This is a genomic window from Bacillus sp. PK3_68, from assembly GCF_003600835.1.
GTDB lineage: Bacteria > Bacillota > Bacilli > Bacillales > Domibacillaceae > Pseudobacillus.
This window is the reverse complement of sequence record NZ_NQYC01000001.1, coordinates 3,495,001-3,610,343: the sequence shown is the minus strand read 5'-3', so window position 1 is coordinate 3,610,343 and position 115,343 is coordinate 3,495,001. Positions and strand designations below refer to the sequence as shown.

Annotated in this window: 114 protein-coding genes, 1 tRNA gene, 2 pseudogenes, 1 riboswitch and 1 other annotated feature (1 of these 119 running past the window's edge); of the genes and pseudogenes, 36 read left to right on the top strand and 81 right to left on the bottom strand. The window is 41.4% G+C overall.

Annotated features, from left to right (window positions below; genetic code table 11):
* The 10 genes from cls to CJ483_RS18150 all read right to left on the bottom strand — a co-directional run.
* On the bottom strand, window positions 1–1,269 hold the 5' portion of the coding sequence (cls, locus tag CJ483_RS18195) for a cardiolipin synthase (RefSeq protein WP_120036497.1). 246 nt of this gene lie to the left of the window's left edge; only the first 1,269 of its 1,515 coding nucleotides appear in the window; it begins with the start codon at window positions 1,267–1,269; its stop codon lies off the left edge, out of view.
* A 136-nt stretch (window positions 1,270–1,405) separates the two neighbouring features.
* Complete coding sequence (gene mecA, locus CJ483_RS18190; protein WP_120036496.1) at window positions 1,406–2,065, bottom strand: adaptor protein MecA; 660 nt, start codon at window positions 2,063–2,065, stop codon at window positions 1,406–1,408.
* Window positions 2,066–2,308: 243 nt separating this feature from the next.
* On the bottom strand, window positions 2,309–2,704 hold the full coding sequence (gene spxA / locus CJ483_RS18185) for a transcriptional regulator SpxA (RefSeq protein ID WP_041099230.1): 396 nt from the start codon (window positions 2,702–2,704) through the stop codon (window positions 2,309–2,311).
* Between the two features lie 370 nt (window positions 2,705–3,074).
* Window positions 3,075–3,650, bottom strand: a complete 576-nt coding sequence (locus tag CJ483_RS18180) for a GNAT family N-acetyltransferase (protein WP_120036495.1) — start codon at window positions 3,648–3,650, stop codon at window positions 3,075–3,077.
* On the bottom strand, window positions 3,651–4,859 hold the full coding sequence (locus CJ483_RS18175) for a putative glycoside hydrolase (protein ID WP_120036494.1): 1,209 nt from the start codon (window positions 4,857–4,859) through the stop codon (window positions 3,651–3,653).
* Between the two features lie 172 nt (window positions 4,860–5,031).
* The gene (locus CJ483_RS18170; protein WP_120036493.1) at window positions 5,032–5,961 is read right to left on the bottom strand and encodes an ABC transporter ATP-binding protein; all 930 of its coding nucleotides are present in this window, start codon (window positions 5,959–5,961) and stop codon (window positions 5,032–5,034) included.
* A 1-nt stretch (window position 5,962) separates the two neighbouring features.
* On the bottom strand, window positions 5,963–7,030 hold the full coding sequence (locus tag CJ483_RS18165; protein ID WP_120036492.1) for an ABC transporter ATP-binding protein: 1,068 nt from the start codon (window positions 7,028–7,030) through the stop codon (window positions 5,963–5,965).
* Window positions 7,031–7,051: 21 nt separating this feature from the next.
* Entirely contained in the window at window positions 7,052–8,080 is a 1,029-nt protein-coding gene (gene opp3C, locus CJ483_RS18160; protein ID WP_120036491.1) for an oligopeptide ABC transporter permease, read from the bottom strand.
* Entirely contained in the window at window positions 8,080–9,009 is a 930-nt protein-coding gene (gene opp3b, locus CJ483_RS18155; RefSeq protein WP_120036490.1) for an oligopeptide ABC transporter permease, read from the bottom strand. The genes opp3C and opp3b overlap by 1 nt, the downstream gene beginning before the upstream one ends.
* Before the next feature lie 149 nt (window positions 9,010–9,158).
* Entirely contained in the window at window positions 9,159–10,823 is a 1,665-nt protein-coding gene (locus CJ483_RS18150; protein WP_120036489.1) for a peptide ABC transporter substrate-binding protein, read from the bottom strand.
* A 359-nt stretch (window positions 10,824–11,182) separates the two neighbouring features.
* Between CJ483_RS18150 and CJ483_RS18145 the strand changes: the two genes are divergently transcribed.
* On the top strand, window positions 11,183–11,563 hold the full coding sequence (locus tag CJ483_RS18145; protein ID WP_182917101.1) for a DUF3899 domain-containing protein: 381 nt from the start codon (window positions 11,183–11,185) through the stop codon (window positions 11,561–11,563).
* A 51-nt stretch (window positions 11,564–11,614) separates the two neighbouring features.
* The gene (trpS, locus tag CJ483_RS18140; RefSeq protein ID WP_142927240.1) at window positions 11,615–12,607 is read left to right on the top strand and encodes a tryptophan--tRNA ligase; all 993 of its coding nucleotides are present in this window, start codon (window positions 11,615–11,617) and stop codon (window positions 12,605–12,607) included.
* Window positions 12,608–12,689: 82 nt separating this feature from the next.
* On the opposite strand, the gene CJ483_RS18135 is transcribed toward trpS, so the two are convergent.
* The 6 genes from CJ483_RS18135 to CJ483_RS18110 form a co-directional block, all read right to left on the bottom strand.
* Complete coding sequence (locus tag CJ483_RS18135; RefSeq protein ID WP_120036486.1) at window positions 12,690–13,445, bottom strand: YjbA family protein; 756 nt, start codon at window positions 13,443–13,445, stop codon at window positions 12,690–12,692.
* An 85-nt stretch (window positions 13,446–13,530) separates the two neighbouring features.
* Entirely contained in the window at window positions 13,531–13,737 is a 207-nt protein-coding gene (locus CJ483_RS18130; protein WP_120036485.1) for a YuzI family membrane protein, read from the bottom strand.
* Between the two features lie 201 nt (window positions 13,738–13,938).
* Entirely contained in the window at window positions 13,939–15,183 is a 1,245-nt protein-coding gene (gene fabF / locus CJ483_RS18125; RefSeq protein ID WP_120036484.1) for a beta-ketoacyl-ACP synthase II, read from the bottom strand.
* 43 nt (window positions 15,184–15,226) lie between these two features.
* The gene (locus CJ483_RS18120) at window positions 15,227–16,159 is read right to left on the bottom strand and encodes a beta-ketoacyl-ACP synthase III (RefSeq protein WP_120036483.1); all 933 of its coding nucleotides are present in this window, start codon (window positions 16,157–16,159) and stop codon (window positions 15,227–15,229) included.
* 260 nt (window positions 16,160–16,419) lie between these two features.
* Window positions 16,420–16,611 carry a ComZ family protein gene (locus CJ483_RS18115; RefSeq protein WP_120036482.1) on the bottom strand — a complete coding sequence of 64 codons (192 nt, stop codon included), beginning with the start codon at window positions 16,609–16,611 and terminating at the stop codon, window positions 16,420–16,422.
* Window positions 16,612–16,625: 14 nt separating this feature from the next.
* Entirely contained in the window at window positions 16,626–17,585 is a 960-nt protein-coding gene (locus CJ483_RS18110; protein WP_120036481.1) for a BMP family ABC transporter substrate-binding protein, read from the bottom strand.
* A 195-nt stretch (window positions 17,586–17,780) separates the two neighbouring features.
* On the opposite strand from CJ483_RS18110, the gene CJ483_RS18105 reads away from it, so the two are divergent.
* On the top strand, window positions 17,781–17,963 hold the full coding sequence (locus CJ483_RS18105) for a YjzD family protein (protein ID WP_120036480.1): 183 nt from the start codon (window positions 17,781–17,783) through the stop codon (window positions 17,961–17,963).
* Between the two features lie 135 nt (window positions 17,964–18,098).
* Here the strand turns inward: CJ483_RS18105 and clpB are convergent, their stop codons facing one another.
* Window positions 18,099–20,696, bottom strand: a complete 2,598-nt coding sequence (gene clpB, locus CJ483_RS18100) for an ATP-dependent chaperone ClpB (protein WP_120036479.1) — start codon at window positions 20,694–20,696, stop codon at window positions 18,099–18,101.
* A gap of 193 nt (window positions 20,697–20,889) precedes the next feature.
* On the opposite strand from clpB, the gene CJ483_RS18095 reads away from it, so the two are divergent.
* On the top strand, window positions 20,890–21,702 hold the full coding sequence (locus tag CJ483_RS18095) for an undecaprenyl-diphosphate phosphatase (protein ID WP_120036478.1): 813 nt from the start codon (window positions 20,890–20,892) through the stop codon (window positions 21,700–21,702).
* 122 nt (window positions 21,703–21,824) lie between these two features.
* Here the strand turns inward: CJ483_RS18095 and CJ483_RS18090 are convergent, their stop codons facing one another.
* Window positions 21,825–22,133, bottom strand: coding sequence for a metal-sulfur cluster assembly factor (locus CJ483_RS18090; RefSeq protein WP_049660688.1), 309 nt, complete (start codon window positions 22,131–22,133; stop codon window positions 21,825–21,827).
* 190 nt (window positions 22,134–22,323) lie between these two features.
* On the opposite strand from CJ483_RS18090, the gene CJ483_RS18085 reads away from it, so the two are divergent.
* Complete coding sequence (locus tag CJ483_RS18085; RefSeq protein WP_120038143.1) at window positions 22,324–23,157, top strand: Cof-type HAD-IIB family hydrolase; 834 nt, start codon at window positions 22,324–22,326, stop codon at window positions 23,155–23,157.
* A gap of 46 nt (window positions 23,158–23,203) precedes the next feature.
* Here CJ483_RS18085 and CJ483_RS18080 read toward each other — a convergent pair whose 3' ends face one another.
* On the bottom strand, window positions 23,204–24,058 hold the full coding sequence (locus CJ483_RS18080; protein WP_259455710.1) for a YitT family protein: 855 nt from the start codon (window positions 24,056–24,058) through the stop codon (window positions 23,204–23,206).
* 104 nt (window positions 24,059–24,162) lie between these two features.
* Between CJ483_RS18080 and CJ483_RS18075 the strand changes: the two genes are divergently transcribed.
* From CJ483_RS18075 to CJ483_RS18065, 3 genes are all read left to right on the top strand, one after another.
* Complete coding sequence (locus CJ483_RS18075; protein WP_120036477.1) at window positions 24,163–25,020, top strand: DegV family protein; 858 nt, start codon at window positions 24,163–24,165, stop codon at window positions 25,018–25,020.
* Between the two features lie 27 nt (window positions 25,021–25,047).
* Complete coding sequence (locus tag CJ483_RS18070; RefSeq protein ID WP_120036476.1) at window positions 25,048–25,539, top strand: YajQ family cyclic di-GMP-binding protein; 492 nt, start codon at window positions 25,048–25,050, stop codon at window positions 25,537–25,539.
* A 107-nt stretch (window positions 25,540–25,646) separates the two neighbouring features.
* The gene (locus CJ483_RS18065) at window positions 25,647–26,513 is read left to right on the top strand and encodes an SDR family oxidoreductase (RefSeq protein ID WP_120036475.1); all 867 of its coding nucleotides are present in this window, start codon (window positions 25,647–25,649) and stop codon (window positions 26,511–26,513) included.
* Between the two features lie 71 nt (window positions 26,514–26,584).
* On the opposite strand, the gene CJ483_RS18060 is transcribed toward CJ483_RS18065, so the two are convergent.
* The 8 genes from CJ483_RS18060 to CJ483_RS18025 all read right to left on the bottom strand — a co-directional run bounded on the left by CJ483_RS18060 (window position 26,585) and on the right by CJ483_RS18025 (window position 39,734).
* A complete protein-coding gene (locus CJ483_RS18060; protein WP_120036474.1) occupies window positions 26,585–28,090 on the bottom strand; it encodes an alpha-amylase family glycosyl hydrolase in 1,506 nt (501 codons plus the stop codon).
* 283 nt (window positions 28,091–28,373) lie between these two features.
* Complete coding sequence (locus CJ483_RS18055) at window positions 28,374–28,787, bottom strand: YjdF family protein (RefSeq protein ID WP_120036473.1); 414 nt, start codon at window positions 28,785–28,787, stop codon at window positions 28,374–28,376.
* Between the two features lie 306 nt (window positions 28,788–29,093).
* Entirely contained in the window at window positions 29,094–29,456 is a 363-nt protein-coding gene (locus CJ483_RS18050) for a YisL family protein (protein WP_120036472.1), read from the bottom strand.
* Between the two features lie 75 nt (window positions 29,457–29,531).
* Window positions 29,532–30,434, bottom strand: a complete 903-nt coding sequence (locus CJ483_RS18045; RefSeq protein WP_120036471.1) for a fumarylacetoacetate hydrolase family protein — start codon at window positions 30,432–30,434, stop codon at window positions 29,532–29,534.
* A 4-nt stretch (window positions 30,435–30,438) separates the two neighbouring features.
* Entirely contained in the window at window positions 30,439–31,632 is a 1,194-nt protein-coding gene (locus CJ483_RS18040) for a DUF418 domain-containing protein (protein ID WP_259455709.1), read from the bottom strand.
* A gap of 147 nt (window positions 31,633–31,779) precedes the next feature.
* The gene (addA, locus tag CJ483_RS18035; protein WP_120036470.1) at window positions 31,780–35,487 is read right to left on the bottom strand and encodes a helicase-exonuclease AddAB subunit AddA; all 3,708 of its coding nucleotides are present in this window, start codon (window positions 35,485–35,487) and stop codon (window positions 31,780–31,782) included.
* A gap of 3 nt (window positions 35,488–35,490) precedes the next feature.
* Complete coding sequence (gene addB / locus CJ483_RS18030) at window positions 35,491–38,970, bottom strand: helicase-exonuclease AddAB subunit AddB (protein WP_120036469.1); 3,480 nt, start codon at window positions 38,968–38,970, stop codon at window positions 35,491–35,493.
* 146 nt (window positions 38,971–39,116) lie between these two features.
* The gene (locus CJ483_RS18025) at window positions 39,117–39,734 is read right to left on the bottom strand and encodes a TVP38/TMEM64 family protein (protein ID WP_120036468.1); all 618 of its coding nucleotides are present in this window, start codon (window positions 39,732–39,734) and stop codon (window positions 39,117–39,119) included.
* 211 nt (window positions 39,735–39,945) lie between these two features.
* Here CJ483_RS18025 and CJ483_RS18020 point away from each other — a divergent pair, with 211 nt between their 5' ends.
* On the top strand, window positions 39,946–40,179 hold the full coding sequence (locus CJ483_RS18020; RefSeq protein WP_182917100.1) for an IDEAL domain-containing protein: 234 nt from the start codon (window positions 39,946–39,948) through the stop codon (window positions 40,177–40,179).
* 129 nt (window positions 40,180–40,308) lie between these two features.
* Here CJ483_RS18020 and CJ483_RS18015 read toward each other — a convergent pair whose 3' ends face one another.
* From CJ483_RS18015 to CJ483_RS18000, 4 genes are all read right to left on the bottom strand, one after another.
* Window positions 40,309–41,625 carry a M48 family metallopeptidase gene (locus CJ483_RS18015; RefSeq protein WP_259455708.1) on the bottom strand — a complete coding sequence of 439 codons (1,317 nt, stop codon included), beginning with the start codon at window positions 41,623–41,625 and terminating at the stop codon, window positions 40,309–40,311.
* A 274-nt stretch (window positions 41,626–41,899) separates the two neighbouring features.
* On the bottom strand, window positions 41,900–43,453 hold the full coding sequence (locus CJ483_RS18010; RefSeq protein ID WP_120036466.1) for a fatty acid--CoA ligase family protein: 1,554 nt from the start codon (window positions 43,451–43,453) through the stop codon (window positions 41,900–41,902).
* 134 nt (window positions 43,454–43,587) lie between these two features.
* Window positions 43,588–44,577, bottom strand: coding sequence for a lipoate--protein ligase (gene lplA / locus CJ483_RS18005; protein WP_120036465.1), 990 nt, complete (start codon window positions 44,575–44,577; stop codon window positions 43,588–43,590).
* Window positions 44,578–44,590: 13 nt separating this feature from the next.
* On the bottom strand, window positions 44,591–45,325 hold the full coding sequence (locus tag CJ483_RS18000; RefSeq protein WP_120036464.1) for an MBL fold metallo-hydrolase: 735 nt from the start codon (window positions 45,323–45,325) through the stop codon (window positions 44,591–44,593).
* A 194-nt stretch (window positions 45,326–45,519) separates the two neighbouring features.
* Here CJ483_RS18000 and yhfH point away from each other — a divergent pair, with 194 nt between their 5' ends.
* Window positions 45,520–45,654: a protein YhfH gene (gene yhfH, locus CJ483_RS17995; protein ID WP_120036463.1), complete on the top strand. Its 135-nt coding sequence runs from the start codon at window positions 45,520–45,522 to the stop codon at window positions 45,652–45,654.
* 87 nt (window positions 45,655–45,741) lie between these two features.
* On the opposite strand, the gene CJ483_RS17990 is transcribed toward yhfH, so the two are convergent.
* From CJ483_RS17990 to hemE, 9 genes are all read right to left on the bottom strand, one after another.
* Window positions 45,742–47,745, bottom strand: a complete 2,004-nt coding sequence (locus tag CJ483_RS17990) for a YhgE/Pip domain-containing protein (protein WP_120036462.1) — start codon at window positions 47,743–47,745, stop codon at window positions 45,742–45,744.
* Window positions 47,718–48,038: a YhgE/Pip family protein gene (locus tag CJ483_RS17985; protein ID WP_182917099.1), complete on the bottom strand. Its 321-nt coding sequence runs from the start codon at window positions 48,036–48,038 to the stop codon at window positions 47,718–47,720. Before CJ483_RS17985 ends, CJ483_RS17990 begins: the two co-directional genes overlap by 28 nt.
* 73 nt (window positions 48,039–48,111) lie before the next feature.
* Entirely contained in the window at window positions 48,112–48,684 is a 573-nt protein-coding gene (locus CJ483_RS17980) for a TetR/AcrR family transcriptional regulator (protein ID WP_120036460.1), read from the bottom strand.
* 197 nt (window positions 48,685–48,881) lie between these two features.
* On the bottom strand, window positions 48,882–49,049 hold the full coding sequence (locus tag CJ483_RS24650; RefSeq protein WP_182917098.1) for a hypothetical protein: 168 nt from the start codon (window positions 49,047–49,049) through the stop codon (window positions 48,882–48,884).
* 61 nt (window positions 49,050–49,110) lie between these two features.
* The gene (locus CJ483_RS17975) at window positions 49,111–49,506 is read right to left on the bottom strand and encodes a hypothetical protein (RefSeq protein ID WP_120036459.1); all 396 of its coding nucleotides are present in this window, start codon (window positions 49,504–49,506) and stop codon (window positions 49,111–49,113) included.
* Complete coding sequence (locus tag CJ483_RS17970) at window positions 49,499–49,711, bottom strand: hypothetical protein (protein WP_120036458.1); 213 nt, start codon at window positions 49,709–49,711, stop codon at window positions 49,499–49,501. Before CJ483_RS17970 ends, CJ483_RS17975 begins: the two co-directional genes overlap by 8 nt.
* A 174-nt stretch (window positions 49,712–49,885) precedes the next feature.
* A complete protein-coding gene (hemY, locus tag CJ483_RS17965) occupies window positions 49,886–51,289 on the bottom strand; it encodes a protoporphyrinogen oxidase (protein ID WP_120036457.1) in 1,404 nt (467 codons plus the stop codon).
* Window positions 51,290–51,310: 21 nt separating this feature from the next.
* Entirely contained in the window at window positions 51,311–52,252 is a 942-nt protein-coding gene (gene hemH, locus CJ483_RS17960) for a ferrochelatase (RefSeq protein ID WP_120036456.1), read from the bottom strand.
* A gap of 19 nt (window positions 52,253–52,271) precedes the next feature.
* A complete protein-coding gene (gene hemE, locus CJ483_RS17955; protein WP_120036455.1) occupies window positions 52,272–53,312 on the bottom strand; it encodes a uroporphyrinogen decarboxylase in 1,041 nt (346 codons plus the stop codon).
* Window positions 53,313–53,610: 298 nt separating this feature from the next.
* Between hemE and CJ483_RS17950 the strand changes: the two genes are divergently transcribed.
* On the top strand, window positions 53,611–54,123 hold the full coding sequence (locus CJ483_RS17950; protein ID WP_120036454.1) for an antibiotic biosynthesis monooxygenase family protein: 513 nt from the start codon (window positions 53,611–53,613) through the stop codon (window positions 54,121–54,123).
* 79 nt (window positions 54,124–54,202) lie between these two features.
* Here CJ483_RS17950 and CJ483_RS17945 read toward each other — a convergent pair whose 3' ends face one another.
* Window positions 54,203–55,423 carry an ABC transporter permease gene (locus CJ483_RS17945; protein WP_120036453.1) on the bottom strand — a complete coding sequence of 407 codons (1,221 nt, stop codon included), beginning with the start codon at window positions 55,421–55,423 and terminating at the stop codon, window positions 54,203–54,205.
* Entirely contained in the window at window positions 55,420–56,157 is a 738-nt protein-coding gene (locus tag CJ483_RS17940; RefSeq protein ID WP_120036452.1) for an ABC transporter ATP-binding protein, read from the bottom strand. The genes CJ483_RS17945 and CJ483_RS17940 overlap by 4 nt, the downstream gene beginning before the upstream one ends.
* Window positions 56,158–56,309: 152 nt before the next feature.
* Between CJ483_RS17940 and CJ483_RS17935 the strand changes: the two genes are divergently transcribed.
* On the top strand, window positions 56,310–56,741 hold the full coding sequence (locus CJ483_RS17935; protein WP_120036451.1) for an HIT family protein: 432 nt from the start codon (window positions 56,310–56,312) through the stop codon (window positions 56,739–56,741).
* 151 nt (window positions 56,742–56,892) lie between these two features.
* Window positions 56,893–57,411, top strand: coding sequence for a tryptophan transporter (locus CJ483_RS17930; RefSeq protein ID WP_120036450.1), 519 nt, complete (start codon window positions 56,893–56,895; stop codon window positions 57,409–57,411).
* 55 nt (window positions 57,412–57,466) lie between these two features.
* Here the strand turns inward: CJ483_RS17930 and yhzF are convergent, their stop codons facing one another.
* Window positions 57,467–57,655 carry a membrane protein YhzF gene (gene yhzF / locus CJ483_RS17925; RefSeq protein WP_120036449.1) on the bottom strand — a complete coding sequence of 63 codons (189 nt, stop codon included), beginning with the start codon at window positions 57,653–57,655 and terminating at the stop codon, window positions 57,467–57,469.
* Window positions 57,656–57,833: 178 nt separating this feature from the next.
* On the opposite strand from yhzF, the gene CJ483_RS17920 reads away from it, so the two are divergent.
* Both CJ483_RS17920 and CJ483_RS17915 read left to right on the top strand, forming a co-directional pair.
* Entirely contained in the window at window positions 57,834–58,193 is a 360-nt protein-coding gene (locus tag CJ483_RS17920) for a YtxH domain-containing protein (protein ID WP_120036448.1), read from the top strand.
* A 151-nt stretch (window positions 58,194–58,344) separates the two neighbouring features.
* Window positions 58,345–58,914 (top strand): HTH-type transcriptional regulator Hpr, encoded by a 570-nt coding sequence (locus tag CJ483_RS17915; RefSeq protein WP_120036447.1) that lies wholly within the window; start codon window positions 58,345–58,347, stop codon window positions 58,912–58,914.
* A gap of 130 nt (window positions 58,915–59,044) precedes the next feature.
* Here CJ483_RS17915 and CJ483_RS24645 read toward each other — a convergent pair whose 3' ends face one another.
* Window positions 59,045–59,197, bottom strand: coding sequence for a hypothetical protein (locus CJ483_RS24645; protein WP_182917097.1), 153 nt, complete (start codon window positions 59,195–59,197; stop codon window positions 59,045–59,047).
* A 57-nt stretch (window positions 59,198–59,254) separates the two neighbouring features.
* Here CJ483_RS24645 and CJ483_RS17910 point away from each other — a divergent pair, with 57 nt between their 5' ends.
* The 3 genes and pseudogenes from CJ483_RS17910 to CJ483_RS17900 all read left to right on the top strand — a co-directional run bounded on the left by CJ483_RS17910 (window position 59,255) and on the right by CJ483_RS17900 (window position 61,061).
* Entirely contained in the window at window positions 59,255–59,623 is a 369-nt protein-coding gene (locus CJ483_RS17910) for a DUF3267 domain-containing protein (protein WP_182917096.1), read from the top strand.
* 138 nt (window positions 59,624–59,761) lie between these two features.
* A complete protein-coding gene (locus tag CJ483_RS17905; RefSeq protein ID WP_259455818.1) occupies window positions 59,762–59,947 on the top strand; it encodes a hypothetical protein in 186 nt (61 codons plus the stop codon).
* Window positions 59,948–60,171: 224 nt separating this feature from the next.
* Window positions 60,172–61,061: pseudogene (locus CJ483_RS17900) on the top strand (peptidylprolyl isomerase).
* Window positions 61,062–61,118: 57 nt separating this feature from the next.
* On the opposite strand, the gene CJ483_RS17895 reads toward CJ483_RS17900, so the two are convergent.
* The 4 genes from CJ483_RS17895 to CJ483_RS17880 form a co-directional block, all read right to left on the bottom strand.
* Window positions 61,119–61,292 (bottom strand): sporulation YhaL family protein, encoded by a 174-nt coding sequence (locus tag CJ483_RS17895; protein WP_120036444.1) that lies wholly within the window; start codon window positions 61,290–61,292, stop codon window positions 61,119–61,121.
* 76 nt (window positions 61,293–61,368) lie between these two features.
* Window positions 61,369–62,310 (bottom strand): 3'-5' exoribonuclease YhaM, encoded by a 942-nt coding sequence (gene yhaM / locus CJ483_RS17890; RefSeq protein WP_120036443.1) that lies wholly within the window; start codon window positions 62,308–62,310, stop codon window positions 61,369–61,371.
* Between the two features lie 84 nt (window positions 62,311–62,394).
* Window positions 62,395–63,639 (bottom strand): ABC transporter permease, encoded by a 1,245-nt coding sequence (locus CJ483_RS17885; protein WP_120036442.1) that lies wholly within the window; start codon window positions 63,637–63,639, stop codon window positions 62,395–62,397.
* Window positions 63,632–64,528: an ABC transporter ATP-binding protein gene (locus tag CJ483_RS17880; RefSeq protein ID WP_120036441.1), complete on the bottom strand. Its 897-nt coding sequence runs from the start codon at window positions 64,526–64,528 to the stop codon at window positions 63,632–63,634. Before CJ483_RS17880 ends, CJ483_RS17885 begins: the two co-directional genes overlap by 8 nt.
* 133 nt (window positions 64,529–64,661) lie before the next feature.
* On the opposite strand from CJ483_RS17880, the gene CJ483_RS17875 reads away from it, so the two are divergent.
* Window positions 64,662–64,844, top strand: a complete 183-nt coding sequence (locus CJ483_RS17875) for a YhzD family protein (protein ID WP_120036440.1) — start codon at window positions 64,662–64,664, stop codon at window positions 64,842–64,844.
* A gap of 356 nt (window positions 64,845–65,200) precedes the next feature.
* On the opposite strand, the gene CJ483_RS17870 is transcribed toward CJ483_RS17875, so the two are convergent.
* From CJ483_RS17870 to CJ483_RS17855, 4 genes are all read right to left on the bottom strand, one after another.
* Window positions 65,201–66,691, bottom strand: a complete 1,491-nt coding sequence (locus CJ483_RS17870; protein ID WP_120038136.1) for a coproporphyrinogen III oxidase — start codon at window positions 66,689–66,691, stop codon at window positions 65,201–65,203.
* 112 nt (window positions 66,692–66,803) lie between these two features.
* Window positions 66,804–67,667: an HAD hydrolase family protein gene (locus tag CJ483_RS17865; protein ID WP_182917095.1), complete on the bottom strand. Its 864-nt coding sequence runs from the start codon at window positions 67,665–67,667 to the stop codon at window positions 66,804–66,806.
* Window positions 67,668–67,828: 161 nt separating this feature from the next.
* Window positions 67,829–68,188 carry a YlbF/YmcA family competence regulator gene (locus CJ483_RS17860; protein WP_120036438.1) on the bottom strand — a complete coding sequence of 120 codons (360 nt, stop codon included), beginning with the start codon at window positions 68,186–68,188 and terminating at the stop codon, window positions 67,829–67,831.
* A 66-nt stretch (window positions 68,189–68,254) separates the two neighbouring features.
* Window positions 68,255–69,406 (bottom strand): DUF445 domain-containing protein, encoded by a 1,152-nt coding sequence (locus tag CJ483_RS17855; protein ID WP_120036437.1) that lies wholly within the window; start codon window positions 69,404–69,406, stop codon window positions 68,255–68,257.
* A gap of 111 nt (window positions 69,407–69,517) precedes the next feature.
* Between CJ483_RS17855 and CJ483_RS17850 the strand changes: the two genes are divergently transcribed.
* Window positions 69,518–69,730 carry a YheE family protein gene (locus tag CJ483_RS17850; RefSeq protein WP_120036436.1) on the top strand — a complete coding sequence of 71 codons (213 nt, stop codon included), beginning with the start codon at window positions 69,518–69,520 and terminating at the stop codon, window positions 69,728–69,730.
* A gap of 41 nt (window positions 69,731–69,771) precedes the next feature.
* Complete coding sequence (locus CJ483_RS17845; protein WP_120036435.1) at window positions 69,772–69,987, top strand: hypothetical protein; 216 nt, start codon at window positions 69,772–69,774, stop codon at window positions 69,985–69,987.
* A gap of 78 nt (window positions 69,988–70,065) precedes the next feature.
* Here the strand turns inward: CJ483_RS17845 and CJ483_RS17840 are convergent, their stop codons facing one another.
* Window positions 70,066–70,326 carry a metal-sensitive transcriptional regulator gene (locus tag CJ483_RS17840; protein ID WP_120036434.1) on the bottom strand — a complete coding sequence of 87 codons (261 nt, stop codon included), beginning with the start codon at window positions 70,324–70,326 and terminating at the stop codon, window positions 70,066–70,068.
* Between the two features lie 288 nt (window positions 70,327–70,614).
* Here CJ483_RS17840 and CJ483_RS17835 point away from each other — a divergent pair, with 288 nt between their 5' ends.
* On the top strand, window positions 70,615–70,821 hold the full coding sequence (locus CJ483_RS17835; RefSeq protein ID WP_120036433.1) for an alpha/beta-type small acid-soluble spore protein: 207 nt from the start codon (window positions 70,615–70,617) through the stop codon (window positions 70,819–70,821).
* 64 nt (window positions 70,822–70,885) lie between these two features.
* Here the strand turns inward: CJ483_RS17835 and fumC are convergent, their stop codons facing one another.
* The 12 genes from fumC to CJ483_RS17775 form a co-directional block, all read right to left on the bottom strand.
* Window positions 70,886–72,259, bottom strand: a complete 1,374-nt coding sequence (gene fumC / locus CJ483_RS17830) for a class II fumarate hydratase (RefSeq protein WP_120036432.1) — start codon at window positions 72,257–72,259, stop codon at window positions 70,886–70,888.
* A gap of 128 nt (window positions 72,260–72,387) precedes the next feature.
* The gene (leuD, locus tag CJ483_RS17825; RefSeq protein ID WP_120036431.1) at window positions 72,388–72,981 is read right to left on the bottom strand and encodes a 3-isopropylmalate dehydratase small subunit; all 594 of its coding nucleotides are present in this window, start codon (window positions 72,979–72,981) and stop codon (window positions 72,388–72,390) included.
* A gap of 12 nt (window positions 72,982–72,993) precedes the next feature.
* On the bottom strand, window positions 72,994–74,406 hold the full coding sequence (gene leuC, locus CJ483_RS17820; RefSeq protein ID WP_120036430.1) for a 3-isopropylmalate dehydratase large subunit: 1,413 nt from the start codon (window positions 74,404–74,406) through the stop codon (window positions 72,994–72,996).
* Window positions 74,407–74,566: 160 nt separating this feature from the next.
* Window positions 74,567–75,676: a 3-isopropylmalate dehydrogenase gene (gene leuB / locus CJ483_RS17815; protein ID WP_120036429.1), complete on the bottom strand. Its 1,110-nt coding sequence runs from the start codon at window positions 75,674–75,676 to the stop codon at window positions 74,567–74,569.
* Between the two features lie 18 nt (window positions 75,677–75,694).
* Window positions 75,695–77,242 carry a 2-isopropylmalate synthase gene (locus CJ483_RS17810; protein ID WP_120036428.1) on the bottom strand — a complete coding sequence of 516 codons (1,548 nt, stop codon included), beginning with the start codon at window positions 77,240–77,242 and terminating at the stop codon, window positions 75,695–75,697.
* The gene (gene ilvC, locus CJ483_RS17805) at window positions 77,229–78,254 is read right to left on the bottom strand and encodes a ketol-acid reductoisomerase (RefSeq protein ID WP_120036427.1); all 1,026 of its coding nucleotides are present in this window, start codon (window positions 78,252–78,254) and stop codon (window positions 77,229–77,231) included. Before ilvC ends, CJ483_RS17810 begins: the two co-directional genes overlap by 14 nt.
* 28 nt (window positions 78,255–78,282) lie before the next feature.
* Window positions 78,283–78,804, bottom strand: coding sequence for an acetolactate synthase small subunit (gene ilvN / locus CJ483_RS17800; RefSeq protein WP_120036426.1), 522 nt, complete (start codon window positions 78,802–78,804; stop codon window positions 78,283–78,285).
* Window positions 78,801–80,519, bottom strand: a complete 1,719-nt coding sequence (ilvB, locus tag CJ483_RS17795) for an acetolactate synthase large subunit (protein WP_120036425.1) — start codon at window positions 80,517–80,519, stop codon at window positions 78,801–78,803. The genes ilvN and ilvB overlap by 4 nt, the downstream gene beginning before the upstream one ends.
* Before the next feature lie 113 nt (window positions 80,520–80,632).
* Window positions 80,633–80,885: a binding site (T-box leader), on the bottom strand.
* Window positions 80,886–80,887: 2 nt separating this feature from the next.
* Window positions 80,888–82,552, bottom strand: a complete 1,665-nt coding sequence (gene ilvD, locus CJ483_RS17790; RefSeq protein WP_120036424.1) for a dihydroxy-acid dehydratase — start codon at window positions 82,550–82,552, stop codon at window positions 80,888–80,890.
* Between the two features lie 440 nt (window positions 82,553–82,992).
* Window positions 82,993–84,948: a transglycosylase domain-containing protein gene (locus CJ483_RS17785; RefSeq protein ID WP_120036423.1), complete on the bottom strand. Its 1,956-nt coding sequence runs from the start codon at window positions 84,946–84,948 to the stop codon at window positions 82,993–82,995.
* 323 nt (window positions 84,949–85,271) lie between these two features.
* Complete coding sequence (gene tatA, locus CJ483_RS17780) at window positions 85,272–85,442, bottom strand: twin-arginine translocase TatA/TatE family subunit (protein ID WP_120036422.1); 171 nt, start codon at window positions 85,440–85,442, stop codon at window positions 85,272–85,274.
* Between the two features lie 122 nt (window positions 85,443–85,564).
* Window positions 85,565–86,800 carry a dicarboxylate/amino acid:cation symporter gene (locus CJ483_RS17775; protein WP_120036421.1) on the bottom strand — a complete coding sequence of 412 codons (1,236 nt, stop codon included), beginning with the start codon at window positions 86,798–86,800 and terminating at the stop codon, window positions 85,565–85,567.
* A gap of 199 nt (window positions 86,801–86,999) precedes the next feature.
* On the opposite strand from CJ483_RS17775, the gene CJ483_RS17770 reads away from it, so the two are divergent.
* Window positions 87,000–87,305, top strand: a complete 306-nt coding sequence (locus tag CJ483_RS17770; RefSeq protein ID WP_120036420.1) for an ArsR/SmtB family transcription factor — start codon at window positions 87,000–87,002, stop codon at window positions 87,303–87,305.
* A 139-nt stretch (window positions 87,306–87,444) separates the two neighbouring features.
* The gene (locus tag CJ483_RS17765) at window positions 87,445–87,864 is read left to right on the top strand and encodes a low molecular weight phosphatase family protein (protein ID WP_120036419.1); all 420 of its coding nucleotides are present in this window, start codon (window positions 87,445–87,447) and stop codon (window positions 87,862–87,864) included.
* Between the two features lie 45 nt (window positions 87,865–87,909).
* Here CJ483_RS17765 and CJ483_RS17760 read toward each other — a convergent pair whose 3' ends face one another.
* A complete protein-coding gene (locus CJ483_RS17760) occupies window positions 87,910–89,202 on the bottom strand; it encodes an NCS2 family permease (protein ID WP_120036418.1) in 1,293 nt (430 codons plus the stop codon).
* A 91-nt stretch (window positions 89,203–89,293) separates the two neighbouring features.
* A riboswitch (purine riboswitch) is annotated at window positions 89,294–89,395 on the bottom strand.
* Between the two features lie 127 nt (window positions 89,396–89,522).
* On the opposite strand from CJ483_RS17760, the gene CJ483_RS17755 reads away from it, so the two are divergent.
* On the top strand, window positions 89,523–90,350 hold the full coding sequence (locus tag CJ483_RS17755) for an EcsC family protein (protein ID WP_120036417.1): 828 nt from the start codon (window positions 89,523–89,525) through the stop codon (window positions 90,348–90,350).
* Between the two features lie 118 nt (window positions 90,351–90,468).
* Here the strand turns inward: CJ483_RS17755 and CJ483_RS17750 are convergent, their stop codons facing one another.
* The gene (locus CJ483_RS17750; protein ID WP_120036416.1) at window positions 90,469–91,155 is read right to left on the bottom strand and encodes a TrkA C-terminal domain-containing protein; all 687 of its coding nucleotides are present in this window, start codon (window positions 91,153–91,155) and stop codon (window positions 90,469–90,471) included.
* Between the two features lie 140 nt (window positions 91,156–91,295).
* Window positions 91,296–92,705: a SpoVR family protein gene (locus CJ483_RS17745; protein ID WP_120036415.1), complete on the bottom strand. Its 1,410-nt coding sequence runs from the start codon at window positions 92,703–92,705 to the stop codon at window positions 91,296–91,298.
* Between the two features lie 180 nt (window positions 92,706–92,885).
* On the opposite strand from CJ483_RS17745, the gene CJ483_RS17740 reads away from it, so the two are divergent.
* From CJ483_RS17740 to CJ483_RS17730, 3 genes are all read left to right on the top strand, one after another.
* Window positions 92,886–93,104 (top strand): YhdB family protein, encoded by a 219-nt coding sequence (locus tag CJ483_RS17740; protein WP_041099076.1) that lies wholly within the window; start codon window positions 92,886–92,888, stop codon window positions 93,102–93,104.
* Window positions 93,105–93,262: 158 nt separating this feature from the next.
* Window positions 93,263–93,679, top strand: a complete 417-nt coding sequence (locus CJ483_RS17735) for a disulfide formation protein C (protein WP_120036414.1) — start codon at window positions 93,263–93,265, stop codon at window positions 93,677–93,679.
* 1 nt (window position 93,680) lies between these two features.
* On the top strand, window positions 93,681–94,151 hold the full coding sequence (locus tag CJ483_RS17730; RefSeq protein WP_120036413.1) for a thioredoxin family protein: 471 nt from the start codon (window positions 93,681–93,683) through the stop codon (window positions 94,149–94,151).
* A gap of 179 nt (window positions 94,152–94,330) precedes the next feature.
* Here the strand turns inward: CJ483_RS17730 and CJ483_RS17725 are convergent, their stop codons facing one another.
* On the bottom strand, window positions 94,331–94,732 hold the full coding sequence (locus CJ483_RS17725) for a DUF5365 family protein (protein WP_120036412.1): 402 nt from the start codon (window positions 94,730–94,732) through the stop codon (window positions 94,331–94,333).
* A gap of 128 nt (window positions 94,733–94,860) precedes the next feature.
* Between CJ483_RS17725 and CJ483_RS17720 the strand changes: the two genes are divergently transcribed.
* On the top strand, window positions 94,861–95,763 hold the full coding sequence (locus CJ483_RS17720) for an RluA family pseudouridine synthase (RefSeq protein ID WP_120036411.1): 903 nt from the start codon (window positions 94,861–94,863) through the stop codon (window positions 95,761–95,763).
* A gap of 37 nt (window positions 95,764–95,800) precedes the next feature.
* Here the strand turns inward: CJ483_RS17720 and CJ483_RS17715 are convergent, their stop codons facing one another.
* A complete protein-coding gene (locus CJ483_RS17715; RefSeq protein WP_120036410.1) occupies window positions 95,801–96,655 on the bottom strand; it encodes an aldo/keto reductase in 855 nt (284 codons plus the stop codon).
* 186 nt (window positions 96,656–96,841) lie between these two features.
* Here CJ483_RS17715 and CJ483_RS17710 point away from each other — a divergent pair, with 186 nt between their 5' ends.
* The 3 genes from CJ483_RS17710 (at window position 96,842) to CJ483_RS17700 (ending at window position 100,310) form a co-directional block, all read left to right on the top strand.
* A complete protein-coding gene (locus tag CJ483_RS17710; protein ID WP_120036409.1) occupies window positions 96,842–97,459 on the top strand; it encodes a DUF47 domain-containing protein in 618 nt (205 codons plus the stop codon).
* 14 nt (window positions 97,460–97,473) lie between these two features.
* A complete protein-coding gene (locus CJ483_RS17705; protein ID WP_120036408.1) occupies window positions 97,474–98,472 on the top strand; it encodes an inorganic phosphate transporter in 999 nt (332 codons plus the stop codon).
* A 539-nt stretch (window positions 98,473–99,011) separates the two neighbouring features.
* On the top strand, window positions 99,012–100,310 hold the full coding sequence (locus CJ483_RS17700; protein WP_120036407.1) for an NCS2 family permease: 1,299 nt from the start codon (window positions 99,012–99,014) through the stop codon (window positions 100,308–100,310).
* Window positions 100,311–100,349: 39 nt separating this feature from the next.
* Here the strand turns inward: CJ483_RS17700 and CJ483_RS17695 are convergent, their stop codons facing one another.
* The 9 genes and pseudogenes from CJ483_RS17695 to CJ483_RS17655 all read right to left on the bottom strand — a co-directional run bounded on the left by CJ483_RS17695 (window position 100,350) and on the right by CJ483_RS17655 (window position 108,786).
* The gene (locus CJ483_RS17695) at window positions 100,350–101,483 is read right to left on the bottom strand and encodes a zinc-dependent alcohol dehydrogenase (RefSeq protein ID WP_120036406.1); all 1,134 of its coding nucleotides are present in this window, start codon (window positions 101,481–101,483) and stop codon (window positions 100,350–100,352) included.
* A gap of 119 nt (window positions 101,484–101,602) precedes the next feature.
* The gene (locus CJ483_RS17690; protein WP_120036405.1) at window positions 101,603–101,731 is read right to left on the bottom strand and encodes a 3-methyladenine DNA glycosylase; all 129 of its coding nucleotides are present in this window, start codon (window positions 101,729–101,731) and stop codon (window positions 101,603–101,605) included.
* A 118-nt stretch (window positions 101,732–101,849) separates the two neighbouring features.
* Window positions 101,850–102,983 (bottom strand): annotated as a pseudogene (gene yhbH, locus CJ483_RS17685) (sporulation protein YhbH); the annotation flags it as partial.
* Window positions 102,984–103,096: 113 nt separating this feature from the next.
* Entirely contained in the window at window positions 103,097–104,992 is a 1,896-nt protein-coding gene (locus CJ483_RS17680) for a PrkA family serine protein kinase (protein WP_120036403.1), read from the bottom strand.
* Between the two features lie 363 nt (window positions 104,993–105,355).
* Window positions 105,356–105,832 carry a tRNA (uridine(34)/cytosine(34)/5-carboxymethylaminomethyluridine(34)-2'-O)-methyltransferase TrmL gene (trmL, locus tag CJ483_RS17675; RefSeq protein WP_182917172.1) on the bottom strand — a complete coding sequence of 159 codons (477 nt, stop codon included), beginning with the start codon at window positions 105,830–105,832 and terminating at the stop codon, window positions 105,356–105,358.
* A gap of 54 nt (window positions 105,833–105,886) precedes the next feature.
* Window positions 105,887–106,747, bottom strand: a complete 861-nt coding sequence (locus CJ483_RS17670) for an amidase domain-containing protein (RefSeq protein WP_120036401.1) — start codon at window positions 106,745–106,747, stop codon at window positions 105,887–105,889.
* Between the two features lie 60 nt (window positions 106,748–106,807).
* Window positions 106,808–107,938: a tRNA epoxyqueuosine(34) reductase QueG gene (gene queG / locus CJ483_RS17665; RefSeq protein ID WP_120036400.1), complete on the bottom strand. Its 1,131-nt coding sequence runs from the start codon at window positions 107,936–107,938 to the stop codon at window positions 106,808–106,810.
* Window positions 107,939–108,050: 112 nt separating this feature from the next.
* Window positions 108,051–108,121, bottom strand: a tRNA-Gly gene (locus tag CJ483_RS17660).
* A gap of 119 nt (window positions 108,122–108,240) precedes the next feature.
* On the bottom strand, window positions 108,241–108,786 hold the full coding sequence (locus CJ483_RS17655; protein WP_120036399.1) for a DUF6241 domain-containing protein: 546 nt from the start codon (window positions 108,784–108,786) through the stop codon (window positions 108,241–108,243).
* Between the two features lie 303 nt (window positions 108,787–109,089).
* Here CJ483_RS17655 and CJ483_RS17650 point away from each other — a divergent pair, with 303 nt between their 5' ends.
* The 4 genes from CJ483_RS17650 (at window position 109,090) to CJ483_RS17635 (ending at window position 113,508) form a co-directional block, all read left to right on the top strand.
* Window positions 109,090–109,794, top strand: a complete 705-nt coding sequence (locus tag CJ483_RS17650) for a response regulator transcription factor (protein ID WP_120036398.1) — start codon at window positions 109,090–109,092, stop codon at window positions 109,792–109,794.
* Window positions 109,791–110,792, top strand: a complete 1,002-nt coding sequence (locus CJ483_RS17645) for a sensor histidine kinase (RefSeq protein ID WP_120036397.1) — start codon at window positions 109,791–109,793, stop codon at window positions 110,790–110,792. The genes CJ483_RS17650 and CJ483_RS17645 overlap by 4 nt, the downstream gene beginning before the upstream one ends.
* Window positions 110,793–110,876: 84 nt before the next feature.
* Window positions 110,877–111,641, top strand: coding sequence for an ABC transporter ATP-binding protein (locus CJ483_RS17640; RefSeq protein WP_120036396.1), 765 nt, complete (start codon window positions 110,877–110,879; stop codon window positions 111,639–111,641).
* A complete protein-coding gene (locus CJ483_RS17635; protein ID WP_120036395.1) occupies window positions 111,616–113,508 on the top strand; it encodes an ABC transporter permease in 1,893 nt (630 codons plus the stop codon). Before CJ483_RS17640 ends, CJ483_RS17635 begins: the two co-directional genes overlap by 26 nt.
* Before the next feature lie 406 nt (window positions 113,509–113,914).
* Here CJ483_RS17635 and CJ483_RS17630 read toward each other — a convergent pair whose 3' ends face one another.
* Both CJ483_RS17630 and CJ483_RS17625 read right to left on the bottom strand, forming a co-directional pair.
* On the bottom strand, window positions 113,915–114,346 hold the full coding sequence (locus CJ483_RS17630) for a general stress protein (protein WP_120036394.1): 432 nt from the start codon (window positions 114,344–114,346) through the stop codon (window positions 113,915–113,917).
* 553 nt (window positions 114,347–114,899) lie between these two features.
* Window positions 114,900–115,250: a DUF2200 domain-containing protein gene (locus CJ483_RS17625; RefSeq protein WP_120036393.1), complete on the bottom strand. Its 351-nt coding sequence runs from the start codon at window positions 115,248–115,250 to the stop codon at window positions 114,900–114,902.
* Window positions 115,251–115,343: the final 93 nt, after the last annotated feature.

Below are 115,343 nucleotides of genomic sequence, written 5' to 3'. Positions count from 1 at the left end.
ACTATGCATGAACCCTTCCCTATATTCGAAAATGCGCGCCCCGGCTTCAAGCAATTCCGGGAAATAGGAACGAGAGGCATGAAAGACGATCCGCTTGTCAGGGTGCTTTGGCACTAATAAGCGGACATCTATCCCGCTTAAAGCAGCAATTTTTAATGCTGAAAAAATATCTTCATCCGGGATGAAATAAGGGCTAGCAATCCAAACAAACTCCTGTGCCGATGTAATCATGGAAAAGAAAACATTTTTAATGACGCTCCACTCATTATCTGGGCCTCCAGCGATCATTTGGACTCCCCCTGTTCTCCGTACCTTTTTCTCCGGTTCAGGTGTTAAATATCCTGGTGTAATGAAGCTGTCATTCGTCATGTAATACCAGTCCTGAAGGAAAATTAACTGCAGCGAACGGACCGCTTCTCCACGTACGTATAAATGGGTATCGCGCCAAAATCCAAACTGGGGATCTTTCCCTAAATATTCATCACCGATATTTAAACCACCGACAAATCCCACTTTGCCATCAATAACAATGATCTTACGATGATTGCGGAAGTTGAACTTGCTGTTTAGAAGCGGCATTTTTACTGGACCAAAGGCCACCATTTCAATGCCAGCTTCCCGCAATTCCTCAATATAGGCTTTCGACAGCCTCCAGGAACCCACCGCATCGTATAAAAAGCGGACCTTTACACCATCTTTAGCTTTAGCAATCAGCGCATCCTTAATTTCGTTGCCAATGCCGTCTGCGCGTACGATATAGTACTCCATGTGAATATGATGACGGGCTTTTTTCAATTCTCTCAGAATGGAATCATATGTTTCCTCGCCATTTGTTAATAATTCGGTTTCAGTGTGAAAAGAGATCTCCATATTGCCGAGCCTTTCCGCCAAGGCATACACTTTATGCTCTCCATACTTCTGGAAATGCTGCCTTAAATCTTCTGGTGTATGGGTAAAGTTGTATTGTTGATATGTTTCTTTATCCAGAATATATTTTTTCTTAAACATCCGTTCTTTCCGGTAGCTTCTGCCAAATAATAAGTAAAAAATAAATCCAAAAAGCGGAAAAGCACCTAACACGACAAGCCATGTAACTGTTTGCGTCGGGTGCCTGTTTTCAAAAAAGATTAAAAAGCTAATGACAATTACAGAAAGTGTTAACGCCACGCTCGTATATTTCAATAGCCCGTTCATATAGTGATCCGCCCACAATATATAGAGCACAATCACAGCTAACACAAAACCGGCTACTTTTATCGTATGTTTCATTCGTTTTCTCCTGCCCCTTCTACTCCTGTTGCTCATTTCCTGCTATTATACCCTTTTTTCCCAAAGAAACGCCCGCTCTTCTTTTTATTTATTCATAAAAAAGCGCTGATTTCCAAAGAAATCCGCGCTGGCTTTATTAATTGAAATATTTGCGAACAGTTTCAAATACATCGCTTTCCATCACGCATGTTCCATATTCCTGAAGGCGATGGACGGTCACTCCTGATTCATCTGTATATTCTAGCAACAGGCTTAATGTATTTTCCACTTTTTCCTCATCCAGAGTCCCCTCTGGAAATTCCACAAATAAATAGTATTTATTATTGTAGGCATACAATTGTGTTGACAGCTCATCTAGATCTGTCCGCTTGCTTAATTGTATGAGATCCTCAAAATCATTAAATGAAAGCATAAATTCCAGCATAGGCTCTTTCGCTTCGGCATCTTCATTTGCCTGAAAATGTTCATCGAGCAGTTCTTCCAAACGATCGTCAACTGGGAAATCCCGGTACTTATCTCCGGGAAGCGGCAGCTCAATTCGTTGACCATCCTTCGTTAGATTCGCTTGTGTTACCAATATTTCGAGCCCTTTGTCTAAGGCTTGAACTTGAATCCATAGCGGTCCATCGACTGTAAAGTCTTCTTCATCATGTATTTCTTCCATCATGTCCCAAAAAAGTTCTTCACTTCTCTCGCGATTATACCAAATTTCCTCGCGATCAAAGCCTCTTTCCTCTATATCCAAGTATGAAATGTAAAACTTAACTGTGTTGTCGTTAATACGTTCAATTTCCATAACTACCTCTCCCTTCCGTCTAAGGGTACCTGAGGACGACTCCCCTTATTATTAGGCATTGCCCCAAATAGCTTGATGATATACATCTACCTGATTCTATTGTATGCTAAACGCAAAGCAAATGAAAATATAATGATTCTAAAATAAAAAGAGTGTCTCGCTATTCTATCTGAATTTTGTAAAAATTACAACCCGGAAATAAAAATAAAAACCCCCATACTTCCGGTATGAAGGTTCTCTTCTTTAGTTGACGAGCCGTTGCGCTTCCTTCAATTGGAATGTACGCACTTTTCTTGGCAAGAATCGGCGAATTTCATCCTCGTTATAGCCTACTTGTAATCGTTTCTCATCCAGAATAATCGGACGGCGAAGCAGCCCTGGATTAGATTGGATCAGCTCGAATAAATTTTGTAGAGGCAGCGCCTCAAGATCTACATTTAACTTTTGAAAGATCTTTGAGCGTGTGGAAATGATTTCATCCGTGCCATCTTCTGTCATTCGTAATATCTCTTTAATTTCTTCGATGCTCAAAGGCTCGGAAAAAATATTTCTTTCAACGTATGGAATTTCGTGTTCTTCTAACCATGCTTTTGCTTTGCGGCAGGAAGTACAACTTGGTGAAGTATATAAAGTAACCATTCCTCAAACACACTCCTTAAAGATTAAAATATAATACCTGTTCTTTCATGAGGAATCTCCATTCATGAAGCAGTCGATTTGAATAATTTCAAATGCCCGGCTACAATATATATTATACATGATGGAACAGCTCATGAATACAGTTTTCATTACATTGTAATAATAATTACAAATTTTTTTCATTTCCTCTTTATTTTAAAATAATAGACATACTTCTTATTTTTACCCTTTCTTTTTCCCCTTTAAACCACTTATAAATGTTTTACTAAACAAGCAAAACAAGATCCCAAACGACCAGTTTCCCTCTAATCACTAGCGGATACCATGCAATCTGACAGTAACTGGCCTTCTATTTGGGACCTGCCTCTCGTTATGTTAATTCCTTTAGTATATCTTCGTCTCTCGTTTCATCCCTGGATAAAACCTCTTGAACAGGATCAAATGGTTCTCCATACAATTCTTCATCTTTATACTTATGGATGAGCCGATACGTTTTTTTCATGCTTTCATAGATCTTTTCCTCTGTTTCATCCTTTGATGTCCAATAAAGAATTTCCATATCGTTTACTTCATTAGTAGCGAGGGAACGACGGGAGTAACCGATGGTTGAAGCATGATTGAATCCCTCTCTCGCATAAAAACGCAAGCGCTTCTCACTGTCTGTATCTTCGTAGTTAACCGGTTCCACCTCTAGGATGATCGCTTTCCCTTTTGCTTTTAGCTTGTCGATTAGCTTATGGCCAAGCCCCTGTCCGCGGGCATTCTTTGATACAAATAAATAATCAACAAATATAAAATCATCGAATTCCACATAAATAAGCACATGATTAGGGCCTTCATCTTTATGATAAATATCGCTTTGCTCTTCTAAAAGTAATTCGATGTGTTCTCTTGATTTCATTTCTTCAATCGGAAAATATTGATTTAGCTTTTCATACCAATGCATTTAATCTTCCTTTCTTTTTAAGGGTGTATAATCCACATCCTGCGTATACTTATTGCTAGCATTCCACAATAAAAATTCATTTATGCCATTTTCATTTAACGCGCGAATTTGTGCTTCTACCTCAGCCTTGCCGTAAGGACGATAATTGCCGGTTCCAAGCCAAGAAGCTGTAAAGTCTTGCAGCCACGGTCTCGAAAGCGGTGGAGTTTTCAACTCCTTCAGCTTCTTGTTCTCCACCTTAACATATTCTGTAATTAATTTGTAGGGTTCCGTGTCGGGTTTGGCAATCCCAAAATAAGAGGTCCAATGACTAGGGTAGACCATTGAAGAAATCACATCCACGTTCTCGGCAATTTTTGAAAAGTTTTGCCCAATTCCAGGAGCTTCCGGCAGCGTAGCGGAATAACCGAAAATATCGACAGACACTTTTACTCCATAAGGCCTTAGTTTTTCTCGCGCATAATGAACAAAGTCTGTTACCGCCTGTACCCGTCGATGAACAGCATCTTCTTTTGAGTTTGCATATTCACCGAGATTGTAAATGAGCTGCTTATCCCGTTTCTCAAATCCCTCTGGAAAGCGAACATAATCGAATTGCACTTCTTGGAAACCCATTTTTGCTGCCTCAATGGCTATGCCTACGTTGTAGTCCCATACTTCTTTCATAAATGGATTGACGAAAGATTCCCCACCGCCATTTGACCATACCTTCCCATTTTCAGTAAAAGACCATTCCGGCTTGGCTTTTGCCAGGTTAGTATCCTTAAAAACAACCACGCGTGCAATCGGATATACTTGCTTTTCCTCCATTTTCTCCAGCAGCATTCTCGTATCTTTAATAAACGGCTGGCTGATTCCTTCATATGGAGAGTCACGCTTCGGTTTGTATGTAAGGTTTCCATGATCGTCCTTTATGTCAATGACCATTGCATTTAATTCCGTTGCTTCCACCATTTTGAGAAGCTTATCAAACCGAGCCCCTCCTGCTGAGTGACCAGTCACATAAATCCCCCGAACTGCATCCGGATAAGTAAAGTGCAAATCAGACCTGCTTTGGAAGCGCGCCACTTTGCTTGGAACTTCTTTGTTTAAGGATGGTATGGGCCGTTCTTTAAAATTCACTTCTTCCTGTGCTGTGCCAGTTGCTCCAGGAAGAAGAAGCATTCCAGTTAGAAGAACGGCCGTTCCTATCTTTTTCCATCTCTCCATACCTATTCCTCCCTCCTATCCTTTTTTCACCAGTCTCGTTATCTTTTATCCTCTTACACTTACTTTAAACAGAAAATCTACAACTACTTAAATATTGTTAGTCATTGTTTCAAAAAAATGAGGCCCTCTGCAAGCCAGCCATAGATAGACTGGGCAGAGGGCCCATTTTCTTTTAATAATTTGCCTTGTATTGTTTAAACTCTTTTTCAGAGCAGTATACCCAATGCTCCGGTGCTATCTCTCTCATTCTTACTTCTTCACCGGCAGCATAATTATGAACCGCTGGGTCGTATGTTTTTCGTGTACGATTTCTTTCATAGTCCGGATCCGGAAGTGGAATAGCTGAAAGCAGAGACTGTGTGTACGGATGAAGCGGCTTTTCATACAGCACATTGCTTGGTGCGAGTTCCACCAGCTTTCCAAAATACATGACACCGATACGATCACTGATGTACTTTACCATTGACAGATCATGTGCAATAAATAAGTACGTCAAACCTTTTTCTTTTTGCAGCTTCTGCATCAAGTTCACAACTTGCGCTTGAATCGATACGTCCAGCGCTGAAATCGGCTCATCTGCAATGATAAAGTCCGGCTCTACCGCAAGGGCACGTGCAATCCCAAGACGCTGGCGCTGGCCGCCAGAAAACTCGTGCGGGTAGCGATTGGCATGCTCGCGGTTCAAGCCGACCGTCTCCAGCAAACTATATACTTTATCCATTCTCTCTTTTTTTGTTTTTGCCAAACCATGAATATCGATTCCTTCTGCAATAATATCCGCTACCTTCATACGCGGGTTAAGTGACGCATAAGGGTCTTGGAAGATCATTTGCATCTTACGGTTGAATTCTTTTAAATCTCTTTTCGACTTCTTGCCGTGCACATCTTTTCCATTAAATAATACCTGTCCCCCAGTAGCATCATATAAGCGAATAATTGTCCGCCCAGTTGTTGACTTCCCGCATCCTGATTCCCCTACTAATCCGAGTGTTTCTCCGCGGTAAATATCGAAGGATACATCATCTACTGCTTTCACCATATTCGGTTTGCCTTCATTAAAGTATTGCTTTAAATGTTTTATCTCCAGTAGCTTTTCAGCCATATCAGCGACCTCCCCCAACCAATACAGGCTTATCAAAATTTTGCAGCATCGGCCGCTGCGTTTGCTGTACATTCAACGGTGGCTCCACGGCTGGTGCATTTGGATGGAGCAGCCACGATTTAACAAAATGAGTAGGTGATACTTGATATACAGGCGGCTCCTGTTCAAAATCAATTTTCAGCGCATAGCTGCTGCGCAAGGCGAATGCATCTCCTTTTGGCGGATTCAACAAATCTGGAGGCGTCCCCGGAATAGCCTGCAACGCTACGCCTTCATCCGTATCTAAACTCGGCATGGATGACAGCAGGCCCCATGTATATGGATGACGTGGGTCATAAAAGACTTCATCTACTGTCCCCGTTTCAACAATTTGGCCCCCATACATAACCGCTACCCTGTCAGCAACATTGGCAACAACACCAAGATCGTGAGTAATAAAAATGATGGAGGTTTCAATCTTCTTCTGCAAATCCTTCATTAATTCTAAAATTTGAGCTTGAATCGTCACATCAAGAGCCGTTGTCGGTTCATCGGCAATTAAAATCTTTGGATTACAAGCAAGGGCAATAGCAATAACGACACGTTGACGCTGCCCTCCCGAAAATTGATGGGGATACTGCTTCATTCGCGCTTCTGGGTTAGGAAGTCCAACAAGCGCCAACAATTCCACCGCACGCTTTTTTGCTGCCTCTTTTTTCATATTTTGATGTTTCAGAAGCGGCTCCATTACTTGTTTCCCTACTGTCATCGTTGGATTAAGCGAGGTCATAGGATCCTGGAAAATCATTGAAATCTCTTTTCCTCGTAGCTTTTCCATCTCTTTTTCAGAGATTTTTACTAAATCTCTTCCCTCAAATAGCATCTTCCCTTCTTTAATCCGTCCGGGCGGATTGGGGATTAGGCGCATGAGAGCTTTGGTTGTGACTGATTTCCCTGATCCAGATTCTCCTACGATCGCTAGTGTTTCGCCTTTTCTCAAGTAGAAATCAACTCCGCGAACAGCTTTTACTTCTCCTGCATGCGTGTCGAAGGAGACATGTAAATTTTGAACATCTAATAATCTTTCCATCGAATTCTCTCCTCCTATTTACTATTTCCGCATTTTTGGATCAAGCGCATCACGCAAGCCATCAGCTAATAAGTTAAAACTCAGAATAAGCAAGCTAATAATAACGGATGGAATAATCAACATGTGAGGATACACCTGTAATGATTTGAATCCATCATTTACGAGAGAACCGAGTGAAGCCTCCGGTGGGCGAATACCAAGGCCGATGAAGCTAAGGAAGGCCTCTGTAAAAATAGCATTTGGAATCGTAAACATGGTTGTAACGATAATTGGTCCCATCACGTTAGGCATTAAATGTTTCCAGATCAACCGATTTCCCGAAGCTCCGAGCGTGCGTGAGGCAAGAACAAACTCCTGACCTTTTAATTTCAAAAATTGTCCACGGACAATCCTCGCCATGCTGACCCACCCCGTAATAACCATCGCCATCGTAATAGAAAAAATTCCTGGTTCAAATACAAGAATGAACAAAATAACAACGATTAAATGAGGAATCCCCATTAAAATTTCAATAACCCTTTGCATGATGTTATCTACACGTCCACCATAGAATCCGGAGATCCCTCCATAGGCAATACCGATAAAAAAGTCGATAACAGCAGCCAATAGTCCAATATAAATTGAAATACGGGTACCATACCATGTTCTTGTCCAAAGATCACGGCCGAGCTCATCTGTGCCAAACCAATAGGATTCTTCTACATTTTTAGCTTTGTACATATCAAAGCCATCTTTATCCTTTCCATCAAACGGGAGCCATTCAATATTTGCAAGTGCCGGAACTTTCGGCGGCAACTTTGCGTGGGCAATGTTTTGTTCCTTATACGTATATTTATTCATAGATGGCCCAAAAACTGCCATAAAGGCTAATAGCAAGATTAGAATTAACCCAACAATAGCTCCTTTATTTCCTTTTAATCGTAGCCAGGCATCCTGCCAAAAATTCAAGCTTGGCCGACTGATCGTTTCTGATTGGGAAGCCTGCTTCTCCGCTGGCTGAAAAAGGTCTTTTTGCAATTCAACTTTTCTTTCTGCTTGTTCTGTGCTCATTATTTCTTCCCTCCACTTAATCGAATACGTGGATCGATCACACCATAAAGAATGTCAACAATAAAGACAACGACAATAAATAACACGCTATAAAAGAGAGTTACACCCATAATGACTGTAAAATCATTGGTCATAATTGAGCGGACAAACTGCTGACCAATGCCGGGAATACCAAAGATGTTCTCAATAACGAGTGAACCTGTCATAATATTGACTGCTAAAGGTCCTAATAACGTAATAATAGGAATTAAGGCATTTCGCAAAGCATGTTTCACCATAATATTGAAAGAGCTAATTCCCTTTGCTCGTGCCAGCATAATATAATCTGAACTTAACACTTCCAGTAGTTCAGATCGCATGTATCGGGCTACCGTAGCGATAACGAATACCGATAAAGCAATGGTCGGAAGTATTGTATATTCAAATCCTTCCCACGCAGCTACTGGAAAAATCGGGTATTTTACTGCAAAATAATATTGCAATAATCCAGCAAATACAAAGGATGGGATCGATATGCCTAAGACAGCAATTGTTGTAGCCGCATAGTCTAAGATGCTATTTTGTCTGATTGCTGCAATTAATCCTAAAATAATCCCAACAATTGTTCCAAACACAACAGCCTGAAAACCTAAATACGCGGAGGGGCCGATACGTTCACCAATCATTTTTGTAACCGGGCGGTTATCATACTGAAAAGATAAACCTAAGTCTCCTTTAAATAAGTTTGTCATATAATTAGCGTATTGAACGGGAAGAGGGTCATTTAATCCGTACTTATCAAGAATAATTTCTTGCTGAGCCGGACTTAGTTTTTCTTGGTTTTTAAGTGGCGATCCTGGCAGGAGCTTCATTAAGAAGAATGTGAGTGTTGCAATAATTAATAAAGTGATAATCATATAGATTAACCTTTTAAAAACAAACTTTGCCATCGGAAGCCCTCCTTTACTGTTTTTCAATAAAATCTTTTTATTGTTTTATAAATTCAATCAATTCAGACTTTTACTCCCTTAGCAGGGAAAAAGGAGAGTATATGCTTCTAGTGCATACACCCTCCTCTTCATATAGGTATTAAACCCGCTTACTTAAACTCTGCCCATTTATAAGAGCGCTCTGGTCCAACTTTGTGGAATAACACACCCTCTAATTTCGGATTTTCCAAGTAAGCACGAGACCTTTGATACATTGGAGCAATAGCTGCTTCATCCTCTAATAAGATTTTCTCAGCCTTGATTAAAGCTTCCCAACGTTTTTCTGGCTCAAGAAGCAAAGTAGTTTTGCCTTCCTGGATTAACTTGTCATATTCTTTATTGGAGAAACCTTGTTGGTTGTGGGCTCCGCCAGTTACATACATGTCTAAGTATGTCATCGGATCTAGATAATCTGCTCCCCAACCGCCAAGAGACATTTGATAATCCATTTTAGTTTCAAGATCAAGTTTTTGTTTAAATGGCTGTTGTTTAAGATTTACAGTCAAGCCATCAAGATTTTTTTCGAGCTCTTCTTTAATATACTCGCCGACTTTTTTAGATAAGTCATCATCGTAATTTAGCAATTCCAATGTAACCGTATCTTGTCCAATTGCTTTCTTTGCTGCTTCCCAATGCTTTTTCGCTTCTTTAGTATTTGTCTTTAAGTATTTACCGGCTGATTCGCGGAAGTCTTTTCCGTCTGGACCTTTAGCAAATTCTTCAGGAACGAAAAAGTCTGCCACAACAGATCCGTTGTTCAATAGTACATCTGTGATTCCTTTTTTATCAAACCCCATAGCAATCGCTTTACGTGCATCTACATTTTTCAACCATTCACTCTTTGTTTGGTTCATGCGGATGAAGAAAACAGAAGATTCCTTAACAGTGAAGAAGCCTTCATTTTCTCTATACTTGTCTACAAACTCAGAAGAAAGCTTGATTAAATCAGCATCGCCGCTTTCAAAAAGGTTGACATCTGTTTGTGTATCTTTAACAATTTTTGTATTGATTTGGTTCAGCTTAACGGTATCAGCATCCCAATAGTTAGGATTTTTCTTTAATACAAATTTATCTTCATGCTTCCACTGATCTAAAATAAATGGACCATTGTACAAAGTAGTGTCAGCTTCTAAGCCATATTTATCGCCTTGCTCTTTTACATACTTTTCATTTTGCGGCAAGAATGTACCAAAAGTTAGCAATTCTTTAAAATATGGGACCGGATTTTGCAATTGTACTTCTAATGTTTTATCATTTACTGCTTTAACGCCTAATTCTTCAGGCTTCATTTTCCCTTCGTTAACTGCTTGAGCATTTTTAATATCATACATAATGTACGCATACTCAGCAGCAGTATTAGGATCTAAAGCCTTTCTCCAAGCAAATACGAAATCGTTTGCAGTTACTGGCTCTCCATTAGACCATTTAGCATCACGGAGCTTGAATGTCCACGTTTTGCCGTCTTCACTCACTTGCGGCTCTCCGTCAGCTACTCCATCTACCGCTTCATCATCCTTGCCCAAACGGTATAAACCTTCCATTGTGCTGTTTAATGTAGTGAATGAAACAGTATCAGTTGCTAAAGCAGAATCCATAGAAGGAATATCTTGTGTTTCTGTTAAGTTTAAAACGTTGTCACTCTTATCGGAGCCTTCCCCTCCGCTTCCACCTTTCTCCTTGCTGTCATTGCCGCCTCCGCCGCAAGCAGCTAAGAACGTGCTCATTGCCAGCAAAAGAACGAGAAAGATTGCATAACTTTTCTTTTTCATCTTCATCCCCCTTGTCTACCATTTCTTCCTGATTATTCAGAAGATTTATTTACTAATTATAATCTTTATTAGTTTTTTTGCAATAATTATTTTATTTTTTTTTAACAATACAGACATATTTTCGTAATCAAGCCTTCTATCCTTATAAATTAAGACTTAAGACTTATTTTTGGTTAAAATGAATAATAATTCAGTTGAATAAAGCGCTTACATTTACTAAATATTCAGAATAATTATTTAAACGAAGCTCTTTTGATATAATTTACTTCTCGTAATTTAATCATTTCCAAAGAATATTTAATAGGAAAAACTGGAGTATGATCCTTTATTTTGCTATACTCCTATTATTCATGGAGGATCAACAAATGAAATTTTTCCAAAGATTTCTTATTATCAGCACTTGTATTATTATTCTTTCCGTTGTATACGCGTTGTTTTCTTCTGTATTTTTTCGCAGCTTTTTAGATTTTGCTTTTTTATCTTCCCTTTTCAGTGTAACAGCAGGTGCCTTTCTGTTTGTTTTGGAAGGCGGCTTTTTTAATAGCATAGGCCATAGCTTTAAGCTGTTTCGTAAATCTACAAAAGAAGGAAAATATATTGCTGAGTTCGACGATCTTGATCATACGAATTCACTGTATGAAGAGCATTCAAAAAAGAGAAGTTACCAATGGACTTACCCACTTTTAACTGGTGGAGGCTGGATTGTGCTTGTGACTTTTGTACTTGCGCTCATCTCCTCATCTTGAAAGTTGCAGAGTATTTGTTTATAATTTTGTCAACAAGAAGTGAGGGATTATGTGATGAAAACAATTTTTTCCGGCATCCAGCCGAGCGGTACAATTACTCTTGGCAACTATATTGGTGCTCTCAAACAATTTACTGAACTGCAGGACGATTACAATTGTTACTTCTGTATCGTTGATCAGCATGCCATTACGGTTCCCCAAGACCGTCTAAAGCTGCGTCAAAATATTCGCAGTCTGGCTGCTTTATACATAGCTGTTGGAATCGATCCTAAAAAAGCTACTTTATTCATTCAATCAGAAGTCCCAGCTCATGCTCAAGCTGGCTGGATGCTTCAATGCGTCGCCTATATCGGTGAATTAGAGCGAATGACGCAATTTAAAGACAAGTCAGCTGGCAAAGAAGCGGTTTCCGCGGGTCTTTTGACTTACCCGCCGCTCATGGCTGCTGACATTTTGCTATACGGAGCTGATTTGGTGCCTGTCGGAGAAGATCAGAAGCAGCATTTAGAGCTGACCAGAGATCTTGCAGAAAGATTTAACCGTAAATACAATGATATCTTTACGATTCCTGAAGTTCGCATCCCTAAATCGGGTGCTCGGGTTATGTCGCTGCAGGATCCAGCAAAGAAAATGAGTAAATCGGATCCGAATGCTAAAGCCTTTATCTCTCTGCTTGACGATCCCAAACAAATTGAAAAGAAAATTAAAAGTGCCGTTACTGATTCGGACGGCATCGTAAAATTTGATAAAGAGTCAAAGCCAGGCCTTTCTAATCTTCTTTCCATTTATTCTGTGCTTGGTGAACTATCTATTGAAGACATTGAAAAGCGCTATGAAGGCAAAGGATATGGTGACTTTAAAGCCGGACTAGCTGAAGTTGTTGTCCGCCATTTAGAACCGATTCAAAAGCGCTATTATGAGCTTCTCGATTCTGAAGAGCTGGACCTCATTCTAGATGAAGGTGCCGCTAAAGCCAATCAAGTAGCTGGAAAAATGCTGAAGAAAATGGAAAATGCCATGGGGCTGGGTAGAAAGAAAAAATAACAAATGCCCGACTTGTCTGGCCGCTCTTTGAAGGCGAACCATCCATTCAATAAAAAAGCTGAACCTGATGAGGTTCAGCTTTTTATTTGATCGATTCATTTTTGGATGTGTGTTCCGTTTCCCACAGCTTTTCAAAAAATGGCTGTCCTTTTATGAGGTTTTCACAGAGACGATCATGCCGGCTTGTCCATCCTTCCATCGTCTCTTCAAGAAAAATTCTTTTAATGTCTTCCACGTTCATCGTTTGGATATCCTCATAACGCTCAGGCATCCACTCTGTGTACCAATAGCGAATCTCGGCTGAATTTTTTGAAGAAAACAATTGATCAAGTGCCATAAACAATAGTTGTTTTAGTTGTCTTTCTTTTCTTGTTAAACCTTTCATGCTTTCAGGAGAAAGCGATAAAATATGATATTCTTTTTCTTCCATTTCCCATGCAAGCTCATAGGATGTGATTGGATGCACTTCAAACATTTCGAAAGCTAACTGTTCCTGTCTTGGGACGAGGCGGCTTTTGCGTACGGGAATTGTGTATCCCATTGTATCAACAGCCAATATCCCTCTTCCATCCGTAACAACAAAACAATGCTCCAACTGGATTCTTTCATGATTTCTTCTCAAGAAAGCTTTTTTACGCACATCCTCCAGGAGTTGTTTTGGCAATTCCGCTAAATGATTTTCAATATAATAAAATAATTTCTCGTCGATTAAAAGCAAAGGTACCTGATCTAATAGCTCAACAGCGTCCTCTTTGCGCCATTCGTGATAGTGGCATACATTGTACCCGTTCTCCTCCCCCTCAAACCAGTTCACCCAGACATCATGAAGATATAACATAATGAACCTCCTCACTTCTTCATCTATTTGTCTTAAAGTATGGGCAAAGCGAAGTAAAATTATTCCTTGAACGACTATTTTTTCTTTATTGCCTCGTTGGAAAGTAGAGAGCAGCTGTCATTAGTAAAATACCAGCTGCCAATAAGTAACATTCCACCCGCTCGAAAACAAATTGGACATACTCTTGCACAGTGAACCCGGCTGTCAGCAGATTTAAGTACATGATGCAGCTTACTCCACCGAGAATGGATAAGCCAAATCCGGTTAAAAAGGCAACTAGGCGTAGGGCCATCTTCCTCTTCCTTTATCAATTGATCAGGCTGCAGCAGCTTGTCCTATATATGTATGTCCTTCAATAAAAAAAATGCCAAAAAAACAGGGATAGACCGATCCCTTTACAACTTTTGCAGGCAGTCGGCTGCTGTTTTGAACGCGTGGAAAATAAAAAAGATGAATAAAAGCGGAGCTTTTATTCATCTTCGGCATCGATCGTTTATTCTGGTTTGTATTTACGTAAAGCAATGGTCGCGTTGTGACCGCCAAAGCCAAGGGAGTTGCTGAGTGCAACATCAATTTCTTTTTTGCGCGATACGTTCGTCACGTAATCTAAATCGCATTTCGGATCTGGTGTTTCATAATTAATCGTTGGTGGTAACATATTGTTCTTAATTGCTAAAGCCGTAAAGATCGCTTCTACTCCTCCGGCCGCTCCTAGTAGGTGGCCTGTCATGGATTTCGTTGAGCTAATGGCTAAATTGTAAGCATGCTCTCCGAACACTGTTTTAACCGCTGCCGTTTCAAATTCATCGTTATACGGCGTGCTCGTTCCGTGAGCATTAATGTAATCTACTTCTTCAGGATTAATGCCTCCATCTTCAATCGCGATTTGCATCGCTCTTGCTCCACCTTCACCATCTGGTGCTGGAGCAGTGATATGATGGGCGTCTCCTGTAGAGCCATACCCGACAATTTCTGCGTAAATATGAGCGCCTCGCTTCTTAGCGTGTTCAAGTTCTTCTAACACAACGATGCCCGCTCCTTCTCCCATAACAAAGCCATCACGGTTTGCATCAAATGGACGGCTTGCTGTTTTTGGATCGGGGTTCGTTGATAGAGCGGTGTTCGCACAGAATCCCGCTACGGACATTTGCGTAATTGGCGCTTCGCTTCCTCCAGTAATCATCGCATCTGCATCTCCACGCTGAATCACTTTAAAAGCGTCGCCAATAGAGTTCGTGCCAGTCGCACAAGCAGTTACTGTACAGGAATTCACTCCTTTAGCGCCTAAGAAAATGGATACTTGTCCCGCTGCCATATCGGGAATCATCATCGGCACAAAGAACGGGCTGACGCGTCGATAGCCGCGGTCGAGAAACGTTTTAAATTGATTTTCGAATGTTTCCATGCCGCCAATCCCTGAACCTACCCAAACACCGATGCGATCTGCATTGGATTCATCAATGGTTAAATCTGCATTTTTCACAGCCATCTTTGCTGCAGCGACCGCATATTGTGTAAAACGGTCCATTTTGCGGGCATCTCTTTTATCCATAAAGTCTTCTGGATTAAAATCGGTAACCTCTGCAGCTACCTTTACCGGATAATCATCTGGATTTACTCGAGTTAACGGTTTAACTCCGCTGACTCCACTTAAAATATTAGCCCATGCTTCTTCTACTGTATTTCCAACAGGCGAGATAATTCCAAGCCCGGTAATAACTACTCTTCGTTTTTCCACTCTTTCCACTCCTTCGTACTACTTATTCAATTACTATATAAGATTAGCGTCCCCATCTCATAGCAATTGCACCCCAAGTGAGTCCGCCGCCGAATCCAACCATGATTAATAGATCATCGTCTTTAATTTTTCCTGCCTGTAGTTCTTCGATTAAAGTGAGCGGGATGGAAGCAGACGATGTGTTTCCATATTTATTAATAGTAACCGACATTTTTTCTTTTGGCAGATCAAGCCGCTGACGTGCTGCTTCCATAATGCGGATATTTGCCTGATGAGGAAGCAAAAAATCGACATCTTCCTTTTGAAGGCCCGCTTTTTCCAACACATTCACACAAGATTCTCCCATTTGGCGCACAGCAAACTTAAATACTTCGCGGCCATTCATTTTGATATAATCTTTTTGATACAAATGCTTTAGTCCTGAACCGTCCGCTCCGAGCTCAAAAGCTAAAATGCCGCGGCCTTCTGATACTTGGCTAACAACAGCCGCTCCAGCCCCATCACCGAATAAAACAGCTGTATTACGGTCAGACCAATCCACTGCTTTTGTCAATTTTTCTACACCTACAACGAGAACATGCTTATAATCACTCGCTTCGATGAACTGCTTTGCTGTTACAATTCCATACATAAAGCCGGCACATGCAGCACTAAGGTCCATAGCCGCAGCTTTTGTAGCTCCGATTTGGTGCTGTATCATTGTAGCTACAGAAGGAAAGCGATAGTCAGGAGTGACGGTTGCCACGATAATTAAATCGATCTCTTCAGGAGAAATCCCTGCATTTTCAACAGCTTGTTGCGCCGCTTTTACGGCCATGTCAGATGTATCCGTCTCGTCCCCTGCAATTCTTCGTGATTCGATTCCTGTTCTTGTTCTTATCCACTCATCTGATGTATCCATCATCTTTTCCAAGTCAAAGTTTGTTAATTCTTTTTCAGGCACAAATTGGCCCATTCCAATAATTCCTGCGTTCATCAGGACCCCTTCTTTCAACTGCTCTATTAGCATATAATCAAATATTAAGACTTGGTACTAATTTTACTTAAAAAGGGCTCATTTTGCAATAGATGAATCTTGTCGCATGTTGCTTATTCTTACATCATAGAAGTCACTGTTGTACTTGATTGTTGAGCTCCGCTACAACCAACAGATGAAAAAGCATCCACCTTTAACAAGTCAACAGAAAAGAGACGGCCCCACGATCATCGATGAATCGCGGGGCCGTCTCTTTTTGATTAATTATTCTCTTGCTGTGCTTCTTTTTTACCTAACTCGTATGCTTCATTCATGACGTTAAGAAACATCCCCATGAATGGTTCTATTAAATCCATAGAGAAATCTATTCCTGATTCTTTTAATTTTTCTTGTGCCTCCGGTAAGTACTTCATAGCAATTTGCATAAATTCCATATTTTTATTCTCGTTCATCTTTATTCCTCCGATTATTTATTTGGCAATTTGCCTGTTTTGATATATCGGTTAATATCCGCATTTATTTTCTTTTGAAAGACTTTGTCCACTTCCGGACTGAAAGGGCTTAAAGAAATAACTCCATCTGCAAAGTCAAAATGAAGATTACCAGATTTCAATTTTCCTTTCACAAATTGGTCGGCAACGAGTACATACAGCTGGTCTACGTGTTGTACTGTACTTGTCAAAACCGTGTCTTTGCCAAGATCCGACTGATCGGATACATAACCGATAGCATGCAAGCCATTTGCCTTTAATTTGTCGATAACAGGTACATTATAGCCATCCCCAGCTGGATAGACAACATCGGCGTCCTCAGCAATTATTTTGTCAAGCAGTTGCAGCGCCTTCTCTCTATCATCCCAGTTCTCTACATATTCTGTTGCCACACGAATATCGTTGCGTTCGAATTTCGCTCCTTCTACAAATCCTTTGACTTCCGGCTGCCATTTGTGTGTTGCTAAGATCCCGATCGTTCCTGTTTTTGAATAATGGGCTGCTGTCATCCCCCCAAAGAATCCCATTGCATGTGCTTCAAATTTTAAGCTTGTCGTATTTTTTTCATCCGCATTGCCATTAAAGCTGACAAAATGTATATCGGGATAATCTGGGGCTAGCTTATTGAAATAATCGGCGTATTCATTGCCGTGACCAAATACAATATCTACACCTTTATGTGAAAACTCCTCTACAGCTCGTTCTACTAATGCTTGGGAATTAATATTTTCCTTGTAGAAAATATCCGTTCCATAGGCATTCTGAATTTTTAACATGCCTTTATATCCATTTGTTCCCCATACTTGATCGTTAATTGTATCAGGAACGAGCAGACCGACTTTCTCCAGCTTTTTCGATTCTTGTTTTCCTGAACAGCCTGCAAGAACCATCATGAAACAAATCCCTAGTATAGCTAGTAATCTTTTGTTGAACATTTTCTTTCTCCTTTTATATACCAACACCCACCTTCCTTTATCTTAACCGTATTTATTAAGAAGAAAAAGTTTTTTCGAATAAGATAAATAAAAATGTTAAAAATACTGACAAAAATTCATTTCAAACTGTATCTCTACTGTGCTATGATTAATGTTGGCTTATATACATATCTTCTTTTGAAGGAGGGATATTTCATGCAATTCATTATGACTTTCTTCTGGACTTTCTTATTGACAGAGATGTTAACATACGTTGTCAGCTCAATGAACGGCGCTGAATTCAGCTTCATGACAGGCTTGATGCTCTCTATTATCGCAACAATTATCCTGTTTGTTCTTTCTACATTAATTACAGACGATCATGCTGAACAGCATTAAATTACAAAAACGGCTGCCCCAAGCAGCCGTTTTTGTTTTTATAGCCGAGCTTCGCCTATAGCACCAGGCTGACTAAAAATGCTTATCTTTTGAAGCGCGGAGGTTTGTTGCTGTTATAAAATAGCTGCTTTCCGTTTACCTGATAATTAGCTCTCCGTTCTCCACATCAACAATCGCTTCACTGTGAGGAAGGATCAATCCGGAAATAATCGCCCGGGCAAGCTTCGTTTCAATTTGGTGCTGGATAAAACGTTTCAATGGCCGCGCCCCATATACCGGATCAAACCCCTCTTTCGCGATAAATTCTTTCGCTTCTTCTGTAAGCTTCAGATTGATTTGCTGATCTTCAAGCCGCTTCTTTAAATCATTAACCATCCGCTCGGCGATGCCTTTAATATTTTCCAAGCTTAACGGTTTAAAGAGAACAATGTCATCTACGCGATTTAAAAACTCAGGACGGAAATGGTTCCGCAGCTGCCGCATGACTTTCTCTTTCGTTTCTTCCTGGATTTCGTCTTCATTTTCTTTGCGATCAAGCAAATAGTCAGAGCCGATGTTAGATGTCATGATAACCACTGTATTTTTACAATCGACAGTTCGGCCCTGCGAATCAGTTATTCGTCCGTCATCAAGCATTTGCAGTAAGATATTAAACACTTCTGGATGCGCTTTTTCAATTTCATCAAGCAGTACAACGGAATACGGCTTTCTGCGCAATGCTTCTGTCAGCTGTCCTCCTTCTTCAAAACCGACATATCCGGGAGGTGCACCGATCAAGCGGGAGACCGCGTGTTTTTCCATATATTCCGACATATCGATACGAATCATTTGCTCTTCACTATCAAACAATGTATTAGCGAGCGTTTTGGCCAGCTCTGTTTTACCAACACCAGTTGGCCCTAAGAAAATAAATGAACCAATGGGCCGATTCGGATCTTTAATTCCTGCACGTGCACGGAGTACAGCGTCGCTCACTAACTGAACCGCCTCGTCTTGCCCAACAACCCGCTCGTGCATAATACTCTCTAAGCGCAACAGTTTTTCCCGTTCTCCTTCCACAAGCTTTGTTACAGGAATACCCGTCCAGCGGGCGACAATATCAGCAATCTCTTCTTCGGTCACTTCTTCACGCAACAAACGGTTATCATTTTGATTGGCTCTTTCCATTTCCTCTTCCAAATGGACAAGCTCTTTCTCAACAGCTGGAATTTTACCGTGGCGCAGCTCTGCAGCTTTGTTCAAATCATAGCGGCTTTCCGCATCCTCCAGCTCTCTTCTCAACTTTTCAAGCTGCTCCCGCTTTTCCTGTACTCGGCCAATGGCTTCCTTTTCTGACTCCCAGCGCGCCCTCATTTCATTCGCTTTTTCCTTTAAATTAGCGAGCTCTTCCTGCAGTTGCTCAAGCCTTTCTTTGCTTGATACATCCGTCTCTTTTTGTAATGCTGCTTCTTCAATCTCCAACTGCATAACACGGCGAGTCACTTCATCCAGTTCACTCGGCATCGAGTCAATTTCTGTACGGATCGTAGCACAGGCCTCGTCAACTAAATCAATCGCTTTGTCAGGTAAAAAACGATCGGTAATATACCTGTTAGATAGGACAGCAGCAGCAACGAGCGCCCGGTCATGAATCTTTACTCCATGATGGATTTCAAACCGTTCCTTTAAGCCCCGTAAAATTGAAATCGTGTCTTCCGGTGTCGGCTCCTGAACAAGTACTTGTTGAAACCGACGCTCTAATGCCGGATCTTTCTCAATATACTTCCTATGCTCTTCAAGCGTTGTCGCCCCAATACAATGCAGCTCTCCACGTGCAAGCATCGGCTTTAACATATTACCGGCATCCATAGCCCCCTCAGTTTTTCCAGCTCCAACAATCGTATGCAGTTCATCAATAAACAGCAGAATCCGTCCTTCACTCTTCTTTACTTCATTTAAAACTGCCTTTAGTCTTTCTTCAAATTCTCCGCGAAATTTTGCTCCCGCGATAAGGGCACTCATATCAAGAGCAAAAATCGTTTTATCTTTTAGTCCTTCCGGTACGTCCTTGCGAACAATTCTTTGTGCCAATCCTTCAACAATAGCGGTCTTTCCCACTCCCGGTTCACCAATCAGCACTGGGTTGTTCTTTGTTTTTCGGGAAAGGATCCGGATAACGTGACGAATTTCGTTGTCACGTCCAATCACTGGGTCCATCTTTCCTGAGCGGACTTCCTCCACTAAATCACGTCCATATTTCTTTAACGCTTCATAGCCTGCTTCTGGCTGCTGTGATGTCACTTTTTGATTCCCCCTTATCTCTTTAATGGCCTTATTGATCTTCCCTTTTGTCAGCTGTTCTTTTTGTAGAAAACTTTTTGTCGCATAATCAGCTGCATCGGCAAGAACAGAAACAATATGTTCAACAGAAAGGTACTCATCTTCCCACTTTTCCTTCAGCCGTTCTGCTTCATTTAAAACAGACTGAAGGGCGGTCGAAAGGTAGGCTCCATACTTCACATCAGTGCCAGCAATCGATGGCTGCTTTGAAAGCTCCTCCTGGAGAAATGCCCGCCATCTTGCATCATCACTACCCGACCGTTCAATAATCCGGGACATCAAGCTGTCCGGCCGATCAATAAGCGCCAGTAGAAAATGGGCAAGATCGATTTCCGTATGCTTATTTTTCTCAGCTGCCTTTTGAGCCTGAGCTAGTGCTTCTTGTACTGACAATGTCATTCTTTCAATGTCCAAATCGCTTTCCACCTCTTTTGACCTTTTTTGACCTTTTCTAAATTATATGGCTTTACAATGTAAAAAGTAAAGCATAAAGCCAGTAAAGGAAATATTGTCCACAAACGAATCATATATAAAGAATATCTTTATACTTTCTTTCCCAACCATGCTACATTATAAAAGTAAAAAGAATTAAATGGAGGAGGCTGTATTGGAAAACACTTATTTGCTACTAAAATATTTGTTTTTGGGTTTGTTTCAAGGCTTTACTGAACCGATTCCGATCTCTTCAAGCGGGCATCTTCAATTGGCCAAGCACTTTTTTGGCATCGAAATTAAAGGGCTGTCTTTTGAACTGCTCGTTAACTCGGCGTCACTGCTTGCTGTGTTGGCTGTCTATCGCTCAGACATTATACGGCTCGCTTCTAACGGATTTCATTACATAAAAGACCGTAATCCGGAGGATCGCTCCGAGTTTATGTTTATCGTATACTTGCTTATCGCCACTATTCCCGCCGGTATAATCGGTATTGTATTCGGCGATTTTATTGAAGACAAGTTGTCGTCCGTACGTACGGTAGCTATTACGCTTATCATCACAGGAATCGCTCTCTGGACGATTCGTAATTTAAGAGGACGCAAAAATGACGGCGATATGAGAGTAAGAGATGCCGTGATTATCGGCTGTGCCCAGGCAGTGGCTCTTATCCCTGGAATCAGCCGTTCTGGAGCAACCATTGTTGCTGCTATGGGACTTGGCATGAAGCAGGAAACAGCTCTTCGTTTCTCTTTCCTTCTGTTTATTCCTGTCAGTGTCGGCGGCATGATTTTAAGCTTTTCAGATATTCTGCAAGACCCTAACTTGCATCAGTTGGCTATTCCCTACACAGTGGCTTTTATTGGCTCGTTTGTCATGTCTTATTTCTCATTAAAATGGTTTATGAACATTATGGCGCAAGGAAACTTGAAATACTTTGCCATCTACTGCTTTATCGTTGGCCCACTCGTACTGCTGTTTCTCTAATTCAAGACATTGATTCTAATCCGAACACAGCCCGCCTTCTAACACCTAATCTCAGGTTTCTTAATAGGAAAATAGAAAAAGCACCCGCTTGATCAAGCGAGTGCTTTTTCTTTCTTACTTTATTATTGAATACCAAGAGCAATTTTAGCATAGCGTGACATCATATCCCGTGACCATGGTGGATTCCAAACGATATCAACTTCTACCTCTTTTACCTCGGGAATATCTGCGAGTGCAGCTTTCACTTGGTCAACGATAATGCCAGCAAGCGGACAGCCCATTGATGTTAATGTCATCGTTACTTTTGTTTTTCCTGCCTCATCCATATCAACATCATATACCAACCCAAGGTTAACGATGTCAATACCAAGCTCCGGGTCAACGACTTGCTCTAGCGCCCCTAAAATATTTTCCTTTAAATCCTGATCCATGCTTTTTTCCTCCTTCAAGCTTTGGCTTATCCCTATCATAACAAAGCAGTGGACAAATTAGCACCTTCCATGCTTATTTTCCAACAAACAGGTAAATTTCATGTAAATATCTATGCTTCATTGGACATAAGTATTAAATTAAGCGTACACTTAAGGAAGAGAAACCATGAAAGGGAGTGTCTGCGGGTCAATGGCTGAAAAACATTTAATTGTCGTCGATTTAGATGGAACACTGCTTACGGATGATAAACAAATCTCCTCCCGTACAAAAGAAGTGCTAAAAAAAGCAATGGAGCAAGGACATGAAGTAATGATTGCTACTGGTCGTCCTTATCGCTCCAGCGGCCTTTATTACAATGAGCTAGGTCTTGTAACACCCATCGTGAATTTTAATGGGGCTTTCGTCCATCATCCTAGAAATAATAGCTGGGGAATCTACCATGAACCAATGGACTTGAAAACAGCTTCTGAAATTGTGGAAGCCTGCCATGACTTTGATTTCCATAATATTATTGCGGAAGTGCAGGATGATTTGTACTTTCACTATCATGATGAACGGCTGATTAATCTGTTTAATTTAGGAGATCCGGCTATTACTAGCGGCGATTTGCGTCGGATGCTTAATGATGACCCTACCTGCATGCTGATCCACGCCACTGAAAAAACAGCTCCGCTCATTCGTGATCACCTAAGCGAGGTTCATGCAGAAGTCATTCACCATAGACGCTGGACTGCCCCGTGGCATGTGATTGAACTTGTTAAATTAGGACTAAATAAAGCAGTCGGCATTCAACGGGCCGCAGCTGATTTGAACATCCCTAGGGAGCGGATTATTGCTTTTGGCGATGAGGACAACGATTTGGAAATGATTGAATATGCCGGAACTGGAGTGGCTATGGGCAATGCTATTAATGAACTAAAAAATATCGCCAATGAGGTCACATTAACGAACGAAGAAGATGGGGTGGCTGCCTTCTTAGAATCCAAATTAAATCTCGCCATAGATAAAAAATCTGCGATTTAAAGAAAGCCGGGTTGCACGCTATGCTTGCGTACAAGCCGGCTCTTTTTTAATCCTTTCTGAAGAAACCAAAAATGCCTGCTGTTTCTACAATATTGGTAAAAGCATTCGGATCTACTTCTTTTATGATTCGTTCCAAATCGTAAAGCTCGTATCTCGTAATAACAATCATCAGCATTTCACGTTCCTTGCCTGAAAAAGCTCCCTTTGCCGGCAGGGCGGTGATCCCCCGCACAAGTTTGGCATGGATCGCCTTCTTGACCTCTTCGGATTTATCAGTAATAATCATAGCAGTTAATTTAGCGTGACGGGTATGGATCGCATCGACTACACGTGTGGAAACGTATAACGCTACCAATGTATAGAGGGCTTTTTCCCAGCCAAAGATTAAACCTGCGAGCAAGATAATAATCCCATTCATGACGAGAAAATAGTTTCCGATTGGCCGGTCCTTCATCCTTGAAAGAATCATGGCAACGATATCAAGACCGCCAGTTGATGCCCCCCACTTTAGCGTTAAGCCAACACCGGTTGCTCCAATGACTCCACCGAAAACTGCATTTAAAATAATGTCTTGTGACACAGCTTTTACAGGGATGAGTTCAAGGAAAATGGTAGAAACAACAACGGACAAAAAACTAAAAATGGTAAACGTCTTTCCTACTTTCATCCAGCCAAGAATCGCTACCGGAATATTTAATAAGATGAGTAAAAATCCTACAGATACATTAATCGGTGTAAAAGAAGTAAAAATGTTTGACAGCAGCTGAGCCACGCCTTGAAATCCACTTGCATACACATTAGCTGGGATTAAGAAAAGATTCATGGAAAGCGCGTTTAAAAACGCCCCAATAATGACGATAATGACTTTCTTTGATAAACTCCAAACTGATTCTTTTACCAATTTCTCTCCTCCTTGTTCTACTGCCAGGCAGTTCAGATTAAATTTAATTGTTATTTTTCGATGAAGCCTTTACAATTATTACAGATAAAGGGGGTATTCAACAAATGAAGCTATTCGCTGATTCAGGCTGTGATCTGCCGCTCCATTTTTTCGAAAAACATCAGGTCACACTCATTCCGCTTCATGTTCATTTGTACGGTGAAGATTATGAAGATATAAAAGGCATCGATCCCAAAGAAGTATACCAGGCTATTCGCCAAGGTGAAATGCCAAAAACGTCCCAAATCTCCCCACTTTTGCTTGAAAAATTATTTACGGAACTTGCCGAAAGTGGAGAGCCCGGTATTTATCCTGCCTTCTCTTCTGCCCTCTCCGGTACATATCAAACTGCTGTGATGGTTCGCGATCAAGTAAAAGAAAAATATGCTGACCTTGACTTAACCATCATTGATACAAAGGCTGCTTCCTTAGGCTATGGATTAATCATCATGCAGGCAGCCGATTGTCTGCAAAAAGGGTGGCCGAAAGAAAAAATCATATCGGATATTGAATTCCATTGCCAACACATGGAGCATATTTTCACCGTTGAGGATCTTGGTCACCTTGCCAAAGGCGGCAGGCTCTCCAACGGAGCTGCTTGGATTGGCGGGCTATTAAATATTAAGCCGATTCTACATGTGGAAGAAGGCAAGCTTGTACCTATCGAAAAAATCCGCGGCCGCAAAAAGGCGTTTAATCGCATGCTCAATATTATGGAACAGCGCGGCGAAGATCTTAACAAACAACGGATTGCTATTAGCCATGGTGATGATCCCGAGGCAGCAGAACTGCTTAAATCAATGATTAACGAGCGTTTTCACTGTCAAGAGATTTTTACCCATATTATTGGTTCAGCAATCGCTTCCCATGCAGGACCCGGAACAATTGCCTTGTTTTTCTTAAATAAAACACCATCCTCATAAAGATAACAATAGAAAGGCGGAAAAGATATGTCTAAAGAAAATTCATTTGATATTGTTTCAAAGGTAGACTTTTCAGAGGTGTCAAATGCGATCACTCAAGCATTGAAAGAAATCCAAACCCGTTATGATTTTAAAGGGAGCAAAAGTGATCTTTCCCTCGATAATGAAGAAATTGTTCTCACTTCAGATGACGAGTTCAAGCTTGATCAATTGAAAGATGTTTTGCTCAGCAAATTGATTAAGCGGTCTGTACCTGTAAAAAACCTTGATTATGGAAAAATAGAAGGTGCATCAGGCGGCACTGTTCGCCAGCGTGCCAAACTCGTACAGGGAATTGATAAAGAGACAGCAAAGAAAATTAATTCCTTGATTAAAGACAGCGGGTTAAAAGTAAAATCACAAATTCAAGGAGACCAGTTGCGTGTCACCGGAAAAAACAAAGACGACCTACAAAAAATCATGTCTATGGTCCGTGAAGCAGATTTGGCTGTAGACGTACAATTCGTGAATTTCCGTTAATGTTCATTTTGATCGGTTGGGGATACCCAACCGGTTTTTTTATGATTAAACCTCCACACTCTGGGTAAAGATACATTGGATATAGAATTTGTACAAGGAGTGATTGGATGAGTCAACAAGAACAAAAGAAAACCTTTCCGAAACAGCATCAGGACGTTCATTCGGGAAAAACAGAGTTAATGCATCCGAAACCTGATCATATAGACAGCAGCTATAAAGGCAGTGGAAAACTTGAAGGCAAAAAGGCGTTGCTGACCGGAGCTGATAGCGGGATTGGCCGGGCAGCAGCTGTTTATTTTGCCCGAGAAGGTGCAGACGTTGCTATCGTTTATTTAGAGAATCACGAAGATGCAGAAGAAACGAAGAAACTGGTTGAAGAAGAAGGCCAGCAGTGTTTGCTTATTTCAGGGGATATCGGCTCTGAGGATTTTTGTAAAGAAGCCGTCCAAAAAACGTTAGATGCCTTTGGCAAGCTCGATATTCTCGTCAACAATGCCGGTGAGCAGCATCCACAGGAAAGCTTGCTTGATATTACAGCAGAGCAGCTGGAAAGAACATTCCGCACGAACATTTTCGGCTATTTTTATATGACAAAAGCTGCTCTTCCTCATTTAAAAAAAGGAGCTAGTATTATTAATACAGCTTCTATTACAGCATACAAAGGAAATCCGTCATTAATTGATTATTCGGCGACCAAAGGAGCCATTGTCTCATTTACTCGTTCTCTTGCCGGCTCTCTTGCTAAAGACGGCATCCGCGTAAATGGCGTAGCCCCTGGTCCTATTTGGACACCATTGATTCCTTCTACCTTTTCAGCTGAAAAAGTAGAAAAGTTCGGTGCTGATACACCGTTCGGCCGTGCTGGTCAGCCGGTTGAACTGGCACCTGCTTATGTCTTTTTAGCAAGCAATGATTCAAGTTATATTTCCGGACAAATGATCCACGTAAATGGTGGTACTATTGTAAACGGATAATACAAAAAAGGACTGCACAAAAAGCCAGCAATGATCAGCTTTTTGGCAGTCCTTCTTTATTAAGAATTGCCTTAATCCTGTTTCCGGGATGCTCTTCCCCGTTTCCATACAAGATAGAGAAAGACCATAAAAATAACATAAACTGCAGCAAGAGCTGTGATAAATAATTTATTCACTCCGGCTTTTTCAGTAAGTGCATAAACTTCCGCTTTCTCTCTATCAAGGATAAGCGAAAACTTCTCTTCTTCTGGACGGGCCAGTCCCCCTTCAAGCAACCCTCGCAATTCTTTGTTGCGGTCGAGTTCCTCAGCAGGAATGGTAACCTTTTGAGTTTTATTTGAATTATTGATAGCGACGATTAACGTTTCATCTTTGTATTGACGCTTAAACACTGTCATTCCATTCTTGTCATAAATCGGTTCATAAGAGCCGCGGGTTAATGCTGGAAGTTCCTGGCGCAATCCGCCGATTTTTTTTATGTAATCAACGAGCTCCTGATCTTCTTTAAAACCAAGCAGGCGATGGCTTGTTGGTCCTTCTTCACCGTTAAGCGCTACTTCCGACCCGTAATAGACAACCGGTACTCCTGGCATCGTATACAAATAGGTTAAAGCCAGCATCCAACGTGTACCTGGAAACATATTTTCCTCTACTGTCTTCTTGGTAAAGCGCGCCGTCTTGTTGGAATCTAAATAGTTCGCCGATAGTAAGGCTTTCTCCCCCGCTGCCTCCTTGACAAGTGCCGCACTTTTGTCAGACGGCTGCTTGATGTTTTTAAATTGCTCTTGAAGCTGGGCAGCAAGATTCGTATTCATTACACTATCGAGCCCTGATTGTTCAAAACGTTTGATATCTGTCTTTTCGTTGTTTCCGCCAAGTAAAAAGAAGTTTTTCTTTTGCTGCTTCAATTCGGCAGAAAAATCGGACAAGAAAGAAAGAGGCGCATCAGCAGAATCACTTATGTAGTAACCGTCTACCTTTGCTTCCTTCATCCACCATTTACCGGCTTTGACCAGCTCTTGCTTGACTGCCTTATTTTCAAGATTTAATACAGCCATTTGTCCAAGCCATTCTTCCTCTGTCTTACCGCTTTTCGTTACAAACCAATCCGCCTTGGCTGATTCCTTCGTCCACGGATGAGATGGACTCACTTTCGTAACAGGGAAATCGACAATAACTTTCATGTCACGGTCGTGGGCTTCTTTAATGAGATGATTCAATTCCTTTATGGAACCAAACTGCTGATTCGGTTTATAAAAATCGGTAATCCAGTAACCATGATATCCACCCTTGGCATTCTCAAAGACCGGGCTAAGAATAATAGAAGTAAAGCCCATATCCTTCAGATAATCTAGCTTATCAGCTGCACCGGCGAAATCTCCACCTTGATAAGCACGCAGATCATGATTATTAATCTCTTTATCATTTTTGCTATCACCGTTATGAAAGCGATCGGTCATTATATAATACATTGTTTCATCTTGCCACGTTCGTTCTTCTTTTTCTACAGCGCTAACAGGAAAGGCGTATAAAAGAAGAAACGGCAATAAGACGAGCGAAAATAATTTCTTTTTCACTTCCGCTTCCCCCTCCGATAAATGATCGTACCGCTTTTAAGATTACGCTTTTCCGGGACAGCCGTCAAACGCAAAAAAGAAAGTTCAACAAATCTACAATAAATCAGCGAGAAAACAGACAGTTCCTAAAAAGGTTTTATCTGTTATTCAGTTTAAGAGGCAGTCTTCCCCCATAGAGTCTATCTTCTAATACCAGACCTGTGCTCTTCTATTACACCCGTTTAATTAAAGCATATAAGAAAAAATAACTGGCTGTTCAACAGCCAGTTATTTAAAGTGTACCTTATTTCCCCTTGTGTTTATTTTTAGCCTTTTGGATTTTCAGGTCTCTTTTAAACTGCTTGAGCTCATCTTTAATTTGTTTTGTTTTACCCGATTTTTCTTTCTTGCGCTGGGCATATTCTTCTTTAATGGCTTCCTGGGCTTTCGTAGAAATCCCCGACTGTTTCATTTCCTTTGCGACCATTCTCTGAAGCCTTTTCGGATTTACTTTTCTTGGCGCATCCTGTTGAATGGTTATTCCCTTTTGATCGTGCCTCTCAATGAACCTTAGCAAATCCTTGTTAACAAAATCCATTATTTCTTGCTCTTTCGGTTCTGCGCCAAAGATATAACGATAAGCTTTAAGGGTGTTTTGAGATACCACTTCAATGATCCCTACATAAAATTGACCATTATAAGAAATGGTTAGTTTCATAATAGGTCCCTCCTCTAAAAGTAATTAGAACGACGGACATCCCGAGGAGGGGAAGGTTACTTACAGCAAGGACTGCTGCATCCGGACTACCAACCGGATCGTGTTTTTTCATTCCAACTCTATTATATAATTAATTCCATTAAAGTAAATAGACTCTTATATTTAGATAAAAATAACAGCCGTATGAGCAGGCATTCCTGGAACGATAAAAGAAATACTTTTTTATGAGCAGCTCTGCTCAGCCTGCAATATCTTGAACAAAAAAAGGCTGTACCTGCTGAAATAACAGGTACAGCTTTCTTAATATTAGGCAAAGAAATTCAAGCCCATCGGCAATTTAAACCCTAAGTAAAGAGTAATAATCAGCAAAACAATTGCACCGATCAATACCTTGCTCGTGTCTTTTCCTTTTTTCTTGCGGACAAGCACCATTTCCATTAGTCCGATTGTCAGGATACCAGCGAGCATTTTCATGCCATAGAGCATGTCATTAATGCCATGGTGTCTAATAAAGAGCAGAAAACCAGTTATTAATACCAATACATAAAACAATCTTAATGCCATATGAGCACCCGTGGAATATCTGCTAACAGCGATAAAAAATAAAATAATCGCGATCACCCAAGTTGTAATATGTAAATGGGTACTGTTAAAAAATAAGCTTTCCATGTCAGCCCCCTCCTTTCTGCTTTTCTTTTCTAATAGTATCATTTTGGCAGAAGAGAAGGAAATATTGTGCTAAGATTATTGGACTTTGTTTAATAATGTACCAATTTGTTCAATATTAATTTCAATCGTATCCCCTGACTTCAAAAGACCTGGAGGATTCATCCCCTGTCCTACTCCTGCCGGTGTACCTGTAGCAATCACATCTCCGGGCTCGAGGGTCATGCCTTTTGATAACGTGGAAATAATGTCATCAATCGGGAAGATAAAGTGCTTCGTGTTCGATTGCTGACGAACTTCTCCGTTCACTTTCGTTTCTATATCCAAGTTGTGTGGATCTTCAACTTCGTCTTTCGTCACAATCCACGGTCCCATTGGGCAAGTGCCATCTAAGCTTTTTCCGAGGAAAAATTGCTTGTGCCGCTTTTGGAGATCACGCGCTGTCACATCATTAATAATCGTATAGCCAAAAATATAGTCAAGTGCATCCTCTTTTGCAATGCTCTTGCCTTTTTTGCCAATGATCACTCCAAGCTCTCCTTCATAGTCAAGCGCATTGGACAATTCCTCATAAGCCGGAATTGACTCATTGGCTGCAATCACAGCAGTTGGTGCTTTCGTAAATACCATGAGTTCTGTTGGAATACTTTCTTCGCCACCCATTTCAATGGCATGATCACGATAATTTTTTCCAATACACATAATGTTCTTTGATGGGCGCGGGATTGGAGCGAGCCATTCCACCCCTTTTACAGAAACAGCTGCCGCTTTCTCTTCTCCTTCTCCGGCCGCTTCCATCCACTGCTTTACTCGTTCTGTAAGATCCGCAGCTGAGGCAATCGCTTCAAGCAGTGTATCAGGAAGCGTTCTCTCCCCCGTTGCACTTTCTTCTAACGCCTGCAAATTCCAAATTGTCCGTTCTTTCTCCACATAAACGCCATATGTTTCCCTTTGATTAACACGATAACTGACCAATTTCATCACTTTATCCCCCTTTAGTGATCATCTTTTTTTCTTCTCTTTGGGACCCATAAGTAAATTTCCTCCACAAGGTTTCCATCGGGCCCCTCTTAAACTTGGACAGCCAAAACTCAGAAAAGATTACTTGACCGGCAAAGATAGCAATCGCTATCCAAACACCAGTTGAAAGCTGTATTTGTCCATATAGGCCCATCCCGTAATGATAGAAAATCAGCGTGCCGATTACCGATTGCAGCAAATAATTAGTTAATGACATTCTACCGGCCGCCGCCAATGGCTTCAAAAGCCTACTTGCCTTATCCATGGAACTGATTCCTATTACAAGTGCTGCATAACTGACAGCGAGAAGCGGTCCCCCAATCGAATCCTGAATATACACATAAGCAAGATTAGAATCAATCATATAAGGCAGTGCTTTTAAAGTAATTCCTGCTACAAAAAAAGTAATAAAAGCAGTAAAAGCAACTTTAGGACGTGCCTGTCCTTTTGTAAAGACCCTTAGTTTTTGAGCGCCTGCCCCGATCAGAAAGTGTGGGAAGATGGTGATCAGCTGTACCCAGAAAGTAGCTGGTTCATTTCCCATAAGCCAGTCTGCCGCCCGCTGTTGCGTGATTTCAGCAAAGGTGCCGCTGCCGTAAGCAGCAATCGAATTCTCAATGCTTGCTATATCTGTCCAGTGCACAGCACTCGTTGGGTCCACTACTGACGCAAGAACGAGCAACATGCTAAGAAATACGTTCGGTAGTAAGAGCAATATGCTACCTATGATAATTAATATTTTTCCAGAAAGCCGTAAAAACAGCAACAGAAAAAGTCCAAAAACAGCGTAATTTATTAATATGTCACCTGGCCAAATTAGAAAAGCATGGATCATTCCAATGACTAATAGAAAAGAAAAACGACGGATACCTGCCGGCACAAATGACTGGCCTCTTTCCATAGCATTCTCCCTTTGCATAGCCGTCCCGAAACCAAACATCATTGCAAACAGCGGATAAAAACTTGCCTGCACAAAAATATCAATCCAACGGTAATGCCAAAAGTTTTCCGGTTCCTTCCACCATTCGAAAGGATCATAGTAAAAATAAGGTGAATGAAAAGAAATCATATTAACTAAAAAAATCCCCAAGAGTGCCAAACCACGCAAACTGTCTAATGTGGTGATCCGCTCTTCGTGTTTCAATGGAGTTAACTGCACACTCGCCTTTCCCCTTTCCTCTTTCCATTATCGTTTTCATCATATCATTAAAATGAAACAAACAGGAGAAGATAGTTTCTCTTTAACTCTCCCTCATAAAAAAGCTGCCCCAAGCCTATTAGCTTTAGGACAGCTTCAATCAACCCATCAATCTATTGACAACAAGTGGCCTCCATCGAAGAAGAAGAGCAGCTTATGATCTACTTTTCGCTTCCAGATTTGTTCAATAGCCTGAGCATATAACTGAATTTGCACACGGTAGCGTTTCTCCAGAACCGCACGGGCTTGTTCAAATCCTCCCGAAAAGCATCCGGCGATTTGATCTGTTTTATAATCGAGCAGATACAATTCCCCGTCTTTTTCAAATAAGCAGTCAATTACACCTTGAACCAAAACGGCTTCGTCAGAGCCATTCCAGTCAGAATAGATCTCATTGGCTCCTATTCCCATATTGAACGGTGTCTCTCTATAGACTTCTTCGGCCTGTAACAATTTTTGTCCAATGTCAGTTTGAAAAAAGAAAACAATCTTTTCTGGATCGACAGCTGCGGCTTGTTCATCTGTCAGTAATTCCCGGGAAATGAGTGTTTTCAACAGCTGTTCAACTTCTGCAAGCTCTGGCTCTTTACCAAGAGAGACATGCTGCATGACCGTATGAAGCGCCGTTCCCGCTTCGGCTGCCGTAATCGTCTTTTTCTGCATAAATGCCGGCCGCCGGAAAATCGGCCGTTGATAATGGCGGGCAAGATCGTTGCTCGCTCCCTCATTAAAAATTTCATTCATGCGCTTTAAATCAGAGACAGACTGCTTTGAGCGCAAATGGGTGGCTGGCTCATACTTATATGCCCAATTCATCCGCGCTTCTATTTCATCCTTAAACAATGATGAAATAGGCACATGCTTGTAGTTTTGAACCTTTTCAAGCAAGCCCCCGCTCTCTTCTGCCTCTTCAAATCCCATCGGCTGAAGTGTCTCAGCGCCAACTGTTTGAATGGTCCATTTAGATGAATCATTATCAAATATTACCGAGCGGCTTTGCGCTGTTCCAGTATAATCAAGATGGCGGACGAGCGATGGGCCGATCCAATCTAAGTAAGATTTAGCTGAAACTCTTGATGCATTGCTTAAAATCCATTCTGGGTTCTTTGCTGCCCTTTCCCATTTATCCATCTCTTTGGAAGCACTCTTTACAGAACCAAGCAGGAAGAGCTTTTCTTTCGCTCTCGTTAACGCAACATACAATACCCGCATTTCTTCAGCAAGCAATTCAAATCGTTTTTTTCGCTTTAAGGCAAGCTGCGGCAACGAAGGATAGCTGATCCGCTTTTCTGCATGCACATATTTTGTACCGATGCCGAGCTCTTTATCTAGCAAATAGCTTTTAGATAAGTCCATCGTGTTAAATGGCCTGTTCAGGCCGGCAACGAAAACAACCGGGAATTCCAATCCTTTGGATGCATGGATCGTCATCAGGCGGACAACATCTTCCTGTTCACTTAAAGCACCCGGTTCCCCTAAATCTTCTCCTCGTTCCTGCATTCGTTCTACGAAGCGCAGAAAACGAAATAACCCACGGAAGGAAGTGTCTTCATATTGGCGCACACGGTCATATAAAGCATGTAAATTGGCCTGTCTTTGCTTCCCTCCCGGCATACCGCCGACAAAGTCGTAAAAGTGAGTATCATGATACAGCTGCCATACGAGGGCAGACAAAGCGCCATGACGACCAAGCGAGCGCCAGCCTGACAGCTTTTCAAGGAATTTACTTACCTTCTCATGCAATTCTCCATCATGCGGTTCAGGCCGACTGGAGACAAATGATTTTACCGCTTCGTAATAAGAACCGGATTTGGACGCAAGCCGGATCACTGCTAGATCATTCTCCGTACAGCCTACAACCGGAGAGCGCAAGACGGAGGCAAGAGGAATATCCTGGTAAGGGTTATCAATTACCTTCAGCAAAGAGATCATAACAGTAATTTCCATAGTTTGAAAATAACCACCTGAAACTTTGGCATGAAGGGGAATGCCTGCGCGCTTAAATTCCTCCTTAATGGCCCCGGCCCACGTCATAGAGCGTAGCAGAATAACAATGTCACGATATTCTATCGGCCGCTCACTTTCTGTTTTCGGATCGTAGACAGGATGCCTTGATTCAATGAGTTCCTTAATCTTCCCTACTATCCATCTTGCTTCCAACTCAGACTGCGCTGCATCTTTCATCTCCGGATCTTCTGAATACCCCTTCGCCTCTTGATCAATAATGGTTACTTCCACTGGAAATGGCCTTTCCTCCGGATAAGCGGCTCCTTTCACCAATTCAGCCTGACGATCATACTCAATTTCACCGATTTTCACATCCATGATCTGCTTAAATAAAAAATTCGTTCCTGACAGCACTTCTGCACGGCTGCGAAAATTTTGTGCTAAATCGATGCGCAGTCCGCTGTCTTTCCCGTCAGTTGAAAACCGCCGATATTTGCTTAAAAATAAATTCGGCTCCGCCTGACGGAAGCGGTAAATGCTCTGCTTGACATCTCCTACCATGAAGACGTTGCCGTTTTCTTCTCCGCCTGTTTTGAGCAGCTGGACAATTGACTCTTGGACGATATTAAAATCCTGATATTCATCGAGGAAAATTTCTTTAAACTGCTGTTGATAAGCATGGGCCGCTTCAGAAGGCCCTCCGTTCTCTCCCGTCAAAATAGCGAGCGTAAAATGTTCAAGATCGCTAAAATCAACGATGCCTTTTTCCAGCTTGACTGCCTGAAATTTATCGGCAAACCGCTGGATAAGATGAGCAAGCGCCGCAATAATTCCCTTCATTTCCTGCATGTTGCTTACATAGCTTTCCGGCTGATGCGAAAAATATTCCTCCTGCAGCTTTTCAACAATCTTTTTTGCTTCTGTTCGCAAATGCTTCGACTGTTCTTTCAGCTCCTCGTCATACTCTTCTCCCTTATAACTCTTTATCGTCTTGAATGTAACTGCCTGCATCTCCTCATAAAGCTCTTGCCAGGAAGGTAGCGCTTGGCGGAGTCGGCGGACCATCTCTCGCTCGTTCATAAACATTTCTTCTCGCGGAGCGGGACCTCCCGGCATTTGAGCCATTTCAAGACATTCTGTCAGCATCTCCTCTGCCGCTTCAAGCTGGAGGCCTATATAGAACTTTAACGTATGAATAAACGGAAGGTCATCAATCGCTTTGGCTTCGCCACTTACATCGTACATTTGTGAAAGTCCATTAAGCCATTCATCCGGACGTGGGTGCGACTGAGAAAAGTCATATAGCGTTTGAATCATTCTTTGAAGTTCTTCGTCGCTACGATCACTGGAGAAAGAGTCAACGAGCCGGTAAAAGTCTTCATTGTCTTCTTTCCCGTATTCCTCTTCCATAAAGTCATCCAGCACTTCGTCACGAAGGAGTGTCAGTTCTCCTTCATCAGCAATTCTAAAAGCAGGATCAATATCAATTAAGTAATAATACTTACGAATGACTTCCAGACAAAAGGAGTGAAGGGTGGATATCGGCGCTTTATTCAGCAACGTCAGCTGTCGGCGCAGGTGATTCGATGACGGATCTTTTTCCATTTCCGCTTCCAATGCAGTGCCGATCCGATGGCGCATTTCAGCAGCTGCTGCATTCGTAAAAGTCACAATAAGCAGTTCATCAATATTCACTGGTGCTTCCCGGTCAGTAATTTTCCGAATGATCCGTTCCACCAGAACAGCGGTCTTTCCGGAGCCGGCTGCGGCAGCAACAAGGATATCCCGCCCCTTTGCTGTAATAGCTTTCCACTGGTCATCCGTCCACGAAACATCTGTCGGCTTATCAGGTATGATTAGTTCACTCATACTTTATTGGCCTCCTTTCTTTAAATCTTCGAGAATATCTTTCTTAGGTAGAATAAGCCGGTAATTGTTCTCTTCAAGCGCCTCATCGAATTGGCAAACTGGACGGTATGAACAGAAACCACATGGCGTATTCTCTTTATATTGATAAGGGGCAATACTCACTTCTCCACTGACGATCTCATCCCCTGATTGCTGATATAGTTGACGCACGTGCTGCCTCATGCCATCGAATGCTTTCCTATCAGCGGTTTTTGAAAATCTTTTATCGAGCTTGCCTGTTTTCGTGAAAGCAACGGGAATAATCGGAGATGCCCCTTCACCTAAATCAGCATCCATAAGCTGGAGCGCCTCATCTTCTCCAAGAATCAGCCCATTCATTTTAAATCTCTTAAATAATTCACGCTCAATTTCATCCAGAGTCAGCAGCTTCTTACTGCTAATGAAAGGATTATGCACATGAAAATACAGCACTCCTGCCGGATGGGCTTCAGTCCCAACAAGCTGTGGAGAATACGTCCAAATAATATCCAAATACGTCAGCATCTGCAGGGCAATTCCGTAGTAGACCTCCGTTAGATCCAAATCGCGTCCGCTTGACTTATAATCGATGACTCTTAAGTAAATGCCATCCTCGCCTTTGGCCTGGTCAACCCGGTCAATACGTCCGGCGAGCGCCATTCTTGTGCCATTTTTCAACGTGAATGCGAGTGGCGGCAGCTTTTCTCCAGGGCCAAATCCAAGTTCAAGACCGACAGGAGAGAATCCGCTCGCTTTTGCGTGTCCACTCAGCGCATAAGACGCCCTCCAAATAATTTGTTCCAGCTTCCGGGTTAAATAAAGGTGACGGTTAGAGCTCAATAAAATTTGGTTCTGCAATTGTGGGGCCAGCTGTTTTACCGCTTCGCCGGCTAACTTCCGGCACTGTTCTTTTGACAGCTGAGACCATTTTAACCCCCGTCTTTCCACTTCATCAGCAATCCACTTTAACGCTCCATGGAACAAATTGCCGATATCCGGTGCCTGCAGCCGGAAAATCTCCCGGTCTCTAAGCTTTAGTCCGTGCTGGGCAAAATGAGAGAATGGACAGCTATTAAACATTTCCATTCTTGTCACACTGGCCAGTATTTCTTCCCCATACAACTCTGTGCTGGTTGTCTCTTCGAGCGGCTCTGTATCATTTTTATAAAATAAGCTGGACAGCACCCGCTTCGCTTTTTCCTTCTGCCCGGGGTGATCAATGTAAAAGTTATACACATCCCACCAAAAGTCATACATTGGATAATGAAGACGTTTCAATTGCAGACGGGAAGCTAAATAAGACAGTGTAGGATCAGGATGGCAGACGTATTGCAGCTGTTCCGCTTCGCTCAGTTCAGACGGTTCATTAACAAACAGCCGTTCCTTCATTGTCGGGAATAACTCTTTTATTCTTTTAATATAAAAGGACGGCAGCAGTGTTTTCCCTTCATCATCTGCAATTGGGTAAGAAATATAAAGACGGTTAGCTGAAACAGTAAATGCACGGTAAGCTGTAAACTCTTCATCAAGCATTCTTTGCCTGCTGCTGAGCGCAAGCTTCATTCCATCTGCAAGCAGGCGCTCCCGGTCTTCATCTGCTAAAATCCCGCTTTCCATTTGTCTTGCTGGCAACACACCATCATTTACGCCGAGAATAAAAGCCGCCTCTACATCACTAAGACGGGAAAGCTCTAGATTCGCTACTGTCACTTGATCCGCAGCCGGTGGTACGATGGCAAATTCCATTGCTTCTAGCCCCGCATCGATAATGGCAGAAAACTTTTTCAACGTCATTTCTTCCTCGCCAAGTACCTCTACATATTGATCAATCATTTCCATGACTGCGTTCCAAGCCTGGTTATGTTCTCTCGCTGTAACGAGGTCGCCCCCTTCTTCTGCTTCCAAACTAAACGTTTCGAGTTTCTCAGGGATATAGAGCTCTTCCAAATACAGATAAAGCGCCTCCCCGTATTCTCTACCTGTCTTCGCTTTCTTAAGCCTGCGGGACAAACGAGAAATGGGATCGGCAATAAGTCGTCTTACTTCATTTAACTCAGCTTCTGTTTCTCTTTCTTCATCCGTTTGCACCTTATTTATCTGTTCAAGCCCTCTGAATCGGCGATAACCCCAATTTTCCTTCTCTGCCCAGCGCTCTCCTTTGATTCCGTAAGCAAGTACGTAGTTCTCAAGATGGTCCGCCTTTTCGCGAAGCACCTGCCAATTTTCATCTTTCGGGAACAGTAAATCCGTTTTTACTACGCGGAACACAGACTCATACCGCCAATTGCTGTTGATTGTCTCCACAGTGGCACGGATCAGTTCAATGAGGGGATGGTTCATCATTGGACGCTTCTGATCAATGAAAAATGGAATCTCATAATCTCGAAACACGGTTTCTATCAGCTGCTGATAGTCTTTGCCGTTACGAACAAGGACAGCCATTCGCTTGAACCTCACCCCTTCTTCACGAGCAAGCTTGCGAATTTCTCTTGCTATTCCTTCCACCTCTGCTCTTCTGCTTGCCGCCTTAATTAGACAGAGATTATCAGATGGTCTAAATGGAACAGGCGGACGACGGTCAAAGTAGGCTTCCAAGTGTTTCAAGCTCTCCTCCTTATACCGTTCTCCTTCTTTTAAAATAATATCTTTCTCCACTTTAATGCCGTTTGTCACTGCCAATTCATACACGCTGGCATATGTATCACCAGTCAGGCGGAATAAATGTGTATCCTCTGGCGGCGCCGATCGAAACGGAGCATCCACTGTTAACGCAATAGTTACCTTTTTTGCCTGCTTCATTAGCTGCTGTAATACGGCATATTCCTGCGGAGTAAAGCTATGAAAGCCGTCCACATATATTTCTGCCTTTTTTACATAGTCAGAGACAGTTGCAGCTTCCCCAAGCAAGCGTAAATAATCTTCCGAGTCTACATATTTGCCAATTAGCGCTTCTTCAAAATCACTGTAGATTGTCTGCAAATCATGAAGCTTATCGGTTAGCGCTTTTGCTCCTCCGCTTCTCTCAAGCTCTTCCTGCTTCTCGGCTAATTCCTCCGGTGTCACACAGTAGCGTTTAAACTCCGTGAGCATGTTCTCCACATGGCTGATAAACCCATTTTTTCCAGCTGCCCCAGCAAATATCTTTAACTCCTCTTTTTTGTCTTCAATAATTTTCCGAATGAGCATATTTAAACCTGAAGAAGAAATATGCTGCCTGCTCATTCCTCCCGTTTCCTGCAGCACGCGCCAGGCAAGCCTCGTAAAGCTGTAAACTTGAGCGCGAATGATCCCGCCAAGCTCCGGATCTGATGCTAATGTGTATTCTGATAAAAAAGTCATTTGTTCCGGCACAAGATAAATAATAGGATCACCAATCGGTTGTTCTTTCACTCTATCTTTTATTGTTTCAAGCATTCGTCTCGTTTTGCCGGTACCTGACCGGCCAATTATAAATTGGACAGACACATTCTTTCCCTCCAGTAAGTTCCAGACACTCTACCTATAGCTGCATAGCTTATCCTTTTATCTTAATACAGATCATACGTTCTGTCACCTTCATTGACTAAAAAGCAAAGAGCTCAAAAAAAGAGCTGACTGTTTAGCCGCTCTTTCTAACCTCTTTCTCTTTCTCTTCCTTCCTTTTGATTCAAATGCCTCTCCACTTGTTTTCCAACTGCCCACAAAACAAAAATGACAACACCTAGAATAGCTGTACGCCCTGGCTCTTTGATCAATGAGAAAAAATCGTAGCCAATAAAACTAATAGTAAAAATCATAACGGCCTTTCCTGCCATTACCGCCAACAAATACTGCCTGACGCTGATATGGGATAATCCTGCGACAATATTGACAATAGCAGAAGGGGTAAACGGAAAACATAAAAGTAAAAAAACGGGTCCAAAACCATGGCAGTCTACCCAATTCATTAATTTTCTCACTTGGCGGTGTCTATGCAAAAAAGAGAGCAGCTTACGCTGGCCATAATTCCGAATAAATAAAAAAACAAGAAAGGCACCGGTAACCGATCCTCCCCATGACAGCAAAAATCCCCACCATAATCCGAAGGCGCTAGCATTTGCCATGACAAAAACAACAAGAGGCAAAAAAGGAAAAAACGCTTCAATTAATGGAAGAAAAAAGCCAGGAATTGGCCCAAATGATTCATATTTTTGAATAAGATCCATTATATTTTCAAGTGTAAACCACTCTTTCAGGCTGGTAACATTCATGTTTGGTGTACCCCTTACATCCGTTGACGTTCGATTTTTTTTATTTTACCACAATGAAAGGTATAACCTTAATTGAAGAGTCTTAAACAGACTTAGAGGCAGACATTTATTCTATTATCTCAATAATAGTTTTCTAAATATTTTAAAAGTTTTGGTTGATTACTTTTGGGGTATCACATATAATAAGAAAAAGGTATCTGAGGTGATGAAAATGGAAAACAACAATTATTTTGCCGAAATGATGAAGTCCCCGATGCCGCGTGAACAAGTAAAAAATGCAACAGCTGCTTACATTGACAATTTGCTTAATGACATTTTGTTTAAACAGGAAAAACACAAGCTAATGAAAGCGATCGATCAGTCCCTGGATGAAGGAAACCGTCAATTATTTATCGAATTATCAGCCCAGCTAAATGAATTAGAGGAAAAATTTAAAACTAATTAATCCTTCTCTAAGCTAATCCTCTTTAATATTAAACTCCCCTTATGTCGATAAGACACTGGATCGGAGGCTGATTCGAAGAAAAACAAATACATGGCACCTCTTTGTAAAGAGGCGCCATGTATTTGTGGGTCAGTCCCGGCTTTTTTGAGCGCTTGCACCGCTTCTCTCTTCCATTTTCTTTCCCTTTTGGTCCGGTAGCGGATACGTTTCTATCATATAAAGTCTTTCAACCATCGCTGGATGGCTATACCTAAATATTTTCACAAGCCCTGGAGGCTCTATTTCTGACAGCCCTTCCCGGGCAAGCTTCTGAAAAGCGCTAATGGCGGCTTCTTTATCACGAGTCATTTCAATGGCATAAGCATCAGCCTGCCGCTCTTCAAATCGGGAAATTGCATTCGAAAGAGGGCTCGAGGCAAATACCATGAACGAAACCACAAGTAAAAACAAAGGCAGGGTCCTTAGCTGGGACAACTCCTTAATCTTCAGCTTCTCCCCATGTTTTCTAACCGCCCACTCCATCCATTTGGCTGCAAGCCAAAATCCAAAAAAAGCAAAAACCAGGTAGCTGCCGATCCCAATGTAAATATGTTTTTTTACGTAATGAGCCATTTCATGAGCCATCACAAATAAAACTTCTTTGTCATCCAGTTTCTTTAGCGTGGTATCCCATAAGACAATCCGGGCATTTCCCCCTATTCCGGTAACATAAGCGTTCAGGGTATTGGTTTCTTTCGACTTATTTACTTCGTATACGTGATCTGCTGGAATGGCTGCTTTATCCGCAAGGTTCAAAATTTTTGCCTCCAACTGCTTGTCTTTTAACGGGTAAAAGTCATTGTAAAGCGGATCAATTACTACCGGCTGCACATACATCATAAAGATGGTAAATGGCACAAACAATGTCCACGCAGCCAGCCACCATTTTTTCTTGAATTTCTTCATTAAGGCGTACAGGACAAACACAAGAATGAGCATAATGGCGTAGCTAACCCAAAAGTCGATGATTTCATTTCTCATCCATTGTGGAAATGTTTGAGCCGAAATTTTGTAAACTTTTGAAAAGTGGTAACCAATATACTGGAAAGGAAATGCAAGCAAAAATGTCAGCACCGATAAGTAAAACAGGTAAATAGCTGTCTGTCCAAATGAAAAACGTACAGTTTGCTTGGACCATTCTTCAAATTTCTTTGAAAGGCCGAAAATCAAGATAAAGAAATAAACAAGCCACTCATATGGGACGCTGAGAAAAAATAAAAAGTTCTTCACTGTTGAATATTCTTTTCCTAAAGCTTGTTCTGCCTTGCTCAAGAAAGCAGAAGGGTCGGCGCTTGTCCCTTTATAAATCTCCGGAAGTTGTCCAGAGGCCATTCCATATAGATAATAATAAATGGCCAACGCAAACAGACCATACCCAAGTAAAGCTAATACAGCCCACTTTTTCAATGCCCGCCTCACTCCTTTCTGTATCCTCTATTATATTTAATATACAAGCTGTCCAGTTAGAACAGAAAAACAGAATTGTTCACCCAAGCTGTTTATTAACTGGGGGCAAATGAGAGATTATTCTAGCACTTTGTCCACAAGCATGTAATCTTATTCATTCTTTCACCCAATCAGCCCATTCATCTTTTTTCGCCATCCGTGCTTTAAATATAACAAAAACTGCCTAAAAGCGACTGACGCATGCTCTTTCAGGCAGTTCTGATCTTCCAATGGTTCAATTTTGCAGCACTTGCTTTTTCAACGCTCTTCTTAATATTTTTCCTGTCGTATTTTTAGGAAGCTCTTCCAAAAATTCGATTTGCTGCGGCAGCTTGTAATCGGCCAAACGACGGCGACAGTAATCCATTAAATTTTCTTTGTTCAGCTCCTTGTTTTTTGGAACCACAAAGGCAAGTACTGCTTCCCCATAATTCGGATCTGGCACACCAAGCACCGCTGCTTCAACCACATCAGGATGATTATATAACACTTCTTCTACTTCACGCGGGTACACATTATAACCGCCTACAATAATTAAATCCTTTTTACGGTCAACAATATAAAAATAGCCTTCCTCATCTCGTCTGGCCAAATCTCCTGTATATAGCCAGCCATCTTTAATCGCAGCAGATGTATCTTCAGGATGCTTGTAATAACCTTTCATTACATTTGGTCCTCGAACGACTAATTCGCCTACTTCGCCAGCTGGTAATTCTTCTCCCATTTCATTTACTATTTTATTCTCCACATTCATGATTGAACAGCCAATAGAGCCGGCTTTTCTCGGCCGATCCAGCGGATTAAATGTTGTTACAGGACTTGCCTCTGACAGGCCGTATCCCTCAGATATTTTCACATTGAACTTTTTCTCGAAATTTTCAAGTAAGGCAACCGGCATGGAAGAACCGCCTGAAATACATAAACGCAAGGAAGCAAAGTCCTCTGAATGTCCCTCACCCGATTGATAGAGGAAGTTATACATCGTCGGAACACCGGCAAAAACTGTTGCCTGATGTTGCTTTGCCTGTGCGAATATTTCTTTGGGGCTGAATTTTGGAAAGATGATCATGGTGGCTCCACTAATCAGTGGTGCATTCAGACAAACGCTTAAACAAAAAACATGAAACATTGGCAAGACAGTAATGATTCTGTCTTTTTCACTGAATTGCAAATAAGAACCAATGTCACGAGCGTTAGAATATAAATTTTTATGACTTAACATGGCACCCTTTGGCTTGCCTGTAGTACCAGATGTATAGAGAATAACCGCTGTATCATCTTCTGAAACAGCAGGTGGATGAAAGGGCTGAAGGCCTATATCCATCACTTTAGAAAACGTTTTCATTTTCTTGTAAATCGAAAATTCCTCAGGCTGTTTTTCTTTTGTCCGTTCCTCGTTCATTTCACAAACGATATAATGCTCGACAAAAGGCAAAGTTTGGTCAATCTTGTTAGCAAGCGGCACTAAAATATCCAATAAAATAACAGCTTTAGCATCAGCGTTTTGAACGATATAGCTGATTTCCTCTGGTGAATATAGAGGATTAATAGGTATGACTGTTGCCCCTGCCCGCAATGCTCCATAAAGGGAGATAATAAACTGCGGCGAGTTACCCGTAATTAATGCGAGATGATCCCCTTGCTCAATGCCTAATGCTTTCAAACCGGATGCAAATCTGTGAACTGCCATGTTTAACTCTTCATATGTAGCAGTCTGATCAAGAAAATGATACGCCACTTTTCCCCCTTGTTTGGCAGCAGCATGTTCTAATGCTGTTGAAAGATTCATTTCATCCTCTCCCTTTGAGAATATGAATGAATAGTCATTCATATTTGAATTTTCAATATTTATTATAATTCAATTTTTTCCAGCCTGCAAGAAAAGAGAAAACTGCCTTTTTTAATTGGCAGTTTTCGGAAACATCAATATAGTAAATCTACAATTTCTTCTTTTGTTACTTTTCCAAAATAGCGCGGTACATCAATCGAATCTAACGCCTCTTTAATCGCATTTTTGTCATATCTAATCCCTTGAAGTCCATTCTCGATCTCTTCTATATCGCCCACTCCAAAAAAGTCGCCGAATATTTTGCAGTTTTTGATAAGACCATTTTTCACATCGAGCCGAATATCAATTAAACCCACTGGGAAGCGGTGAGAACGCTGAATGTTAAACGCTGGGGATTTTCCATAATTCCAATCCCAATTTTTATAACGTTCCTGCGAGATTCCTTCAATGATTCGCCAGTCTTTTTCATCGAGACGATATTCAGGAATATGACTCTCTCCCTCAAAAATATTTTTTAATAAAAATTGCCGGAACTCTTCAATTGTTATCTTTTCTTCCAATAAATCAGCGATATTTGTCACTCTGCTGCGAATTGACTTAATTCCTTTTGATTCGATCTTATCTTTTCTCACTTTTAATGCTGCCACTACTTCATCCATGTTCGTTTGAAACATTAAGGTTCCATGGCTGAACATTCTTCCTTTTGTAGAAAACTGTGCATTGCCGGATATTTTTAATCCGTTGGCAAGAATATCATTTCTTCCGCTCATTTCTGCCTGAATGCCTAACTTATGAAGCGCAGTAACGACAGGCTCAGTGAACTTTTTGAAATTATGGAAACTGTCTCCATCATCTTTGGTAATGAAACTGAAGTTCAAATTGCCCAAGTCATGATAAACGGCGCCTCCACCTGATAAACGGCGGACAACATGAATATTTTTTTCTTCTACATAATCAATATTAATTTCCTCAATTGTATTTTGATTTTTCCCAATAATAATGGACGGTTCATTAATGTAAAAAAGCAAGTAGGATTCGTTGATATCCAAATATTTTACTGCATACTCCTCAATCGCTAGGTTCACCCGCGGGTCGTTAATTCCTTTATTATCAATAAACAGCATGATACTTCCTCCATTATAATCCTATTTCTAAATCTTCTTCAGCTAAGAGCACTGTACCATAAAACTCTTCCTCCGCCTCTTTTTTTAGCTCGGTGATATCCCCAAAATGCGGAAGATGAGTTAGTACAAGCGTATTTACCTCTGCCAGACGGGCAAGCCTGCCAGCATCTGTGCTTGTCATATGGCCAGCTGCTTGTCCGTCCATACCGCTGTAGAAGTTGCTTTCACAAAGAAGCAGGCTGCTTCCTTTCACAAACGGAACAAATGCCTCCTGATAAGCAGAATCAGCCGTATAAACGACAGACTGGCGATGATTAGAAATTTTCATTGCATAACAAGGTACAGGATGAACTGTACGCAAAAACTCCACTGTAAACGGTCCAATAACGAGCTTCTCCTCTGGGCGGTAAGCTTTTCCCACCGTTAGATCTTTATATGTAAGAGCAGCAAAACCCGTTTCATCTTCTTGATGCCCGTAAATCGGCAATGGTGAAACTTCCTTTCCCATATGCTTACCGATTAATAAAGCATGCTGCAAAACTCCAATATCCGCCACATGGTCAGCGTGATAATGGGACAGTAAAACAGCGTCCAATTGTTCAGGGCGAATGTGGTTTTGAAGATGCGAAAGCACTCCGCTTCCACAATCAACCAGCATCTTAAAACCACCTTCTTCAAACAAGTAACCTGAGCTTGCTTCATTTACTTTCGGATAACCGCCCCAGCAGCCAATAACAGTAACGTTCATGAAAAGGACTCCTTTCCATTTCTTTAATTTTTATCTTCATACGTATTGTATTCCCCAAACCGCTTTCCTTCAACTTCATGAATTATTTGATTTATTTAAAAATTTGTTAAAAACATATTGACGTATAAAAACTGTTATAATACAATTAATAAAAATAAGGAATCAGTTATATAACAAAAAGGGGGAAACAGCAAATGGTTAAAAACATCGTTGACTTTTTCAAAAACTTACCCGCTAAACAATGTGCAAAATGTGGCTCTTATATTGACGAACAGCATGAATGCTACAGCCATGTATGCGATGAATGCACGGATATTCAAGACCTTTAATTTAATTGCCGCTACTTCATCTTCCAATTTCATTTGATATAAAAAAGCACCCGCTTCGCCTTGAGCGGGTGCTTCTTTTTTATCCTGTTATTCTTCCACTATCTGCGTATTATATTGCTTTTTGAACAACCGCTTAAAGAAAAGACATGTAATGAGTAGACAAACGGCTGCAATTGAAAGGAGGACTCCTTCGTTTGCCCACATAAAATGGAAGTCACCGCTTGAAATCACTGTCTTAAACGCGCGAACAGAGTAAGCCATTGGCAAGATAGAGTTAAATGGCTGTAATGCTGTCGGAATTAATTCCAGAGGGAACGTACCAGCACTTGCTGTTAATTGTAAAATCAAAATTAAAACAGCTATGAAACGTCCTGGATTTCCCCACATGGTTGTTAGCATTTGGATAATAGCCATAAAGGTTAGACTAGTAATAATTGTAGTTAAAATAAACAAAGGAACACTCTGTACCTCCATTTTTAATCCTAACAATAGGACTGCTGAAACAAGAAGTGACTGTGCAAGCCCAGCGGTGAACATGATTCCCGTCTTGCCAATGAACCAGCGAAAACCGCTTGAAGGCTGCTCCGCCGGTTCTCTAAGCGGGAAGACAATGGTTAACATCAATGCTCCAACAAACAGACCGAGAGACAAAAAGTAAGGAGCAATACCAGTTCCGTAGTTTGGTACGTGATGTTTCACTTCTTTATCTACTTTAACCGGCTCTGCCATCATATCATACGTTTCTTTTTTTGCTTTTACTTCATTTGCTTTGTCTGCTGCTTCCCCAAGCTTTTCATGCAGCTCTTCTGTTCCTTCTTTCAGCTTAGTCGAACCGCTTTCCAGTTCTGTTGAACCTTTTGCAAGCTTGCCGGCTCCTTCTGATAGTTTCTCAGAACCGCTGTTCAACTCTCCCAAGCCGCTGTTTAATGTTTCAGCTCCAGTTGCCAATTGGGCCGATCCATTTTTGGCTTCTGAAAGCTTTTCACCTACTTTGTTCATTCCTTCACTCAGGTTCTTTTCTCCATTTTGCAATTTTCCTGTTCCAGAAGCTAATTGGTCAGATCCTTCTGCTAATCCATGAACGCCTGCTTGCAGCTGTTGCTGACCGTTCTGTACTTTGCCAAGTCCTTCGTTTAATGACTTCATGTTAGGTGCAAGCTGTCCACTAACCGCTTTATTGATCTCTTTAGATCCAGCAGCAAGCTGCTTGCTGCCTTTTTGCAACTTGCCTACATTGCTTCTGATTTGCTCAGCCATTTGCGATTGCTGCTGTTCAACTTTCTGTTTAATCATGGCAATCTCCATCGGAGAAAACCTTTGTTGCAGCAATGGCATATATTGTTGTAATTGTTGATTAATCGTCTCGTTCATTCCAGCAATCAATTGTTCTTCGAATTGTCCAAGCCCGGTATTTAGCTGTTCAGCTCCAGTTGCCAATTCCTTTGTTCCCTTTGCCAATTCAGGCAGCTTATTTTGGAATTGCTGTACGCCCTCTTTCATTTCTGTTGTGCCCGAATTTAATTCCGACATTTTTCCATCTGCTGTATGAAGACCAGTTTGTAAATTAGCAAGGCCAGCTGCCAATTCGTTCGTGCCCTTCTGCAATTCTTGACTGCCTGCTGTAAGTTTATTTTGGCCTTCTTCAAGCTGTGCTAAACCAGAGTTTAACTTTGAAGCGCCGTTAGCAAGGTCTTTTGAACCGTTCCCTGCTTTTGAAAGCCCCTCTGAGAACTGGACAGAGCGATCAGCAAGAGTAGCTAGATTTTCTTTTAATTGGGCTGCTCCTTCAGATAGCTTGCCTGCGCCCTCATCAACTTCTCCAGCCCCCTTGTTGGCAGTTGCAAAACCTTCACCCATTGATTTGATTTTATCAAACATTGTTTCTGCATATGTTTCAGTAACACTTTTTTGGACGGACGCCTGAATTTCCTTCATTGCTGTATTTCCCATTTGTGAAGAAACAAAGTTGTAGCTTTCATTCGGCACATACTTTAATTCTAGTTTTTTTGGAGTATCATCAAGCAGCGTCGTAGCATTTTGTGAAAAGTCTTTAGGAACTTCAATTAACATGTAATATTCTTGGTTATCCATCCCTTTTTTGCTTCTTTTTCGCTCACAGTATGAAAGTCAAAATCATCGCTTTTCTCAAGTTCTCTCGTTAATTCCTTGCCAATCGCCAACTTTTCTCCATCGTAATCAGCACCGGTATCTTTGTTGACAATAGCAACCGGCAGTTTATCTAGCTGAGAGTAAGGATCCCAAAAAGCCCACAAGAGCATACCGGCATATAAGAGCGGGATAAGTAAAATAGCGATCATAGAAATGAACAACATTCGATTTCCAGCAATATTTTTTAATTCTGCTATAAACATAGATCGTTTCATAATTGCCTCCGTATTGAAAATAGTGACCATTTTATTCATTTAGTCAAAAAAGTGTAAAAGAGAAGGATTTCCCTCAGGTGGATAATCCTTCAAATAAATAAAGCTCAAACAATCGAGAAATTTCCTCTTCACTCAAAGGCTCTTTTCTTTGCTCCCAATCAAAGATTAGGGAAATATAAAGCTTAAGCATGACAAAGGCCGTTAATTCAGGATTGCATCGTTTAATTTTACCGGTTTCGATCGCCAACTGAATCTTTTCCCCAATGAATGAAAGGATGGCTTCCTCCATCATTGCCATGACCTCAAGGACGGCTGGTGTTCCCATTTCTTTTCCTTCTTGAAATAGCTTGATGGTCAGCTGGTGCTTCTTTCTAAATTGTAAAATTTCAAAAAGAGCTCTGTGCACATTTTCATGGAATGTCTGGGAAGGATCAATTGCTTTTTCAGCCACCTCTCTCATTTCAGTAATGAGCGTCTGGATAATTTCATCAAACAATTCTTCTTTATTTTTAAAAAACGTATAAATCGTTCCCTTTCCGACATTTGCCAATTTAGCTACTTGATCCATTGTTGTCGCTTTATAACCAAATAATGAAAAGGATTTAGTAGCCGCGTCAATAATATGCTTTTTACGGTCAACAGCCATCCCTCTGCCCCCTTTTTTGACCAAATGAACAATTTAGTCATTCGATATAAGTATCATACTCTAAACAGTTGAAGATAGCAAGATCTTTAAATATGGATAATAAAAAATTCTGCACGTTACCGTACAGAATGTAAGAATAGAGGTCACTGGTTGAAATAACTGCTCCATAACCTATAAGGATTCGGCAATAGTAAATTTTATTGCTTTTTATTTTTTTGTTCTTCAAAACGTTTGTTTCTTTCTCCTCCATCCGCTAGCTCCTCTGAAAATTCTACAGGCTGTTGTTTATTTTTCCTGAATGCCTTCTTTATTTCAGAAGAATCCATGTTATTGTTCGGAGCCGCTTGTTCATTCCATTCTCCCATCGTATGTCCCTCCTTTAGATGATGAAAAAGCCTTTAGCATGGCTTCTGCTATTGGCTGTTCTTATTCCGGTGACCGATATTCCGCTTGATAAGAATTGTTTCCAGCATGAACAGAAAGCAGCGTATCAGCATAGCCGACAAGACGATTAACGATTTCATCAGAAAGTGCATAAACAAGCGGATAAAGCTTCGACTCTCCTATCTTCAAATCCATAAAAATAATCGTCGTATGAATGAATATCTCGCGATTCCCATAAAGATTGTAATGGATAATCACTTTTCCTGCTGCGCTGCCCTCTTGCTCTGCTCTAAATCCGGGAAGAAAAAAATACCATTCTTCTGCTGTAGCTGATCGAAAGTTTTTTGTAAACTTCAGTCCCGCCAACTCTTTATCAATACGTTCTCTTAAAGAACGGTCTATCGCTTCTACCACTTTGTTATTCGCCTTTTCATTCATACTTATTGTTAGATGAATCCTGTTCTTGCTCTTCATTAGCTTTGAAAAAGGAATGATGATTCTCCAGAGCACCTTCTTCTGATTCCCTTGGAACAGGTTCAAGTCCATATCCGGTTGAACTAATTTCTAACACCTCGTCATTCGCCTCTCTCTTTACATATAGGCTTGCCATGTCACGGCGGATACCCAAATTGTCTTTTTCCATACAGGAACCTCCCTTGCTGTGTGTTACTCCTATTGTTCCCTATGTCAGCAAGTCATACAGAAAAGTTAGTTGAGCGATAATAAAAAAGACTGTCTCCAGAAGCAGCCAAGCGGGCTTGTCTGCTGTTTTAAAAACAGCAGGCCATCCTCCCCCATGTCTCTGGAACAGTCCTTGTTAGTCTTTATTTTGTATAAATGAAGCTGCTTTTTGCGCAGCCTCTTCTCCTTGCTTGATGCAGTCAGGAATGCCAATCCCTCTGAAAGAGCTGCCAGCAATAAAAAAGCCCGGCAGTTGTTCGCGTATTCGTTCTTCAATCGCCTCTATCCGTTCATTATGGCCAATGGTATATTGCGGAATAGCATTTTTCCAACGGCTGACAACCGTAAACTCCGGCTCTGTCGATAAAGCGATAACCTTCTTTAAATCTGCCATTACAATTTGTTCAATTTCAGCATCTGACAAATCAACAATTGCTTCATCGCCCGCTCGGCCTACATAACAGCACAGCAATGCCTTTCCCGGAGGTGCTGCATGCGGCCACTTTTTGTGTATCCAGGTACACGCTGTAATAGTCACATCACTGTTTCGCGAGACGACAAATCCAGATCCGGTGATAGACTGCGAGATAGCCGCTTCCGGAAAAGCCATCGTTATCGTTGCAACAGACATGGCCGGCATCTCTTTTAATACATCGAAAAAACGATGTTGTGGCATCATGGCAGGGAGGGTAAAATGCGGGCTAGTAACAATCACTCCATCAGCCAATACTCGTTCACCGTCATTTAATGCAAGAAAAAACTTACCGTCTTCCTGTCTTTTGATCTGCCTGACACGCAAGCCTTTAAGAACTGAACCGCCCTCGAGTCTCCCTTCGATTGCTTCTGCCAGCTCCTCTAACCCATCTTTTAAAGTTAAAAGGCCGCCTGATTCATTGGTCAGCGCAGAGGCGATCTCCTTTAATCCAAGTATTAAGCTGCGATGTTTTTCCCCGGTTTCATTTAGCTGCGGCAGCGTGGCCCTCAGGCTAAGTTTATCAATGTCCCCGGCATAAATTCCTGCTAAAAGCGGTTCAATGAGATTCTCTACTATTTCATCACCAAGACGGTGCCGAAAAAAGCCACCAAGCGAGGTATCATTCTTCAAGTGATTGTTAGGCAGAAAAAAATCTGCGCTGGCTCTAATTTTTCCTGTAATAGAAAAAAGATTGGTTGTAATAAAAGGAAGTATCTTAGTCGGCACTCCAATCACGGAACCAGAAGGTATAGGATGAAGCTTATCATTTACTAACACATACCGCTGGCCCGCTCCACTATGCACCAACTGATCGCCAAGTCCGACGTCCTTTACCAGCCGTACCACACTTTCTTTTCTTGCCAGGAAAGAATCAGGCCCTTTTTCAATAACAAAGCCATTCTTTTTAATTGTTCGAATTTTTCCGCCCAGGCGAGGCGTTGCTTCAATTAACGTGACAGCTAATGGAAGCTGGCTGGTTTTTGCTGTTTTTTGCAAATAATAGGCTGCTGCTAGTCCCGTTATTCCGCCGCCTACAACAACAACCCTCTTTTTTTCACCCAGCACAGTTTCATCGCCCTCTTTTTATTATTTTGTGTTTTCTTTTAAATGCTTTAAAACCACTTCACCAAGAGCCTCAATGAATTCCGGACGGGCATTTGGCATAGGCGGACGATAATACGCTGCGCCGATTTCATCAGTAATTACCTTGCATTCATAGTCATTGTCGTATAGAACTTCTAAATGGTCTGCCACAAACCCTGCTGGCACATAAAGAAACGCCTTATAGCCTTGTTGCTCGAATAAATCGCGTGTCAAGTCCTGTACATCCGGTCCAATCCACGGCTCTGGAGTATTTCCCGCACTTTGCCAGCCAACCTCTACATTAGCCACCCCTGACGCTTCCGCAATCAGTTCTGCTGTCTCTTGTAATTGTTTCGGATACGGATCGCCCATGGAGATAATTTTCTCTGGCAAACTGTGAGCAGAAACAATCATTACGAAGTTCTTACGCTCTTCTGCTGACATGCTGGCAACCGTCTCTTTTACTTTTCCTGCCCAATAATCAATAAATTTCGGCTCCTGATACCAGCTTTCAATAGATGTGATTGCCGGTCCGCCAATTTTTTCCGCTTCTTCTTTCGCTCGGCTGTTATAGGATTTCACACTGAAGGTGGAAAAATGAGGAGCAAGCACTAGAGATACGGCTTCTGTTATCCCATCCATTTTCATCTGCTGCACAGCGTCCTCAATAAACGGCTCAATATGTTTCAGGCCAATATAAAGGGTGAATTCAATATCATCCTGTACGGCATTCAAATGCTGTGCAAGCTTTTCCCCCTGCTCTCTTGTAATCGAAGCAAGCGGTGAAATCCCGCCGATTGCTTCGTAACGAGAGCGTAAATCCTCAAGCATTTCCGGCGTTGGCTTTCTCCCTCGGCGGATGTGCGTGTAATAACGTTCAATATCTTCTTCTTTGTAGGGCGTTCCGTATGCCATGACTAATAAGCCCATTTTTTTCTTTGTCATGTCTCTCACCTCTGTTGCATTATTTTCGTTTTTGTGCGCTATATTCATGTACAAAGCTTGTTAGACGTTTTAGTGTGTCCGGATTCACCTCAGGGAAAACACCATGTCCTAAATTGAAAATATGACCTGGCTCCGCGAGTCCCTCATCCAAAATAGCGCGAGCTCTCTCTTCGATGACTTCCCAAGGAGCCAACAAAATAGCCGGGTCAAGATTTCCTTGCACAGTTTTTGTCACTCCCATAGCTCTCGCTTCTTTAATAGGCAGGCGCCAATCAAGACCAACAACATCAAGCGGCAAATCATGCCACTCTTTCGCCAAATGGCTTGCGCCTACTCCAAACATAATTAACGGAACATTTTCTTCGCGGAGTTCACTGAAAATGCGTTCCATGACCGGCTTAATAAATAAACGATAATCAGAAACGTTTAAAGCCCCTACCCATGAATCAAAAATTTGAATCGCCCGAGCACCGGCTTTCACTTGCGCGCGTACATAAGTCACTGTCATTTCTGCCAGCTTGTCCATCAGTGCTTGCCATGCTTTTGGTTCCGCATACATAAAGGCTTTTGTTTTATTGTAATTTTTTGAAGGTCCCCCTTCGATCATATAGCTAGCAAGCGTAAAAGGGGCCCCTGCAAAGCCGATAAGAGGAACATCAAGCTGCTCCTTTGTCAGCAATCGAATCGTATCCAATACATATGGAACATCACTTTCCGGATCGATTTGGCCAAGTTTTTCGACGTCAGCTAAAGAGCGAATCGGGTTATCAATGACCGGCCCTATTCCCGATTTAATATCAACATCCACTCCTATAGCAGGAAGCGGTGACATAATATCCTTATAAAGAATAGCTGCATCGACATTATATTGATCTACCGGAAGTTTGGTGACGTAAGCGCACAGTTCAGGTTGGTGGGTAATTTCGAAGAGGGAATATTTCTCTTTTAATTTACGGTATTCCGGCTGGGAACGACCCGCTTGGCGCATATACCAAACTGGTGTATACTCTGTCTTTTCCCCTTTTGCCGCTTTTAAAAATGTTTCATTAATTTGTCTCATAGCTGCTGCACATCCACCTTTCATTTCCTAAAAGTCGATCTATCACTTTATATACAATCCGTAAACGGAAGTAAGCGAAGAATCCTGTCTATTTATACGTTTACACTATAGTTGTTTTAGGCAAAAAAGTATAGCACAGACCCTCAAATGTCATAAATTCTCCAAAGAAACCAGCCAAACGCCTGCCATAAAGAACCGACTGCCTTCTTTTTTGCCCATACAATAGTTTAGAGAAGAGTAACTAAGTGTAAAGTAATATAATAAAGAATAATTAACTATTGTTGAATGAGGTGGAAGCATGTATATTTTCATAACAACCGGCACATATAACTTCATGAAGAAGTTACAGGAAAAGCACGCATCTGAAAAAATCCTTTTAATGGAGAATGCAGAAGGTGCTACCCTTCTTCATGAAACAAATAATAAAACAGTATTCCAATCCCCTCGTAAATATGAAGTGATCGACACGTCGGGAGAATTAGCCGATCACGGCTTCGTTGTATGTAATAATATCCCTGTTACTGACGAAGGACGCCCTATTTTCGAATATCGCTTTAAAGGCAGGGCGCGGGCGATTGAGAATACGCCAGGATTTATAGCTATTCGTGTGCTTCGGCCGCTCGATTCTGATACTTACGTTATTTTAACACAGTGGCAAGATCGGGAGTCATTCACAAACTGGAAGGACTCTAAAGAATTCAAACAAGCCCATGAGATGAAAAAACCAGAAGCAGGCGTAAATGAACAGCCGCATATTTTCTCAAGCCCTTCTTATATAACTACGTATATTGTCCCTAATGGAAATGATTAATTTCATTTTTTCTAAAATAGAATGGCAGCAAAAAACAGCCTGACACCCGTGTTTTTCGGTGTCAGGCTGTTTAGGCTGGTTATCGAAACATTTTACGCAGCCGTGCTGGCGCGTACATCTTTGCAAAAAACAAAGCAAATACTATTCCAGCTACAACGACAATGCCCCCTTGACTCACGGAATGGCCTGCCCATGCCGCTAAGCCGAAAATAATCGCCTGCAATAAGAGCAGCCGGCCGATTAACTCTAACAATGAAGCACTTTTTCTTTCAGGAGAGACCGGATACAGGGATACCCATATCTTTGTTTCATGGCGGCGGATCATTGGCAAGAGCTGAAAACCTGTTAAATAGATAAACAGCAAAGCAATAATGAGCTGCAATACAGCCTGTCCACTAAAGCAAATAATAAGTGCTGCAATGACCGTAAGACGAACGTACAGTCCAAAAAACTCGTTCATTCGGACAAATGTACGTCGGAATAGATACGTGTACGTGTTTGCTGGATCAAATGGTATGTAGCCGAGCAACTTGTCCAGCCATTTCCGGCGCTTGACCGTTCCCCGCAAATGAGGAACATCGGTAAATAAATTAGCCATCCGGTAAAAAGCAGCCATCCGCTTCTCTTCTAGTTCCACGAGTGTTTCCCATTTCAATGCCATACGCCTTGATATTTTCCGGAAATAGAGATAATAAGCAGCCATAACAACAGCCACTGCTAAGGCAAACAGGACAGCTGCCTTTGAAAATACAAAGTAAAGCAGCAATATGTTCAAAGCTAAACGGACTCCCCAATCAATCTGTCTGCTCTCTTTTTCTTGGATTTTAAGCACATGCCAGCGAACAACTAAATTCCAGACCTTTATGATAGCAAGGAGGAGAAGCCAAAAGAAGAAAACCTTCATAGAGCCGCCTCTTACCTGCGTATACAGTGGCATAAACAAAGCAAGCGCCGCAATCAATAAGTAACTCTGGGACAGAAAGCTCGTCCAGATAGCTTTATGAAAGTAAGGAACCATTCTCTCTTCAAGCGGTAGTAAAAAGACCGTATCCGCTCTCATTAGAAATGTATATACCGGGCTCCATGAAAGCAGTGCGCCTAAAAAAACAGCCATGATGAACGGCGCCGGAAATGTTTCACCCAATGTCTTTACCCAACCGCTGTAATAATATAAGGCGGCACCGAGACCAAATACAAGGACAAATAATAAATGATCATTCAGCATGTAGCGCAGGTACTTGCGCAACTCTGAATAATAAGCGGCTATTCTTGATTTCCATAACTCTTCTACTTGCCTCATTGCTCTTCTTCCTTCGTCAGCTGAATATAAATGTCATCTAGAGAAGCACCCGGCATTTGAAATTGCTCACGAAGCTCTGTAATTGTTCCCTGTGCTCGGATTTCTCCGTTGTGTAAAATAATGAAGGAATCACAATATTTCTCCGCTGTCGCCAGTATATGGGTTGACATTAAAATGCCCGCACCACTATTGCGCATTCGCTTCATCCACTCAAGCAGCGATTGAATGCCCAATGGATCCAGACCAACAAACGGCTCATCAATAATATAAAGAGAAGGCTCTGTTAAAAAAGCACTCATAATCATTACTTTCTGCTTCATGCCTTTTGAGAAATGAGCGGGAAACCAGTTCATTTTTGAATCAAGCCGGAATTCTTTTAGTAGTGGACCAATGCGCCGTTTGTATTCCTCCTCTGTGAGACCGTATGCCATTGCAGTTAATTTCATATGCTCTTCAAGCGTCAGCTCTTCATATAAAATCGGTGTTTCTGGAATGTAGGAAAATTGACGCCGGTATTTCTCTGGGCTGTCCTGCAAAGAAAGTCCGTTAATGGAAATCTTCCCTTTTTTCGGCTCCATGAGGCCGATAATATGTTTAATCGTCGTACTCTTTCCCGCTCCATTCAGACCGATCAGCCCGACGATGCTCTCCTGATTAATTGAAAAGGAAATATCGTTCAGTACCGGCTTGCGGGTGTAGCCGCCAACTAGTCCTTCTACCGTTAATAAAGACATAAAAAAACGTCCTTTCTCGTAAAGTCATACGCTTATTTTAACAAAATATTAGCAGAATCTCATTGTTAAGTGCCCCTTCTATACTTGTCTATTTAATAAATATATCTTTTATGATAAAATTTTGGCAATTATACATAGGAAGGATGAAGAAAATGAGCGATTGTATTTTTTGTAAAATCATCAACGGAGAAATTCCCTCTGCCAAGGTGTATGAAGATGAAGAAGTGTACGCTTTTCTAGATATCAGTCAGGTAACAAAAGGCCATACATTGCTCATCCCAAAAAATCATAAGAAGAACATATTTGAGTTTTCTCCGGAAGAAGCAAGCCGCCTCTTTCAACGTGTGCCTATTGTTGCAGAAGCGCTTAAAGCCGCTTACAACCTTGAAGGGTTAAATATTTTAAACAATAATGGCGAGACAGCAGGCCAAACGGTTTTCCATTATCACATTCATCTTATTCCTCGCTTTGGGCGTGAAGATGGATTCCATCCTATTTTTAAGGTAAACGACCTGAATCATACGGGCGAGGAGCTTCAGGAAATTGCTAAAGAAATCTCGTCCCATATTCAAACTACCGCTTAAAGAGGAGAAAAAAAGCTGATTGGTTGACAGAATATTCAGCTTCCTTAGCACTTTTCGATGTGCTATACTTATACTATCTTTTCGCTGACAACAACTAGCGTATGTCAGGAGAAGCTGTTTTGAGATGAGATGAGAAGAGGAGAGATGAGAAATGAATACAAAATCTTTAGTTACCCTGTCACTGTTAATAGGCATGGGGGCTGTTTTACACACCGTGATGCCCGGACTATTCCTTGGAATGAAACCCGATATGATGCTGACAATGATGTTTTTAGGAATTTTATTGTTTCCAAATGTGAAAAGTGTGCTGTTGGCCGGCCTTGTAACCGGAGTGATTTCCGGCTTAACCACTTCTTTTCCAGGCGGATTGATTCCTAATATGATTGATAAACCAGTTACTGCCCTTGTCTTTTATGGTTTATTCATTCTATTTGCCAAGTACAGCAAGAATACTTTCGGAGCGGTTGTTTTAACAGCTATCGGCACGATTGTTTCCGGAGTCGTTTTCTTGGGTTCTGCACTCGCTATTGTCGGCCTTCCAGGTCCATTTGCTGCTTTATTTCTTACAATTGTATTGCCTGCCTCGGCTGTAAACGCTGTGGTCATGCTAGTTATCTATCCAATTGTACAATCTGTGCTAAAGCGCTCAAACCTGGTCGAACAGGTGTAAACAGTCCAAAAAGACTCCTTTTAAAACAAAGGAGTCTTTTTGTGATATACGTCCATCACCAGTACAGCATAAGCACTGCAATGACTAAAATAAAGCCCCCTGCAATTCCAAGAGTGCGAGCTCTTTGAATTAACATAGGTCTTGACATGGAAATGCCTGGCCTCCATATAGAACGGATATGATGGATCATGCTAATCAGAAGGATAAAACTCAGCGCAAATAATCCAAAGATGATCCCTTCCATCTGTGACACTCCTTTAACGAGAATCAACCGTTTGTTTTTCGTTGCTTAAGGGAAATATAGCAAAGCGGGGTCCTTTTACATACTATGCACCTTCCAGTTGGCAATGTACCTGTCCCCATCAAATTAAAGAAACTTTATCTATTCAAGGAGAACTATAATCTAACAAGAGGTGAAAAAAGTGAATAAAAAATCATTGTTAATAGGCATGATTGCCGGCACGGCCGCCGGAGCAGCTGCTACTTTGCTCAACACTCCTATGTCGGGCCAACAAGCCAGAGAAAGGTTAAAAACAGCACAGGCAAGCTTAAAAAGCAATGCCAGCGTCATTAAAACAGATATTGGGCAAGTCAAACAAGCTGTGATGCATTTAAAAGACGTCAGCAAGGACAATATTGGCGAAGTAGCAAACGGTTTGAAGGTGAGCGCAGGAATCTGGAAAGAAAGTACAGAACCAAATATTGAAAAGTTACAGAAAGATATTGCTGAGGTACAAAAAACTGTAGAAGACTTGCAAAAAACGCTGCCCGCCAGAAAGTAAATGGAGAGCCAACAAAGGCTCTCCGTTTTTTTCGAAAATTTAGTTAATTTATATCTTTATTATTTTTTACTTTATTGGCATAATAATATTAATAATCTCTATAACTGGCTATCAATTAGGAGTGAAAGAATTCGGAAAAGAAGGTGCAAAAATGACAAATCATCAATACTCAATGAAAGAAGCGCTTATTTTCAGCCAACGAATGGCTCAATTAAGCAAAGCATTATGGAAAGCAATAGAAAAAGACTGGCAGCGCTGGATTAAGCCCTATGACTTAAATATTAACGAGCATCATATTCTCTGGATCGCCTATCATTTAAAAGGAGCATCTATTTCTGATATTGCTAAATTCGGAGTTATGCATGTCTCCACCGCTTTTAATTTTTCAAAAAAATTAGAAGAGAGAGGTTATTTAAGATTCTCTAAAAAGGAAACTGATAAGCGGAATACGTACGTGGAAATCACTGAAGAAGGAGAAAGGCTTTTGCTTGATCTGATGGAAGACTTTGATCCCAATGCCAATTCTGTCTTTGCAGGCAGCGCGCCGCTGCGTGAATTATTCGGTAAGTTTCCCGATATGATGGAAGTAATGTCCATTGTAAAAAATATTTACGGCGAAGACTTCGTTGATATATTTGAAAAGTCCATGAATAATATCGGTGAAGATCTCGATGAAGAAGATGGTAAATTGCGAAAAAAAAAGCTTGAACAAAAAGTTTAAGAGCTTCCCCTTTTGACGGAAAGCTCTCACTTTCTTTTCTTTAACCACCCTCCCGTTTGCTTTGCCTCAAAACTTTACTTAATTTTAATAAAAAACGGCTTGATTTTTCTTCGAGCACATCGTAAAGTGATTAGGCAATAGCAGTTTTAACGTCAAACGGAGGGATGATTCCGATGAAATGCTGGCGTACATTTGATTTTGAAAAGAGATACGGATCCAATAAAATCCTCATATTTTCTCTTTTGCTGACCATGCTGGTTTTTTCCTTCAGCTTTGCTCTCATGCAATCGCTCTTTTCGAAAACACTGTATTCAGGTTATTTTCATTTTTTCTTATAGCTTTGTTAGCCATTTATCCGCTTCATAAACTTATTCATCTTCTGCCGATTTTGCACTATTGGCGGCAAATGAAATGCCAATGCAAAATCACTTGTTTTTGTATGCCAATTATTTCGATTAACATAAAGCAGCCTGTTCCTAAAAAAACATTTATGGTGAGCCTTTTGCTCCCCTTCTTTACAGTTAATCCAGCTCTGCTCGTTTGTGGAGTAATGTTTCCTCATTATATTCACTATTTTACTATGCTTGCTGCTTTCCACACAGGCATGTGTGCAATTGATTTGCTTTATTTAAAAGCGATGGCTGCTTCGCCAAAATATGCAGTCATTGAAGAACACGACAGAGGGTATGAAATCCTTATCCCTCAATAAGATGCTGGCTCATTTAGTCATTATCCCTTACATGTAAAGCAGAGAATCTCTTCTCTGCTTTCAACTATTTTTCTATCTTTTTAATATAATTTTTGTTATGTTTATTACATATGAACATAAAGGGAGGGGGATAAAGTGATCTCCGTTATTACCGTATTTATTATTTTTTCAGCATTGATTCTATATAATATCAATCGTATGACTAATATTCTTTGCGTTCAAAAAGAGATCCCCGAAGAACGCCACCCTAAAATTTTTCGCACGATCAATATTTACATTACTATTTTATTGATTTCCTCTTATGTGGAAATTTTGTTTACATAAAAGAGCCGCTCTATGAAGCTGGCTCTTTTTATGTAAGCCGAAAAGAATGCAACTTAGTGAATAAAACAGCTTTTATTTCTATGGCAAACGAGATTCTTTTACTTTTCTGAATTGAATTTTTTGGCTGCTTCTTAAAAATATGATATAGTATGTCCTGTATAAAAATTTGAAAAAGCCGTTGCTGCATTGAAGGCCGGCTGATTAATCAGGGAGTTGTTTAAGAAATGAAAAAATGGATCCTGTCTGCTTCTTTACTCGCAGGGGCTGTCGGCCTAGCTGGATGCGGCGCCGGAGGAAATGATGTTGTTGCTACTTCGAAAGCAGGCGATGTTACACAACAAGAATTATACGATGCTATGAAGGAAAAGTACTCTCCGCAAATGGAGCAAGCGCTTCAGGAGGCTATGTATAAAAAGGTGCTTTCCGAGAAATATGAGGTGTCGGATAAAGAGCTGGATAAAGAACTAAAAAAGCGAAGGAACAGCTTGGCTCACAATACGAAGCATTCCTGGCTCAATATAACCTTGATGAAAAAGGTTTCAAAGAGTTCTTAAAGCTTGAACTTTTAAGAGAAAAAGCAGCGCTCGCTGATATTAAAGTAACAGATCAACAAGTAAAAGAATACTACGATAAATGGGAAGCGCCAGTTAAAGTGCGGCACATTCTAGTAGAAGATGAAAAGAAAGCGAAAGAAGTAAAAGACAAGCTGGCCAAAGGCGGGAAGTTTGAGGATTTGGCTAAGGAATACTCCACTGATACACAATCTGCCCAGAATGGCGGAGAACTTGGTTGGGTGGATAACGAGGGACGTGCACAATTTGTTCCAGAGTTTTCAAAAGCACTCAGTACCTTGAAGAAAGGACAAATCAGTGAGCCAATCAAATCAGACTATGGTTACCATATTATTGAAATCACAGATGTAAAAGAGAAAAAACCATTTAAGGAAATGAAAGCTGAATTAACAAAGGAATTAAAACGCTCTAAAGCAGATTCAGCAACTATGCAGAAAAAGCTTGATAAAGAGATGAAAGCGGCCGATGTGGAAGTAAAAGATAAAGATTTAAAAGGCGCTTTTGAAGGTTTATCCGATTCTGACAAAAAATCAGAAAAATAAAGATGATCAAAGCGTCTGTCCTGTAAATACTTATTATTTACAGGACAGACGCTTTTTTTAATTTTTAGCTTTTAGTTCCCGCTCTTTCTCCATTCTTTGTATATAAACTTGTCCTTCTTGTTCAATAAATTCCTGATCTACTTTTTTGTCTGCCCTTGATGTCTTAATCGTCATAAATGCGCTGAACAAAATCCCTGCTACTACTGCATAAATCCATAATGGAATAATCATCCTGATCCCCTTTCTTGTCCGCATTTGTAACCAGTGTATTCATGCAAAGAAAAAAACATGCCCAAATTTGGACATGTTAAGAAGAAAAATGCGGCTTATAAAAGGCCCGGTTATCAAGAGCAAATACGCGCTCGGAAAATTCTCCCGGCTTTGTGCGCTCCAATGCACGGTCTAGCATATTCATTTTCGCATCAAGATTATCAATATAGTGAAGAATTTCGGCCTCTTTAACCATTGGCGGCTTCGGGCTTCCCCACTCTGCTTTGCCGTGATGAGAAAGTACAACATGTTTTAGAACAGTAACCTCTTCCCCTTCGATCCCGAGTTCTTCCGCCGCTTTGCCAATTTCATTTACCATGATCGTAATATGGCCGAGCAAGTTCCCCTCTATGGTGTAAACAGTCGAAACCGGACCTGATAGCTCAATTACTTTTCCCAGATCATGCAAAATAACACCAGCGTACAACAAGTCGCGGTTCAGAGAAGGATACAGGTCAGCAATAGATTTTGCCAGCTTAAGCATGCACACGACATGATAAGCTAGACCCGAAACAAATTCATGATGATTCTTCGTTGCTGCTGGGTACTCCAAAAATTCTGTATGGTATTTATTTAATAAAAAACGGGTAATACGCTGGATATGAGGATTTTCCATCTCAAAAATAAACTGAGTGATCATATCTGCCATATCCTTTTGGCTGAGCGGAGCTGTTTCAATAAATTCACTAACCTGCTTTCCATCCTGCGGGTTGGCTGGTCGAATTTGTCGAATTTTCAACTGCATTCGACCACGGTAATTTTGAATTTCTCCCTTTACTTTGACAATCGTTTGGGGCTGATATTGTTTTTCTGTCTCTTCCTTCGCATCCCAGAGCTTCGCTTCAATATCACCGCTTTTATCCTGCAAGATAAGCGTTAAATAGGGATTTCCATTTACCGCTATACTCTTCGTTACTGATTTAATTAATAAATAACTCTCTACGCTTTGCCCTGCTTCATAATGGGTAATCCCTTGCAAATTGCTTCCCCTCCTTAATATTCGTGAGCTAATTATAACATAACAGCTTTTGGAATAATTGCTCTGTGCGGGATCTGGAATAAATCAGTTATCTCTTGAAAGCTCTATTGCTTTTTTCATATCCTTTAACGAGTTGGACTTTCCATACATTAAAACGCCGCCTTTGTAAATACGGGCACCGATGACACCAAAAACAAGAATAGCCGCGATTAAAATACCGAAGCCGAGTGCTACTTCCCATACAGGAATACTAAGCAAGCTAATGCGGACAAACAAAATCATCGGTGTAAAAAACGGCACATAAGAAGTAACTGTAATTAATGGAGACTCCGGATTGCTGAGACCGTACATGGAAATAAAGAAGCCGACCATTATAAGCAGAGTTAGCGGTGTCATCATCTGCTGAACGTCTTCAAGTCGACTAACGAGCGATCCAAGCAATGCAGCTATGGTCGCATACAAAAAGTAGCCAAGAATGAATAAGAGAACCGCATACATAATCATAGAAACAGAAATAGATTTTAGTCCGAGTGAGCCGATAAGTGATCCTTCAGGCTGATTAGATATTGTTATATAAGCAACAGCAAACCAAATAACTAATTGAGTAAGGCCGAGAAGACCGATGCCTAGTATTTTGGCAAACATCTGCTTGACCGGCGATACACTCGAAATCAAAATTTCCATTACTCTGGAAGACTTTTCAATCGCTACTTCAGAAGCGATCATGTTGGCATACATAATAACAGAGAAATAAATGAAAAATAAGAGAGCATATACCAGAATCTGTGCCTGAATTAACTCTTCTTCTGATTTGGCGCCTTTTGCTAGAGCAATCGTATCAAACGAAGCCGGTGCATTCCATAATTGTATCTGCTCACTTGTTAATTGCAACCTGCCCGCTACTTCCATTGTTTTTAGAGATTGCAACGCTTGCCTAATGCCAGAAGTAATTTGACTATTAGCTATATTTTCTGCTTTGTATGTAGCTGTTGGCAGCCCATCTCCTGTCCTCTCTAACAATAGATACCCCTTATATGTTCCTTCTCCAACTTCCTTCTTTAATTGATTCTCTGTTTGGTCTGTTTGTATAACGGTTAAATGATCTGCTACGGCTGCAAGCTGCTCCTTAAACGGCTCATACATCGTTCCTGTTTTATCAATAACCGCAATTTTCGTTTCCTTATTATCATCATCAAAATAGGAGAAAATCTGCTCCATGTTAGCTGCAGCAATAATGACCACCGCCACAAGCAGCGTCGTCACGATAAATGCCTTTGTCTTAAATTTATTTATGTAAGACTGTGAAAGTATCATCCAAAAATTATTCATAGGAAGCCCCCGCCTTTTCAATAAAAATGTCGTTAAGTGATGGCTCTTCCAGCTCAAACTTGGTGACAAACCCTTTTCCTTGCAAAGCGGAGAAGATGTGCTGAGACGTCTCTTCTTTTGCGATTTGCAGCAGCATGCCTTCCGCTGTTCTTTTTGCCCGCAGGACTCCGGGTAGATCCTTTAAAAATTCAAGATCAAAATCTGCTTGAACAGCTACATTTTTTTTGCTGAATGAACGCTTAATTTCACGAAGCCTGCCATGAACAACCGGACGTCCGCGATGCATCATACATAAATTCTCACAAAGCTCTTCCACATGTTCCATTCGATGGCTTGAGAATACGATTGTCGTTCCGTTTTCTTTTAAATCCACCACGGCCTCCTTCAATAATTCAACATTGACGGGATCGAGACCGCTGAACGGTTCATCAAGAATAAGCAGCTGCGGCTTATGAACAACAGAGGAAATAAACTGGATTTTCTGCTGGTTCCCTTTTGATAGCTCCTCCACTTTCTTTCCTGCATAATCCGGGACATGAAAGCGTTCCAACCAATGGTCCGCCTCAGCTGCAGCTTCTTTTTTATCCATTCCGCGAAGACGGGCCAAGTAGATAATTTGATCTTTCACTTTCATCTTTGGATAAAGCCCTCTTTCTTCAGGTAAATAGCCTATAAGAGGACTCGCTTTATAATTAATTGGTTGTCCATTCCACTGAATCATTCCTTTGTTCGCCTGTAAGATCCCTAAAATCATGCGAAAAGTGGTTGTTTTTCCCGCTCCATTGGCACCCAGAAAGCCAAATAGCTCTCTCTCTGGAATTTGCAAAGACAAATCGTCGACTGCGGTGAAGTCATTAAACTTTTTGGTTACGTTTTCTAGAATAAGCATATTTTATCACTCCCCTTTTAACCATACGCGCAAATCCCTAAAAAGTTCCATAAAATTATTTTGTTATAAAATATTTTGAAAAGTTCTAAATTTGTGTACAATAAATAGGAAGCAACTATAGGGAGGGGAAAAGATGGTTTATAAATTAACGGTCTTTGAAAAAAATGGGGAAAAGTTACTCGACCAATCGTTTGAGGCCCAGAACGATGAAGAAGCAAAAGAACGAGGGCAACAGCTGCTTCAACAGCATGCGTATGAAGACTATACCCACCGCTGCACCTCACCGTTTGGCAAGCTCGTTTTATTTCATGTGTAAAAATCAATAAGCTGCTCAGACACAGCTGAAGCAGCTTATCTTCCTTTTACGCTCTCCTCCTGTCCCCAAAGCTTGCTCTTCTCTCTTTTATCTAGCACAATGAAAGACCTCCACCCTTCCAAATGGTATAACCACAGGACCTTTTTCGTTTCGTCTCAGCCATAAAATATAAATAAACGAATGAAGCGCACTACTGCCGTAAGAGAAGCTTTCGGATGACACACCCTATTATCCAAGTGAGTTAAACAAAAGGAAAAGACTTTATACCATTTGTTATTGCTAAATGGTATAAAGTCTTTTTATTTAAAAGTTAGCGGTTCTTTTAAATACACCTGAGTCGTATAACATCTGAACAATTATGAAAATAATTTATCCAATTTATTAATTTTCTTTTCCGTGTACTCTGCAAAACGTTCATTATAGGTTTTAGGATCTTTGGGATTTGCAAAGTGTTCAATCTTCCCTGTCTCCCGGTCAATAAACTTGCTCGCTGCTCCGCATCCGATACCAATAATGGTTTGTACTTCTTCCATGATCATAATATTATAAATGCTTTCCTGCCCCGGCTTTGAATAGCCAACATTCTCCAAATTCCCAAGAATATTTTTTTGACGGTACAAGTAGTAAGGAACATAGTCATGTTCCTCCGTCCATTCCTCTGCCATATTCATCATTTTTTCTACTTCTGTGCGATCTGCCACTTTGTACTTATCTTTATTAAGCGTCATTTCAGAAGCACGTTTAAATGAAAGGGTATGAACGGTTAAAGATTCTGGCATCAGCTTTTCTGTTTCAGCAAGAGAATGTGCGAACTCAGCGGTGCCTTCTCCAGGAAGACCGATGATTAAGTCCATGTTTATATTGTTCATCCCGTGCTCTCTTGCCAGATGGTACTTATCAATCGTTTCTTCGACAGTATGGTGACGGCCAATGGCTTTTAATGTTTCTTGAGTGTAGGATTGCGGGTTAATACTAATGCGATCAATGTTCCATTTTTTCAATACGTCCAATTTTTCCGGAGTAATCGTGTCTGGACGCCCCGCCTCTACTGTGATTTCCCGGATGTTATGCACGTCCGGAAACACATCATACATCAATTCATATAACTCATCCATTTCCTCTGCCGTAATAGCTGTTGGTGTCCCCCCGCCATAATAAACAGTGGTAATTTTAACGCCTTTCTCTCGCAGCCATCGACCAATCTGCTCCATTTCATAATGAAGCCCGCTCAAAAAAGAGGATACTCTCCCCTGCTTTCCTTGAATGGCATAGGCCGGAAACGTACAATAGGCACATTTTGTCGGGCAAAATGGAATGCCAATATAAATGCTGACTTCATCTTTTACCTTATATAAGTCTGGAACCATCGTAAGCTGACGGTCGAGGATTCTCTCCATTAATTGAACTTTCTCTTCAGTAATCATATATTCTTCTTGAAGCTTTCGGCGCGATTCTTCTGCCAGTACGCCAGCCTGGTGTTGCTTATGAAGCAGCTTTGTCGGTCTCATCCCTGTTAAAATGCCCCATTTTTGTGTGATTTTCGTATAGTCCTGAAGCACATGGAGAAACACATGAGAGACGATATTCTTTACTTGCTTAAAACGCTCCTTCTCATCATCAGCTGTTACAGCCTTCCCGTAGCTTGCTCGGTATTCTTGCTTGCCTGCTAGCAAAACTGCTGAGGAAACAATTTGTTCCTTCTCGTAGGTCAAATCAATTTTAACAACGAGTTCCTGATCAGGGTGCTCATTCATACAAATTTCTGTTTCCTCAAAAAATAAGTTAGCGATCAATTGAAGTGGACGTACAAAGCGTTCATCTTCCAATCCTTTTATATAAATTAACACGATCATTCACCTTTCTCTTTTTCCTTCCCTTAGCATACTGAATCCATTATCCTGTGGTCAAGACAGAGTTTACTAAAACAAATCATGAAAAAAAGCGGCATGGTTTCGCCGCTTAATCGAATTTATTCACTTCTTCCTCTGCGCTTCTTCTTTGATGTCTAAGCAATTCTTTAATCACATAAGCAATCCCGTCATCTTCTTTTGTCCTTGTGATCCAGTCAGCTGCTTGCTTAACATTTTCCGGTGCGTCACCCATAACGATTCCGATGCCTGCTTCTCTTACGACCTCTTCATCATCTTCATCCACACCGATAACAGCGATTTCCGAGCGGCGAATCATCATTCTTTCTGCCAAATATAAAATGCTGTTCCATTTCGTCACTCCGAAAGCAGTGATTTCGATTTGATCTGTTCCTTTCTTAAGAAAAGATACTTCGTTGAACATATTTTTCAATGCCTGCCATACCTCGTCTCTTTCTCCAAATTTAAAGAAAGTGACCTGAATGGACAAAGGTGAAATCGGCTCCTCAAATAAATGGTCAGATAAGGAATTAACGAAGTATTGGGAGTAAAGAAACTTTTGAGTGCGCTGCCACATGCTGCGCTTGACTAACGTCGCTGGCATTCTCCCTTTATTGCTGACAGAAAATTTTTCAGTCGACAATGTGATCCGGCAATCAAATGACTCTAGAAATTGAACCATTTCATGCGTGGATTCTTCATTTACCCGCTGAATATAAACAGGCTTATCAAGCTCAGAAGCTATATAAGCCCCGTTATGAGCAATCAAACAGCTTTCCGGGATTAAAGACTTTGCCGTTTTCTTTACAAACGGCAATTCGCGGTTGGAGTAAAAACAAACCGATACTTTTTTCTTGCGGGCATAATGAATTGCATCCTTTGTGGACCTTGTTATCCGCCCTTTATTTTGGCCGGCAAATGCATCTATATTAATTGCTAATAAACGGTAAGCCATTTCCATTCCCCCCTCACGTTGTCCTTTTTAAAAATTATGAAGAGGAAACAGGCTTTAGAACAAGGCTTTAAAAACTCCTCTTTATTGCCTGCTAAAGAGCAAGAAACAGAAAAAAAGTGCCAGTCATCTTCTCTAGGGAAGATGACTGGCACTTAAAAGCTTTAAAAATTATTTTCGACCGTACCATACATTTCTTCAAGCGGCTTCATGATGATTTTATTGATATCAGCAATAGCCACGCTCATTCTTTGCTCAGCCTCCATCAATTTCGAGATGAGCCCATGCTGCTGAACGAGTGCCATAGTCTTCTGAGCCTGCTGTACCTCTTCTTCAGTAATATCTTGGCCCGTCATTTGCTTCTCTTGTAATCTCATCTGCACATTACGAAAATTTTCGAAGATTCCTCTTGCTTCTTCATTTGCATTTACCTCTTCGTATAATTTTCTCAGTGCAGTGTATTCTGGACTTTCACGCAGTGACTTCTCCATTTCATATGCGAGATCATATAAATTTACAGCCATTTTTTCCTCCTTGATGATCGACATAACTTCACTCTAACAAACTATGCAAAAGTTCGCGAGACTTTCCTAAAACAAACCAACAACAAGTCCTTGAATTAGACCGATGGCCCCTCCAAGCACGCCTCCTAGGAGAGTAATCATCTTTAACTCACTGCGGGCAATATCCAATACGAGCTGTTCAAGGCGTTGAAGAGAAAAAGTCTCCACTTGCTCGCGAACAATATCACCGATCCGTAGTTTTTGCATAATGACCGGTATGCGTGTTGCAACAATTGATCCTGCCTTTTCCACGAGGGAAGGAATAACTTCGCTTATGATCTTCTCTTCAAAAGGCTGTAAAAAAGCTGCAACTGGCTTTTGAAATAAAGAAGGCACATCTAACTGGCGTAAAATAAAGCTCTTTCCTTTCGCCAGGGCTTTTTCATCAGGAAATTGTTGAAAGACGCCCTCCCATTTCCAGTCAAGCAATTTCTCCCACTCTTTTGACAACAGGGTGTTCAGTAAGTCTTTCGTTCCTGGGCTGCTTAAAAATTTCACTATTTCTGGCTGGATCTTGTCCTCAAGCGACGTGTTGCCTAAGATCATTTGCAGCATGCTGCCAAATTTTCCCCATTCAGCCAGAAAGTCATCCGTCATTCTTTTAACTCGCCATTTTCCTTCAAAGCCAGAAAAATAATCAATGCCTTTCGTTAAAATATAACGGGAGATATCAGGGATTTTTTCTTCTGCAGTGTCGAGCCATTCTGCTGGCAATGATTCTCTAACCGTTTGGTGAAGATAGAAATTCTTAATACCGTTATATTTATCGTCTATCCAGCTCTCAATCCAGCGCTCGGTTCTTTGTTCAGCTTCCTTAAAATGAAGCTTCTCCAAAATTTCCGCCACTGTCTGGTCAGCAGCAAGCAATGGCTTGACCTCTTTCTGCAGCATAACAGTTACATCTCGACGAAAGTCTGGTTCATTTAACTTGCGCTCGATACTCTCTGGTGTAAGCAGATGCTCTTCTACGGTCTTGCCAATTTGGCGGGCAAGCTCCCCTCTTCGTTTAGGGATTAATCCCGGTGTAAATGGTAATTTCCACTTGCCGATATATTTAGCTTCATAAGGGCGAAAAAGCATTCGGATAGCAATAGCATTCGTGATTGCTCCAATCGCGGCTCCGATCACAACCATAAAAACAATTAATGTAAATAAATTCATGCGCTGTTCACCTGCCATTCATTCATCACCAGCTAAGCCGGCTCTTTCATTATAATGGCAATTCGCAAAAATTAGCAAATATTGTCGTACTTGTTCAGCTGCAGTATGATGAAGAAAGGGGTGAAAAACATGTTGCTGCATTTTCAATATAAACCGCTTTATAAAGAAAAAAAACTGCCCGGCTGGAACTTTTCTTTTTATCACAAAAAACAGCGTCTGCTAGGAAATTATCTTCCAGATGGGACGATTGAATGGCTTTCAACGGTCCCTGAAGAAACTGAGCGCAAACAACTAGAACAACAAATACATGATCTAATGCTTTATCATGTATACGACAATTAACTTAAATTGCCGGAATACCCCCTTTCTTTTGCGTACATATTATGATAAAGGAGGGGGTAAGCAGTGGATCCAAAACACAAAGGCCTTTCTTTTTGCCTGATATGCAGCCTGAAGGAAAAGATCAAACAGATGTAGATATTGACAGAATGATTAATGAGGGGCTATCTGGAGGCTCCGTCCATATGAGAGACGATGCGATTACTGCCAATATTGAGGAAGCCGCACCTTTTCCGGAAGAAACACCTCCAACTGAATAAAAATCATTAAAAAGCTGTCCTGCGCGTGCCGGACACCTGCAGTCATTCTGTTTAGGAGTCTGGCACGTTCGGACAGCTTTATCTGCTTTTTACGATCATATTAACAGCTTCTTGAATCGCTTCTTCTGCATTTTGCCCATTCTCGTTTGCTTCTCTAATACAGCTTTCTAAGTTTTTGGCAACAACCAATCCGATGGAACGATCTACAGCTGAGCGGATAGCCGACAGTTGAGTAACCACTTCTTTGCAATGCTTATCTTCTTCCATCATTTTGATCACGCCTCTTATTTGTCCTTCAATTCGGCTGAGACGATTTTTTATATCGCGGTTGTATTCCATGATCCCTGCACCTCATTTTCTCCTATCTAATACCATTTAATTTCACATGAAATATGTATCATCAGTATAGCATACTGATTCAGAAAACACCTTTCAAACGCTAAATAAAACAGGTATAAATTCCCATATAATATTTTTGAATAAACTTTTTAAAACCAAACATACTAGTACTACAAGCAGCAACATTTCAAACCGGTGGACCTAACCAGATAGTCTGGACGCAGTAATGCGTACTGGTGCAAGTCCAGGAGGTCCAGCCAAAATAAAAACAACAGGAGATGACAAAACATGGCAAACAACAGCAATAACAACCAACTTCTAGTTGCAGGAGCTCAACAAGCTATCGATCAAATGAAATTCGAAATCGCTTCTGAGTTCGGCGTACAACTTGGCGCAGATTCTACATCTCGTTCTAACGGTTCTGTAGGTGGAGAAATCACAAAGCGTCTTGTAGCAATGGCTCAACAACAAATGAGCGGCTTCCAACAACGATAAGTTAGTTTTACAACTTCATACAATTGGCTTGAGCCCCTGAATTCTCAGGGGCTCTTCTGCTTCTTTATAGATTGACCATTTTAGCAGGATCAATCCATTCGTCATACTGCTCGGCCGTTAAATACCCTGTTTCAATAGCCGCTTCTTTTAGGGTTAATCCTTTTTTATGTGCCAGCTTAGCAATCTCTGCAGCTTTTTCATAGCCAATATGCGGATTAAGGGCTGTCACTAACATCAGTGACCGTTCCATTAGCTGCTGAATCACTTCCCTGTTCGCTTCGAGTCCAGACGCACATCGTTGATCAAACGACTGAATACCGTCAGCAAGAAGCCGAATGGATTGTAGTGTATTATAGATGATCACTGGTTTGAAAACATTGAGCTCAAAATTCCCTTGGCTGGCAGCAAACCCTATAGTAGCATCATTGCCAAATATTTGGGCAGCTACCATGGTGATTGCCTCGCTCTGTGTCGGATTCACTTTTCCTGGCATTATCGAGCTGCCCGGTTCATTAGCCGGAATAGTAAGCTCTCCAATGCCGCTGCGCGGACCGCTTGCGAGCCAGCGTACATCATTGGCAATTTTCATCATATCGGCTGCCAGAGCCTTTAATGCTCCGTGAAAATAAACAAGCTCATCATGACTCGTAAGCGCGTGAAACTTATTTGGCGATGATTGGAATGGATATCCCATTTGCTTTTCAAGCTGTTCAGCTACTTTGCCGCCGAATGAAGGATCCGCATTGATCCCTGTGCCTACTGCTGTACCGCCAATTGCCAAGTTAAGCAAGTACTGCTGTGACTGCTCAATCATTTCCATGCTGCGATCAATCATCGCACGCCAGCCAGAGATTTCTTGACCGAGTGTTAACGGGGTTGCGTCTTGTAAATGAGTACGTCCTATTTTAATTAAATCCATATATTGCTTTTCTTTCTGCTCAAGTGTTTTCCTAAACTGTTTGAGCGCTGGCTTAAGGTGTTGCTCTGTCTCATGGTAAGCAGCGATGTGCATAGCCGTTGGGAATGTATCATTAGAGCTTTGCGACATATTCACATCGTCATTCGGATGGATGAAATGCTCTTTTCCAGCAATTTCACTTCCTCTTCTGGCGACTACTTCGTTCACATTCATATTAGACTGTGTGCCGCTTCCTGTCTGCCAGACAACGAGCGGGAAATGTGTATCCCACTTGCCCTGGATAATTTCATCACAAGCATCGACAATCGCTTCTTTTTTTTCGTCAGGTAGCTTTCCTAGCTGCCCATTAGCGATAGCGGCAGCTTTCTTCAGCTGGGCAAATGCATGTGTTACTTCAATCGGCATTCTTTCAGTTCCTATTGGGAAATTCTCTTTGCTGCGCTGTGTTTGTGCTCCCCAATATTTATCAGATGGCACCTTCATTTCACCAAGTGTGTCGCGTTCTATTCTAAATTCCACTTCCATACCTCCTCATCTCATACTCCTGTATCACTTTTCCCTCTTTATAAGCAAATCATTCCTTTAAATTCCATGAATGAGTAAAATATAAAAAAAGACTGCAGCACGCCACAGTCTCTCTTGAAATGTTAACTAACACCTTCGATTTTTTTCTCATAGTTGCTGATCTCATGATCAAGATTGAGTGTAACAGCAATCTCATCCCAACCGTTTAATAGCATTTCCTTCCAGTAAGGATCGATATTAAACTCAGCTGTAAATCCTTTGCGATCAGTAATATCCTGTTCTTTTAAATTGATGAACAAGCGATAGCCTGGCTCTTTTGCCTTTTCCATAATTTCACTTACTTCCTCTTCAGTGAGGCGAATCGCCAAAATACCGTTTTTCACACAGTTATTATAGAAAATATCGGCGAAGCTAGGAGCAATAACGACTCGGAAACCATAATCAAGAAGCGCCCACGGAGCATGTTCACGGGAAGAGCCGCAGCCGAAGTTCTCTCCTGCTACTAGAATTTCTGCATTTTCATATTGCATTTGATTCATGATGAAGTCTTCTCTTTTATTTCCTGCATCATCAAAACGCCAATGATGAAACAAGAACTGGCCAAAGCCCTGCCGTTCAATCCGCTTTAAAAACTGTTTTGGAATAATTTGATCCGTATCAATATTTACACGGTTGAGAGGGCAGACAATGCCGTTAAATTTATTGATTGCTTCCATTCTTCTTCCCCCTTATTGATGCACTTTAGCTAATTTGCGCACATCGGTAAACTTTCCAGTGACTGCTGCCGCTGCTGCCATCGACGGGCTCACTAAGTGTGTTTTTGAACCATTGCCCTGACGTCCCTCAAAGTTGCGGTTTGAGGTAGACGCACAACGTTTGCCGGCCGGAACGATATCATCATTCATCGCCAGACACATGCTACAGCCTGACTCGCGCCATTCAAACCCCGCCTCGGTAAAAATTTTATCTAAGCCTTCTGCTTCTGCGACTTGTTTCACTGTTTGCGATCCAGGGACAACAATAGCCGTAATTCCTTCCTGAACTTTTCTTCCTTTCGCTACCTCGGCAGCTGCCCGTAAATCACTGAGCCTCGAGTTTGTACAAGAACCAATAAATACGTAATCTACAGGAATATCCTCCAGCTTTGTGCCAGCCTCAAGCCCCATATAATCTAATGCCCGGGCAACTGATTCACGATCTGCCTGGCGTTCAAACTGCTCAGGATGAGGCACAGAAGCGCTAATGCCACTACCCATTGAAGGATTTGTTCCCCAGGTTACTTGCGGTTCAATCTCTTCTCCAGCAATTTCAAGCGTTACATCATACTCTGCTCCCTCATCTGTTGCGAGTGCCAGCCAGCGTTCTGCGGCTTTTTCAAACGCTTCTCCTTGAGGAACATAGCGGCGCCCCCGCAAGTATTCAATCGTTTTCTCGTCTGGACTAATCAACCCAGCACGTGCTCCTGCTTCAATAGACATGTTGCAGACAGTCATTCTTTCTTCCATGGACAAATTGCGAATCGCTTCGCCTGTATATTCCATAATATAGCCTGTCCCTGCATTCACACCGTATTTTGCAATAACAGCCAGGATTAAGTCTTTTGCCGTTACTCCAAAACCAAGCTTTCCTGTTACTTTAATTTGTAAAGTTTTAGGGCGGGATTGCCAAAGAGTTTGCGTAGCAAGTACATGTTCTACTTCACTTGTACCGATACCAAATGATAGAGCACCGAAAGCACCATGTGTAGAAGTATGACTATCGCCGCATACAATCGTTTTTCCCGGTTGTGTTAAACCAAGTTCTGGCCCAATAACATGGACGATCCCTTGATCAGGATGATGAATATCGGCTAGTTCAATCCCAAACTCTTTACAGTTTTTCTCAAGAGTAGTCATTTGTGTTTTTGAAATTGGATCATTGATAATGTGGCGGTTAATCGTCGGAACATTATGATCCATCGTAGCATACGTTAAGTCCGGACGACGCACTTTGCGGTTATTCATACGCAGGCCTTCAAATGCTTGCGGAGAGGTAACTTCGTGCACTAAGTGAAGATCAATATATAAAAGATCCGGTTTTCCCTCTTCTCGGTGTACTACATGCTGTTCCCATATCTTTTCAATAATTGTTTTTGGTGCCATAAAACAGCCCCCCACTGTCTTTTTTTAAGAATCTGTTATAATTGGTTGCTGGTTTTCACTCCCATCAACTAGTTAACAGAACCTTTTTGAAAAAAGAGGGATTCCAATCTCCTTGCGGAAAAAACGGAATCCTCTTTGATAACATCCATTGATTTTTACATTACATATAAGCGCCCATAATCGAAGAAATAGCTGAACCTTCTTCTACATGCTGAACAATAATCTTAATCATTTGTTCTGTGCCCACAACTGTGCTTCCAGCAGCTTGAAGGTCAGGCGTCCGGTAACCGGCATTCAATACTTCTTGAACTGCCTGCTCAATTGATTCTGCTTCTTCACGCAAATTGAATGAGTACTTCAGCATTAAAGCTGCTGAAAGAATCATTGCCATTGGATTAGCTTTATTAAAGCCGGCAATATCAGGCGCCGAACCATGAACTGGCTCGTACAAGCCAAAGCCGTCTTCCGTCAAGCTCGCTGATGGCAGCATTCCAAGTGAGCCAGTGATCATAGAAGCTTCGTCACTTAAAATATCGCCAAATAAATTTTCCGTTACTACCACATCAAAATCTTTCGGACGGCTGATCAACTTCATCGCCGCAGCGTCAACATACATATGTTCTACTTCTACCTGCGGATACAAAGCGGCTTTTTCATTAACGATCTCACGCCACATCCGGCTTGATTCCAGTACATTCGCTTTGTCGACGGAAGTAAGTTTTTTGTTGCGGATCACAGCAAGCTCAAACGCTTTGTCTACAATTCGCTCAATTTCTGCTCTTGTATATTGCAGCGTATCAACAACGGAATCTTGATTCGTCCCGCGCCGTTCGCTTGGCTTTCCAAAATATAATCCGCCAGTCAGCTCACGTACAATCATCAAGTTCACATTTTCTGCAATTTCGGGCTTGAGTGGTGAAGAGTGCAGCAAGCTGTGGAAGCCAATAACCGGGCGAAGATTAGCGAACAAACCAAGCTCTTTGCGGATTGCGAGCAATCCACGCTCCGGACGTATATGAGAAGGCAAGTTATCCCACTTTGGCCCTCCTACCGCTCCCAAAAATACGGCATCACTTTGCTTACAAAGCTCCAATGTTTCATTTGGGAGAGGATTATTTGATTCATCGATGGCTGCACCGCCAATGTTCGCATATTCAAATTCAAATTCATGGCCAAATCTTTGACCGACTGCTTCTAACACGGCAGTGGCCCCTTTCACCACTTCCCGGCCGACTCCGTCTCCAGGCAATACTGCAATGTTCTTTTTCACGTTAACCCCTCCGTTACATCAAATGTGTACTTTCTGTACTTCTGACTGCTGTGCTTCTAACGTCAATACCCGATTAACAGCATTTAGATAAGCCCGTGCAGAAGCTTCGAGAACGTCTTGTGCTGTACCTCGCCCACTCGTTTCAATGCCTTTATGCTTAATGCGCACATACACTTCAGCAAGAGCATCACGACCAGCACTGACTGAATTAATTTTGTAATCGTGCAGTTTAACTGGTTCATCCAGCAAACGTTCAAGCGTATTATAAATCGCTTCAACGCTTCCTGAACCAGTGGCCGCCTCTGTCACTTGCATGCCGTTTGGAAGCGTAGCAGAAATAGTAGCTGTTGGAATATTTTCTGTGCCATATTGAACTTGAATGCTATTCAACTCGTAATGACTAACATCGACTGCTTCTGTTTGTTTATCAGCAAGAATGGAGAAGAGATCTTCATCCGTGATTTCCTTCTTCTTGTCTGCCAAATCTTTAAATGCTCGAAATGCTTCGTTTAATCTTTCTTCTGTTAAATCAAAGCCGAGGTCGATTGCTTTATTCTTAAAGGCATGACGACCAGAAAGCTTGCCAAGAACGAGTTTATTGGACTTCACACCGATTAGCTCTGGTGTGATAATTTCATAAGTCGTTTTTTCTTTCAATACGCCATCCTGATGGATGCCTGATTCATGAGCAAAAGCGTTGTCGCCAATAACCGCTTTATTGGCAGGAACGATCATGCCTGTTAACTTGGATACGAGGCTGCTCGTACGCTTAATTTCATTTAACTTCAAGTTGGTAGTCGCACCGTAAAAATCATTACGGATATGAAGAGCAACAGCCACTTCTTCAAGCGCTACGTTACCAGCACGCTCACCGATTCCATTGATGGTGCCTTCAACTTGACCGGCTCCTCCTTCGATGGCTGCTAATGAGTTTGCTGTTGCCATGCCGAGATCATCATGACAATGAGCAGACAAAATAGCTTGATCGATGTTGGATACGTGGCTTTTTAAGTACATAAATAGTTCTTTAATTTCTTTTGGTGTGATATAGCCGACGGTATCCGGGATATTAATAATTGTTGCACCGGCTTCAATGGCAGCCTCTGTTACACGAGCCAAAAATTCTGGTTCTGTACGGCAGGCATCTTCAGCGGAAAACTGCACTTTTGGAAACTTTGCTTTCGCATACTTAACGGCTGCTACTGCTCTTTCAACAACTTCATCTTTTGACATTTTTAACTTATATTCGCGATGAATAGGTGAAGTAGCTAAAAAGACATGAATGCGTGGTTCCGCTGACTCTTTTAGTGCTTCCCAGGCTGCATCAATATCTTTTTGATGAGCACGGGCAAGGCCAGTAACTGAACTATTTTTCACAGTATTCGCAATCAGCTTAACCGCTTCAAGGTCGCCTTTTGAAGCGGCTGGAAAGCCCGCTTCAATGACATCGACCCCAAGTCTTTCCAGCTGCTTGGCAATCTCTAACTTCTCAAGAGTGTTTAAGTTAACACCAGCTGTCTGTTCCCCATCTCTTAACGTTGTGTCAAAGATCTCAACCTTTCGCACCGGCTGACACTTCCTTCTTGGATTGTTTTTTTACAAATGGCATCATCGCACGAAGTTCTCTTCCTACTACTTCAATTGGATGTTGTTTTTCACGTTCATTGATTGCTGTAAATTCAGGACGGTTTAATTGGTTTTCAAGCAGCCAGCCTTTTGCGAATTTACCAGTTTGGATATCTTTCAGCACTTCTCCCATACGAGCTTTCGTTTCATCAGTGATTACGCGTGGACCTGATACAAAGTCGCCCCATTGTGCTGTATCAGAAATAGAATATCTCATTTCTTCAAGGCCGCCCTCGTACATTAAGTCAACGATTAATTTCAGTTCATGCAAGCACTCAAAGTAGGCAACCTCTGGCTGATATCCCGCTTCTACTAATGTTTCAAATCCAGCTTTGACAAGAGCAGATACACCTCCACAAAGAACGGCTTGCTCACCGAATAAATCCGTTTCTGTTTCCTCTTGGAAAGTAGTTTCCAATACACCTGCACGAGCAGAACCAATACCTTTCGCATAAGCAAGAGCAATGTCTTTCGCCTCACCTGTCACATCCTGGTAGATAGCGATTAATCCTGGTACACCCGCTCCTTCTGTGTATGTGCGGCGCACTAAATGACCAGGTCCTTTAGGGGCAGCCAAGAATACGTCTACGTCTGCCGGTGGAACGATCTGATTGAAGTGAACGTTGAAGCCATGAGCGAATGCCAATGCTTTTCCTGCATTCAATTCAGGCTCAATTTCATTTTTATAAACAGCTGTTTGGTATTCATCCGGAAGAAGAATCATGATTAAATCTGCCTCTGCACTTGCTTGGCGAACTGATTTAACATCAAATCCATCTTTTTCTGCTTGATCCCAAGACTTTCCTGGTCTTAAACCAACAACTACATCTACGCCGCTTTCACGTAGGTTTTGTGCATGCGCATGTCCTTGTGAACCATATCCAATGATTGCTACCTTTTTATTTGCTAAAACTGCCTCGTTGATATCTCCGTTATAATATACTTTTGCCATTTTCATCATCCTCCAAAATTTTGTTTGTTTATTTTAAGATTGAATATTGCTTCAAATCTGTTACCTGTTTTTGTGAGCCACGCGTTAAAGCCGTTTGGCCTGTACGCGACAACTCTTTGATGCCATAAGGGCGAAGCAATTCGATCATCGCTTCTATTTTTTCGAAGTTTCCAACAACTTGGATGGTTACACTATCCTTAGCCACATCAATAATTGTGGCTCGGAAAGGTTCAATAATCACATTGATCTCAGCCCGGGTTTGCGGAGTAGTGAGAACTTTAATTAAAGCGAGTTCTCTTGATACAACGGCCTGATCAGTGATATCAGAAACCTTTAAAACATCTACTTGCTTATTCAGCTGCTTTAACACCTGCTCAGCTGTCCGTTCATCTTCTACGTGAACGATAAATGTCATTTTGGAAATGCCTTCTGTTTCTGTAGGCCCGACTGTGATGCTTTCAATATTGAATTGCCGTTTTGTAAACAACCCGGTAATTCTATTCAATACACCGCTTTGGTTAAGTACGGTTACAGTAACTGTGCGTTTCATGGTTTCACCCCAATCATCTCATGAAGTCCTTTGCCTGGTGCAATCATCGGGCATACTAGCTCTTTCGGTTTAATCCGGCAATCGATTAGGACTGGCTCGCGGCTGTTTAATGTTTCATTTAATACGCTTTCCGCTTCTTCTTCTGTTGTAACAGAGTAGCCCTTAATTCCATAAGCTTGAGCCAGTTTTACAAAGTCTGGCTGGCATGGAATTAAAGACTGCGAATATCTTTCTTCATAGAAGGCTTCCTGCCATTGTCTAACCATCCCTAGCGCCTGGTTGTTATATACCATAATTTTGACTGGCAAGTTCAACTCAGCAACAAGAGCCAATTCTTGTAAAGTCATCTGGAAGCCAGCATCTCCGGCGATCGCAACAACCGTTTCTTCCGGACAGGCAATTTGCGCACCAATGGCAGCCGGGAAGCCGAATCCCATTGTTCCAAGACCACCTGATGTCACCCAGCGGTTTGGACGGTTGAACCCGTAATACTGTGCAGTCCACATTTGATGCTGGCCAACGTCTGTTGTGACAATCGCCTCGCCATTTGTAATTTCATGAATCATTTTCGTTAATTGCTGAGGAGAAATACCTTCCCCCTCTTCAGAATGCCAAAGCGGAAACTCTTTTTGGGATTCTTTCAGCTGCAATCTCCATTCATTGGCATCTGGTGCAATTAAGTCCGTTTCAAGCAGTTTCTCCAGAGCTTCTTTTGCATCGGCTACGATTGGAATATGGGTGTCCACGTTTTTACCGATTTCTGCTGGATCAATGTCAATATGGGCTACTATGGCTTCAGGCGCAAAGTGCTGTAAATTACCGGTTAACCGATCGTCGAACCTGGCACCTATGTTGATCAGCAAGTCTGCTTCATACATCGCCATGTTGGCTGCATATGTTCCATGCATACCACCCATCCCTAAGAATAATGGGTGATCTGCTGGAAACGAACCAAGTCCGAGAAGGGTATTAACTACCGGAATATTCATTTCTTCTGCAAGGGAAAGCAGCTGTTCTGAAGCATGAGCATGAATGACTCCTGCACCAGCTAAAATAAGCGGCTTTTTCGCTTGAGCAATCGCATCTGCAAGCTTTTTAATCTGTAAAATATTAGGCGCAGTGTTTGGCTGATAGCCTGGCAAATTAACTTCCGTTACGAATTTAGGGGTTTCGCCTAATGTTGTAGCTATATCTTTCGGAATATCGATTAAAACGGGACCAGGGCGGCCGGTTGTTGCAATATGAAAAGCTTCTCGAACAATTCTTGGCAATTCTTTCAAGTCACGCACTTGATAGTTATGTTTTGTGATTGGCATAGTGATTCCGATCACATCCGCCTCCTGGAAAGCGTCTGTTCCAATGACCCCTGTTGCTACCTGTCCTGTGAAGACAACAAGAGGAAGAGAATCCATCATGGCGTCTGTAATACCTGTCACAAGGTTCGTTGCTCCTGGTCCAGAAGTAGCAATGACGACTCCGGGCTTTCCTGATACTCTGGCATAGCCCTCAGCTGCATGAATAGCAGCCTGCTCATGTCTCGCTAAGATGTGCCGAATGGGGTTTCTATACAAGGCGTCATATAGTGGCAGGACAGCTCCCCCCGGATAGCCAAACACAACTTCGACTTCTTCTTTCTTCAATGCTTCAATAAAGAGATCTGCTCCACTCATGGCCTGAGTCAACGGTTTGGCTTTTGTTTTTACTTTTGCATTCATGCAATTTCCCTCCAAATTGTTGTTTTCCTAAATCGCAAGAGTGATTTTGGGCTCTTTAAGTAAAAAAACAAAAAGAAAAGTCTTTACACCCTCACGCCTACTAATCTGTTAAGCGCAGGGGTGAAAAGACTTTTCTTTTCACGGTACCACCCTGGTTTATGACATTTTCACAAATGTCACCTCGTGGACAATTTAAAATAATTGTCCTTTTTGATAACGAGTAAATGATACTCGACCGATCCTAATTGTCCCCGTTCAGACCGGCACTCAGAGGGGATGTCGCTGTAAGGGGTATGCCGGCTCTCAGCCCCGCCGGCTCTCTGTGAATACCGTTTCTTACAACTTTTTCCTCGTCAACGCTTTAGTGATTAAATTTTCATAACTCCGCCTGTGTTTGCAGAAGTAACCAGCTTTGAATATCTTGCTAAATAGCCTTTTTTAATTTTTGGCTCTGGCTGCACCCAGTTTCTCTTTCTTTCAGCCAGCTCTTCCTCTGTTAAAACTACATTGATGGTTCTATTTGGTAAATCAATAATAATTTGATCTCCATTTTCAACGAAGGCAATTGGTCCTGCTTCAGCGGCCTCTGGTGAAATATGGCCGATAGAGATTCCTCTGGAAGCTCCTGAAAATCTTCCATCTGTTATTAACGCTACTTTTTTATCAAGACCACGGCCTGCGATGGCTGATGTTGGAGCAAGCATTTCAGGCATTCCCGGTCCTCCTTTAGGACCTTCGTAGCGAATGACGACGACATGTCCTTCTCTTACTGTGCCGTTATCAATGCCTTCCTGAGCTTCTTCCTGTGAGTCGAAGACAATCGCTTCTCCCATAAATGTCTTAATGGAAGGATCAACAGCTCCAACTTTAATGACTCCGCCGTCCGGGGCTAGGTTCCCGAACAGGATGGATAGTCCACCAACCGGGCTATAAGGATTATCGCTTCTGCGAATGACTGCTTCATTCGTAATTTCTGCATCTTTTACATTCTCGTAAACAGATTTTCCTGTAATCGTGATACGTTCTTTATTTAAAGCATCGATGCGGCAAAGTTCATTAATAATGGCGCTAATGCCTCCCGCCTCGTGAACATCCTGCATTGTATAATCAGAGGCCGGACTAATTTTAGCTAAGTATGGCACCTTTTTAGCAATTTCATTGATTCGTTTCAAGTCGTAATCAATCTCTGCTTCGTGGGCAATAGCAAGCGTGTGAAGAACCGTATTCGTTGAACCGCCCATCGCCATGTCAAGCGCAAATGCATCATCAATGGCTTCTTTTGTAATAATATCTCTTGGCTTAATATCATTTTTAATTAAATCCATTAAGTGATGAGCAGCCTGTTTAATTAATTTGTGACGCTCTGTTGAGGTAGCTACGATTGTCGCATTTCCTGGCGGTGTCATACCGAGCATTTCCATTAAGGAGTTCATCGAGTTGGCTGTGAACATTCCTGAACATGACCCGCATGTTGGACAAGCATTGTTTTCAATTTCAAGCAGCTCTTCGGCTGACATCTTCCCTGAACGGTGAGCCCCGACTCCCTCAAAAACAGAAACGAGAGAGAGATGTTTTCCAGTACTTGTCTTCCCGCCCTCCATGGGTCCGCCGGAAACAAAAACAGAAGGGACATTCGTTCTGGCAGCTGCCATTAACATGCCGGGAGTAATTTTGTCACAGTTAGGAATGTAGAATACTCCGTCAAACCAGTGGGCGTTAATAACTGTTTCGGCAGCGTCAGCAATCAACTCCCTGCTCGGCAGTGAATACCTCATTCCAATGTGGCCCATGGCAATACCGTCGTCTACCCCAATCGTATTAAACTCGAAAGGAACCCCTCCGGCTTCGCGAATCGCTTCTTTAACGACTTCCGCAAATTTGTTTAAATGTACATGGCCCGGGATAATATCAATATAAGAATTACACACCCCGATAAAAGGCTTATGAAGATCTTCTGTTTTTACTCCAGCTGCATAAAGCAAGCTTCGGTGAGGGGCACGATCAATCCCCTTCTTTATCATGTCGCTGCGCATAGTATCCCTCCAGGTGTTCTCTAGCTGCATAGGTTGCTAAGATGAATGTGATCTGTTTTAAAAGTAGACTGTAGGCCAAAAGAAACGCCGGCTTTTCGTCTCAATATTTCATTACTTATTTATCATTCAAATCTGAAAATTAAGTTTATGTTGTGGTCAATCATATCCTGCTTTTTCTTGCAGGTCAACACCTTTTAATAAATTTTTAGACAATTAAAACTATTAATTTCTAGCGCGCCGAAGATGCAATCGCTTACAAGGCTGATATCATCGCTTTTTGTTTTTTCAAAAAAAATTCGTAATTTTTTTTATTGATTTTTGTCTATTTCTAATGTAATACCTATTCTGAACATTTTTAGCCTTTTTCTTTTCATGACGTTCAATATACTAAATAAAAAACTTCCCCAGAGTCCATCATAAACGGCTCCAGGGAAGCTTTATTAAAATAATTCATTCCACTTATCTATCGCTTTATCAAACCAGTTTTTCTCTTTTTTCTTTGGCTTTTCTTCCTCAATGGATTCCACATCAAAAGAAGTGCCGTCAAGTTCTGGAAGGGTTTCCTCCATAATTTCCTTGAACAGAGGAACCGCTCCCTCGGAGCTATTGGTAGCAAGATGATTGCTTTCACTTGCCTTTTCTATGCCAATCCATACGGTACCTACCACATCCGGTGTATAGCCGACAAACCACTGATCTTTCGTCCCACTTACTCCTTTAATTGGCACCTGAGTAGATCCTGTTTTACCTGCCAGCTCAGTTCCTGGCACTCTCGCTTTCTTTCCAGAACCATGCTTAACCACATTTAGAAGCATCGCATTGATGTTATCCGCCACTTCTTTTGTCGTCACTTTTGTTTCCTTCGGCGTCCATTTTGGTTTAATTTCGCCTTCCGGACCAATAATCTTTTGAATAAAGAAACTGTCTTTGCGCACTCCTCCATTTGGGAAGGTTGTATACGCTTGAGCAATATGCAAAGGAGCTACTCCTTTGGTCATACCGCCTAATGCAATCGATAAGTTCTCATCGCTTTTTTCAAACGGAATTCCGAACCGTTCCAGTGCATTTAATCCCTTCGACAATCCAATTTGATCAAGAAGCCAAACAGTAGGTATGTTAATGGATTTCTCCACTGCTTTATTCATTGTTACTTCTCCCCGATAAACGCCTCCATAGTTGGTTGGCTCATAGTCTCCGAATTTCATCGGTTCATCAGGCAGCATGGATGTTGGCTCATAGCCTTCCTCAAGAGCAGGCGTGTACACAACAAGCGGCTTTAATGTCGAGCCTGGAGAAGATTGCATTTGTGTAGCATAGTTGAACCCTCTAAATACGTGTTCTCCCCGTTTTCCAACGATCGCCATCACTCCGCCTGTCTTTGGATCAAGCAAGACGGCTGCACTTTGAGATGGCTCTCCATTGACTGAGTCAGGAAATAGCCAATCTTTTTTATATACCTGCTCAAGTCCAGATTGTACTTCCTGATCCATCGCAGTATAAATTTTATATCCTTTGGTTAACAGATCATTCTGAGTCAAGCCAAAGCGGTTAATCGCTTCGTTGATCACTGAATCAGTATAATACGGATACTTTCCTTTCAACGGATCACCGCTTCTATCCTCAAGATCTGGGCGCGCCTGTTTGGCTCTTTCCGCTTCTTCATCTGTAATGTAACCATACTTCGCCATTTGACTGAGCACGACATTTCTGCGGGCGATAGACTTATCCATATTCTTATAGGGATCAAGTACAGATGGCGCTTTGATAATTCCTGCCAGCATAGCAGACTCACTAAGCTTTAGCTCGTTGACATCCTTTCCAAAATACTTTTTCGATGCATTTTGAACTCCCCATGCTCCGCTACCAAAATAAATCGTATTTAAATACATTTCCAATATTTCTTTTTTGGTGTAAACTTTTTCAATTTCAATAGCGAGGAATAATTCTTCTACTTTCCGCTTATACGTTTGCTCCGGTGATAACAAGGCATTTTTAGTCAACTGCTGCGTAATCGTGCTTCCCCCTTGCACGACACCTCCGGAAAACGTATTTTTAACGAGTGCCCGGCTCATCCCTTTTAAATCAAAGCCATTGTGCTCATAAAAACGGTGATCTTCAATCGATACAACAGCATCCTGTAAATACTTTGGCATTTTGGCAATTGGCACGCTATCTGAGCGGTTAGCCGATAGCTTGCTCGCTTTATCTCCGTTCATATCGTAAAGAGTAGTTGATTGCGACAACCCCTTCTTTAACGTTTCCACATCCGCTGACTTCATAAAATAAACGATAAATCCAAGGCCACCTAAAATCATAACCGCCATGACTAAAATCATAATTTGTGTTAAATGAAACTTTCTCCACAAATTTTTGATAAATCTGCTAATCGCATTCATACTTCTGTTTCTTGCCTCCTGAATGAGCAAAATTCCTCTCTGCCTTTAAGCTAAGAGTGCAATTTGATTGTGCCCTCTCCCTTACTTTATCTTCTCCAACAATAAGCTTCTCAGACACAACCAGAGCTTTATTATACCTGATAGGCCCTAAATCGCCAATCTTCAGCTAAATATCAGCAAAACAGCGCTTTTTTGCTTCCTTTTTTGGCAATAAAAGCAACTTATTTACTTTCCTTCAAAAAATTACACCGCTTACTGCAGTGGCTAAGGATAAAATGATAAAAAAAGCTAACGGTCAAAAACCGTCAGCTTTTATCGTTTGTTTATTTCAATTTTTTCTCTTCGTCTTCATCTTCCATAATACCTTTCATGCCACGCTTAAATTCATGCAGCGTCTGTCCGGCTGCTTTACCAAGCTGCGGAAGTTTGGAAGGGCCAAAAAGCAATAAGGCAACAATAAGAATAAGAGCTATTTCTCCAAAACCGAGATTCATATACAATTATCTCCTTTTGCTTTGCAAGCTGTTAATAGCGCTATTATACAATAAGAAAAAAAAATGTAAAACACCAAACAAGCAAATGTCCCTTTTTTGACATACCTGTTATGTCCCCTTTTTTAGGCGCCTGCCCGCTGTTCCTTAATGGTTCTCTTTTTCTCCGTTTCTGCTACATAAACTGCACAAGCTGCATCCCCAGAAATATTGACAGCTGTCCGTGTCATATCCAGGATACGGTCGATTCCTAGAATCAAGCCAATCCCTTCTACCGGCAAGCCAACACTGCTTAACACCATGGCAAGCATAATCAGACCGACACCTGGCACACCTGCTGTTCCAATACTAGCTAAAACAGCAGTGAGTACTACAGTAGCCAGTTCACCCACCGTTAAATCAATACTGTATACTTGTGCAATAAATAGTGTTGCAACCCCCTGCATAATCGCTGTCCCGTCCATGTTGATGGTTGCACCGAGCGGCTGGACAAAAGAACTAACGGACTTTGGCACATTCAAACGGTTTTGCGCTACTTCCATGGAAATGGGAAGTGTGGCATTACTGCTTGATGTGCTGAAAGCGACACTCATTGCCGGGGCAAAGTTTTTGAAAAACCATAGAGGGCTTTTTCTGGCAAGAAATAAAATGGTCCCGCCGTAAGTTAAAACTCCATGAATAAACAAGGCAGCAAGCACACAAACCATATAAATGCCCATTGCCCGGATAGCGTCCCAGCCCTGGCTTCCAATAGCCGAAGCAATCAATCCGAAAGTACCATACGGAGCAAATTTCATCACAAAGCTGACAAGATACATCATAAGATCATTGCCCTGCTCCACTAATTTCAGCAGGCCCTTTGTTTTTTCACCTAAAGCCGTTAAAGCCAGACCAATAAAAAGAGCAAATGTAATAATTTGCAGCATGTTGCCTTGTGTCATGGCCTCAAGCGGATTTTTCGGAATGATATTCAACAGAGTTTCCCCGACAGGAGGAGCTTTTTCAGCAGAAAACTCTGCATTTTTTACGTCAAACTCTCCCGCCTTACCAGGCTCTACTACACCGGCGATAATTAATCCGATAATAATAGCGATTGTAGTAGTAATTAAAAAATAAGAAATCGTTTTCAATCCAATCCTGCCTAACTTTTTCGGATCTCCAAGACCCGCAGCTCCCAGAATAATAGATAAGAATACAATCGGTACGACGAGCATGCTAATGAGGTTAAGAAAAATGCGGCCAAGCGGAGTAAAAAAATAAGGATCTAATACATCGTAGGCATTGGGTGCGAATATATTGAGTAGCAGCCCTACTACAGCACCGGCAATTAAAGCAATAATAATTTTCCCAGTAAGTTTCATCCCCGTTCTCCCTCCCCAAATTCAATAATCAGTCACAAATTCCATCATAACTGACAATTTCAAAAAATACAAAAATTTTCAATATGATTACATTTACCTCAATTTCCTTACACTCAAACGCCGGCTTACTTGCTTTACTTCATGACAGTTGTTTTAGTTATTTGATACGATAAGATTAAACTGCCTCTGGAGGAAAGCTATGAAAAAGAAGAACATCGAATTAGATGAAGAAACCTTATTTATTGTGTCACAAACCTTTAAAGCTTTATCAGACCCTACAAGGCTTCGAATTCTAAACTTGCTTTTTACTGGGGAACACTCGGTAAATGATATTGCTGAAAGATTATCGCTGCTCCAATCCACCGTCTCACATCAGCTCCGCTTTTTAAAAAACTTGCGGCTTGTTAAGTACCGGCGTGAAGGCACCACCTTGTTTTATTCACACGATGATGAACATGTCATTGACCTTTTATTCCAAGCTATCGAGCATGCCAAACATCATTAGAAAGATTACCGTTTAACGAAACATTCCATTAGTCCTATATCTTTCGGTTACTCGCTTACTAATTTTTTTGACATTTAGGCATATTTTTAGAAAAAGGGGGTAAAAAAGAAATAGAAACGACGGCAAAGGGGCTTGAATAATGGATAACAAAAACATATTATTTCTTTCTACATCAAATGACCTAAGCATCATGGCTGCAGGATGGGCCTCTAAGCTAGACGATCCTTCACTAAACTTTGTGAGCGCGTCCTTTATCGAAAGCTCGGAAAATGAATTGTTAATTGAGGCAATGAAAGAAGTTAATATAGATATTACAGACAAAGAATTAAAACTAGTCGCGCCTCACTTGATCACAAAAGCTGATCTGATCGTGAACATCTATGATTTTAAGCACGATCGGGAGCCTGACCTTTCACTTGCTCCTAAAAAGAAGGTCCTTCGCTGGGATATCCCAAACCCGGAACATTATGATGACTCCACAGAGAAATGGGCAGCTTATCAAATCGTATGCGATGAGCTAGCGGAGCATGTAAAGAATTTAACGAATGAATTAAACTAAGCCTCTTTACCTGATTAGATTCTAATGGTAAAGAGGCTTAGTCTTTTACAAATATATAAAATAAGCAAGAAAAGCTACAAAGAGAACATAGAGCAGTGGATGGATTTCTTTTGCCTGTCCCTTCGCAATCATCGTAATCGGATAAAGAATAAATCCAAGAGCAATCCCACTAGCAACACTTGAAGTGAGCGGCATCATAATAATCGTCACAAAGGCAGAAATAGTAATCTCTGGCTGGTCCCAACGAATATTCTTGATCTGTGTTGCCATTAAAGAGCCCACTATAATGAGTGCCGGCGCTGTTACTTCTGCCGTGATAACGGACAGCAGCGGAGAAAAGAATAAGGCAACAGCAAATAAAGCAGAGATGACGATAGAAGTAAAACCTGTTCTCCCTCCTACCGCAATGCCGGCGCTTGATTCGACCATCGCCGCTGTAGTAGAGGTTCCAAGAACAGCGCCGACAACAGTTGAGGAAGAGTCAGCTAACAATGCCTTCCCAGCGTTTGGAATTTTATTGTCCTTCACTAGTCCCGCTTGACTGGCAATCGCAATAAGCGCCCCAGCTGTATCAAAAAAAGCAACAAAGAGGAAGGTAAAAATAACCGCAAGCATCTCCGGTGTAAAGATACTGTGCAAATTAGAGAAAACAACACCAAAAGTAGGAGTCAGGCTTGGGATAGCTCCAATTACTTCTCCAGGAACACGGATTAACCCGATCAGCATGCCAACAACTGTAGCAATGGCCATACCATAGAAGATGGCTCCACCGATGCCTCGTACCATCATAATTACTGTTATGATAAAACCAAATATCGACAGCAATACTTCTGGTGAATGCAAATCGCCAATACCGATAAACGTGCCCTCATTTGCTATAATGATGCCAGCATTTTTCAAACCGATAAAGGCAACGAAAAATCCGAGACCGCCAGCAATAGCATGCTTCAGGTCCTCCGGGATAACATTAATAATCGCTTCACGGATTTTTAACAAACTTAAAATAACGAACAAAACACCTGAAATAAACACGCCTGTCAATGCTGTTTGCCAGGGAATTCCCATGCCAATGCAGACTGAAAATGTAAAAAATGTGTTTAATCCCATGCTCGGTGCTATGCCAATCGGGTAATTAGCCAATAGCCCAATTAATAAAGAACCGATAATAGCTGATAAGGCAGTAGCTGTAAAAATAGCTCCCTTATCCATTCCGGACTGACTTAAAATGATCGGGTTAACGACGAGAATATAAGCCATGGACAAAAAAGTTGTAATACCGGCTAATGTTTCTTGCTTATACGTCGTTCCCCGTTCTTGAAAAGCAAAAAAATGTTTCATTGTGTGCTCCCCCGCTATATGGATTTCAATAAAAAAACTTCCGTCTAAAACGGAAGCTGCCGGCTGACAAGGGGATAGCAAATTAAGTAAACGTAAGGTTGCTACCCCTTGTAGTCAGGCTATTTACGGCAGCCTGGTAGAAACGTTCAAGCCTTATTCTTGAACATATACAAAGGATTTATTTCATTCAATTGCGAGAATTATATCAAAATACAAATAACAAGTAAATTCACCTTCTTATATTCGCAATCATCTGTTTATTGAAACCTTATACGTACCGTTGACGTACATTAATTAACATACCAAAAGGTGGGATAGCTATGGAAACGAAAGAACAATTATTAGCTGAGCTTGAATCAATCAATAAATGGGAACAAGAACAGAAGCACTTATGGATCTGGGATAAGATTGCCCGCCTTCCTTTTAAACTGCTCGATAAAGTTACCCCAAGGATCATCCAGGACAAAATCGCTCTGCTGCTTGATGAAATTGGCAGCTTTATTCAAACAGGCGGACAATATCTCGTCCAGGAAAAAACTGTTTTGAAGAGAGTGCAGGAGGCCCATCCCAAATTAACGATTGAATCAGTGGAGGATGTTGGGAGAGTGAACCTTCAAACGATGGATGCCATAGCCGAAGAATTAAAAAAATCCCGCGCCAACATGGCAACCGTCCAGGGAGCTTCAACCGGGATCGGCGGTCTATTCACTTTAGCTGTAGACATTCCTTTGCTTCTTGGCTTGTCCTTGAAAACCCTTCAAGAAATTGCCATTGCCTACGGTTATGATCCAAAGCAAAAGGCTGAGCGTATCTTTATTATTAAATGTTTACAATTTACTTCTTCAGACGTTGTTGGAAAAAAAGCCATTTTAACTGACTTGTCCGGCTTCTATGAAGGGCGGGGGCAAAGCCGGGAAATGATGTCACAGTTGCAAGGCTGGCGTGAAGTTGTCTATACATACCGAGATCAATTCGGCTGGAAGAAAATGATGCAGCTTATACCGGTAGCTGGAGTGATATTTGGGGCTTTTACAAACCGCTCGGCCGTTCTTGACGTGGCAGAAGCAGGCAGCATGCTATATAGAAAGCGGCGCATAATGGAGCGCCTGCAAGAAACCAATAAACAAGCTGAAGGCTCATGCGACTGAGCCTTCAGCTTGTTTATTTAAGACTATCTGCGTACAAAGGCGAAGGATGATGGAGAGGCCACAGGTAGCGGCCAATAAAAAAGCCAGCCTTTATTTACAATGAACAGCTTATTGCCTTCTAGTCTGAAGAGCTTTCAATTCTTTCATCTGCCTTCAGGAACTTCTTTTCTATTTGTTTTTTATTTCCATAAATGAACAACTGATCTCCCTCATGGATCTTTTCTTCATCCAGCTTATTGCGAATATTCACTTTGCCGCGTTTAATAAATAAAATGCTGATGTCTTCATCACGTTCCACGAGGTCTACTGCTTTCCGGTCGATGAATTCAGAATCTTTTTCAATGACCACATCCGTTACCAAATCATCCTCGTCTAAGTACAGCGCATCTTTAATAGGCAGCTCTGAGATTTCTAATTTTTTTTCCATTTCCCTGTTTAATTTCTTTTTCAGCCGCTCCTTAATAAAAGGGGTTTTCCCGATCATCAAAAGAATGAGCAGAATCACATTAATTATCGTCAATTCTTTTACACGCAAGTCATTTGATAGTATATTGGTGATGGAAGAAATTACCACAGCAAGTGAAAAAGCCCCAAATAAAATAAGAAACATACTCAGCCGCCTGCGAACTGGATGATCAAGGACCAACTGGGCTTCATCTGTAGTAAATCCGGTATTTGTGAGCATAGAGACCACCTGATAACGGGAAACTGCTGTTTCTAATCCAGTTAAATTAAATAAAGTAACAGAAATTTCTATAACAAAAGCGACAATTAAAAAATAGAGAACCATAAAAACTAATCCCATTATTTTCTGCTCTCCTTCCGGAAATTAGCTTCAAGAAATATTTCCCCTTCCGTTCGCAAATAAAACTAACATACGAACAACGGCTAAAAAATTTGGAATGAATAAAAAAACGAGTGGCCGGAAATCCGGACACCCGCTCGTTATAAATACTTACGCTGCACTTTGTGGCCACTAAAGGTAAAGAGAATTTCCCGGTCTTCCACCATTGTTTCCAAATGAACGGTTCTTCCCCATAACGTATATAGGTGCGGCAAAACTTTTTCTAAATACTTCAGGTCCAGCTCAATTCCTTCGTACCAATGTTTAATATACAGTTCTCCCGCTTTCATATAATCGCCGTCATTCACTGTCAAATAAGGAAATCCGCCGTTCACTCGCATGCTAACGAGTTGGTCGCGCACGTTTGTCCATTCTTTATCGATTATCTTATAATCTTTCCCTTTTTTCTGGAATAAATACATGTCTTCTCTTAAAACGAGCTCTTTCGTTAAATAATTGCGTAAGAACGAAATATCAGACTCAACTTCCCTGACTTCAAATATTTTTTCTCGTCCTGATCCTGCTTTAACTCCGTGGCGCTTCATTTCCTCCGTTGGGTTATTGTACCGTTCTTCAATATCTTCAAACATTTTCAGTCCTAAATAATAAGGATTGATCGACGTGCGCGACGGCTGGACGACACCCGCGTTTAGCTTAGCAAACTCAATTGCTTCTCCCGGTGTTAAATCAAGCTCACGCACGATACGTTGGTGCCAGTAAGAAGCCCAGCCCTCATTCATAATTTTCGTCTCTAACTGCGGCCAGAAATAAAGCATCTCCTCTCTTACCATTGTCATAATGTCACGCTGCCAGTCCTCAAGGTCTCGGCTATACTGTTCAATGAACAGCATGACATCTTTTTCCGGCCGGGGAGGAATTGTTTTCTTTGCTTTTTTCGGTGTAATTTCAAATGTGTTTGTCTCATCAAGCAGCCAAAGATCATCATAAGGCCCCTTCTTCTTCTCCTGCTCCACTTCTGGTTCGTCTGTTTGCCAGTAGAGCTGCCGTCTTAGAAGCGAAGGATCGATGTGCTCCTCAATGGCCAGCACAGCGTCCAAAAACTTTTCTACCGTTTCTTTGCCATGGTCCATTTCATATTGATGGATTCTGTCAGCTGTTGCAGCCATACTTTCCACCATATGTCGGTTCGTTTGCTGGAAACGGACATTATTCTTAAAGAAATCACAATGAGCCAATACGTGAGCTACAATCAGTTTGTTCTGAATTAAAGAATTCGTATCAAGCAAGAAGGCATAACATGGATTTGAATTAATTACGAGCTCGTATATTTTACTAAGACCAAGATCATATTGTAGTTTCATTTTGAAAAATTGTTTACCAAAACTCCAGTGAGAAAACCGGGTCGGCATGCCGTAGGCGCCAAACGTATAAATAATTTCCGCCGGGCAAATTTCATATCTCATCGGATAAAAATCAAGGCCGAATCCCGTGGCAATTTCAGTAATTTCATCAATGGCATACTGAAGGTCTTTCATTTCTGCCTCATTCATTTTCGCTTCCCCCTTTTGCCCTTTAACAAATACTTATGAAAAAAAGCAAAGGGTCATACCCTCTTTTCCGCCAAATCCTTATTCAATTTTTAAACGGGGGCTATGCCAGTATTTACAGAGAGAGTTTTTTGAGGAGGAACATATACTATAGATAGTTCCTCGAACAAGGGGGGATAAGAAATGGATTATACAGATTATGACCGTGTGCTGTACTATGTTCATCGTTCAGACTGGACAAATCTGCTCATATTGATGGTGCGGACAAAAGATCATTTACTGTCGAAGAAAATTGAACATTTTCTCCATGCCCGCTCATTCCCTAATTCTTATTCTGCTGTGGAAAAAACTTTTTATACATTATTCCACTATGTGGAACATGCCAACTCATTAAATGCCTAGAGGAATTCCACCAGTGATAAGCAGCTGGGAAGGTAAAAAAAAGCCTTTCCAGCTGCTCTTTCTCATGTCTCTTTGCACTTTTGGGACTGATTATTTTACTTTTTTCAGCTGATAATACTATAATCATCTAGAGAAATTTATATAGAAAAGGAGAATGTATGAAAAAAGAAAACCTGCTTTTTATCGCTTGGGGCGCTTCCTTTATTGCGATGCTCGGCAGCTTATATTTTTCGGAAGTGATGAAATATGAGCCTTGCGAGCTTTGCTGGTATCAGCGGATTCTTATGTATCCACTTGTTTTAATCCTGGGGCTTGCCATCATAAAAAAAGATATGGCTGCTGCCCGCTATTCCTTAACCCTTTCAGCTATCGGGGGCTGTATTTCTCTTTATCATTACGCTATTCAAAAAGTTGATTTTTTTACAAACAGTGCTCCAGCATGCGGAAGGGTACCGTGCACAGGAATGTACATTAACTGGTTTGGTTTTATTACTATCCCTTTTTTGGCACTTACAGCATTCATTATTATTTTTATAACCAGCCTCCTCGTTATTAAAGGAAAGGACGTTGCCTAGCATGAAAAAAATTATTATCTTTGCGGCTGTTATTTTAGTTATATTTGCAGCAATTGTTTTCCTCACCAAATATCAGCAAAATGAAGCGTCAAAGGACAATCCTTATGGTAAAAAAGAGCTTCATCCCGAAACGATTAAACAACTTGATGATCCAAACTACAGCAATCTTATCTTGCCGGATGAGTTGGACAAGAAGCTAGAGGACGGAGAAGACCTTTTTGTTTATTTTTATAGCCCAACCTGTCCTCATTGTCAGGCTACTACGCCGGTTCTTATGCCGCTTGCTAAAGAAAAGAATACTCATATCAATCAGTTTAATCTTCTTGAATTTGAAGATGGATGGGATCATTACCAGATTGAATCAACACCAACTCTTGTCTACTTTAAAAATGGTGTAGAGCAGGAGCGCCTCGTCGGCAGCCAGCCGAAAGAAACGCTTGAACAATTTTTGGATGCCCATAAAGAAAAATAAAAGAACTCCCCTGTCTCCAATGGCAGGGGCTTCTTTTATGATCGCTTGTTAATTATGATTTTAAAACAGAGGCTCTGTTAAAGGGGAATAGGGTTTTTCAACAAAAAATCGGAGCAGAAATCAACAATTAGGGATAGCCGAGCCCTAATAAAAAAAAGCCTTCTGGTTGCACAGAAGGCTTACATCAAGTATGTGTTGGACGGGGTAAGAGAAGTTAAATAGGGGATCAGACTTCTTTTATTGGTAAAATGACTGAGAAAGAAAGGAAAACTAATATCAAACGCTTCTAAAATCGCTGTGTTTCTTTCAAACATTTCCTGATAGTGCGAGGGCAGACTAGCAGGATCGTCTGTTTCAAGGATAGATAAAATTGTTTGAAGACTAGAGATCACTTGAAAAGCATCCTGGAGAGTTCCAAAAAGCTTAAAGTGACTATCTGTCAATTCCAATATTCCAAATTCATACATGATTCTCAGTTCTTCTTCTTCAAAGAAGCGGGGGAAAACTTCCTCCTTTAATTGCCAAATTAATTCATTAATTTTTTCTTCCTGCTCGGTAGTGGAGGCAATAATTACTTTCAAAAAAACACCTTCCCTGCTATATCCTAATTAATGATCTGATAGATAGTTCAAGAATAACATATAACCTCATTTAATAACGTTGGTAATTTTGTGAAATGGGGTAAGATAACCTAAAGGTGGGAACCATTTTGTATAAGACAAAGCGCAAAGGTACTATTTACGAAATTAGCATTCCTTTGGAGTGGGAAGGGGAAACCGCTTATTCTATTTTTAAAGAAAAGTGGAAGCTGCCAAAAAAACTGATTCATCAATGGAGAATGGATCAAGCCATCACATTAAATGGAAAAACAGCTGATTGGCAAGCTGCTCTCAAGGAGAATGATGCCTTGCAGATTCCGCTATTCCTTTCCTCCACAGAAAGCCCTGTTCCTTCGTTCTTTGACATGGATATTTTATATGAGGACGACCATTTGCTCGTTGTGAATAAGCCAGCTGGAATGAAAACTCACCCTAATCAGGAGGAAGAGACCAACTCTTTACTCAATGCAGTTGCTTATCATGTCCAATTATCCGGAGAGTGTGGTTTTATCCGCCATGTTCATCGTTTGGATGAACAGACGAGCGGTGTCGTTCTATTTGCCAAGCATGAAGCAGCCTATACGGTTCTCTCCCACCTTCTGCAAGATCGACTTATTAAACGAACTTACGTCGCTGCCGTTCACGGCATCATGCAAAAAAATAAAGGAACGATCAACAAGCCGGTCGGAAGAGATAGACATCATCCCACGAGGAGACGCATCTCATCATCGGGCCAATCTGCTCTCACTTATTTTCGTGTGCTGCAGAGAAATAAAAGCCGCAAGCTCTCTATTGTAGAATGTCAGCTTGCGACTGGACGAACTCATCAAATTCGCGTTCACTTTTCTGCCAGCGGTCACCCTCTTGTCGGAGACCGTCTATACGGAGGAGAGCCACTCGTAAAAAGACAAGCTCTTCATGCGGCTAAAATCGAAATTCCTCATCCGTTCATCGGTGAAACAATCGTTTGCCAGTCAACTGTTCCAGATGACATTCGCTCTCTCTTCACTTAAATTGGCTGAACGGTCGCTGGGCGAGCGCCTTGCGCTTTTAATTTGCAAAGCCATTTTCAAATTGGTCGGGGTCGGGACCGATTCTTTCTCCTTTGTTTAAGGCGTTGATATTTTTCATGTCTTCAAGGGAAAGTTGAAAATCAAAAAGTTCACTGTTTTCTTTCATTCGTTCAGGATGAATGGATTTTGGAATAACGACTGTGCCATTTTGCAGGTGCCAGCGTAGAATAATTTGTGAAACTGACTTGTTGTGTTTTTTCGCTATGTGGTTCAGTGTCGGTTCGTTAGCCAGCCTATTGCGAGCGATTGGCGACCATGCCTCTACCATAATGTTTTTTTCCTGGCAGTACTTTCTCACTTTTTCCTGAGTCAAGTATGGATGATTCTCAATCTGATTAATGGCCGGCACCTCGTTGCAGACAGCAAGCAACCCTTCCAGATGGTGGACTTGGAAGTTGCAGACACCGATCGCTTTAACGGCTCCTTCGCTGTATAACTGCTCGAGTGCCCGCCATGTTTCCCGGTACTTCTCTTTTGATTTTCCAGGCCAGTGAATTAAATATAAATCCAGATAATTCGTTTGCAGTTTATTTAATGAGGTGTCAAATGCTTTTAGGGTTTCATCATATCCCTGATCACTGTTCCACACTTTTGTAGTAAGGAACACTTCTTCACGGTTCACGCCGCTTTCTTTTATAGCCTGGCCAACAATCTGTTCATTTTCATAGATAGCTGCCGTGTCGATGAGACGATATCCCATGCGCAGGGCCGACTGAATGGCAAAGTTCGCCTCTGCCTCATCCGTCATTTTATAGACACCGAGTCCTACTTGAGGGATCACCAGTCCATTGTTCAAAGTTAGCGTGCCTTGGAGATTTTCAACAACTTTCATTTTTATTCCTCCTTTCAGATTTACTTGTATTTTACCGTCAAATAAAAGCAGAATCGACCATTTAGCTGGGGAAAGCCGTTTAAACAAATAATTTTTCTGCCTTTTTCGACAAACTCTTTTTTCTTGGGCTTTATTCAAGTAAAATAGTGCTGTTAGCCATTTTTTATAATTAGGAGGCTTTTCGAATTGTTTAAACACAAAAAGGATAAATTCACTATCTTGCTTAATTCAATTGCAGTCAATTTGAAGGAAAGTGCCGATTACTTTGCTGACTACAAACTAAAGAACGCCAGCGATTTAAAAATCTTTTACAACGAGATGAAAACGTTCGAAACCAAAGGCGACGAATTAATTCACGAGGTTATTAAGGAATTGAACCAGTCGTTTATCACACCGATCGAGCGGGAAGACATTTTAGCGCTTGCGATGAGCATGGATGATGTCCTTGACGGTCTTGAAGAAACAGCAGCGATGTTTGAAATGTACTCGATTATTAACGTCGATGAATATATGCTGAAATTTGTTGAAGCCATTCGCGGTTGTTCAGTTGAAATTGAACGGGCCGTTGACTTGCTTGAGACGAAAAAGCTACTGCCAATCCGTGAGCATGTCATTAAAATTAAAGATTACGAAACAGCTTGTGATGGCATAAGACGCCAATCCATTAAACATCTGTTCGCCACAGAGAAAGACCCAATTCAACTCATTAAGCTAAAAGAAATTTATGAGAGCTTAGAACAAATTGCTGATTTCTGTCAGGATGTGGCCAATACTCTCGAAACCATCATTATGAAAAACGCTTAAGGAGCGCCCTATTTATGGATTCTCTACTCATTGTTACAGTATTAATCGTTGTCTGCGCTTTATCATTTGATTTTATTAACGGCTTCCATGATACGGCAAATGCTATTGCTACCTCCGTCTCCACGAAGGCTCTTAAGCCCCGCCATGCTATTATACTGGCAGCTTCTATGAACTTTCTTGGGGCCATGACATTCACTGGAGTAGCGAAGACCATCACAAAGGATATTGTTGATCCATTTATGCTTGAAAATGGTTCGACCGTTATTTTAGCGGCTTTAATTTCTGCTATCCTTTGGAATTTACTTACATGGTATTACGGAATTCCGAGCAGTTCCTCTCATGCCTTGATTGGTTCTATTGCTGGGGCGGCGATTGCCGCTGCCGGTGTGGGAATTTTGAATTACAGTGGCTTCTTAAAAATTATTGAAGCACTGATTCTTTCGCCAATTATTGCTTTTATTGGCGGCTTTATCGTATACAGCATATTCAAAGTGGTGTTTAAGGACAATAACTTACCGAAAACAAACCGCCGGTTCCGCCACTTTCAAATTTTTACGGCTGCCTTGCAATCATACACACATGGTACGAACGATGCCCAAAAAGCGATGGGGATTATTACAATGGCACTGATCGCTAACAACTTCCAGTCGACAACGGATATTCAGTTTTGGGTACAGTTTTCCTGTGCGGCTGCCATGGGAATTGGGACTTCTATAGGTGGCTGGAAGATCATTAAAACGGTTGGCGGAAAAATTATGAAGATTCGTCCAGTTAATGGTGTTGCGGCCGACTTAACATCCGCAGCTATCATTTTCGGTGCTACATTTATCCATTTGCCAGTCAGTACTACTCATGTCATTTCTTCTTCCATTTTAGGGGTAGGCGCTTCACATCGGATTCGCGGTGTTAAATGGGGAACGGCCCAGCGCATGTTAATTACGTGGGTGATCACATTGCCAATATCGGCTACAATTGCCGCTTTAACCTACTTCATTCTTGATTTATTCCTATAAAAAGCTGTTCCGCTATGGCGGGACAGCTTTTTAAAATACATATTTTCTTAAAATATTTAAAAATAGAACGAAGGCAATAACAAACATGAGAATGATGAGTATCTTTTCCTGCTTGCTTCCAGGCATTTTATCTCCTCCTTCTAAAAAGTGATTTCTTCCTTTTGATTAGTCTCTGTGATACTTAATGGTTGATTTTCACTGCAGGCGGACGCTTCCTGCTACAATCAACGATAAAAAAACATCCTTCTTTAACAGAGCCTTTTATTAAAAGCCCGCTAGCCAGTATAACCATTCGTTCACTTGCACCTTCATCTTAACCGCGTATTCTTTTTGCCTCAATAGAAACTTTGGATATCTTGCTTTTTCGCTACCATAATAAGAAATAGCTCTCCATTCACGCACTAGTTTCACCAATACTGAACAACATGGCTTGTTCGTGATCAAAAGATCACTCTTTTTTATTTTCCTATTGCATCTACTCAACAAAACGAATATTATATTAAGTGTGATTTTTAATGTTCGTATTTTGGAGGTTTCCAATGTTTAAATTAAAGGAAAATGGAACAAATACAAAAAAAGAAGTAATCGCTGGTCTGACTACATTCCTAACAATGGTATACGTTGTTGTGGTGAATCCAATTATCCTACAGGATGCAGGTGTACCATTTGATCAAGTATTTACAGCCACGATTATTGCTACTGTCATCGGAACATTATGGATGGCTCTCATGGCCAATTATCCGATTGCGATTGCCCCGGGAATGGGTATGAACGCATATTTTGCTTATTCTGTTGTCGGTTCTCACGGAGACATTACTTATTCGACAGCTTTTGCTGCTGTTTTCGTCGCCGGTCTTATTTTTATTGCCTTATCCTTGACTCCTTTCCGAGAAAAATTAATTATTGCTATTCCAGATAATCTTAAGCATGGAATTACAGCGGGAATCGGGTTATTTATCGCCTTTATTGGGCTTCGCCAAACTGGTATTATCGCTGATCATCCGACAAATTTAGTAGCGCTGGGCGATCTCCATAGCCCTGGAGCATTGTTAGCCTTGGCAGGGCTCGCCATTACTATTGTACTGATGGTTATGAGAGTAAATGGGGCCTTGTTTATTGGGATGCTTATTACGAGTGTGATTGCTTATTTCACCGGTCAATTAGAAATTACTAAGGTTGTCTCCGCTCCTTCTCTTCCAGAGGGGCTGCTGATTTCTAACCCGTTCACTGCTATTGGAGATGTGATTCAGCATAACTTATATGCTGTCGTCTTCTCCTTCCTATTAGTAACTATTTTTGATACAACAGGGACCATGATTGCTGTGGCTCAGCAGGCTGGCTTGATGAAAGGCAAAACTATGCCACGAGCGCGCCAGGCCCTTCTCGCTGATTCTATTGCGGCTACTGCCGGCTCTATCTTTGGAACAAGCCCGACAAGTGCCTATATAGAATCTTCAACTGGGGTCGCTGCTGGCGGACGTACTGGGCTTACGACTGTTGTTGTTTCTGGATTGTTTGTGCTTGCTGCTTTCTTTGGGCCGCTCGTCAGTGCGGTATCCGGCTTGCCGGCTATCACAGCTCCTGCTCTGATTATCGTTGGCTGCTTAATGATGGAAAGTGTCGCCAAGATTACTTGGAATGAGCTTGATGAAGCATTTCCAGCATTTTTAATTATTCTTAGCATGCCATTAACGTCTAGTATTGCAACAGGTATTGCTCTCGGTTTCATTTCCTACCCGCTATTGAAAGTGGTTCGCGGAAAATTCCGTGAAGTGCATCCACTCGTTTATGTGTTTGCTGTTCTGTTCTTTTACCAGCTTGCCTTTTTGCCTCACTAAACTTTTGAAAAGAAGAAGCCGGATTCGGCTTCTTCTTTTTTAAGGTTTTAATACAACTTTTACACATTCGTCCTCATGATCATTAAAAATTTTATAAGCCTGTGACGCTTGGTCTAACGGCATAATATGCGTAATAATTTCCGTCGGATTAATTTCACTTGCTGTAATTTTTTCAAATAGCTCCGGCATGTAATGGATAACCGGTGCCTGGCCCATTTTCAATGTGACGTTTCTCTCAAAGAAATTGCCGAGCGGAAACATATTGTACATAAGCCCGTATACTCCAGTTAACTGAACGGTGCCAAACTTTCTTACGGCATCTTTAGCGATATTGATCGCACTTAATGTACCACCTTGCAGCTTTAATTTTTGTTCGATTTTTTCAATCGCTGATTTTTTCCCATCCATTCCTACACAGTCGATAACGATATCTGCTCCTCCGTTTGTCAGCTCTTTAATGTGGTGACCCATTTCCGGATATTCGGAGAAATTATACGCCTCTACATTGTTCATTTTTTGAGCAAGCTGCAGACGATAAGGCAAATAGTCAACAGCGATAACCCGCTTGGCTCCTTTCATCCACGCAAACTTTTGCGTCATTAATCCAATGGGGCCACTCCCAAGAACGACAACCGTATCCCCTGGCTTCATGCCTGAGTGTTCCACGCTCCAATAGGCTGTTGGCAACACGTCCGACATGAATAATAAAGCCTCGTCCTCCAGTTCACAAGATTCAGGAACAACAAACGGCATAAAGTTTCCGAATGGCACTCGCAGATATTCTGCCTGGCCTCCGGGATGATTGCCGTATTGTTCTGTATAACCGAAGTATCCTCCCGTATCCTTATGAGGATTGGAATTGTCACATTGACTTTCCATGTCATGCTGGCAATAGAAACAGTGGCCGCATGAGACATTAAACGGCAGAACGACTCGGTCTCCTTTTTTTACTTTCGTTACATCTGGCCCCACTTCTTCGACAATTCCCATTGGCTCATGCCCGATAATATAGCCCGGACGCAGCGGCATATTGCCTTGATAAAGATGAAGGTCCGATCCGCAAATAGCTGTGGAGGTGATGCGAACAATCACATCGTCCCTTTTTTGCAAAACAGGATCTTCTACTTCTTTTACTTGCACATCTTTTGCTCCCTGGTAAGTAACAGCTTTCATATGGCTCCTCCTTATGATAGACTCCTTCGTCTTATACCCATAATTAACTCTTCTTAAAATATTGATCAAATAAATAAGCACATATTGAGAAAATCCTCAATATGTGCTGATCTCTTTTTTTATGAATCAGAATGCGTCGGCTTATCCACTTCTCGCTGTGGCTCGATATCTTCACCGCGCCTTCTTTTTTCTTTTTGCTCAATTGACAGATTTTCCTGCTCTTGTTGCTTGCCAGTCTCTTTACTCATTTTCTATTCGCTCCTTTACTTGTCTGATATCTTTATTTATTTCCTGTTCAAGCCAAACTAAACAAAAAAGTACCTTATTGAAAGCATGGATCTTTTCAATAAGGTACTTTTTTCTATTCTTCTTTTCCAAAAAACTTTTCATCGCATAAAATACATCCGCTTTTTGCCTCAAGATATAATGTCTAAACTTATTATCTTTAATATTTTTATACGAATTCATGAGCGTGCTATTTCGGTTGTACTGGTTCACCTCTCCGTAGCCGAACATATTCGATTTTTCCATCAGCTCGTCAACCAGCTTTACACACCGCAGATTGTCAGATGATAAATTATCCCCGTCTGAAAAGTGGAAGGGGTAAATATTGTAGCGGGAAGGGTCATATTTCTCTTCGATAAGTTCTAAAGCCATTCGATAAGCAGATGAACAAATCGTCCCCCCGCTCTCTCCTTTAGAAAAGAAATGCTCTTCGCTGACTACTTTGGCTTCTGTATGATGAGCAATAAATTCAATATCAACGGTTTCGTACTTTGTCCGCAAAAAGCGAACCATCCAGAAAAAGAAGCTTCTGGCCATATATTTTTCCCAGACCCCCATCGATCCGCTTGTGTCCATCATTGCAAGGATCACGGCTTTTGATTCTGGCTTTTCCACTTCTGTCCACGTTCTGAATTTTAAATCCTCGGGTAAAATAGGATGGAATTTCGCTTCTCCAGTTAAAGCGTTGCGCTTATAAGCTGATAGCAATGTTTTCTTCTTATCCACATTGCCCATTAACCCTGTTTTGCGTATATCATTATATTCCACGTCTTCCACTGTGAAAGGCGCCTGTTCTTTTTGCTTCAGATTGGGAAGTGCCAGCTCGCTGAAGAATGCTTTTTCTAAGTCCATAAACGACACTTCTGCTTCGTAGTAATCTTCTCCAGCTTGATCGCCGGGACCGCTTCCTTTTCCAGCTCCCTCAGCAGGGCTGCCATCGCGAGCGATAACATCGCCTACTTGGCTATCGCCGTCCCCCTGCCCGACATGCTTATTTTTATCATAGTTATATCTAATTTTATATTCTTCTATGGAACGAATAGGGATTTTGATGACTTCATTGCCGTTTGACATGATGATACTCTCTTCTGTAACTAAATCCGGCAAGTTCTTTTTTATGGCATCCTGTACTTTTTGCTTATGCCGCTCTTGATCGTCATACCCTTTGCGGTGAAGAGACCAATTTTCACGGGATACGTGATGATGCTCACTCATCTCCTATCATCTCTCCTTTCCTTAGTTTTATCGTATGCATGCAGGCGGAAAGTTGTACGAAGTATATAGTTGAAAAGGAAAAAAGAGGGCGGCCAAAACGGCTGCCTCTTCTTCTATCTGTTCAGCAGGCTGCCCACATAACGAAGCAGTTCATTGGCTGATACAGAATTATAGCCATGATCATCAATTAAACGAGCCACTACCTCATTGATTTTTTTCAACTGCTGTTCATCCGGCGTTTTCGTTGAAGTTGTAATTTTCACGATATCTTTTAAGTCGGCGAACAGTTTCTTCTGGATGGCCTCACGCAGGCGGTCATGAGAATGATAGTCAAACCTCTTTCCTTTTCGAGCGTAAGCCGAAATTCTAATTAAAATCTCTTCTCTAAACGCTTTCTTGGCATTTTCAGAAATACCAATCTGCTCTTCAATCGAACGCATAAGCTTTTCATCCGGATTGATTTCTTCCCCGGTGAGCGGATCGCGCATTTTTGACTTATTACAATACGCTTCTACGTTATCCAAATAATTATCCATCAACGTCTTCGCTGATTCTTCATATGAGTAAACAAACGCTTTTTGCACTTCCTTCTTGGCAATGTTGTCATATTCTTTCCGTGCGACAGAAATAAAGTTCAAGTATTTTTCTCGTTGTTCGTTTGAAATCGACGGATGCTGATCAAGTCCCTCTTTCAGGGAGCGGAGAACATCAAGCGCGTTAATGGAAGATACTTCTTTACGGATGATCGTAGATGAAATACGATTAATCACATAGCGTGGGTCAATGCCGCTCATTCCTTCATCCTGGTACTCCTTCTTTAACTGATCGACATCTGCTGAATTGTACCCTTCCACATTTTCGCCATCATATAATCTCATCTTTTTAACAAGGTCAATATCGCCGCGTTTCGGCTCCTTCAAACGAGTCAAAATAGTAAACATGGCTGCTACTTTTAACGTATGCGGAGCGATATGAACATCAGACACATCACTTTCGCGAATCATTTTCTCATAAATCTTTTCCTCTTCTGACAACTTTAGATTGTACGGAATCGGCATGACAATAATCCGTGAATGAAGGGCTTCATTCTTTTTATTAGAAATAAACGACCGATACTCCGTCTCATTTGTGTGGGCAACAATTAATTCATCTGCGGAAATCAAGGCAAATCTTCCCGCCTTAAAGTTCCCTTCCTGTGTAAGAGACAATAAATGCCACAAGAATTTTTCATCACATTTCAGCATCTCCTGAAACTCCATCAATCCACGGTTCGCTTTATTCAACTCTCCATCAAAACGGTAGGCGCGCGGGTCAGACTCAGATCCGTATTCAGCAATCGTAGAGAAGTCAATGCTGCCCGTTAGATCAGCGATATCCTGAGACTTCGGATCAGAGGGGCTGAATGTTCCGACCCCAACCCGTTTATCTTCAGAGAAAAAGATTCTTTCCACCAGTACGTCTTCAATCCGGCCATTGTATTCTTCCTGTAGCCTCATCATGTTTAATGGCGATAAATTCCCTTCAATTCGAACACCATACTCCTTATGAAAATCTTCCCGCAAATGAGCAGGTATTAAATGGAGCGGATCCTCATGCATCGGACATCCTTTAATCGCGTATACAGCCCCTCTTTCTGTTCTTGAATAAGCCTCCATTCCTTTTTTCAATATGGCAACAAGCGTTGATTTCCCTCCACTAACCGGTCCCATCAACAACAAAATCCGTTTGCGGACATCCAATCGTTTTGCTGCAGGGTGGAAATACTCCTCAACGAGGCGTTCTAGCGCTTCTTCCAGTCCGTATAGCTCCGTGCTGAAGAAACTATATTTCTTAGAGCCATTCTCTGTCTCTATCCCTTTGTCTTTGATCATATGGTAAATTCTAGAATGAGCTGACTGAGCCACCCAAGGCTTTTGTTTAACGATATCCAAATATTCCGCAAAAGTGCCTTCCCACTTTAACTTTTCTTCCTGTTCACGGTATTGTTCGACTTTTTTTAAGATATCCATATAGACCTCCCGCTTTTGCGTAATTAGAGAACGATTAATAAATCCTATGCCCGTACAGCCTCTAACATGCTAATGAAAAGCGGAATCATTGATTGTCCGTAATTTGCAATAAGTTAGCGTTTTCTTTACAAATGCTTTCAGCTATAATAAAAATAGTGTGCAGGAAAAGACTTCTTAAGAAAGGGGTACGTAAAATGAATTTCATACTCATTTTAGCTGTGATTATTGCCTTCCTTTCCGCAATTTTTACTGCTGGATATGAAGATAAGCCAGGTACAAAATAATTTAAAAAAGCGAAGGCATCGTCAAAAGAACGTCACTTTCTTCACAAAAAAAGCACTGCAGTCAGGCTGCAGTGCTTTTTTATTTTAATTTCAGGAAGCTCTGCTGGCGCAATGCTTCATAAACTAAAATGGCGGCTGTATTAGATAGATTCAAGGATCTTACATTTTCATTCATTGGAATGCGCAGGCACCGCTCTTTATTTTCATTAATAGTCTCTTTTGGCAAGCCTGTCGTTTCTCTTCCAAAAATAAAGAAATGCTCTTTGTCACGATTGCTATAATCAAAATCGGCGTAGTTATTCTCGCCAAATTTGGTTAAATAATAATATTCTCCATCGGCATTCTTCTCATAAAATTCCTCGAGGGAATCATAATACACCACTTTTACAAACTGCCAGTAATCCAGGCCGGCACGGCGCAACATTTTATCATCCGTTGAGAAGCCAAGCGGACGGATTAAATGAAGCACTGTATCTGTAGCTGCGCAAGTTCTAGCAATATTTCCGGTATTGGCCGGGATCTCGGGCTGGTAAAGTACTACGTTAATAGACAAAATTATTCACCTCATATTTATGCTGTAACCTATTTATTATATCACTAGTAAAAAAACTTAAGAAGAATCATCTTTAATTTGAAAAAACTTATACTGAATACCGGGAGTATAGGCGGTAGAATCTTCATAACTCCAATAGCGCATGCGGCTGTTTGTTGTGTGGGCATTAACGAGCGGCATGTCACGGCGGTCTTTTGCTGTGACAATCGTCGAATGGTCAAAGCGGCCGTCTCCTTGAAAGTCATAACAAATTACATCACCAGGCTGCAGCATTTTCGGTTCACTCACCTCTTGCGCGCGTATCCCGCTCTTGGAGGAGGACAAAAACCAGCGGAAAGCATGAGCAACTGTCCAGCTGTAGCTCCAATTATTACTTGTCATCCACCAGCCTCGGCTTCTATCTGGGTAACCCGTCATCGGCGCTCCGCCTGCATGCAAGCATTGGGAAATATAATTGGTACAATCCACATTAAATTTTCGATAAGCTGGATTATAACTATTCCACCATCGCTCCGCATATTGAACGGCTTTAAGACGGTCATAATGAAAGGCTCGTCTCTCTTCCAAGACCTCCGGGAAGTCAGCCACTCCCTTTTCTTCCCCTAAAAAAACAAGCGGGAGTTTTGTTTCCTTATCTTCTATCAGCTTTTGATTTTCTATGCGGGCAGCTCTCTCCTCGACTTCTTCCTCTAAATAAATATAGCTGTCCTGCTTAATTAAATATTTAAAATGAACGAGATAACGTGTCCATTCTCCCTCATTGGAAAGTATCTTGCCAAAAGCTTTAGCTTTAAGAATTTTACTCCCCCTTGACTCTAGTTGCTGCTGCTTTCTTAGCAACTTCTCCTCGTCACTCACTTTGCCATCCACGAGAGACTGCAAACGCCGCTCGATTTCCTGTCGAAGCTCTTCACACATGAAAAGATCCTCCTGAACGATTCGTTTTTCTATATCTATTCAGGCTAGTCTCTGTTCATGTTAATTCATTGAAGAGATTCCTTTCTCGATTTCAGCAATAACTTCATCATCCTTTTCGTTTGTTCTTGCTGAAATGAGCGCTTCTCTAGCCCCCTCACCACCAATTTTTGCGATTGCCCAAGCAGCGGTTCCTCTTAATACCGGACGGACATCTGAGTGTAGCACCTCAATTAAGGAAGGCAAAGCCTCTTCTTCTTTAAAATGAGCCAATGCAATAATAGCATTGCGCTGAATAGGCTTCTTTCCTCTCCAAGAGCCAGACATAGAGCCAAATCTTTGCTTAAACTCCTTGTTACTCATGTTGACTAGCGGCTTAAGAAGCGGCTTTACCGCCTCTGGTTCTGGCTCCATTTCCTTATGGAAATGAAAGTCGATCCCTCTATTTTCTGGACAAACCGTTTGACAAGTGTCACAGCCATATAGACGGTTCCCAAGCTTTTCACGAAACTCTACAGGCATGAAGTCCTTCGTTTGTGTTAAAAATGCAATACAGCGTTTAGCATTTAACTGTCCTCCTTGTACGAGGGCGCCCGTTGGACAAGCATCTAAACATTTCGTACATGTGCCGCAGCGATTTTCGATCGGCTTATCTGGCTCAAATGGCAAGTTAGTAATCATTTCTCCTAAATAAACATAGGAACCAAATTCAGGTGTAATAATAGAGCTATTCTTGCCGCTCCAGCCAATCCCCGCACGCTCAGCCACCGCTCTGTCTGACAGCTCTCCTGTGTCCACCATTGAACGAAAGCGAGCGTCGGGAACTTTAGCCGCGATAAATGCTTCTAATTTGCCTAACCGGTCGCGAAGGATCGTGTGATAATCCTCTCCCCAGGAAGCCCGGCAGAAGATGCCCCTTCTCTCTCCTTTCTTTCCTTTCACAGACTCTTTCATTTTAGAAGGATAGGCTAACGCAATGGCAATAAGCGACCTTGGCTGATCAAAAATTAAAGAAGGGTCCACCCGCTTGTTAATGTCCTTTTCTTCAAAACCTGACTGATAATCCAATGCTTGTTGACGCACTAGACGATCTTTCAGCTCAGTGAAGGGAGCTGCTGAGGCGAAACCAATCTTATCTATACCGATTTCCCGGCTATATTCAATAATTTCTTTCTTTAAAACAGCATAATCCATTCCTACTCCTCCTTTCAGAGAAAGCATTTTCCAGCAAGCGTTCATATACATTAAAAAACGCAACATCTTATCCAGCAAGGAATAAAACATTGCGTTAATAACAATATGAGAGAGCGGGTGATGGGAATCGAACCCACGACATCAGCTTGGAAGGCTGAGGTTTTACCATTAAACTACACCCGCAAGTAAGGAGTTCAATTTATAACATGTGTTTTATTATATATAAAAATATTGTCGAATTCAAGAGGATTTTCATTATTTCCATATAAAAGCAAGGATATTCACTTCCCTTTATTTTATTCTTACCTGAAATTCCTCTCGATAAACTGCTTCTCCTGTTTTTCTGTCATCAGGTCGTAAGCAATGCCAACGGTTCCTCCCTGCGCCTCCCATAAAGCATTGTGATCTTTATCTGCTTTATCAAAATTTCCAGTCTCCCACCTATTTAATATTTCGAGAAAAAATTCCTTTGATTTAAAATTATTTGCTAAAACGTGTTGCTTCAGTTTCGCAATATTTTCTGGAGTCATCTCGATCGCTCCCCATTTTTCATCTGACACCACTTTTTGATGAGTCATTTTATGCATAAGATCAGTCACTTGCGGCTCATTGCCATCATTCAATGTCGGTAAAGTCTCTCTTATGTCCCCTTCAATATTAATTTGTTTTTCAACAAATTCATCCGTCTGTTTTTTAGTCTCCTTCTCTGTCTCTGCCTCTTGCTTTTTACGAAGATGGTTTTCTTCTGCTGGTACACTAACTCCTATTACAGATAAAGCAATTAACCCACATACAAGAGAAATAACAGCTACAGAAATAAAAACCATTGTAAATTTTTTAAAGTCCATTTTATCACCTAACATAAATTATTATGATGGATTCGCAATGCTCTCGTTTACATCTGAATCACTCTTGATAGATTTGTTATTAATAGAAGAGATTGATAGTTTTAGATTACCATAATTGTCATATAGTTGAAATGAATATTGGTGGATGAATATCTCAAACACTTAAAGCTACCTGTCTTATCTCCTTATTACTGCGCATCCAATTACCCTCCATGGCTTTTATTTGCATGCATCCACTTCATGCTATAATCAATTTTGTAAGCAGTCGCAAAAGAACACTTCGCCTGTTGAAGGAGGAATCCAATGGAAAAAATTATGATTATTGAAGATGATCCAAAGATTGCTGGACATTTAAAAGTATTTATTGAAAAGTATGGGCTGCAAAGCGTAGTAATAGAGGATTTTGATCATGTCATGGATCTATTTCATAAAGAGAAGCCTGATCTCGTCTTGCTGGACATTAATTTGCCTAAATTCGATGGCTATTATTGGTGTCGGCAAATCCGTCTTGTTTCTATTTGTCCTATTATTTTTATCTCGGCCCGAACGGGGGAAATGGATCAGGTCATGGCTTTGGAAAATGGCGGGGATGACTTTATTACAAAGCCGTTTCATGCCGATGTCGTTATGGCCAAAGTCCGCAGCCAGCTTCGTCGGGCTTACGGCGCCTATTCCTCCAACCACCAGGAACAGGTCATTGAGTTAGATGGACTGAAGCTTTATCCAGAGCGATTTGAATTGCACTTTGCCAATCAGGAGATACGCCTGACAAAAAAAGAAACAGATATTCTTGAAAGCTTAATGGATCGTTATCCACGTGTAGCGGGGAGGGAAGATTTACTGGAAAAGCTATGGGATGAGCAAACTTGTGTGGATGAAAATACATTGAATGTAAATGTTACTCGTGTGCGTAAAAAACTGCAGGAACTCGGTATTGAACAATCCATCGAAACCGTGCGCGGTGCTGGCTATCGACTGAATGTAACATGGGGGCCGGCAAGAGCATGAGGTTATTTTTTCGTGAACATTTACTGTTGATTTCTTTTCAACTCGTCCAATTTTTCGTTTTTTTTCTTATTTTTTGGCTCGACGGCTATCATCACATTTCTGTTTTTCTATATGCCGTTTTTATTGGACTATTTTTGCTAGCCAGTTATTTATTCTATCATTACATAAGCCGGCGTTCATTTTATAAAAGACTAGAGAACGGCCTTTCATCCCCTGATGAATCATTAGAGAAAACCGGCGCTGCTCCGACTGCTGTTGCCCTTCATGCACTGTTAAAGTCACAATATCAGCTTTATATGACGGCTCTGCAGCGAGCTGAAAAGCGACAGGAAGAGCACCTGGAATTTATCGATCGATGGGTGCATCAGATAAAAACACCTCTTTCGGTTATTGAACTGACCGCACAAAACCTTGACGAACCTGAATCTTCGAACATTCGTGAAGAGACAGAACGAATGCGCCATAGCTTGAATACAGTTCTTTACAATGCCCGTCTGCGAACTATTGAACAAGATTTTCAAATCAAGCCCGTCTTGCTCGCCAAAACGGTACAAGCAGTCAACACAGAAAATAAGCGCTTTTATATCCGCAATCGGGTCTATCCTCGTTTTAAGGAGCAGCATCCTGGCATTACTGTTGAATCAGATGAAAAATGGCTATTTTTTATCCTTGACCAGCTTGTGCAAAACGCAGTGAAATATTCGGCAGGCAGAAGCTCTTCTATCGACATTACAATTTATGAAAGAGACGGGTCAGCCATATTGGAAGTGAAAGACTGGGGGATCGGCATCCCTCCGGAAGATCGAAGACGAATTTTCCACAAATTTTTTACCGGTTCTAACGGCCGCAAATACCGCGAATCAACAGGGATGGGACTCTATCTTGTTAACGAGGTATGCCATTACCTTGGACATCAACTTGAAGTGGAAACGGAAGTCAACGAGGGATCGATTTTCCGCATTGTGTTCAGCCCTTCGCAAAACCTTACATCGATGTAAGAAAAGTGAAAGAAAGTTCGATAGCTCCCTTCCGGCCTGATGCGCTACACTGGCATCAGTACAAAAGCGAGAGGAGAAATAAGTATGCTTGAGGTGAAAAGAGTCGGAAAAGTTTATGAAGGAAAAGTCGCCTACCGTGCTCTAACCGATATTGATTTGTCTATAGGAGATGGAGAGTTTGTCGCCATTATGGGGCCATCGGGAAGTGGAAAGACAACATTACTGAACATGGTAGCAACCATTGATGAACCGACAACTGGAGAAATTACAATTGATGGACAGAATCCTCATCGGCTAAAGAAAAATGATTTGGCTAAGTTCCGCCGCAGAGAGCTTGGTTTTGTCTTTCAAGACTTCAACCTTCTTCACACACTGACGGTTGAAGAAAATATCGTTCTGCCGCTCACGCTTGATGGAAGAAGCGTCAAAGAAATGAAAGACAAAGCAAGAGCTGTAGCTGAAAAGCTGGGCATTGCTGGAATTATGAAAAAGCGCACCTTCGAAATTTCGGGAGGTCAAGCACAGCGGGCAGCTGTTGCCCGGGCGATCATTCATAATCCAAAGCTGTTACTTGCTGACGAACCAACCGGAAACCTTGATTCTAAAGCCTCTAAAGACGTAATGGAGCTGTTGTCTGCTTTAAACAAAAAAGACAGAATGACTACACTCCTTGTGACGCATGAGGCGCAGGCAGCAAGCTATGCTGACCGTGTCGTCTTCATCCGTGACGGTAAGCTTTATTCCGAGATTTACCGTGGAGACAGCCAAAAAGGCTTCTTCCAGCAAATTATCGACACACTTTCCTTGCTTGGGGGGAACGACCATGACTTTTCGTCAGTTCGCGTTTAATAACGTCCTCCGCAACAAGCGGCTATATGCTGCATATTTTCTGAGCAGCTTGTTTACCGTTATGGTTTTCTTTACATTTGCGATCTTTGCCTTTCATCCGTCATTTCAGGGTAGCGACATGAACAAACATGCGATGTTTGCGCTGACCGTGGCCGGCGGCATTATTTACGTATTTTCTTTCTTTTTTGTTTTGTATTCCATGAGTGCTTTCTTACAGTCTCGAAAGAAAGAATTTGGTTTGCTGATGATGCAGGGAATGAGCACCCGGCAAATCCGGCTGATGGTTTTCATGGAAAACATGTTGATTGGACTGTTCGCTACCATTAGCGGCATTCTGCTCGGGCTTGTCTTTGCTAAGCTCATTCTGCTATTGGCCGAAAATGTTCTTATTCTTGAGGAGAACCTTCATTTCTACTGGCCATTCATGGCAATGATTGTCACATTTATTTCGTTTATTATACTGTTTTTGTTTATTTCATTTTTTGTTTCCTTTATCTTGCGCACTCATAAGCTCGTTGACCTGATTAAAGGAGACAAGAAGCCGAAAGATGAACCAAAAGCTTCTATTTTTCTTTCTGTCCTGGCGGTACTTTTGCTGCTTGGCGGGTATGGAACAGCGCTTTATGTGAAAGGAATGGAAGTTATTGTAGTGATGGTGCCTGTTGTCGTTGTTGTTATCATCGGCACTTACCTGCTGTTCAGCCAGTTAAACGTCTTTATTATTCGCCGACTGAAACGCAACGAGGCGCTCTTCTGGCGCAATACAAACATGGTCTTATTTTCAGACCTGTCTTTTCGTATGAAAGACAATGCACGTGCCTTTTTTATAGTCGCTATTATCTCTACTGTTGCCTTCAGTGCGATTGGCACTTTGTACGGGACGCATTCCTATTTGACGAAAGGCATCGTCCAGGCAAATCCATTTACGTACAGTTACCAACCTTATGAGAAGACAAAGAACATGGAGAAAGATGTACAATACGCTCAAAGCGCCATCAAGCGGAATGGCATTGATGCAGAGCGGCTAGACATAACAAAAATCTACGTTCCATTTAACGGCAAGCCTAATGGCATACTCGTTTTAAACGCTGCCGATTATAATAAAGCAGCACAACTGCTTGACAAACCACAGCTTGATCTTAAAGAAAAAGAAGCTGTCGTGGCTAAGAAGAGCATTGCTAGCCTCGACCAAAGTAATCAAGATGACAGCCTGCTAAAACAGGCTATCACGCTCGCTAACGGGGAAGAAATCAAACCAAGTCAGCTGATTGATGCAGATGCCTATCCAAACTTTGAGAATTACTATATTGTGAGCGACAAGATATACAATCAGCTGCCGAAACCTGTAAAAGTTGAGCAGAATGTCGTCTGGCACGCATCAAACAAAAACACTTCAGAACAATTGCGAAAAACAGGAGAAGTGTTACAAGAGCATTATGAACCTGGAACATTCTTCTCAACCGATTTTATTATCTATCAAATTGAAAAAGGCTATGGTCCGATTCTCTTTATTGGATTGTTTATCGGGATTGTCTTTTTCGTATCAGCTGGAAGCTTTCTCTATTTCCGTCTCTTTACCGATCTGTCTGAAGACAAAGTAAAGTTCCAAGCCATTGCTAAAATGGGATTAACCGTACCTGAAATGAAAAAGATCGTAAATCGTCAAACAGCCTTGCTGTTCTTTGCACCAATGGCTGTCGCGCTCATCCACGGTGCTGTGGCTCTAACCTCCCTTTCACGGATGTTTAGCTACAATCTAATCACAGAATCAGCCATGGTACTCACAAGCTTTCTCGCTATTCAAATCATTTATTATCTGGTTGTCCGCTTCTTTTACGTTAAACAAATTAAAGAAGCCATCGAATAATCTTAAAACTGGAGCAGCCTAGCGGTTGCTCCTGCTTCTTTCTCTGTCCTATACTTTTTAGTGTAAAAACATTCTCTGCTATTAAAGTTTTTTCTCAAAAAAGGACTGGTCTTTGTAGCCAGTCCTGACTGTAAAAATTTCAGTCCAATCAGACGCCAGGTGCTGCCTCACGTCTAATATATAGTATGAAGCTTCAAAGACAAGCGTTACTCCATTTATTAAATTTAACACCGACCTTCATATGTACGCAAAACGTTTACCTTTAGTATGATACTGAATAGGGTGTGGTCTTAAAGTTCTTAACTCACAGTTCAAAACAAATAAAAAAACGTCCTCCTACAACTTGTAGAAAGACGTTTTAAATGTTGATATTCCTTCATTCTTTTAAGCATCCTTTATTTCAGAATTATTCTGCGACGACAATGAGAATTTTCCCTTTTCTCACATCCTCTTCATATCGGCGAGCTTCTCCTTCATCCAATCCAATCTCCTGCAAGGCCCCGATTAAACCGCCGTTTTTAGCAGCAGCACCAGATACAGCCCCACCCAGGGTTAATAATAACGGACCTGCCGCTATTATTGGACCAATACCCGGAACTGCTAGAGCACTTATTCCTACGAAAAAACTAGCCAGCCCGATGATTCCGCCAGCCGTTGCTCCTGCAATAATTCCTTCCGTTTCATTAGGTTTCACTTGGTCACTATTCGATTCTAACCCTTCGATATTTTTTGCAACAATAGAGATTTGCTCAAAATTGTAGCCCTTTCTCTGTAAATCCTCTACCGCTGCTTGTGCTTGTTTTTCAGTTTCATAAACACCTATGATTCGTTTTTCCATGAGTGACTATCTCCTTTACATGATGTACTAATTAAATTCCCTCTCAGGAAAATTTCAATCATGCAAACTTCTAGAAAATGATCAGCAATTTCCAGCTCAGCAATTCTAGAGAGGATCAGCTAATCGGTTGGTCTCTGTCAGAAAGTCACAGCTAGTAAACAGTCTAACTCGTATTACGCAATATAATCCTGTTATCCCTTTCCTTCTTATTATCTGCACTAATAATTGTGTTAGGCTGGCGGTCGTAACAGTCGGATAAAATAGGACGCATTTTCGCTGCATTTACATGCTCCATAGCGAATTTCTTCTTACTTATAGGACGTTTTCAAACAGCTGCTACTTACCCCAACTCATAATCCGCAGGTTTTGCAGGCACCTAATTTCTAATTTTCTTTGGGGATGGTTGGAGGGATGGCAGTAAAATAAAACAGCCGACTTTATTTAGTCGACTGTTTACATGCAGCTTTTATGAAGGTTAATTTTGAAATTCTTTGTTCCATCATCCGCCCGATAATTTAAGATAACCGCTTTTGGATAAATAGAATGTTAATTATTATTTCCGCAAAATCTTCTCCATTGCTTTTCCCTTTGCTAATTCATCGATCAGCTTATCCAAATAGCGAATTTCCTGCATAGTTGGTTCTTCTATATCTTCCACTCGGACACCGCAGATCACACCTTTGATCAAAGCCCGGGAAGGATTCAGTTGGGGAGCTTCCGCAAAAAAGGTCTCAAAGTCTGTCTGTTTTTCCAGTTGCGATTCTAACTCTTCCTGACTATACCCTGTCAACCAACGGATGATTTCATCGACTTCTGTTTTCGTACGTCCTTTTTTCTCCGCCTTCGCAACATAATGGGGATAGACACTTGCAACACTCATTGCATAGATCTTATGTTTGGTCATGATAAGTCCTCCCTTAATTATTCCGTAAAATGGCACGTTTATTGATAAATACTCCCTCTTAAATAAGTTTAACATATACGCTAATGAGAGATA

Excerpts from the sequence above, each read along its gene's own strand:
- mecA (WP_120036496.1), bottom strand. The coding sequence starts at position 2,065 with ATGGAAATTGAACGTATTAACGACAACACAGTTAAGTTTTACATTTCA.
- spxA (WP_041099230.1), bottom strand. The coding sequence starts at position 2,704 with ATGGTTACTTTATATACTTCACCAAGTTGTACTTCCTGCCGCAAAGCA.
- CJ483_RS18180 (WP_120036495.1), bottom strand. The coding sequence starts at position 3,650 with ATGCATTGGTATGAAAAGCTAAATCAATATTTTCCGATTGAAGAAATG.
- CJ483_RS18175 (WP_120036494.1), bottom strand. The coding sequence starts at position 4,859 with ATGGAGAGATGGAAAAAGATAGGAACGGCCGTTCTTCTAACTGGAATG.
- CJ483_RS18170 (WP_120036493.1), bottom strand. The coding sequence starts at position 5,961 with ATGGCTGAAAAGCTACTGGAGATAAAACATTTAAAGCAATACTTTAAT.
- CJ483_RS18165 (WP_120036492.1), bottom strand. The coding sequence starts at position 7,030 with ATGGAAAGATTATTAGATGTTCAAAATTTACATGTCTCCTTCGACACG.
- opp3C (WP_120036491.1), bottom strand. The coding sequence starts at position 8,080 with ATGAGCACAGAACAAGCAGAAAGAAAAGTTGAATTGCAAAAAGACCTT.
- opp3b (WP_120036490.1), bottom strand. The coding sequence starts at position 9,009 with ATGGCAAAGTTTGTTTTTAAAAGGTTAATCTATATGATTATCACTTTA.
- CJ483_RS18150 (WP_120036489.1), bottom strand. The coding sequence starts at position 10,823 with ATGAAGATGAAAAAGAAAAGTTATGCAATCTTTCTCGTTCTTTTGCTG.
- CJ483_RS18145 (WP_182917101.1), top strand. The coding sequence starts at position 11,183 with ATGAAATTTTTCCAAAGATTTCTTATTATCAGCACTTGTATTATTATT.
- CJ483_RS18135 (WP_120036486.1), bottom strand. The coding sequence starts at position 13,445 with ATGTTATATCTTCATGATGTCTGGGTGAACTGGTTTGAGGGGGAGGAG.
- CJ483_RS18130 (WP_120036485.1), bottom strand. The coding sequence starts at position 13,737 with ATGGCCCTACGCCTAGTTGCCTTTTTAACCGGATTTGGCTTATCCATT.
- CJ483_RS18120 (WP_120036483.1), bottom strand. The coding sequence starts at position 16,159 with ATGAACGCAGGAATTATTGGAATGGGCCAATTTGTGCCTGAAAAAGAA.
- CJ483_RS18115 (WP_120036482.1), bottom strand. The coding sequence starts at position 16,611 with ATGAACGAGAATAAAAATATGGAATTTATGCAAATTGCTATGAAGTAC.
- CJ483_RS18110 (WP_120036481.1), bottom strand. The coding sequence starts at position 17,585 with ATGTTCAACAAAAGATTACTAGCTATACTAGGGATTTGTTTCATGATG.
- CJ483_RS18105 (WP_120036480.1), top strand. The coding sequence starts at position 17,781 with ATGCAATTCATTATGACTTTCTTCTGGACTTTCTTATTGACAGAGATG.
- CJ483_RS18090 (WP_049660688.1), bottom strand. The coding sequence starts at position 22,133 with ATGGATCAGGATTTAAAGGAAAATATTTTAGGGGCGCTAGAGCAAGTC.
- CJ483_RS18085 (WP_120038143.1), top strand. The coding sequence starts at position 22,324 with ATGGCTGAAAAACATTTAATTGTCGTCGATTTAGATGGAACACTGCTT.
- CJ483_RS18075 (WP_120036477.1), top strand. The coding sequence starts at position 24,163 with ATGAAGCTATTCGCTGATTCAGGCTGTGATCTGCCGCTCCATTTTTTC.
- CJ483_RS18070 (WP_120036476.1), top strand. The coding sequence starts at position 25,048 with ATGTCTAAAGAAAATTCATTTGATATTGTTTCAAAGGTAGACTTTTCA.
- CJ483_RS18065 (WP_120036475.1), top strand. The coding sequence starts at position 25,647 with ATGAGTCAACAAGAACAAAAGAAAACCTTTCCGAAACAGCATCAGGAC.
- CJ483_RS18055 (WP_120036473.1), bottom strand. The coding sequence starts at position 28,787 with ATGAAACTAACCATTTCTTATAATGGTCAATTTTATGTAGGGATCATT.
- CJ483_RS18050 (WP_120036472.1), bottom strand. The coding sequence starts at position 29,456 with ATGGAAAGCTTATTTTTTAACAGTACCCATTTACATATTACAACTTGG.
- CJ483_RS18045 (WP_120036471.1), bottom strand. The coding sequence starts at position 30,434 with ATGAAATTGGTCAGTTATCGTGTTAATCAAAGGGAAACATATGGCGTT.
- addA (WP_120036470.1), bottom strand. The coding sequence starts at position 35,487 with ATGAGTGAACTAATCATACCTGATAAGCCGACAGATGTTTCGTGGACG.
- CJ483_RS18025 (WP_120036468.1), bottom strand. The coding sequence starts at position 39,734 with ATGAATGTTACCAGCCTGAAAGAGTGGTTTACACTTGAAAATATAATG.
- CJ483_RS18020 (WP_182917100.1), top strand. The coding sequence starts at position 39,946 with ATGGAAAACAACAATTATTTTGCCGAAATGATGAAGTCCCCGATGCCG.
- CJ483_RS18010 (WP_120036466.1), bottom strand. The coding sequence starts at position 43,453 with ATGAATCTTTCAACAGCATTAGAACATGCTGCTGCCAAACAAGGGGGA.
- lplA (WP_120036465.1), bottom strand. The coding sequence starts at position 44,577 with ATGCTGTTTATTGATAATAAAGGAATTAACGACCCGCGGGTGAACCTA.
- CJ483_RS18000 (WP_120036464.1), bottom strand. The coding sequence starts at position 45,325 with ATGAACGTTACTGTTATTGGCTGCTGGGGCGGTTATCCGAAAGTAAAT.
- yhfH (WP_120036463.1), top strand. The coding sequence starts at position 45,520 with ATGGTTAAAAACATCGTTGACTTTTTCAAAAACTTACCCGCTAAACAA.
- CJ483_RS17990 (WP_120036462.1), bottom strand. The coding sequence starts at position 47,745 with ATGGATAACCAAGAATATTACATGTTAATTGAAGTTCCTAAAGACTTT.
- CJ483_RS17985 (WP_182917099.1), bottom strand. The coding sequence starts at position 48,038 with ATGAAACGATCTATGTTTATAGCAGAATTAAAAAATATTGCTGGAAAT.
- CJ483_RS17980 (WP_120036460.1), bottom strand. The coding sequence starts at position 48,684 with ATGGCTGTTGACCGTAAAAAGCATATTATTGACGCGGCTACTAAATCC.
- CJ483_RS24650 (WP_182917098.1), bottom strand. The coding sequence starts at position 49,049 with ATGGGAGAATGGAATGAACAAGCGGCTCCGAACAATAACATGGATTCT.
- CJ483_RS17975 (WP_120036459.1), bottom strand. The coding sequence starts at position 49,506 with ATGAATGAAAAGGCGAATAACAAAGTGGTAGAAGCGATAGACCGTTCT.
- CJ483_RS17970 (WP_120036458.1), bottom strand. The coding sequence starts at position 49,711 with ATGGAAAAAGACAATTTGGGTATCCGCCGTGACATGGCAAGCCTATAT.
- hemH (WP_120036456.1), bottom strand. The coding sequence starts at position 52,252 with ATGACAAAGAAAAAAATGGGCTTATTAGTCATGGCATACGGAACGCCC.
- hemE (WP_120036455.1), bottom strand. The coding sequence starts at position 53,312 with ATGAGACAAATTAATGAAACATTTTTAAAAGCGGCAAAAGGGGAAAAG.
- CJ483_RS17950 (WP_120036454.1), top strand. The coding sequence starts at position 53,611 with ATGTATATTTTCATAACAACCGGCACATATAACTTCATGAAGAAGTTA.
- CJ483_RS17945 (WP_120036453.1), bottom strand. The coding sequence starts at position 55,423 with ATGAGGCAAGTAGAAGAGTTATGGAAATCAAGAATAGCCGCTTATTAT.
- CJ483_RS17940 (WP_120036452.1), bottom strand. The coding sequence starts at position 56,157 with ATGTCTTTATTAACGGTAGAAGGACTAGTTGGCGGCTACACCCGCAAG.
- CJ483_RS17935 (WP_120036451.1), top strand. The coding sequence starts at position 56,310 with ATGAGCGATTGTATTTTTTGTAAAATCATCAACGGAGAAATTCCCTCT.
- CJ483_RS17930 (WP_120036450.1), top strand. The coding sequence starts at position 56,893 with ATGAATACAAAATCTTTAGTTACCCTGTCACTGTTAATAGGCATGGGG.
- yhzF (WP_120036449.1), bottom strand. The coding sequence starts at position 57,655 with ATGGAAGGGATCATCTTTGGATTATTTGCGCTGAGTTTTATCCTTCTG.
- CJ483_RS17915 (WP_120036447.1), top strand. The coding sequence starts at position 58,345 with ATGACAAATCATCAATACTCAATGAAAGAAGCGCTTATTTTCAGCCAA.
- CJ483_RS24645 (WP_182917097.1), bottom strand. The coding sequence starts at position 59,197 with ATGAGAGCAAAGCTGAAGGAAAAAACCAGCATGGTCAGCAAAAGAGAA.
- CJ483_RS17895 (WP_120036444.1), bottom strand. The coding sequence starts at position 61,292 with ATGATTATTCCATTATGGATTTATGCAGTAGTAGCAGGGATTTTGTTC.
- CJ483_RS17885 (WP_120036442.1), bottom strand. The coding sequence starts at position 63,639 with ATGAATAATTTTTGGATGATACTTTCACAGTCTTACATAAATAAATTT.
- CJ483_RS17880 (WP_120036441.1), bottom strand. The coding sequence starts at position 64,528 with ATGCTTATTCTAGAAAACGTAACCAAAAAGTTTAATGACTTCACCGCA.
- CJ483_RS17875 (WP_120036440.1), top strand. The coding sequence starts at position 64,662 with ATGGTTTATAAATTAACGGTCTTTGAAAAAAATGGGGAAAAGTTACTC.
- CJ483_RS17865 (WP_182917095.1), bottom strand. The coding sequence starts at position 67,667 with ATGGCTTACCGTTTATTAGCAATTAATATAGATGCATTTGCCGGCCAA.
- CJ483_RS17860 (WP_120036438.1), bottom strand. The coding sequence starts at position 68,188 with ATGGCTGTAAATTTATATGATCTCGCATATGAAATGGAGAAGTCACTG.
- CJ483_RS17855 (WP_120036437.1), bottom strand. The coding sequence starts at position 69,406 with ATGGCAGGTGAACAGCGCATGAATTTATTTACATTAATTGTTTTTATG.
- CJ483_RS17850 (WP_120036436.1), top strand. The coding sequence starts at position 69,518 with ATGTTGCTGCATTTTCAATATAAACCGCTTTATAAAGAAAAAAAACTG.
- CJ483_RS17845 (WP_120036435.1), top strand. The coding sequence starts at position 69,772 with ATGATAAAGGAGGGGGTAAGCAGTGGATCCAAAACACAAAGGCCTTTC.
- CJ483_RS17840 (WP_120036434.1), bottom strand. The coding sequence starts at position 70,326 with ATGGAATACAACCGCGATATAAAAAATCGTCTCAGCCGAATTGAAGGA.
- CJ483_RS17835 (WP_120036433.1), top strand. The coding sequence starts at position 70,615 with ATGGCAAACAACAGCAATAACAACCAACTTCTAGTTGCAGGAGCTCAA.
- leuD (WP_120036431.1), bottom strand. The coding sequence starts at position 72,981 with ATGGAAGCAATCAATAAATTTAACGGCATTGTCTGCCCTCTCAACCGT.
- leuC (WP_120036430.1), bottom strand. The coding sequence starts at position 74,406 with ATGGCACCAAAAACAATTATTGAAAAGATATGGGAACAGCATGTAGTA.
- ilvC (WP_120036427.1), bottom strand. The coding sequence starts at position 78,254 with ATGGCAAAAGTATATTATAACGGAGATATCAACGAGGCAGTTTTAGCA.
- ilvN (WP_120036426.1), bottom strand. The coding sequence starts at position 78,804 with ATGAAACGCACAGTTACTGTAACCGTACTTAACCAAAGCGGTGTATTG.
- ilvB (WP_120036425.1), bottom strand. The coding sequence starts at position 80,519 with ATGAATGCAAAAGTAAAAACAAAAGCCAAACCGTTGACTCAGGCCATG.
- ilvD (WP_120036424.1), bottom strand. The coding sequence starts at position 82,552 with ATGCGCAGCGACATGATAAAGAAGGGGATTGATCGTGCCCCTCACCGA.
- CJ483_RS17785 (WP_120036423.1), bottom strand. The coding sequence starts at position 84,948 with ATGAATGCGATTAGCAGATTTATCAAAAATTTGTGGAGAAAGTTTCAT.
- tatA (WP_120036422.1), bottom strand. The coding sequence starts at position 85,442 with ATGAATCTCGGTTTTGGAGAAATAGCTCTTATTCTTATTGTTGCCTTA.
- CJ483_RS17775 (WP_120036421.1), bottom strand. The coding sequence starts at position 86,800 with ATGAAACTTACTGGGAAAATTATTATTGCTTTAATTGCCGGTGCTGTA.
- CJ483_RS17770 (WP_120036420.1), top strand. The coding sequence starts at position 87,000 with ATGAAAAAGAAGAACATCGAATTAGATGAAGAAACCTTATTTATTGTG.
- CJ483_RS17765 (WP_120036419.1), top strand. The coding sequence starts at position 87,445 with ATGGATAACAAAAACATATTATTTCTTTCTACATCAAATGACCTAAGC.
- CJ483_RS17760 (WP_120036418.1), bottom strand. The coding sequence starts at position 89,202 with ATGAAACATTTTTTTGCTTTTCAAGAACGGGGAACGACGTATAAGCAA.
- CJ483_RS17755 (WP_120036417.1), top strand. The coding sequence starts at position 89,523 with ATGGAAACGAAAGAACAATTATTAGCTGAGCTTGAATCAATCAATAAA.
- CJ483_RS17750 (WP_120036416.1), bottom strand. The coding sequence starts at position 91,155 with ATGGGATTAGTTTTTATGGTTCTCTATTTTTTAATTGTCGCTTTTGTT.
- CJ483_RS17745 (WP_120036415.1), bottom strand. The coding sequence starts at position 92,705 with ATGAATGAGGCAGAAATGAAAGACCTTCAGTATGCCATTGATGAAATT.
- CJ483_RS17740 (WP_041099076.1), top strand. The coding sequence starts at position 92,886 with ATGGATTATACAGATTATGACCGTGTGCTGTACTATGTTCATCGTTCA.
- CJ483_RS17735 (WP_120036414.1), top strand. The coding sequence starts at position 93,263 with ATGAAAAAAGAAAACCTGCTTTTTATCGCTTGGGGCGCTTCCTTTATT.
- CJ483_RS17730 (WP_120036413.1), top strand. The coding sequence starts at position 93,681 with ATGAAAAAAATTATTATCTTTGCGGCTGTTATTTTAGTTATATTTGCA.
- CJ483_RS17715 (WP_120036410.1), bottom strand. The coding sequence starts at position 96,655 with ATGAAAGTTGTTGAAAATCTCCAAGGCACGCTAACTTTGAACAATGGA.
- CJ483_RS17705 (WP_120036408.1), top strand. The coding sequence starts at position 97,474 with ATGGATTCTCTACTCATTGTTACAGTATTAATCGTTGTCTGCGCTTTA.
- CJ483_RS17700 (WP_120036407.1), top strand. The coding sequence starts at position 99,012 with ATGTTTAAATTAAAGGAAAATGGAACAAATACAAAAAAAGAAGTAATC.
- CJ483_RS17695 (WP_120036406.1), bottom strand. The coding sequence starts at position 101,483 with ATGAAAGCTGTTACTTACCAGGGAGCAAAAGATGTGCAAGTAAAAGAA.
- CJ483_RS17690 (WP_120036405.1), bottom strand. The coding sequence starts at position 101,731 with ATGAGTAAAGAGACTGGCAAGCAACAAGAGCAGGAAAATCTGTCAATT.
- CJ483_RS17680 (WP_120036403.1), bottom strand. The coding sequence starts at position 104,992 with ATGGATATCTTAAAAAAAGTCGAACAATACCGTGAACAGGAAGAAAAG.
- CJ483_RS17670 (WP_120036401.1), bottom strand. The coding sequence starts at position 106,747 with ATGTGTGAAGAGCTTCGACAGGAAATCGAGCGGCGTTTGCAGTCTCTC.
- queG (WP_120036400.1), bottom strand. The coding sequence starts at position 107,938 with ATGGATTATGCTGTTTTAAAGAAAGAAATTATTGAATATAGCCGGGAA.
- CJ483_RS17655 (WP_120036399.1), bottom strand. The coding sequence starts at position 108,786 with ATGGACTTTAAAAAATTTACAATGGTTTTTATTTCTGTAGCTGTTATT.
- CJ483_RS17650 (WP_120036398.1), top strand. The coding sequence starts at position 109,090 with ATGGAAAAAATTATGATTATTGAAGATGATCCAAAGATTGCTGGACAT.
- CJ483_RS17645 (WP_120036397.1), top strand. The coding sequence starts at position 109,791 with ATGAGGTTATTTTTTCGTGAACATTTACTGTTGATTTCTTTTCAACTC.
- CJ483_RS17640 (WP_120036396.1), top strand. The coding sequence starts at position 110,877 with ATGCTTGAGGTGAAAAGAGTCGGAAAAGTTTATGAAGGAAAAGTCGCC.
- CJ483_RS17635 (WP_120036395.1), top strand. The coding sequence starts at position 111,616 with ATGACTTTTCGTCAGTTCGCGTTTAATAACGTCCTCCGCAACAAGCGG.
- CJ483_RS17630 (WP_120036394.1), bottom strand. The coding sequence starts at position 114,346 with ATGGAAAAACGAATCATAGGTGTTTATGAAACTGAAAAACAAGCACAA.
- CJ483_RS17625 (WP_120036393.1), bottom strand. The coding sequence starts at position 115,250 with ATGACCAAACATAAGATCTATGCAATGAGTGTTGCAAGTGTCTATCCC.